Source organism: Mesobacillus sp. MER 48 (assembly GCF_023714225.1).
Classification (GTDB): domain Bacteria; phylum Bacillota; class Bacilli; order Bacillales; family Cytobacillaceae; genus Mesobacillus; species Mesobacillus oceanisediminis_A.
This window is the reverse complement of the sequence record NZ_JAMAUR010000003.1, coordinates 519,044-634,386: the sequence shown is the minus strand read 5'-3', so window position 1 is coordinate 634,386 and position 115,343 is coordinate 519,044. Positions and strand designations below refer to the sequence as shown.

The following is a 115,343-nucleotide window of genomic DNA, read 5'->3' as shown; positions in this document are numbered from 1 at the left end:
ATCTCCAGTCGTGAGCAGGATATCTCCAGTTGTGAGCAGGATATCTCCAGTTGTGAGCGGGATATCTCCAGTTGGACGCAAGATATTCCATTTGGAGCAAGATACTCCCGGTTGGAACCACTTTATTCCTGCTAGAGACCAATATATTCCCGGCCGGGGAAATAAGTTCCCTGCTGGACAAAACAAAAAGATAGCCGCCACTCAAACATGAATGGCGGCTTCGTTTTATTCCAGATCGACTTTTTCCAGTGGCAGTTCGGCAGGCCCATCAATGACATCTCCTTTATAGGAGAAGCGTGAGCCGTGGCATGGGCAATCCCAGGTGCGATCGCCGTTGTTCCATTTTAGCTCGCAGCCCATATGGGTACAGGTAGTATCTACGACGTGCAGCTGGCCGTTTTCGTCACGATAGGCTCCTGCCCGTTTGCCGTTGACTGTTATGGCGGCGCCTTCGTCGTGGCCAAGGCTTTCGGGATCGGTTAATGGACGCTCCAGTTTCCCTTTAACCAGTTCCTTTGCGACAGTGGCATTGTCAGCAACGAATGTCGCTACATCCGGTTTTGCATGGAATCTTTGCGGTTCGAACACATCCACATACGGATTGTCTTTCCTTAGGACAAGATCGGACATCAGCAGCGCCGCATTGATACCGTTGCTCATTCCCCATTTTCGGTAGCCTGTGGCAACAAAGATGTTATCTGTGCTTGATGAGTATTTGCCGACGAAAGGTATTTTATCAAGTGTAGTCGGGTCCTGCGCACTCCAGCGGAAAGGGATTTCCTTTACGCCGAACGTCTGGGCAGCGAACGCCTCAAGGGCTTCATAATACTGATGCGTATTATCATCCTGTCCTGTGATATGGCTGTCTCCGCCGAACAGCACCAGTTTTTCGCCATTCCAGTCTGTATAGCGCAGGGATCGTGACGGTGTCTCGGCATTGATGTACATGCCGCCCGGGAATTCTTTTTCAGTTTTAACGGCAAGCACATAGGAACGATGGACCTGCATCCTTGAAAAATAGAACCCTTTTAGATCGTAAAATGGGAAGTGGGTGCTGATGATCATCTGATTGCAGTGCACCTTATGTCCGTCCCTTGTCGTAACGACAGGCTCAGAGCCCTCCACCAAATCGACTGCGGTTGTATTTTCATAAATTTGACCGCCCATTTCTGTAAAACGCTCCGCCAGATGTTTCAAAAATTTCAGCGGGTGGAACTGGGCCTGGTTCCTCATGACCACGGCTGCCATCGCCTCAACAGGAATAGGTACTTCTGATACATACTCACTTCCTGCGACACCCAGCTTTTCATAGGCCTTGAATTCCTTAAGCAGCTTTTCCATTTCCTTATCGGAATTGGTAAATAAATAGGCATCCTCTTCTGTGAAATCGCAATCGATCTGCTGTTCTTTCACCAGATTTTTAACAAATTGCATTGCGTCAAAATTGGCCTGATAATAAAGGCGGGCGTGATCTTCACCAAAGTGGCTGATGAGCTCGTCATAAATTAACCCGTGCTGTGCCGTCACCTTTGCGGTTGTATGCCCGGTTGTGCCGTTTAAGATACTGCCGGCTTCAATTACCGCCACTTTCGCACCAGCTTTCGCCAGCAGGTAGGCAGAGGTCAAGCCTGTGATTCCGCCTCCAATGATCGCAACGTCTGTCTTCAGGTCCTCCTGCAGCTTCGGGAAAGAAGGCAGTTCAGCTGTTTTACGCCAGTAAGGTTCAGGGAAACGAGGCAGCTTTGAAGTATAATCGTTCATCAACAATCCTCCTTAAAAGTCTTCATAGTCTTTAATTTTTCCTGTTTTAGTGAGAATCATGCTATTTTTCCTTTTACCCCCTAAAAATATGGATAGACAAGTTTTTACCAAATTGAGCGAATTGGCCAGGATTACGGGTGCAGCATGATAAAATAAAGAATAAAAAATAACGGAGGCCAATATGGAAATCGCAGTTTTTGGGACAGGCTATGTTGGCCTTGTCACCGGTGTTTGTTTTGCCGAAATGGGCTACAATGTCACCTGTTTTGATATAGATGAACGTAAAATCACTGCCCTTTCTGAAGGGAAGTGCCCGATTTATGAGCCCGGTCTTGAGGAGATGCTGAGAAGGAATCTTGCGGAGAGAAGGCTTTATTTTACAAATGATTCAAGAACCGCCTGCAGGAAGGCTGATTATATTTTCATCGCTGTCGGAACGCCTGAAAATGAAGACGGGTCGGCGAACCTGGAATATCTGGATGCCGCGATCGCTGCGATTGGCAAAAGCTTGGACAGGGATGGGGTCATTGTCATTAAAAGTACGGTGCCTGTTGGGACCAATGAATGGGTCAGGCAAAAGTTGAAGGCAATCATACCAAGTGAATTGCGGGTGTCCGTCGTTTCAAATCCTGAGTTCCTCCGCGAGGGCTCGGGTATCCTTGATACCTTCCACGCGGACCGTATTGTCATCGGAGCAGATGATCATGAGGCCGGCCGCGCGGTGGCAAAGCTGTATGAACCATTTGCCAGGCCGGTTATACACACAGATGTCCGCAGTGCGGAGCTCATCAAGTATGCATCCAATGCTTTCCTGGCGACGAAAATCAGTTTTATCAATGAAATCGCGAATTTATGTGAACATACGGGTGCCAATATTGAGGATGTGGCAAAGGGCATGGGCATGGACCACAGGATCGGCAGCCATTTTTTAAACGCGGGGATTGGCTATGGCGGATCCTGTTTCCCGAAGGATACGAAGGCGCTGGAAAAACTGACGGAGTACTATGATTATGACTTTAAAATCCTGCGGTCCGTCATCGAGGTGAACAGCAGGCAGAAACAGCAGCTTTTTCATAAAGCGAAGGAGCTGTTTGGGACCCTTGAGGGAAAAAGGGTAGCCGTGCTGGGCCTAGCGTTCAAGCCGCATACCGATGACATCCGCGAGGCGCCTGCCATTGAGCTGATTGCCAGGCTGCTGGGCGAACAGGCAGATATCTCTGTCTATGACCCGGCTGCATTGAGCAATGCCGCCCACCTATTTGGCAGCGGGGTTTATTATGCTGAAAATGCTGACACTGCCATCAAAGGAGCGGATGCGGTTTTCATCATGACCGAATGGCCGCAAATTACGGAGTATGAATTAACGCGGTTTCCATTATTGATGCGGCAGCCAATCATTTTTGACGGCCGGAATTGCTATGGCCTCGACCAGGCAGAAGCAGCTGGACTGACGTATTTTTCTATCGGCAGGAAGGCCGTGAATGTTCACGACAGCCTAAAGAGTCTCAAGCGTTAAAGCTCATTGTGCCCGACTGGCAGTATAAGGTAAAATGAACCTAAATACCTCAGTTTGGGAGGGACCAGGATGGCTAAGGTTAAAACGAATGCGATGCGGATTCTCGATACGCAGAAAGTGCCGTATGAGATTCTTTCTTATGACGCAAATGATGGGAAAATTGACGGTGTGACTGTTGCTGGCAAAATCGGCCGCGATGCAGCACAGGTCTACAAGACGCTTGTGGCTGTAGGGGCAAGTAAGAATTTATACGTCTTTGTCATTCCGGTTGAAGCCGAGCTGGACTTAAAAAAGGCGGCAAAGGAAGCTGGCGAGAAGAAAGTGGAAATGCTTCCGGTCAAGGACATCCAGAAATTCACCGGTTATATCCGCGGCGGCTGCTCACCGATTGGCATGAAAAAGAACTATCCAACGTTTTTAAATGAGAGCGCGAAGCAAATTGAAACCATCATCGTCAGTGCCGGGAAAATAGGATTCCAGATCGAGTTGGAACCGGATCAGCTGATTCAGGCAACGGAAGGCAAATATGCCAATTTGGTAACGGCCCAAAAAGACTAATCGTGACCAGACCATGTGACTGTTCGGACAGGTTCCATGGGGAATTCAGAAAAGTTGTCAGAATCAGGCCGGAGTTCGGACAGGTTTGGGGGAAGAAGATGAAAAGCTGTCCGAAGTAGTCTCGAGTTCGGACAGGTTTGCGAGGAAAATCTGAAAAGCTGTCCGAAGTAGCCCCGAGTTTGGACAGGTTTGCGAGGAAAATCTGAAAAGCTGTCCGAAGTAGCCCCGAGTTTGGACAGGTTTGCGAGGAAAATCTGAAAAGCTGTCCGAAGTAGTCCAGAGTTCGGACAGGTTTAAGAGGAAAACCAGAAAAGCTGTCCGAAGTAGTCCAGAGTTCGGAAAGGTTTAAGAGGAAAACCAGAAAAGCTGTCCGAAGTAGTCCAGAGTTCGGACAGGTTTGCGAGAAAAAGCCAAAAAGCTGTCCGAAGTAGCCCTGAGTTCGGACAGGTTTAAGAGAAAAAACCGAAAAGCTGTCCGAAGTCAGTCACATCTCCCGCGCAAACCTATGAAAAATGAGAAACAGCCTCTGTCCGCAGGGGCTGTTTCCCATTTTACTCATTTATTGTTTTTCTGCTGCATTGATCTTGATTTCCAGGCTGGCGATTTGTGATTGATAGAGTTCTTCGTAGTTTTTTGATGTGTCATAGGCGATTTCGATTTCTGGTGCTTCGGGTTTTTCTTTTATCACATCGGCTTTGAGTGTGTCGAAAATCTGCTGTGTCAGCAGCTTTTCGGTGAAGTAGTTGTTCAGTCGGTTTTTATATGCGTCGGTTGGAAATTCAGAGATAAGCTGTGAAGCTGCTTTATTTTGCGCGGCTTTGGCAGTGAACTCTTCCACTGTTTTCGCGACAGCTGCATTTTCAACATCCAGTCCTTTTTCCCTCGCAAGCAGGTACATTGCGTGCTGTTCGATCATTTTTGATAGATTCACATTGAAGTTATCGTGATACTTAAGCTGCTCATCCCAATAAGCCAGTTTTTCCTTTAAGTTTTCGCCTTCGAGATTCTTTTCATCAACAGAGCGGTTCAGCTCGATGTCGACCTTGTTCATCAGCTGGTAGAATTGCAGGTCCTCATAGGAAAGGACTTTGCCGCTGATGGTGACGACATTGTCTTTAGCAGTGAAGCCTTCTTTTGTTGCGGGAGTGCTTGCACTAGCCTCGCCTTCAGCACCAGCACGACTCTCAGCGGCAGGCTGTTTTTCATTCTGCTGGCAGGCGGCGAGTCCAAAGCTGATCATGAGCAGGCTGAGCAAAGCAAAAAGTATGCGTTTCATCTTCGATCATTCCTTTTCCGCTTCGAATGTAATCACATGTTCAAAACCTGAACCATCGGCTTCGCCTTCGATATTGGCGATCCATTCTCCGGCCATCGGCAGTTCGACGCTGGATTCATAGATCCCATTTCCCTTATCCTCGAAACTTAGCTCGAGTGTGCCATGGTCCATTTTCGCCATTTCAAGATAGGCAGTGAATTCGAGACCGGAAGCGGGCTCGCCATTCTGTAAAATCTCAATCACGACAGGAGAACTTTCACCAGCTTTATATTTAGGGGCTTGCTTTAAACTGACTTCAAAATCCGACCCTGATCCGCAGCCGGCCAGAACCAACATCAACAGCATGAAGCCTGCGATCAATTTTTTCATTTCGAATCCGCTCCTTTTAAATGTTCATTCAGGAATTCATCAACGGTGTATTTCGTCATTTCGCCATTTTCCAAAAAGGCGACATGTGTACAGATTTGCTTGATTTCATCCATATGGTGGGAGGCCATGAAAATTGTTTTCCCGTACAAGGATTTCAAAATTTGCAGGATTTCCTCACGCCCAAGAGGATCGAGTCCGCTCGTCGGTTCATCGAGGATCAGCACCTCTGTATCGTAATAGAGCATGACGCACAGCCCGAGGCGCTGGAGCATCCCCTTGGAGTAGCCCTTTATCTGGTTATGGCGGTCCTCCCACAAGGACACAAGCTTCAGCTTCTCTTCGATTTTCTTTTCATTGACCTCACCGGTTCCAAGCGATGCGAAAAACCTCATATTTTCTTCACCAGTCAGGTGAGGATACAGGTGGAACTTTTCCGGGAGATAGGAAACGATTTTCTTCCAATCTCCTTTTGAATTTGGAAATCCTCCAAGCGTTATCAAGCCTTTTTTTACCGGCTGTAAACCGAGAATCGATCGGATCAAAGTGGATTTCCCGGCACCGTTCCGCCCAACTAGGGCACAATATTCATTTTTCTCGACTGTCAGGTTGATATCTTTCAAGACTTGTTTATTTTTATAGGATTGTGAGAGATTCTTGATTTCAATCATGATTTTTCCCCCTTGCTGCGGAACAGGATGGCAAGGCCGAAGAAAGCGATCATCCAGAAGGCCAGGTCGATCAACAGAAACTTCGATGGCGCCATCCAGATCATTTTTTCCATCAGGCGTGACATATTGTTCAGCGAGAACAGGCCGAGTGATGTTTCTAGGTAAAAGCGCAATGTGTGCAGCGGGTCCAGGAAGTAGAGCCACGAGAACAGTTTGACATTTTCATAGGAAACGGACGGGACATACTGGATGAAAGCCAGGTCAATAAGGAACACGAACAGGAACCAGGTGAAAATCGTCGCTCCGATCAGCTGCATCTTCGTGTTTGTGATATTGCCCAAAAAGAGGCCTAGCTGGTTGAAAATCAGCAATAACACGACGACCGTCACGATAAAATAGAGGAAGCTGGAAATCTCAAATTGCAGGAACATTTTCATCACGATGGCAAGCACGAAGTACCAGCCAACAAACACGCCAACGACGACGGTCTGGATCGCGATGCTTTTTTTCAGCATCAGGCTCAGGTTCGATTCCTTTTTTGTCAGCAGGATCATCGATGTCTTCAGCTCTTTTTCCTGGAAAATCGAAAAGGACGAAATGAACAGCGCGAAAATCGGCACCAGGTATATGTTCATGTCATAAAGCGAGAGAAGAAAAGCGTCAAATCCGAGTTCTGCTGGATAGGAGCGTGCTTCCATCAACAGGAAGATGGAAGAGAGCATGACCATGGCCAGACCGAGCCAAAGGCCTTTCCCGCGTGACTGTTCAAGCCATTCCTTCCAAATGTAGTTCATGATGAACGCCTCCTTCTCTTCTTGGTAAATATCCACCCGAAAATAGCGAATGCCGGAATCACCAGCAGGCCCCACGGTCCAGATTCCTGCTTCACTTCAATCAGCGGGAATTCATCCACGACCATGACTTTCTGGGTGCTTAAAACTTCATTGATTTTTTCATAGATTGTGATTGCCGGACTTTTTAAAAACAAGTAGGCCAGCTCATTTTCTTCTACCAGTTTGTAAAGTGATGATTTATATTCAACAGGGGAGTCACCGACCTGGTTCTGGTCCAGGTCGAGGACAGATAGCTCTGTGCCCCAGTAGTTGCCCGCCCCGTTTTGATTCCATTGGTTATATGATTCCGCGCCAATCGTCAGGACATTGGCGACATTTTGCTTGAAATGATTTTTCGTGAATACCTGGGATGTCGAAGTCGTCCATAATTCCACGCCGATGTCATTGTGGAAAAACTTGTTTCCCTCAATCTTGTTCTGCGTGGATTGCTCCAGGTAAATGCCGCGCTGGTTCAGGTAAAATTCATTGTCCAGGACGGTATTGCTTGTGCTCGTCTGGATGATGAGCCCGAATGAACGGGATCCCTGGTTGAAAGAAAACTGGTTCTCCTTCAATAAGATGTTCTGCGAATGCATGATGGCCGCGCCGCCGGTATTCTTATTGAAGCGGTTTTTATAAAAAACATTGTCATTAGAGTACATATAGTGCAGTCCGTACCTTGTTTCACTTACAAAATTATTGCGGATTTCATTTTTATCGGCGTATTCGACATAAATGCCGTCGCGTGTATTGGAAATCGTAGAGTCTTCAATAATATTGTTGGATGTGCGTACAAGCTGGATGCCGTTTCCCTGGCTGCCAAGCTTGCCTGTTCCCTGGCCAGTGACTTTGATATTTTTGACGAGAGTGTACTTTGAACTATTAATATAGAGTCCATGGTAAACATCGTGGATAACTAGATTAATAAACTGGTTATGCTCTCCCATCGTGCGGATCCCCGAATATTCCTCGTCGGAGCTCCTGTTTAGGCTGCCGTGTTCAATCTTTAAGTTTTTCAACGTAACATTCGAAGCTTTGATCAGGACGACATTTCCTTTCCCGTCGCCGCGGATCATCGTGCCTTTTTTTCCAATGATTGTGATTGGTTTCTTAATCTCAACATTGCCATCGTATTGCTTGTTCTCTAAAATCAATTCGCCGTTAATTGGAGTTTCATCAATCAGCTGCTGCAGGGAGGCATCTGCCGAGACAGGCAGGGTGGATAAAATCCAGACGCCTATCCCAACAAAAAGGATCAGTAGCCTGTTCATCTTCGGCGCTCCAGCCAGAACGGCAGAAGTGTAAGGATGAAGGCTGCCCCGAGCAGGAAGGAACCTGTTGTGAAATAGCTGTGGGTCACAAAATTAGCAAGGATGTTTTCTCCAATGATCGGCGGTACGAATGGATCAAGTTCAATCGGTGCTTTCGGATCAAGCTTAGTTCCGAATTTCGTCAGCCAGCGGTGCATGTCATAGATGCCAAGAGCACCACCAACAGCCAGCAGTCCAATCGGAAAATAAAGCAGGCTTTTCCTTCTGACTAAAGCAATGATGATGAAAAGAATTGCCATCCCGATGATCAGGCTGGGCAGGTATTGAAGCTCAGGAAAGCTTTCATTGCTGAAGGGAGACATGCCGATATAATGGTTCAGGCCGTTGACGATATCGATGTCGCCGTCAAGCTTGCTTGGATAAACGACAATATCAAGACCTTCAGGATATTGCGGTGCGAAAAATTTCATCCCCCACCAGGGGAACTTGATAGAGGCAAATAGGAATGCTGCAGCCCCGATAAGACTAGCCATAGAACCGGCAGATATTTTCTTTGCCATCTGAATCATCTCCTAAAAGAAATGCGCATTGCCTCGATCAGGCTGGTCATTTCTCGATTTACAATCTTTATTAAAGGCTGTTTTCGTAATGATTGTTGTTAAAATCCTAAAGCCGATTTTAACGTATGATCAGGCATATTGCTGGTCGGTATCTAGTTTGAAAGCTCTTTTCTCATCCAAATCGTCCATTTAGCGAAGTTACCTAGGTCATCACTGCAATTTTGCAGTAATAGCAGCAAAGTTTTAGAAAAGAGCCTTTTTAAAAAGGGAGAAAGGGTATCGGCGAATACTCAATACCCTTTTCCGCCTTCAATTCCAGCTGTTACTTCGGTTCAACAAGCAGGTAGCCGCTCATTTCCTGGTGAAGCGCTGAACAGAAGTTTGTGCAATAAATTGGGAATGTACCGGCTTTGTCAGCTGTAAATTCGATGGTGCTCGTCTGGCCTGGCTGTACTTCATAGTTCAGGTCATGGTCCATGATGCCGAAGCCGTGGGTGATATCCTGGTCAAGGTCGATGTTCGTCAGGTGGATGACGACTTTGTCTCCCTGGTTGACCTTGATTTCATCCGGGCGCTTCGCTTTTGCATCGAAGACGAACTTGGAACGCATCGCGATTCCGTAAACATGGACTTCGTTGCCCTTGCGTTCGATCCGTGTATCTTCCTGTTTCCAAACTGAGTTTTCGCGGTTTACATCCTTTTCATAAATCTTCAGCGTCTTGATCTTGTCACGGTGGATCGTCTGCGCATAATGCGGTTCAGGATCGACCGGAGCTGTATAAGTCAGTGACATCTTGTCGCCGGAGATATCGATCAATTCCATTGATTCAGGGTGTGAAGGTCCGACAGACAGGAAATTGTCCTTCGCAATTTTATTCAAGGATACGATCCATTTGCCATCCGGTGAGGCTGTGTCACCCTCCGTTGCTGTTGAGTGTCCTGGTGAATAGTGGACAGGTGTACGGTCTAAAATTTCACCGGTATCGATTTTCCATTTAACGATCTCGGATGAAATGAACATCGTATTGTATGCATTGCCTCTGTCGTCAAATTGAGTGTGAAGCGGCCCCAATGCTCCCGGAGGATCGACTTCACGTTCAACTACCTTGTCGTATGGCAGGACAGGAATTCCGAACTTCTCTGTTTCAAAATTGCCAGACTTGATGGCTTCGAAAGCTTTTTCAAAAGAGAACACTGTCATTAAAGGAGCCAGTTTTCCGGACGCGATGAAGCGTGTACCGTCTGGAGTGACGTCAACGCCGTGCGGTGATTTTGCGACAGGTACAGCGTAAATGGATCCTTTGTGCTTGCGCGGGTCAATCATCTTCGCGCCGTTGACTTCCTCAAACTCTCCTGCTGCTACTTTTTTCTCAAGCTCTTTCCAGTTCAATAAAACAATATAGTCACGGTCATTCTGGGATGCGTTGATTTCGTTATTGGTTGTCGCGAATTCAGTATTGTAAGTCGTCATGACAATCCAGTCGCCAGACATCTTTTTGCCGGCGTCAGACAGGTCATAGGACCATGGCGGAAGCATGATCTGGTAAGCAAGGTCAAGGTTCTTCTTTTTCTGGTCAAAAGTGACCATAGATACAACGCCTTTATATTTCTCCTCGAATTCATCAAGTGGAGCATATTCTTTTCCAATCGGTACCGAGAAGCGGGTAGGCATCACAATGTATTCCGTATTCTGGGTGACGAACGTACCGGCGTGCGGTCCGCCCATATTCGGCATTTCCATGATATCGGCGGTATGGAATACACTTAAGTCGACAGCGGCGATCCGGTTATTGGCTACATCATTCGCAAACAAGAATTTGCCGTCATATTCAGCGTTTGTCTCAGAAATTGCCGGGTGGTGGAAATCCCCCCAAGTATATTTGCCTAGCATTTCTTTCGAGTCTTTGTCAAAACCATAACCTGTGGCCGGGTCTGGCGAGAATACAGGCACGGTGCGAATTTTCCTCATGGAAGGCAGTCCGTATACAAATAGCTGGCCAGAATGTCCTCCTGATGAAAGCATGTAATACTCATCCAGCTCGCCATACGGTACATACACTTTTTCAGCATTTGACTTCTTTGAGTTGTTATCACTGCTTGCCGTTCCTTTAGGTCCTGGTGAAAAATCAGCGAAAAATACTGTTGCCGCCATAAAACCGGCGAGCAGCCCTGAAGCTGCGGGAACCCATTTTTTCATTAACACTGCACCACCTTTGGTTTATTTTTCAGAAGCTTCCTTCAAAATTTCTACGACTTGATTGATTTCTTCATCTGTCAGCGGGTTGCCGCCGATGACGCCTGACATGACTGCGGAGGTAGGCTCTTTCAAAAATTCATTGACAGGTTTGCCATGCTTTCCTTCGACATTATTGAATGCCTGGGACAGGTCCGGTCCGGTTGCTCCGCCTTTAAGGTTCAATGCTTCGACAGAGTGGCAGCCAAGGCAGCCTTTTGATTGCAGGATGCTTTCATCACCAGCAGAAGCTGTAGAAGTCTCAGTTGACTTCTTTTCTTCCTTGGCGGGTTCCTTAGCCTTTGGTGACTGATCGACAGCCGTGACTTCTTTTTCCTGCCCATTGCCTTGCGGGATGACGTCGTAGGTTATATAACCAATACCGAGTCCGAGCACAGCACTTAAGATGAAATGAATGACTGGTTTGTTCACTTTCTTCCCCCCTAGATTGATTTACAATTACATCCTAACTTTTTCAAAAAAACGTCAGTGTGATGTACGGCACACAAATTTGTGTTTATTGTGAATGATTTGTGAAAGCGCTATGAGGGGATGTGAAGAACATCACTTGCCCGGGAAATAAAGTTTAAAAATAGACAAAATTACATTTGCAATTGGGCATTCACCCAGCGCTTAAGCCCTGCATATAGTAATGGGGAAGCAAAAACTTGCCGTTATGGTCAACGGCTGGAGGGAGTGCGATTAAATGGCAGGAAGAATCCTCAACTTTTTCGCCGGAGGCAACACTGCCCGCGGTTTTTACAGCTTGTATGATTCAAGCTTGCAGGGCTTGTCACGGTTGTTCATATTAAAGGGCGGTCCTGGAACAGGGAAGTCATCTCTCATGAAAAAGATCGGTAATGAATGGCAGGAAAAAGGATATGATATTCAATTTCTGCATTGCTCCTCTGATAATAAATCGATTGATGGTGTACTGATTCCTGAATTGAACGCGGGAATTGTGGACGGCACAGCCCCGCATGTCATCGAGCCTAAGGCTCCGGGGGCGGTAGAGGAGTATATCAATCTTGGGGAAGCATGGAATTCCGGGAAGCTGCAGGAGCATAAGGAGACAATCACGGAGCTGACTGAAAAAATCAGCGGAGCATTCAACACAGCATACAGCCTTTTTGCTGAAGCGCTGAGAATTCATGATGAATGGGAAAAAATCTATATCGAAAATATGGATTTTGAAAAAGCGAATGGCCTGACAAATAGATTGATCGAGAGCTTCTTTGGCGACAGCAGGTCAGAAACAGGAAATGGGCGAGTGTATGACCGGTTTCTCGGTGCCGCAACACCAGCTGGAGCAGTTGATTTTGTTCCGAACCTGACAGAGACCGTCGGGAAAAGATACTTCATTAAAGGACGTCCAGGCTCTGGAAAGTCGACGATGCTGAAAAAGTTGGCAGCGGAAGCGCAGTCTCGAGGATATGATGTAGAAGTTTACCACTGCGGGTTTGATCCCCACAGCCTTGATATGGTGATTGTCCGCGAGCTTGATTTTGCGATTTTTGACAGTACCGCACCACATGAGTATTTTCCTGAAAGAGAAACCGATGAAATTATCGATATGTACGATGAGCTGATCACACCGGGAACTGACGAGAGGTATGCCGCAGAAATCAAGGATGTCGGCGGAAGGTACAAAGATAAAATGAATGAAGCAATCGCCTCACTGGCAAATGCAAAAGAACTGCGCGACCAATTGGAGGCCATCTATATCGAAGCCATGGACTTTGCAAAGGTAGATGAACTCACCGGCAAGATCAAAAAAGAATTTGAAAAACTTGGTGCCATCTAGCACCAAACTGGGCGATTCGCATAGATTACATGGAATACATCAAGAGAGGGGATATGAGTTTGGATAACAACAACTTCTACCCATACGGACCTAATCAACAATTTGAAAATGATTATGATTGCTATGAAAATGAGTACGACCAGAATGTGGATATGAGGACAGTTGGCGGGTTTCCTGGAGGATTTCCAGGCAGCCCAGGAGGATTCCCGGGAGGCCCTGGTGGGTTTCCGGGCAGTCCAGGAGGATTCCCAGGAGGTCCTGGCGGGTTTCCGGGCGGTGCAGGAGGATTCCCGGGAGGTCCCGGCGGTTCCCCAGGCGGAGGCCAGGCAGGAGGCCCGCCATCGTCACCGCCGCCAGCCTTTGTACCGCAAGAACAGGCGACTGCCTTTGCGGTCGACCCGGGAGGAATCCGGAGATGCATGTTCCGTTTCACTTACATCTGGCTGATTGATGGCAGAAGCTTCTGGTTCTATCCAGTCTTCCTGGGCCGCAATTCAGTTGCCGGCTGGAGATGGAGCCGCCGCCGCGGATGGGTTTACTTCGGCATAGACCTGAGACAAATTCGGTCATTCCAGTGTTAATAAGAGGAATTGAGAAGAGAAGCGTTTTGCTTCTCTTTTTTAACTGGGAAAAATCACGGGTTTTTTCCAGTTCGCGGAATTTGGTTTTGTTTTCGCGGAATTCAGTGCGATTTTCGCGGAATTGCTTTACGATGAAAAAACCGGCTGGCACTGTGCCATCCGGTTTATATAGCTTTACATCTTCTATATGGATCGTTGTTTGCCCAAAATTACTTAAAACAGCATATGCGCAACCAGTACGATGATTGGCAGTGTCACAATTGTACGCTGCAGGAAGATGATGAACAGATCCCAGAAAGAAACGGGGATTTTTGATCCTAGCAATAATCCGCCGACCTCTGACATGTAGATCAGCTGGGTTACGGAAACAGCCGCAACAATGAACCTTGTCATCGGGCTTGCTATATCGGCACCGATAACGGAAGGAAGGAACATGTCTGCAAAGCCGACGACCAGTGTTTCGGATGCAGCCTTCGCTTCAGGAACCTGCATGAGTTCAAGCAGCGGAATGAACGGCATTCCTAGCCATTGGAATACTGGTGTGTATTCCGCGACGATCAATGCCAGGGTTCCAAGCGCCATGACGATTGGGGCAACACCCATCCACATATCAAGGATATTGCGGACACCGGCAAGGAGGAAATCCTTGAGGCTTTTATTGCTGCCTGCTTTATCGACAGCCTGGGCCATCCCCCAGGTGAATGGTGTATAGCCTTCCGGGATGTTTTCCTCGGAATAGTCATTGTTCTGCTCCACGAAATACGTATCCTGCTTCCTTGAAAGAGGCGGGATTCTCGGAAGCAGGATCGCAGCCACGACGCCAGCACCTGTCACCGTAAGATAAAACGGGACGAACATGTGGGCCAAGTCAACCTGGGAAATGACAACCAGGCTGAAAGTGATCGAAACAACCGAGAAGGTCGTACCGATGACAGCGGCTTCTCTTTTTGTATAGTAGCCCTCTTCATACTGCTTGCTTGTCAGCAAGACACCGATTGTACCATCGCCCAGCCATGATGTCAGACAGTCAATCGAAGAGCGGCCAGGCAATTTAAAAATCGGGCGCATCACTTTTGTCAGCAATGTTCCAAATAACTCAAGCAAACCGAAGTTCAGGAGCAATGGAAGGAACAAGCCCGCAAACAGGAAGACAGCGAACAGGATTGGCAAAAGGTCATTGAGCAGCAATCCGCCTGTGTTCGGCGACCAAACGGCTTCTGGACCTAATTTGAATAAGGTCATAATCGCAAAAATGGCGCCTAAGATACGCGCAACAAGCCAGATTACCGGAACATCGAATAATGCTTTAAGAAAATGATTGCGATTCAGGATTTCCGGCCTGATGGTTTTTATTAAAAGTGTACCGATTAATGTCAATACAATGATGACAGTCATGATCGCCGGCAGTGTGCCGCCAAGCAATTCCTGGACCCAGCCTGACAATACCGCGATGGGAATCGTAATTTCTCCTTTATAGGAGATTGGTATCATGAAAAAGAATATTCCTATTAAAGAGGGGATGAGGAACGCTAATAAATCCCCTGTTGATCTTGTTTTACGCAATGATTTTTCCAAAATTCATTCACCCTTAATACATATTTATAAGCCAAAAAACATTTTAATTCATTGCCCCTGATTTGCCAACCCTTTTCTCAGTCCAATTCCTTCCTGTGTTATATTCTCCTAAAGCTAGCAAGCTAAACTGTAAACAGACACCTTTTTAGTCAAATTCATAATTTACAAGAGGAATCCATCAATAAAAGCAGTATTTCTAATAGGACTAAAAACCTTGTTTTCAATGAATGAATGTAATCTTGGAACAAAAAACAGGGTGGGGAAGAGGTTACTTATCAAACATGTTTAATGGTATAAGCAAAGGGAGTGCCTCTATTAAGGCACTCCCTTTATGATTATTTAATATAAACCCTTGTTTCATAAGGCTTTAATGTGTACTCTGTCGCATGTCCATGCTCTTCCACTTGATAGTTGTTGAGCAAAAGCTTGCTTGTCTCAAGCGGGAATCCACCAAATTCAAAGCTTGCCGGTTCACCAGAAAGGTTTGAAATCACAATTGCCTGCTTGTCGCCCAATGTTCGCGTATAGGCATAGATCTGGTCATGGTCTTCCAGAACTAAATCGTATCTGCCGTACGTGAATACTTCATGCGCCTTCTTCATTTCGATCATTTTTTTGTAAAAATGAAGGATGGAGTCTGGATCCTTAAGCTGATCATCCACATTGATGGTTGTGTAATTCGGGTTCATGCCTAGCCATGGATTTCCCGTTGTGAACCCTGCATTTTCAGCATCCGACCATTGCATAGGTGTTCTTGAGTTGTCACGGCTGGTAGCCCATATGAAGTCCATGATTTCTTCATGAGAGACTCCGTTTTCGCGGCGAATTTTGTACAGGTTTTTGATGGCAACATCATCATAATCATCGATTGAAGGGAACTGGACATTCGTCATGCCAATTTCCTGCCCCTGATAGATGAATGGTGTACCCTGCATCAGGAAGTACATTGCCGCAAGGGCTGTTGCACTTTCGCGCCAATACTCCTTGTCATCTCCCCAGGTCGAAACGATTCGCGCCTTATCATGGTTTTCGATGAATAACGCATTCCAGCCGTGGCCTTCAAGGCCTTTTTGCCAGCGGGTAAAGGTATTCTTCAATTTTGCCAGGTCCAGTGCTTTCTTTTCAGAGTCCCACAGGTCAAGGTGTTCAAACTGGAAGACCATATTGAACTTGCCCTGTTCCTCGCCGACCCAGAGATCCGCTTCCTCGATGCTGACACCATTTGCTTCGCCGACTGTCATGATGTCGTATTTTGAAAAGGTCTCCTGTTTCAGCTCCTCAAGGAAAGTCTGGATTCCATTGACATTCATATGCTTGTCAAAGGAAGACACATACTGCAGTCCTTCAGGGTTTGGCATATCCTTCAGGCCTTCTTCCTTTTTGATATGGCTGATCGCATCAACACGGAAACCATCAATTCCCTTATCAAGCCACCAGTTGATCATGTCGTACAATGCCGTGCGGACCTCTTTGTTTTCCCAGTTCAGGTCCGGCTGTTTGCGGGAGAAGATATGCAGGAAGTACTGATCTGTCGTCTCATCATACTCCCAGGCAGATCCGCCAAAAATGCTCTCCCAGTTGTTAGGCTCAGCGCCGTCCTTGCCATCGCGCCAGATATACCAGTCGCGCTTAGGGCTTTCCTTGGATTCACGGGATTCGATAAACCATTGATGCTCATCGCTCGTATGGTTGATGACAAGGTCAATGATCAGCTTCATGCCGCGCTTGTGCGTCTCAGCAAGCAGTTGGTCAAAGTCCTCCATCGTTCCGAACTCATCCATGATATCCTGATAATCGCTGATATCATAACCGTTATCGTCATTAGGGGACTTGTACATCGGGCAAATCCAGATGACATCGATCCCTAAATCCTTTAAGTAATCAAGCTTTGAAATCATTCCTTGCAAATCGCCGATGCCGTCACCGTTGGAATCCATGAAGCTCCTTGGATATACCTGATAGGCAACAGCCTCTTTCCACCATGTATGTTTCAATGTGAACCCTCATTTCATTGTTTAATCCTGATGTAACCTGTCATTTCATAAGGCTCTTTTCTCAAACTTTGTTGCTATTGCCTAAATAATAGGATTGAATTACCTAAGATTATTCACACAATTAACGCTTATGCTGAGAAAAGAGCTTGCAAACTTAGTACCGACATACAAAATGGCTATTATCACGTTAAAATCGGCTTTAGGATTTTAACAACAATCTTTACGAAAACAGCCTTTCATTTTAATCATTTTGCGCTGCCAGTAACTTACTTATTAATTTCACTGCAAGATTTTCGCTCAATCATTTTTGCCGGGATTGTGACCCTTTTCGGCAAAGCGTCCGGATTCTTGATAAGCTCGATTAAACAGTTGGCCGCTTCGAATCCCAGCTGGAAAATGTCGATATTGACTGAAGTCAGCTGCGGTTTCATATGCTCTGCCAGCGGTACGTCATTGAAGCTGACAATCGAGATATCATCCGGAACCAATATATTCAATTCCTCTGAATAACTCATCAGTTCGATTGCTGTAAAATCATCCGCTACTACCAGGGCAGTAGGGGGCTCATGAGAGGAAAGGAACGACTGAATGCCTTCTTTCCCCTCGGATTTCAAGCATTGTTCATGAATGATATATTCCTTTTCAAAAGGAATGTTCGCTTCCTCAAGAGCCTGTTTGAAGCCTTCAAGCCGGTCAATCGTGAAAACATATTCAGTATTGACCCCGATAAACGCGATCCTTCTGTGGCCAAGGCTGATCAGATAGTCTGTCACTTGCCTGGTGATATAGATATTATCATTATCGACATACGTAATCCGCTCGGCATTCTTGCTCGGACGGCCGATGACGGTAAAAGGGAATTTTTGATTCAGCAGATATTTCATGATCTTGTCGTCGGTCTTCGAGTAGAGGAGGATGATACCGTCAACCCTGCGGCCCTGTACCATCGAAACGACCTGCTGATAAATTTCTTCATCGGTGATGCCGGTTGTTAAATATACCCCAAATTGGTGTTCATGGGCTTTCATGCTTATTCCCCTGATGACTTCAGGGAAAAAAGGATTTTGCAATGCCTGGGTAGCCGAATTTGGCATGACGATCCCGATCGTTTCTGTACTTTTTCCCACGAGACTGCGTGCCTGGTAATTAGGATGATACCCCATTTCATCCATCACCTTTCGCACACGTTTCTTCGTTTCGTCATTGATATGAGGATGGTCCCCAATTACCCGGGAAACGGTGGAAGGTGACACACCGGCTGCCCTGGCTACATCTTTGATTGTGACTGCCATTGGTCGTCTCTCCTATAGTATCGATTATTTTACCGAACCTTCTGAAACTCCCTTGATGATTTGTTTTTGCAGGAAGAAGTAGATGATGATGACCGGGATGATCGCGATCGTCAATCCTGCGAGCGCCAGATGCCATTGCTTTGTATATTCCCCAAAGAAGAAGAACATCTTTAGCGGTATTGTTTCCATTCCCTGCTGGTTGATGACAAGAGAAGGAAGCAGGTAGTCGTTCCAGATCCAGATGATGTTTAAAATTGCCACAGTAACGGAAACAGGCTTTAACATCGGGAAAATGATGTACCAGAAAATCTGGAACCGGTTCGCTCCGTCGATTGTCGCCGCTTCATCAAGCGACTTTGAAATCCCGCTCAATGTTCCATGATAAAGGAAAATGGACAGGCTCGCGCCAAAACCAAGATACATGAAAACCAGGCCGGCTCTGTTCAGCATTTCGAGCTTTCCGAAAATGGATACGAGCGGGATCATGACCGATTGGAAAGGAATCAGCATTGCCGCAACGAACAGCATGAAGATGATTCCGCTTGTTTTTCCGCCTCGTCTTGATAGGGCATAAGCAGCCATCGAGGAGAAAATGATGATCACCGCAACTGCTAGCACAGTAATCAGAACAGAGTTGAAAAATGTTTTGATAAAATCAAGCCGTTCAAACGCAATTGTATAGTTTTCGAATGAAAAAACATCCGGAAGCTTCAAAGTGTCCTCGAACATTTCCCGTTTCGTCTTAAACGAGTTGACGATCATCAAGTAAAACGGGGAAAGCCAGATCAGCGCAAGAATGATGCCGAGAATTTCAAGAATGATTCGGCTTTGCTTCTTCTTTTTCATTACATCTCGACCTCCCGTTTCTTATTGATATACACCTGTGTCAACGAAATGGCCGCGACGATCAGGAAGAAGATGACTGCTTTTGCCTGTGCGAAAGCCATGGCGTTTTCGACGAACGCCGTCTTGAAAATTTCCATTGCGACCATCTGGGTGGAGTTGTAAGGACCTCCGCCAGTAAGCGACAGGTTCTGGTCATAAAGCTTGAAAGAGTTGGAAAGGGTCAGGAACAAGCTGACCGTGAATGCCGGCATGACCAGCGGGAACGTGACATGGTAAAAGCGCTGGAAGCTGTTCGCACCGTCAATTTCAGCTGCCTCAAGCAATTCCTGCGGCACGCCTTCAAGGAATGAGATATAGATGACCATGATGTAACCGGCCATTTGCCAGCTCATTAAAATTGCCATTGCCCAGAAGCCGGTCGTTTCAGTCGACAGCCAGCCCTGGAGTCCTTCCACACCGATCAATTCACCAATGCTGGCGAAAACCTTTGTGAAAATGAACTGCCAGATGAATCCAAGGATCAATCCGCCGATCAGGTTCGGCATGAAGAAAATTGTTCGCAGGATATTGTTTGTCCTGAATTTCTGTGTAACCAGCAAAGCCAGGGAAAGTCCAAAAAAGTTGATCAGGAACACAGAAACAACAGTGAATTTTGTAGTGAACCACAGGGCATCCCTGAATTCTTCTTCAGCAAATAGTGCTTTATAATGTTCTAGACCTACAAAAGATGGGGTCTTAATCCCATTCCAGTCTGTAAATGAGTAATAAACGCCGTAAGCCAGCGGCAGAAGAACCACCACAGCCAGGGCAAGCAAAGCTGGAGCAAGGAAAAGCCAGTACCAAAGATTCCGGTTGCGCATCTGTAAATCCTCCTATTCTTAATGGTGTAATAATCTAATTTAAATAAATGATGCTCCAATAGCGCTGCAGAAGAATTATGAAAAAACCAGCAGCAGGGCTTTTTCATAATTCCGCAAAAATCAGCGGCGGAGCGATAGCCTCCCAGAAAAAAGATAGGAAACAAAACAGCCGCGGCCGTTCTGTTTCCTTCTCTAATGAAAAGCTATTATTTACGAGCGTCTGCCCAAGCTTTGGAAGACTCTTTTACTAGTTCATCCCAGCTCATTTCACCGCTTACATACTTCTGGATGTTGACACCAAGCTTTTCTTGTCCCCAGCCAGTTGGGTAACCCATGAATGTCCAAGCCAAAGTCTTGCCAGCTGAAGAGTATTCATAGATTTCTTTTGCAAGAGGGTCAGAGATCTTGCTAGCGTCGTATCCTTCATATGCTGGTATGAATTTAAAATCTTCGATTACAGCAGTTTTTCCTTCTTCAGAAGTATATAGCCAGTCTAAGAATTCCTTAGCTGCTGCTACTTCTTTGTCATCCTTGTTGCTGTTTACAGCCCAGTACATTGGCACGCCAACCGGGATTGAATCTTCTTTGTAGCCTTCAACTGGAATAGGAAGGATTCCTACGCCGCTGTTAGCAAGCTCTTCGTCGATTCCAGCGATTGAACCAGATACCCAGTTACCTTGCTGAATGATCGCTGCTTTGCCAGTAGAGAATAATTCTTCAACTTGCTTAGCATAGTCGAGGCTTACAGTAGGCTGGTCAGAATATTTGTTTTGCAGGTCAAGAATCTTCTTGAACGCATCGCCATGCTTGAAAGTGACTTCCTTCGCATTGAATGCGTTGATTACGTTCTGGTCAAATTCAGGTGCCAGGAACACGTTTGAAAGGTGAAGTCCTGTTACCCAAGTTTCTTTTGCAGGTAGAGCGAATACAGATGTCAGACCAAGATCTTTCTTCTTGCTGTCAAGTGTCTTAACCGCTTCTTCTAGAGCACTGTAGCTTGTGATGCTCTTAGGATCGATCCCTGCTTTTTCAAAAATGCTTTTATTATAGATGAAGCCATAGCCTTCCTGGTTGTATGGAAGTCCAAGTACTTTGTCATCTTTCGTTACGCCTTCAAGAGTTCCGCTTAGAGCAGCCTTTGCAGCAGCTGTGTCAGAAAGGTCTGCCAGCTTATCTTCCCAGTCTGCAACGTCCTGTGGTCCGCCAACGTTGTAGATGGTAGGTTCATTGCCTGAAGCGAACTTGGATTTAAGTGCTGCACCGTAATCTTCGCCGCCGCCAACAGTTGTAATGTTGATGTCTACGTCCTTGTGTGCATCTTCATAAGCTTTTGCAAGGTCTTCGAACTGATCCTTGAATTCTACCTTGAATTGGAAAATGTCAACGGTAACCTGGTCGCCGCCGCCATCTCCTGATTTTTTCGCGTCATCATCTGATGAACATCCTGCCAGTCCGCCGCCAACTAAAAGCCCAAGAGAAAGAACTGCTGGAAATAGCTTTTTTGCTTTCATTGCTGAGATACCCCCAAATAGTTTGTTTTTTGCGTGCAATACCTGCGTTCCGAAAGCGTTTGCATATTTTGCATAGATTCTAGGAAGATATTGATAATATACAACACCTTAAAAACGCTTACATAAAAGGGTAAAAAGTCTGCAAACATTAGCGTTATTGGACTTTTTGGCAAAAGTAGAAGAGTGCTGCCCTTGTATGCAAACGATTGCAGCTTGTGGCTACATAATAGCATATGATTTTCACGATGACAATATGAAAGTTTCAGAGAATTTAAGTTTGCAAAAAAGTTAGATAGCTGGGGATTAAAGCATAGCATGATGTATATACACGTATTATTTGCTTGTGGTGGGTTTGAAGGTCTATCATGGATGATAATACTGAAAAATAATAGCAGAAGGTGAAGACATGATTAAGTGCATAGCAACTGATATGGATGGAACATTATTGACGGCAACCCAGGAGATTACACCTGAAAACCGCGAAGCGATTTTAAAAGCGAAGAAGCAGGGGGTCGAGGTAGTTGTCGCGACCGGGCGCTCTTACCAGGAGGCAAGATTCGTAGTGGAGGAAGCAGGACTTAAGCTGCCGATGATCTGTGTGAATGGTGCAGAGGTCCGTTCGGAAGCAGGCGAGGTTGTTGCCTCGAATCCACTGGAAAAGGCAAAGGCCCGTCAGGCTGCACTGCGTCTTGTAGAAAACGGTGTCTATTTCGAGGTGTATACAAACAAAGGAACATTCACGGAAGACGAAGATAAAGCGGTCTCGATCATCGCCGATATTTTTTCAACAGCCAATCCAGAAGTGCCAATCGAGCAGATTGCCGCTGCGGCTGAGGAAAGGATGCATAAAGGACTGATTACAAAGATTGATCAATATGACCAGTTATTCGAGGATGACCAATACGAAATATACAAACTTCTGGCTTTTTCTCTCGATGATGCCAAGCTTGGTGCTGCTAGGTCTGGTTTGAAGGAAATTGCCGGATTAGCAGTAAGTTCATCCGGACGGGAGAATATCGAAATCACAAGCCTTGACGCCCAAAAAGGCATCGCTCTTGAAAAATTCGTTCAATCAAGAGGGATCAGCCTCGAAGAAACGATGGCCCTCGGAGATAATTTCAATGATGTGTCGATGCTTGAAAAAGTCGGGAAACCGGTCGCAATGGGCAATGCAGCTGAAGAAATCAAAGTCATATGCGGCGAAGTGACATTGACGAATGAAGAGAGCGGTGTAGGAAAGGCGATTATGAGTGTGTTGGCAGACTGATTTAAGAAAGGACTGGTGTCATGAAAAGAATCTTGTATGTGCTGCCGATGATGCTGATGGTTTTATCAGGATGTACAGGCAGTGACGAAGAAACAAAGCCTGCCGGAGAAGCGAATGAAAATCAAGCGGACGAGGAAGTGGTGGCCCAGATTGGCGGGCTTGAGGTTGTGGCGGAAAATTTGCAAGTGCCGTGGTCGATCAGTAAAAGCGGGGAAACCTTTTACCTCAGTGAGCGTCCTGGCTCGATTGTAAAAGTATCTGGTGAAAACATGACACGACAAAATGTTTCATTGAAAAAGGACTTATCACAGGCAGCTGAAGCCGGTTTGCTTGGATTTGTCCTGGCACCGGATTTCGAGCAATCGCAGAAGGCATTTGCCTACTACACATACAAGAATGGCACCGGCCAGTTCAATCGGATTGTCGAGCTAACTTTGAAAAATGATGAATGGACGGAAGGGAAGTTGTTGCTCGATAACATCCCGAGCGGACGCTTCCATCATGGCGGCAGACTGAAAATCGGTCCGGACGGAAAATTATATGCCACAGCAGGGGACGCTGCAACAAACCCGGAAATCGCTCAGGATTTAACCTCGCTCGGCGGAAAAATTCTGCGGATGAACCTTGATGGGTCTTTTCCCGAAGATAATCCGTACAAAAATTCATACGTATACAGCTACGGCCACCGCAATCCTCAGGGAATCGCCTGGTCGGAGGATGGAACGATGTTTGCCAGCGAGCACGGGCCTTCCGCTCATGATGAAATTAATCGGATTGAAGCAGGAAAAAACTACGGCTGGCCGGAAATTACCGGTGATAATACAAAGCAGGGCATGGAAACACCCATTTTTCAGTCTGGCAGCAATACATGGGCACCATCCGGCATGGCAGCGAACGAGGGCAAGCTATATGTCGCAACCTTAAGAGGCAATGCACTCCGTGAATTCGATCCAGCTGCAAAAACGACGAAAGAGGTCATTACGGGAGTCGGCCGGATCAGGGACGTAATGGCGGATGGGGAGTATCTGTATTTTATCAGCAATAATACAGACGGCCGCGGCACCCCAAGTGAGGGCGATGACAAACTATATCGCGTTAAACTTGAAGAATTGCGTTAAAATTGTACAGAAGAAGCACTTAAAACGGTGCTTCTTTTCTTTTTTGGGGAGAAAGGAGAGTTTTAACTTCCTATTATAAAGGCGCTAATCATTTTATTGGCGAAAATCGAGTTTTATTGGCGAAGTTCACAACTTTATTGGCGAAAAAATTTTTTTATTGGCGATTTCACTGGTTTATTGGCGAAAATCAAAATTTATTGGCGAACTGGTAATTTTCCGTGATTTTTTCCAATTAAATAAACCGGGCACCCACACCCGGTTCAATTCTTACTGTTTGGTCCTGCCAATCCATGCATGATGAACTGGATTGTCCGTTCTGTTTCTGCTTCATCGTCCCAGTCTGCTTCGGGCAGAATCATATAGCGTGCAATCAAATAGCCGAAGATAGAGGAAAACGTCATCCTGAATACACTGTAGGCTGGAATATCAATAATTTGGCCTTTAGCCTGATAATGCTCAACAAGCCTTTCGAATTGGGCATATACTTTAAGGGCGATATGTTCCTTGAATAATTCCTTCAATTCAGGGTGGAACGGAATTTCCTGCACCAGAATTTTAACGGTAGCAAGGTTTTTGACAAGGAAATCACGGCGATTCATAAGCATTGCTGTAAGGAAGTCTTCAAAATGCTCATAATCCTGATGAAGGATCTTTTTTAAATCTTTTATGATAAAAGGAGCCACGAACTTTGCCATTACTGGTGAAACAATCGCCAGCAGCAAATCCTTTTTCGTTTTATAATGCCTGAAGATCGTTCCTTCCGCTACGCCTGCCTTTTTGGCGATTTCGCTGGTTGATGTAGCGGAAAATCCTTTTTCGGCGAAGGATTCAATCGCAGAGACAATAATTTTCTTCTGCTTATCTGTCAGCTCTTCTCCGTCCATCAACTCATCTATTGTTAAGTCTGGATCTGTCATTGTTTACTCCTTTCGCCGGTGTTTAGACTGCGCGGTGCTTTCTCAGCGCTAAAATATTCAGGAACATGAACAGAGCAGAGAACCCGGCAAGCATCAGCATATTCCCGTAAATAGCATCCCATCCGTATCCTCTCACCATAATATCACGCAATGCATCAGCAGCATAATAGAGCGGTGTGATCGGTCCAAGCCAGCTCAGCCAATCGGAAATCGTCTCAAGATTGATCAGGCCGGAGAAGAAAAACTGCGGCACGATGATGATTGGGATGAACTGAATCATCTGGAACTCGTTGTTCGCGAACGCCGACAGCAGTGTCCCGAGTGTCAGGGCCGTCATGGAAAGCATCAGCGTAATCAGCAGTACATAGATGAACGAACCTTCCATCAGCATTCCGAGAATATAGATCGCATACCAGGCGATCAAGGTAGCCTGCAGCAAGGTGAACAGCCCAAATCCAAGAATATAGCCGACAACAATCTCCCATTTCCTCAATGGACTCGACAGCAATTTTTCAAGGGTGCCGCTCGTTCTCTCCCGCAAAAATGAAATCCCGGAAATGATGAATACAAAGAAGAAGGCGAAGAATCCAAGCAAGACAGGCCCAAAATAATCAAATTGTCCCATATCCTCCGATCCGTGCAGGTATTCAGCGTTCAATTCAGGATTGCCTTGTGAAGGCATTAGCTGCTTGGCAGCCTGTTGGAACCACTTCATAAAAGCACCGTTACCGGATGGGTCGCTTCCTTCAAGCACAATTTTATCCACCATTGGACCTTCAAATACAACATATCCGTCAAGAGTATGGTCGAGGGCGGCTTCTTTCGCAATTTTTTCAGAGTCATATTCTGTCATTTTGACATCTTTTAAATTCAGTTTGTTAATGATTGTATCAGGGGCATTGACCAAACCGACCTTGGGAATATAGTTTTCGCCATTAAAGACAAGGTGGAGCATCGTCAAGATCAAGAGAGGAGCAACGAGCATCATCGCAAGCGTCCTTTTATCCCTCAGAAATTGCCGGATAATCCTGGTTGCCAGAGCTCTAATTCGCATGTTGGACACCTCCGTATGCTAAAAATGCTTCCTCGACGCTGGCTGAACCGGTCTTTTCCTTCAACTCGGCAGGAGTGCCGACTGCAATCAGTTTTCCGTCGCGGATCAGCCCCAGCCTGTCGCACTTTTCTGCTTCATCCATGACATGTGTTGTGACAATCAGCGTTTTGCCGCTGTTTTTCAAATCATAAAATCCTGACCAAATACTTTGACGGAGAACAGGGTCGATCCCAACGGTCGGCTCATCGAGGATCAGCAGCTCAGGCTCGTGCAGCAATGCCGCAGCAAGGGAGAGGCGCCGCTTCATGCCGCCAGAGTAATTGGTTACCAGTTTGTTAAGATGGTCGGACAAGTCCACCAGCTCCATCACTTCCAGAATTCGCTTTTTTCGCTGCGCACCCTTCAGGCCGAACAATGAAGCGAAGAATTCAAGGTTTTCCTTGGCGGATAATTCGGTATAAAGCGCGTCGGATTGAGCCATATAGCCAATTCTTTCAATCAGCTGCAATGATGGCATTTTTTCACCGAAAAGATAGTTTTCGCCTTCTGTCGGTGTTTCCAGTCCGACGAGCTGCCTGACAAGAGTGGTTTTTCCAGCACCTGAGGGACCCAGCAGTCCAAAGATTTCCCCGCTTTCAATCTCGAGATTGAGATCTTTTAAGACTTCATGAGTACCGTAACGTTTACTTACGTTTTTTATCGAAACAATCATTTGAGTTCACCTTCCTTTTTAGAAGTGAGTAATCACTCACTAAGAGCATAACGCATTCACATAAATTTGTATAGTGAGTAATCACTCACAAATTCACTTATAATCCGACAATTTTAATTGAAGCCAGGGTAATATGCTATTATAGGAAGTGACTGAAAATTTTAAAAAATGGGGAAGTGGTTGCTTGTTCCTGAAAAAGAAGAGATGGGTATTGATTCTTGCTCCGGTCTTGTTAATCGCTGGCCTTTACTTCTATGATGTGAACCTTGATGTGTATACCAGCAAAACAAGCGGGGTCCTGATTTTTAAGGACCAGGAATTCCATACCGGCTATGAAACGTATCAGAAATTTTATCATAATGGGGAACGGAATTTCGAAATCGACAGGTTGATCGGCAAGACAAACAACAGTAAATTCCTTGGATTCAAGGAATCAGTGTGGAAAATCAAAGGAGAGCCAGCCGAGGAAGTGGTGTTCGTGAAAGGCCTGATGATTGAAGGAGTATATGAAAGAAAATGAAAAATCCACCTGCAACAGGTGGATTAAAATTTATAGGTCCAAAAGCGTTCATTATTGAGCCACGCCATCGTTTGTGGATCTTTCTCTTTCAGCTTTTCCGCCATATTCTCAAGCATCAGCTCGGTTTGCGAGCGGTGGGCACGAATAGCATCCAGCTTGATATCGGCAACGGCGCTGATATTATGGACGATATCCGGTTCACCGAGCTCTTCAACACAGTTGCGCGAGAACGCTACGCAATGCAGTTTTGGCCGGTCTGCTTCAGGGATTTTCTCTACTGCGCGCACCACTGCTGCACCTGTTGCCTCGTGGTCCGGGTGTACGGAATAGCCAGGGTAGAATGTGATGACGAGTGAAGGGTTCAATTCAGCAATCAGTGAGGACATAAGGTTTGTCAGCATATTTTCATCCTCGAACTCAACCGTTTTGTCACGGAATCCAAGCTTCCGCAAATCGTTGATGCCCATAGCCCGTGCTGCGTTGTCTAATTCTTGCTCACGGATTGCAGGAAGGGTTTCCCTGTTTGCGAATGGCGGATTTCCCATATTTCGTCCCATCTGTCCAAGTGTCAAACACGCATATGTAACAGGTGTACCCATATTGACATGGGATGCGATTGTTCCTGAAACACCAAATGCCTCATCATCAGGATGAGGGAACACGACAAGTACCTGCCTTTCTTTTTCCATCGTAAGATCTCTCCTTTCTGTACGCTATTTATTCGAACGGCGTTTCGCTTATTTCAAGGGCGACGGCTAACTTCCCATTAAAATCATGGCCTGCAAGCAGCAGCCTGCCTTTATCATCAATTTCAAAATGGGTGATTCCTTCTGCGTAAACCCAGCCGAAGGGTATCTTTAAACCAGCCCGATATGGACCTTCGCCAGCAATCTTCGCGCGTTCATAAGTGACCTTCGCATTTCGAATATATGCGCCTGATGAAAAGAACGACTCATCGTTATGGGATGCGTATGCCCCATTTGTTGTTTCCAAATGAATATAGACTTCTTTGTCTTTAAAACGGTCCAATGCTTCCTGGACATCTGACAAAATCACCGGATCCATCCTTGTTCCTCCTTCCCGGATTTCGATGTTTTCAATTTATAATAGCCGAAGGGACAGCCTTCTATGTGAAAAATGAATGATTCGCCTTTCGGTCTATCGACAAGTTTTCGCGGCTTCGTCCTTCTGCTTTTGATTGCATCAATCTTTTTAAAATCGATTATATCTATATTACTAAAAAATCTTTCTTAAAGCGAAATGTACGCTCGGAGGTTTTTACAGTAAGTGTTTAATCAGGAAAGTAAATGGAAATAGTGAAGGGAAAAGGAGGGAGCATATGGAGCACGCAAAAGCATTGCTGATTAAAGCCATCATGACATTTGCCATCCTGCTTCTGTTTTTGGGCAGTTATGCAGGGTTAGGAGACATCCTGATCATCACCATTGTTCTTGGGGCCATATCCTACCTGGCTGGAGATTTGTTTATTCTTCCAAAAACAAGCAATCTGACAGCTTCACTTGCAGATTTTGCATTGTCGTTTCTCGTAATATGGGGACTGGGGCTGTTGTTGTTTGAACAGACTAATGGCTTGATTGGAGCGTCACTTTTTGCAGCTGCCCTGATCGCCTCTGGTGAATGGTTCTTCCATAGTTATGTCGCAGATCGGGTTCTTCATATCAACCGGAAAATATAATAGAAAAAATAGGCTGGATAATAGCTGTTAGACTCTTGGAGGTCGCTGTATAGTGGGCAGGAGAAGAGTCTATTGGACAAAAAGATGACGATTGCTGGTGTCCATTAGAAGAGCTCTAACGGACAAAAAGATGACGAATTCCCTGAAAAATGTCCGTAAGAGGAGCTCTATCGGACAAAAACATGACGAATTTCCTGAAAAGTGTCCGTAAGAAGGGCCCTAATGGACAAAAACATGAGGAATTCCTGAAAAAGTGTCCGTAAGAAGGGCTCTAATGGACAAAAACAAGAGGAATTCCTGAAGAAGTGTCCATGAGAGGGGCTCTAATGGACAAAAATATAGAAGAATCCCAGAAAAGTGTCCATAAAAAGGGCTCTACCAGGCAAAAAGGCTTTTAAAATATCATTAGAAACAGAAATAGGGATAGAAAAAAGGATGGCGGCTGCCATCCTTTTTATTATGGGTTTATTCTCCGCGGTTGCCGTCTGCATATTTGTTGTAAGCCAGATGCGCGGTTGGTCCTACATATTCGTTCAGTCTGAAGCCGTGCTTGATCGCTTCTGTGATGAATTTTTTAGCGACTTCCAGTGCTTCAGGGACTGTTTTGCCTTTTGCCAGCTGAGCTGTGATGGCTGATGCGAATGTGCAGCCTGCGCCATGCGTGAAGCTTGTTTCAACTTTTTCTGATTCGAATAGAGTGAAGTCTTTTCCATCATATAGAAGGTCGACTGCTTTTTCATGGTTCAGTTTGTTTCCGCCCTTGATCATGACGTTCTTCGCGCCAAGGTCATGGATTTTAGCAGCTGCTTCTTTCATGTCATCAATTGTGCGGATTGGTCCTGTCTGTGCCAGCTGCCATGCTTCGAAAAGGTTAGGCGTAACAACAGTCGCTCTTGGAAGAAGCAATTCCCTCATAGCATCTGTGTTTTCAGGCATCAAAACCTCATCTTCTCCCTTGCAGACCATGACAGGGTCGATGACAACTCTGTCCAAGTTATATTCATCGATTTTACGGGCAGAAAGCTCGATGATCTCAACCGTTCCCAGCATTCCTGTCTTCATGGCGTCAATTCCGACGGAAAGGATTGTTTCCAGCTGTCTTTCGACCAGCTCCACTGGCTGAGGGAAGACTTCATGATGCCAGTGATTCTTTGGGTCCATTGTCACGACCGTTGTTAGAGCGGTCATTCCGTAAACGCCAAGTTCCTGGAACGTTTTTAGGTCAGCCTGGATGCCGGCGCCGCCGCTTGTATCGGATCCTGCGATTGTTAACACCTTTTTCAAACTCATGTGAACTACCTCCATTTATAGAATGGCGGCTGCCTGAATGGACAGGCCTGTCGCCTTCAACACTTTCTTATAATTATACCAATTCTGTAAGAATAGACAAAGAATTGGTTTTTGAGAAAGGTGTATTAGGTAAAATTTAACTTTTGACAATTCTGTGGCATTAGTGCGTTGACGTGATGAAAGTTACTGAGCAGAAAAATAATTTGATATAGCATGGGAAATGTGTAATTTGGCTCAGAACAATCCTTTCGCAAAACGAAAATATAGATTTAAGCATTTGTTAAAGAAATAGACAATTTTCATCTATATTATTGTAACAATTGAAACGGTTACAACCATTCATTTTCCCGTACATTTAAGGCATAGGGGTATTATTCCTTTTTGCATAGTGAAATGTTTTTTAATGTATGGAAAAGCAACCCTGTTTTTGATCCGGAAAGGCCGTTTTTAAAGATTTCAAAGCATCTAATGTTACAGAGTGAATTATAGAGATTGCCAGTTTGCGAGATTGATCACAGTCTTTCAATTCCAATGAACTGGGAGATATCGATTGCTGAACCGGACCCAGAGATGACCGAACAGATAAGGGGTGAAGAACATGACAAAGAAAGGCTGTCCTGAAGAATATCCAATCAGCCTGAAGCTGAATGGATATGAAATCGCGGTTTTCCAGCTGACCAATCAGGATCTCGAAGATTGGGTATACGGCTACCTTTTTTCAGAAGGGTTGATCGATGGCCCGGAGGATGTCGTCAGTGTTGATTTTAGTGAAAAGACTGGCACATTGAATGTGTCGTTATGCAATTCCTTCGATCCTGAACAGATGTTTTCGAAAAAGAAGCACTATACAGCGGGCTGCGGCCGGGGAGTGACCTTCTTTTCAATGACGGATGTCAAAAAGTTCAATAAAGTGAATTCCGATGAAACCTATTCGTTGACCTATTTATTGAAAAAACGGGCGGAATTCGCGCAAAATTCGCCATTGTACCTGGAAACAGGCGGCATGCATGGCGCGTGTATCATCCTTGAGGATGGCAGTATCGAGGTCCGGGAAGACATCGGCAGACATAATGCTGTCGATAAGATTATCGGACACGCAATTCGAAAGCGTTTGCAGCCCGACCGGCTCGTCCTGCTGACGACCGGCAGGGTTTCATATGAAATGCTCTCAAAAGCAGCAAAATTTGGCTTTGCCATCATCGGTTCCCGTACAGCTGCCACCAAGCAGGCGGTACAGCTGGCAAGATTCCTCAATATTGAGGTTGTCGGCTACCTTCGCGGGAAAATGGCGACGATTTATACATCGGCCGGGAGGATCAACAATGATTTAACCCCGCCCGCTGCTGCGGATGACCTGCTTGAAAGGGGGGAAGCCCAGCAAGTATTGAATTAACACCAACTGTGGGATTACGGATGTTCAAGCAACTATTGGGAAGGAGAGAGAGAGATGGTTGAAATCAACCTGAATCGCAGGCAGTTTTTGAAGCTGTCAGGAGCCACTGCGGCAACCCTGGCGATTGTTGAACTTGGCTTCAACGAAAAAGAAGTCCATGCGAAAACAAAAGAATTCAAGATTGCCAAAGCTACTGTTACACCAACCATTTGTCCATACTGCGCTGTGGGCTGCGGGATTTTAGTCCATACGAAAAACAATGATGTGGTATATACGGAAGGGGATCCGGATCATCCCATCAACGAAGGAAGCCTGTGCAGTAAAGGGACAACGATCAGACAATTATTCACCTCAGAAAAACGCGTCCTGAAGCCTCGTTACCGGGCTCCTGGAAGCGATAAGTGGGAAGAAAAAGATTGGGGATGGATGCTTGATACCATTGCCAAGCGCGTGAAGGAAACACGTGACAAGACATTCGTTGAAAAAACAAACGGAATTTTTGTCAATAAAACAGAAGCGATCGCAAGCCTAGGCGGCGCGGCACTTGATAATGAAGAAACTTATTTGCTCGCGAAAATGATGAGAGGGCTTGGTGTCACCTATTTAGAGCACCAGGCACGAATATGACACAGTTCAACGGTTGCCGGTCTGGCACCTTCATTTGGTCGTGGAGCAATGACAAATCACTGGAATGATCTGCAGCATACCGATTGTGCGCTGATCATTGGCGCGAACCCTGCTGAAAACCATCCAGTCAGCTTTAGATGGCTTTTAAAGGCAAGGGAAAACGGAGGGAAAATACTATCAGTCGATCCGCGTTTCACAAGAACGTCATCACAGGCTGACACTTATGCTCCGCTCCGTTCTGGAACCGATATTCCTTTTATCGGCGGTTTGATCAGTTATGCGATCGAAAATAACCTTTTCCACAAAGAGTATGTTGCTAAATATACAAATGCCTCCTTTATCGTCAAGGAAGGCTTCGAATTCGAGGACGGCTTGTTCAGCGGATATGATTCAAAAACCCGTTCATATGACAAGGCTAGCTGGTCTTTTGAAACACAAGAAGACGGGACCCCGGTCAAGGATGAAACACTACAGCATCCTCGCAGCGTGTTCCAGCTGATGAAAAAGCATTATTCCCGTTATGATGTTGACACTGTGTCAACAGTGACAGGAACACCTAAGGAAGACTACCTGAAGGTGGCTGACGCTTTCTGTTCAACAGGAAAGCCTGGAAAAGCAGGTACGATCCTTTATGCGATGGGTACAACACAGCATACGGTCGGAACCCAGAACGTCCGCTCATATGCCATGCTGCAGTTGCTTCTTGGCAACATCGGTATGCCTGGCGGCGGAGTAAACGCGCTTCGCGGTGAATCAAACGTACAAGGCTCAACTGACTTCGGTCTTTTGTTCGGGGATCTTCCAGGATATTTGGGGGCCCCGAAAGAGCTTCCTGAACATGCAACTCTTAAGGCCTATCTTGAAAAAGAAACGCCTGCTGCTGGATATTGGAGCAATAAGCCAAAATTCGTCGTCAGCCTTCTCAAGGCATGGTATGGCCCTAACGCGACAAAGGACAATGAGTTCTGCTATCAATATCTACCTAAAGGAAACAAGAATTACTCCCATATCGCTCTTTTCAATGCGATGTATAAAGGCGAATTGGATGGCGCATTCCTGTTTGGAACCAACCCTGTAGTCGGCGGCCCGAATGCAGGCAAGGAAAAAGAAGCACTCAGCAAGCTTGACTGGCTGGTTGCAATTGACCTTTGGGAGACAGAAACCTCAGCATTCTGGCAAAAGGAAGCTGGCAGCGATCCATCAAAAATCAACACAGAGGTATTCCTGCTTCCGGCCGCATCCTCATACGAGAAAGAAGGAACGGTCTCGAACAGCGGACGCTGGATGCAGTACCGCTGGAAGGCAATCGAGCCTAAAGGCGAATCAAAGGCAGACATGGAAATCATCCATATGCTGATGCAAAGAATCAAAGGCATGTACAAAAATGAAAGCTCACCTGCTGCAAAAGCTATCAATGCACTGTACTGGAATTACGGTGAACATGATCATCCAGAATTCGATCTAGTCGCCCGTGAAATCAATGGTTATTACATTAAGACAGGCAAACAGGTCGAGAACTTCGGTTCGCTTGCTGATGACGGTTCCACATGCTCCGGAAACTGGATTTATTCAGGCTTCTATCCGGAAGAAGGCAACCTGTCCAAGCGCCGTGACAACAAGGATAATGGCATGGGCAACTTCCTGAACTGGTCTTATGCATGGCCTATGAACCGCCGGATTCTTTATAACCGCGCATCTGCAGACCCGGCCGGCAAGCCATGGAACAAGGATAAGGCAGTCATCTGGTGGGATGGCCTGGCTAAAAAATGGACTGGACATGATATTCCTGACTTCAAGGCAGTGGTCGCTCCTTCTGATAAGGGAGGCACGAATCCATTCATCATGCTGAAGGATGGCGTCGGCGGCATGTTTGCTCCAACGCTTAATGACGGACCGTTCCCAGAACACTATGAGCCGTTTGAAAGTCCGGTGCCGAATGCGTTCTCCAGCCAGGAATTCAACCCGACCATCAAGGTCTGGGATGGCGACTTCAACCTTAAAGGCACGAAGAAGCAGTACCCGATCGTGGCGACAACGTATCGTGTAAGTGAACACTGGCAATCCGGCTCGATGACAAGGAACCAGCAATGGCTGTCAGAATTGATGGGCCATATGTACATCGAGATGAGTGAAGAGCTAGCGAAGGAAAAAGGCATCAAGAACAAGGACCAGGTTATCGTGACATCAGCTCGCGGCGAGGTTAAAGCCTATGCGATGGTGACGAAACGCTTCAAGCCGCACACTGTAAACGGCAAGAAAGTCCACCAGATTGGCATGCCTTGGCACTTCGGATATAAAGGATATGCAACAGGGGATACAGCAAACCGCTTAACACCTCATATCGGGGACGCCAACACGATGATTCCTGAATATAAGGCATTCCTCTGCGACGTAAGGAGGGCTGACTAATGGCGAAGGCTGAATATGTAAAATTTGTTGACGTGACCAAGTGTGATGGCTGCCGCGCATGTATGGTCGCCTGCAAAAACTGGAATGACCTTCCGGCTGAGCCGGAAGCTTTCCAGGGCAGCGTCCAATCACATGCGAATGTAACGGCAAATACCTGGAACGTGCTGTCATTCATTGAACACGAAAACGGAAAAGGAAATCTTGAATACCTTTTCCGTCATTCATCCTGTTTCCATTGTACGGAAGCTGCCTGCGTTAAGGTGTGCCCGGAGGATGCCATGCACTACACAGAATTCGGCACGGTCGATGTGAACACGGATAAATGCGTTGGCTGCGGCTACTGTGTGCAGAACTGCCCATTCGATGTGGTCCAGCTGGCAACATACAAAGACAAGAATGGCAAGGAATACAAGAAAGCCCAGAAATGCACGATGTGTGTTGACCGCCTTGAGGAAGGCATGCAGCCGGCTTGTGTCACTACCTGCCATACAGACGCAATGGAGTTCGGCACAAAAGATGAAATGCTCAAGAAAGCTGAAAAGCGCCTGAGCGAAATCAAGGGCCGTTTCCCTAACGCCATGATCTACAACCCTGAAGGAGTCGGCGGTACACATACGATTTATGTCCTAGCTGAAAAGCCTTCCGTTTACGGATTGCCTGAAAAGCCCAAGGTTCCAACTTCAGCGGTAGTCTGGAAGGATTACGCACAGCCAATCGGCAAAATGATGCTTGGAGCGACAAGCATGGCACTTGTTGGCGCATTCGTCAGCAATAAGCTGTTCAATAAAGAGGACAAAGGCCATGAAGAAGATGGAGGTGGCAGCCATGAGTAAAACGCAGTACTCAGGTGTGAAGGTCAAACGTTTTTCAAAAGGCTTTGTCTTAGCGCATGCTGTGAACGCCATTTCATTCTTCGCCCTGTATATCACGGCCTTGCCGATGTATACAGAATGGTTTGACTGGCTATACCCTGTGCTTGGCGGACCAGAAGGTGCCAGATTGCTCCACAGGATTTTCGCTGTCGCGTTCGTCACGCCGACTTTCATCTGGATGATCATGGATCCAAAAGGCCTGCTTCGCTGGGGCAAGGAACTCGTTACCTGGAAAAAGAGGGATATCCAGTTTTTCACGGAGTTCGTTAAAGAACTGTTCGGCTTTAAGTTCAAGCATGTAAAACAGACATTCTTCAACGCGGGTGAAAAAATCAACTCGATCATCCAGATCTTCACAGCAATTTTGATCATCGGTTCGGGATTCCCGATGTGGTTCCCGGCCTTGTTCCCGAAAGCAATGGTCCAGTGGGCATATGTCGCCCATAACGTTGGCTTCGGTCTTGCGATCGCAGTCGTGGTTGGCCACATCTATCTGAGTGTCATCCACAAAAATTCACGTCCAGGATATACGGGCGTCATTACTGGTGAGGTTCCGGCAGAGTGGGCAAAAGACCACTATACAGAATGGTATGAAGAAGAAGTCAAGAAAGGCAACTTCCCTGATCTTGACAAAGGCAAGAACAAGAAAAAAGGCGCTTAAAACCTTTGACAGAGGGAATGGGTTCACCAAATGGGCCCATTCCCTCAAAATTTAAATCGTCGCCGTTTAATAAAATCTGATGAAAAGAGGCTACCGCAATGAAAAAGTCCGTTGTCTCAAAAGAGTACCAGAAACTGCAGAAAGATATTATAACGTTGCAGGAACAATGGAAAACATCACTCAACCCTGACCGTATCGAGCCTAAGCTTGACAAAGCGGCCATGGAAACAGGGGTGCCTGTCGCTGCATTGACGGCCATTGATTTTGATATTCCCCTATTCTTACAGTGGATAGAGGATATAGGTGAACTTTTAGCGAAGTATCAACCAGAGCTCGAAAAAACAATGGAATCAATCAAGAGACTATTAGATGAAGAGACAGCAAAACGCTGGATTGATGAGGCTTTTGCTTTTAACCATATTTATTTTGCCAGCTTTGCAGAAGAGCAGGGTGTCGATGAGTGGATTCCGCAGTTCATCGCCGAAACCGTGCTGCGTCCCTATTTGCAGCTGACCGCTGAAAAAGTCCAGGATGAAATCCAATATGCTGTTCACGGCGCCGGATGTCCTGTCTGCGGTGAACCAGTCCGCCTTGCGCAGCTGGAAGACGGAGGAAAAAAGGTATTGCATTGCCCTCGCTGTCTGGCCCACTGGCATGATAAACGCATTACATGCTCGCATTGTGGCAATGAAGATCATGAAACAGTCCAGTTCCTGACCATCGAGGGTGAGTCCGCTGCCCAGATCCAGGTTTGTGAGGAATGCAAGGGCTACACGAAAGTAATCGATACGAGACAATATATTGTGAAGCCGACACCGGCAATGCTAGACTTGAATACAATCCACCTCGATTTTGTTGCACAGGAAAATGGCTACAAAGCCGCTGGGGAAACCAAACAGACAAATTAAAAGAAGGTGCTGTGGGATGAAAGCCGGAGCGATTATTTTAGCAGGCGGCAAATCTAGCAGGATGGGAACGAATAAAGCTCTCCTGAAATTTCACGAAAAAACGAATATTGAGAGAATTAAGGATGAGTTACAGCACGTTTTTGATGATATAATTCTAGTAACGAATGATCCTGAAACCTATCAATTTTTAAATATCAAAAGTGTGACAGACCAATATCCGGGTTCTGGACCGCTGGCGGGAATCCATGCGGGGCTCGAGGCATCAGATTACGAAGAGAATTTCATCGTTGCCTGTGATATGCCATTTGTATCCGCAGAGCTTGCCGAGAACCTTGTGAAAGCCCTCAAGCACCACGATGCAGTCGTGCCCGTCAGTGATGGCCGGAAGCATCCGCTTTTTGCGGCGTACCAAAAACGCGTGGCCCGCGAAGCGGTGAAATGCATTGAGGACGGAACGTTAAGGATCAGGCATATGCTTGAAAAACTGGATGTCCGATACCTCGATGAGCCAGATTTGCTACTGTATTGCGGAAACAATCTTGAACGCGTCTTTTTCAATATGAACCATCCCGAAGAATATGAAAATGCGAAGAAATGGACGGAATCCGGGGAATAGTTTTCAGGTGCCAGAAAGGAAGATAGGCAGCATGCAATTTTTCAAAGTGAAAACGGTTGAAGAGACCTTTGCGTTAATTGATGAGAAAATCAGCAAGATCAAAGAAACCGAGGTTCGCACGCTTGATGAGGCACTTCATTTCATCCTGGCCGAGGACATCAGAGCGGAAGAGAATGTGCCGGGCTTTGATCGATCGACCGTTGATGGTTATGCCGTCATCGCCAGGGACACCTATGGATCTTCTGAATCCATGCCTGGATTCCTGAATGTCGCCGGTGAGGTCCATATGGGCGAAGAAGCAGTAAAACCGGTGGGCAGGGGAGAAGCAATCTATGTCCCGACGGGCGGAATGCTTCCTCCGGGCAGCGACAGCGTCCTGATGATCGAGCATTGCGAGGAAATCGGCGGGCTGTTGAATACGTACAAGCAGATCGCACCGGGCGAAAACGTCATCTCCGCAGGCGAAGATATCCGTTCAGGCGAGGTGCTGTTGACACAAGGCACGAAATTGCGTCCGCAGGAGCTCGGAGCCCTGGCAGCACTTGGCGTTTCCGAGGTGAAAGTCTATCGTAAGCTGAAAGCTGCATACCTTTCTTCAGGGGACGAAATCGTTCCTTATGAAACGAAAACACTTGAAACCGGACAAATCCGTGATATCAATTACCTGACCGTCAAGGGCCTGGCCAATGGATGGGACATCGAGGTCATTTATGGCGGCATCACCCGCGATGACTATCAGGAATTCGCCAGCAAGGCTCGCGAATTATATGAACAGGCGGACTGCCTTATTTTATCAGGAGGAAGTTCCGTCGGTACGAAGGATTACACGACCGAGGTTATCCAGTCACTTGGGGATCCAGGCGTGTTTGTTCACGGAATCTCGATTAAGCCGGGCAAGCCGACGATTCTCGCGGTGGCGGATGGAAAACCGGTCATCGGACTGCCAGGGCATCCGGCATCGGCAATGATCATCTTCAAGCTGTTTGGCGAACAGGTCTTTAGAAAGCTGAAGGGTGAAAAATACGAACAAAAACCGGAGAGGATATTTGCCCGGATTGTTAAAAATATCGCATCCTCACCAGGGCGCTCCGATTACATCAGAGTGAGACTGGAGAAAAGGGACGGCGAATGGTGGGCCGAGCCGATCATCGGCAAATCAGGCCTGATCACCACTTTGGTAAAAAGCGATGGAATCGTCGAGATTGTTTCCGAAAAAGAGGGGATTTCTCAAGGCGAATTCGTTCCAGTAATTTTGACGAGATAGGGGGAGCCGCATCATGGATAAAATACGTTATAACCGAAAAATCTACCTTGAAGACAAGCCGAGAGCACAAGCTAGGGAAGAAGTGCTGGCCGCGTTCGACCTGTCTCAGGAAAAAGAATGGATCCCTGCTTCCTCAGCCCTGGGCCGGATTACTGCTGAACCTGTTTTCGCCAATGTGTCCATGCCTTTTTATCATGCATCCGCAATGGATGGAGTTGCCGTCAATGCCGAGGAGACTTATGAAGCCCATGAGCAGCGTCCGCTCCATTTAAAAAAGGATGAGCAGTTCAAATACGTTGATACCGGGAATGCGATTCCTCAGGAATTCAATGCCGTCATTATGGTCGAAAACATTCACGTCATTGACGATGAGACAATTGAAATCATTGAACCGGCAACTCCCTGGCAGCATATCCGCCCGATTGGTGAGGATATCGTCCAGGAGGAAATGCTGTTCACACAGGGGCATCAGCTGCGTCCTGCCGACCTTGGCGCACTCCTTGCAGCCCAGGTGACCGAAGTGTGCGTCGTGAAAAAGCCGTTGGTAACGATCATTCCAACAGGGAATGAACTGGTCAGCGCAGATGCGTCGCTAGCTTCAGGCCGGATCATCGAGTTCAATGGAACTGTTTTTAGCGCTTATGTAGAAGATTGGGGCGGCAATCCCTATCTGCATCCGATCGTGAAGGATGAACCGGAAAAAATCAGGAAAGCGTTGCTGAACGCGGTCGAAACCTCTGATATTGTCGTGATCAACGCTGGTTCTTCCGCAGGTTCAAAAGATTACACTGTACACATTCTTGAGGAACTCGGCACTGTTTTCACCCATGGTGTCGCGACAAGGCCGGGTAAGCCAGTCATCCTCGGAAAAATTAAAGATAAAGTGGTAGTAGGCGTGCCTGGATATCCAGTGTCGGCCTACATGGCGCTTGAGTGGTTCGTCAGGCCGCTCGTTTGCAAGTATCTGGGGATACCAGAACCCGAAAGGCCAAAACTAGAAGTGAAGCTTGGCCGCAGGATCGTCTCCACAATGGGGGCGGAGGACTTTGTCCGAATGAATATCGGCTATGTGGATGGACAATTTGTCGCCAATCCGCTGACACGCGCGGCGGGGGTCACGATGTCACTGGTGCGTGCGGACGGCTTGCTCGTTGTTCCGCCGGAGGAGTTAGGATATGAACAGGGAGATGCCGTCATGGTCGAGCTATACAGACCGGTTGAAGAAATCAAGAACGCGATCGTCTTCAGCGGCAGCCATGACCTGACGATTGACCTTTTGTCCTCCCAGCTCAAAAATCAGCGCACCGACATGAAAATTGTTTCTTCCCATGTTGGCAGCATGGCCGGTTTGATGGCAATCAGAAAAGGGGAAGCCCATGTAGCGGGCATTCATTTGCTTGACCCGGAGACGAAAGAATATAATGTTACCTACGTAAGGAAATTCCTTGCCGGGCAAGACGCAGTCCTTTATCCTTTCTTGAAAAGAACCCAGGGCTGGATGCTGCCAAAAGGCAATCCGCTCGGAATCGAAAATGTCAGCGACATCGCTGTGAAGGGCGCAGATTATGCCAACAGGCAAAAAGGCGCCGGTACACGGATCCTGTTTGATTTAATGTTAAAAGATGCCGGCCTTGACGCAGAACAGGTCAACGGCTATGACCGTGAAATGTTCTCACATTTGAGCGTCGCTGCTGAAGTGAAGGGGAACGACAATGCGGCCGGACTCGGCATATTCCCGGCTGCCAGGGCAATGGGGCTCGACTTCATCCCGGTCGCAGACGAAAGCTACGATTTGCTGATGACAAAAGCATTCTTCGAAAGCGAAAAGGGTATATGGTTAAGGTCAGTGATCCAATCACAGTCCTTCAAAGCCGAAGTCGACAAAATTGGCGGATACGCAGTTGTTGAAAATCCTGAGCCTGTTTATTTTTAAGGCTCTGTTAAAGCCCAATGATGTTTATACACCTGTTGATTGTAGTGGAAGGCGCGTAGACTCCTGCGGGCGCAGCTGGTCAGGTGAGACCCCGCAGGAGCAGAGCGACGAGGAGGCTCAGCGCCAGCCCCGCGGAAAGCGAAGCGCCTGGAACGAAAATCAACAGTCTTGTTTAACAGAGCCATTTTTAAAGGGACACTCTAATGGACAAAACGGAGTCAGAACCCGGAAAAAGTGTCCGATAGAAGGTCTCTAATGGACAAAACGGGTTCAGAACCCGGAAAAAGTGTCCATAAACATATTAAATCCTGATCCGGATCAGTTTATTGAGGTGATTTTGATGAATTATGAAATAGCGAAAGATCCAATCAACGTTCAATCTGTCATTGATAAAGTGGTCCAGCGTGAAGCAGGGGCAATCACGACATTCATTGGCACTGTCCGTGAATTGACGAAGGGAAAGAAAACCCTTTATCTTATATATGAAGCTTATGAGCCGATGGCTGTCAAAAAGCTTGAGCAGATTGGCACGGAAATCCAGGAACGCTGGGATGGCGCGCAGGTCGCGATCACCCATCGGGTCGGCAAGCTCGACATCACGGATATTGCTGTCGTGATCGCCGTTTCCACACCTCACCGCAACGATGCATATGAAGCCAATCGTTATGCGATCGAGCGCATCAAGGAAATCGTCCCAATCTGGAAGAAAGAGCATTGGGAAGACGGGGAAGAATGGATTGGCAACCAACTAGAAACTGTCCCATATCCGACAGGGAAACCGGAGGAGAAGGATCTCAATGAATAAAATATTATTTTTTGCCCACCTGCGTGACGAAGCAGGCCATGAATCAGTCGAAATCGAAGCAGCAGGCAAGACAGTTGCCGAACTGAAGCAAATAGTCGCAGAAAAATATGGTGTCCAAAAGCTTGATACTTCAATGACAGCGATCAATGAAGAATTTTCATCTAATGATGAAGTCATTAAAGAAGGAGACACAATTGCCTTCATACCGCCTGTTTCCGGCGGTTGATCCATAGCAAATTACGGCGCCCCGTTCCGTTGACAGGATTGTCGATGGAATCAGGGCGTTTGTTTTACAGGAGGGGTACACCCTATGTCAGAAAGATATTCACGCCAGACGCTGTTTCCTCAAATAGGCAAGGGAGGCCAGGACAAAATCCGCAGCAAGCATGTCCTGATGATTGGCGCAGGTGCACTTGGTTCAGGGAATGCCGAGCTGCTGGTTAGAGCAGGTATCGGCCGTCTGACGATTGTCGACCGGGATTATGTCGAAGCAAGCAACCTGCAAAGACAGCAATTATATACTGAAGAGGATGTCGCTGAGAAGCTTCCAAAGGCTGCAGCGGCTGAAAAAAGATTGAAGGCGATCAACTCTGACGTTGAAATCACCGCATTGATTGCGGATGCCACTCCCGAAAAACTGGCTGAGCTTGTTGATGGCGTCGATTTGATTATCGATGCTACCGATAATTTTGAAACAAGGATGGCCATTAATGATATTTCGCAGAAGTACCAGATTCCGTGGATATATGGTGCCTGCGTTGCCAGCTTTGGCATGAGTTTCTCCATTATTCCTGGAAAAACACCATGTCTGAACTGTTTGCTGAAGACGGTGCCGCTGCACGGGCTGACCTGCGATACCGGCGGAATCATCGGGCCTGCCGTACAGATGGTCATTGCCCACCAGGGTGCCGAAGCACTGAAGATCCTTGTGGAAGACTGGGATGCGGTCAGAACTTCTTTTGTCAGCTTTGATCTGTGGCGGAATCAGTATACAAGCATGAAAATGTCAAAAGCGAAGGACCCTGGTTGTCTCTCATGCGGCGACAATCCGGAATATCCGTATTTGGATGTTGAAAATATGACCAAAACGACTGTCCTGTGCGGCCGTGATACCGTACAGATCAGGCCGCCGAAACAGCAGCAGCTTAACCTCCAGGAGACGGCTGAAAAAATGAGGGATTTGGGTTATCAGGTAAAAGGAAACCCTTATCTGGTATCTGTTGAAATGGATGATAACAGGATGGTCATTTTCCAGGATGGACGTGCATTGATCCATGGAACGAAGGATCTGGCACAGGCCCGCAGCATCTACCAGCGCTTCTTTGGCTAGAAATCTTTAAACTCGCAAACCCCCTGCCGGCTTCGGCAGGGGGTTTCTATGATAAACGATCACAGCGGATCGGATATACCATTGCTGATTAATGGCTTTATTTTACTTCATCGGTTGCGACAAGGACTAAACGGCCTTTGTCCAATTCGACCTCATACTGCTCAGCTTCTTGCTTTGAAAGTCCGAGGGATTCGAATTTGTTTCGCAGTTCGTCTCCGCGGGACTTGAACATATTGCCGATGGAATCAAAGAAGCCCTGTTCCTTGAAGCCCATACCGCCTGTTTCGGTAGCATCTGTCAAGTGCTCACTTCGGTCTTCATCATGAGCGAAAATATAAATGTTTTCTTTTCCGAAACCTGCAGCTTCCAGAGAGCTGATTTTTTCAGTTGCCTGTACGCCGTTTTCCACAACTTCTACTTTCAACATAATATCTTCCTCCTTAAGTGTTTTTAACCTATACTAGTTTGGGATGCTTTTATAGCCTTCCGCGTCTACACTATTTATATAACCGTTATTTGCTCTATTAAACATGCTGGAAAATGTTCACATACCTTTTTGGAAATCGGGTAGTTAGATAGTAGAGAAAGGAGCGATCACGATGCGTTCGATGCAAAACGGCTGGGCACCACTGCTGGCAGAGGAGTTTGAAAAAGCTTATTATTTGGATTTAAGAGAGTTCTTGATGGAAGAATACCAGAACAAAACGGTTTATCCCGATAAGGAAGACATCTTCAATGCATTGCGGTATACAGACTATGATAAGGTAAAAGTGGTCATCCTTGGCCAGGATCCATACCATGGACCGGGTCAGGCACATGGCTTAAGTTTTTCGGTAAAACCAGAGGTTGAAATCCCGCCATCACTCCGGAACATGTTCAAGGAGCTAAAGGCTGACCTTGGCTGTGAGATACCCAATCACGGATATTTGAAAAAGTGGGCAGACCAGGGTGTGCTGCTTTTGAATACGGTGCTTACAGTCAGGAAGGGTGAAGCGCATTCCCACAAGGGGAAAGGCTGGGAAACCTTCACCGATAAAGTCATCACCCTGTTGAATGACCGTCAGGAACCAGTCATTTTCATCCTTTGGGGCAAACCGGCTCAAAGTAAATTGAAGTTGATTGATGAAAGCAAACATAAGATCATCACGTCTGCACATCCAAGCCCTTTGTCCGCAAGAAGAGGTTTCTTTGGAAGCAAGCCATTCTCAAGAGTAAACGAGATTTTGCGAGAGTGGGGCAGACAGGAAATCGATTGGCAAATCGACGATATGAAAAATTATTAGCTCTGGGGGACCAGAGTTTTTTTCTGGTCGACTGAGTTCTTTTTTTAAAAATCGACATGTTCCACGTGGAACTGACAGCAAATTCTTATACAGTCGAAAATATAACAGATTTATTGTAGAATGGAACCGTACAGCATGATCGAGTCGGATCCTACATATAAGGTACCGCCCGTGGAGGTGAGTTAATGAATATTTCACTGCAAAAATTGCTTTTGAAAATGGAAGAAGAATTAAGCCGGGCCAAATCGGCACAATCTGAAGCTGCACAGCGGGAACGAATCCAGTCGATTAAAACGCTTTGTGAACTTGTTCTTGATGAACCACAGCAGGGGTCAGGCAAGCCCGGGCAAAGCCATATCATCCAGCAGCCAGCACAGCAACTTATTCCTGCTCAACCAGTCTTTCCTCAGCAGCAGATGCCAGTAAGCCAGCCATCAACAATGGTTCCGCAGCCGAAAAAACTGGAAATGGATGATGATTCAAACGGAGACTCGCTATTCGATTTCTAATTTAGGTTGTTTTCGTAAAGATTGTTGTTAAAATCTTAAAGCCGATTTTAACGTGCTATTAAGCCATTTTGCAGTTCGTTTTTAAGTGTGCAAGCTCTTTTCTCATAATAAGCTTTTTTATGCAGAAAACTAGGTCATTCAATCCCATTTTGTAATCAATGGCAACATAGTTTGAGAAAAGAGCCTTAATTTAAAGATAGAGGTGGAAATGATGAAGTTATTTATCATAATAGGGGCAATCAATGCCTTTCTTGCAGTCGCACTCGGAGCCTTTGGAGCACATGGGCTGGAAGGCAAGGTCGAACCAAAATATCTAGAAACCTGGAAAACCGGTGTTACATACCAGATGTTCCACGCAACCGGAATCTTGATAATTGGAGTCCTGCTGGGAAAACTCCCTGCAACTTCACTGCTGAACTGGTCAGGCTGGCTGATGCTGATCGGAATCATCCTGTTTTCCGGAAGCCTGTATGCCTTGACCCTTACAAAAATCAGCATCCTTGGGGCCATCACCCCGCTTGGCGGAGTATCATTCCTCGCCGCCTGGGTATTGTTGATCATTGCCGCAGTTAAATACTTATAATCAAAGAGCATGCCGGCTGGCATGCTCTTTTTACAGGCTCATTAAGATTCTTTGACAATCGTCTTATTGATTTCAACACGTTCTTTTCCCATGAAAAAGACCGCAATTGCCGAAATAGCAATTGGAATTAAAGCAAGTGCGAAAATATGAGTGATTGAAGAAGACATCGCCTCGACGATTTTATCCAGGACAAATTCCGGGATTTGCGAACGTTGTCCAGACTGGAATAATTGCTGCGGGTCTCCCATCAGCTGGTTCCCTTGGCCGCCGCCCATTCCAGCAAAGGCACTTTTTAGCTGGTCCATAAAACTATTATTCTGGATAGTCCCAAATATGGTGATGCCCAGTGTCATTCCAAGCGAGCGAAGGAATGAATTAGTTGAATTCGCCGATCCTCGGTGCCGCGGGTCGAGGTTGTGTATGGAAGCTGTAGGGAGGAGGGAGAAAGAGAATCCCATTCCAAATCCGACCAATATCATGAAAAGTGTCAGGACCAGTCTCGACGTATCAGGTGACATCATGCTGAGCAGCAGCATCCCTGCAAAGTAGGCGATAACCGAAATGAACATAAGGTTCCGATAGCTGGTCTTTGTCTGGAATATGCCGCCAACCGCACTGCCGGCAACAGAACCTAGCATCATCGGTGTCAAAATCAGTCCAGCCGTCTTAGCCGAGCCCCCATAAACCGCCTGTACAAAAATAGGGATATAGACTGCGAGAATGATGAATGTTGCTCCGTAGAGGAAGGCCAGAACCTGTGATGCAGCAAACAGCCGCCTTTTAAACATCCAAAAAGAAATGATCGGTTCCGCTGCTTTTCTTTCAGCAAAAATAAATACTAAAAAGAATAGAGCGAAACTTGAAAACAAACCTATGATTTGGACTGAGCCCCAGTCATATTCTTTTCCGCCGAGTTCGAGGGCGAACATTAAGCTGACAACTGCGACAACTAATGTGAAGGCGCCAGCCCAGTCAATTTTCTGCCTGGAATGCTGAGTGGATTCATGATAATACTTCCCAATAAAGAATAAAGAGACAATGCCAATCGGGACATTAATGTAAAACACCCAATGCCAGCTGAACCAGTCAGTGATATAAGCACCAAGGAGTGGTCCAAGGACACTTGAAGTCCCGAAAACGGCGCCAAGCAGTCCAGTCATTTTGCCGCGCCTTTCGGGAGGGAAGATATCAAAAACAATCGTGAACGCAATCGGCATCAAAGCTCCGCCGCCGATTCCCTGGATCGCCCTGAAAATGCTTAGCTGCACCATTGTTTGGGCAATTCCGCAAAGCGCGGAGCCTATTAAAAAAACCAGCAAGCCAAATATGTAAAATCGTTTCCGGCCATACATATCTGACAGCTTCCCAAAAATGGGCATTCCGGCCATCACGGTAACCATATAAGCAGAGGTCACCCAGATAAACTTGTCAAAGTCGCCAAGGTCCGCAACAATTGTTCCCATTGCCGTCGCCACAATCGTATTATCCATTGCAGCCATCAAGATCCCAAGCAGCAAACCTGCCACTACAAGCCTAATATTGCTTTCATTTGAAACCATCTCATCCACCCAGCTTCCTTCATCGGATATAGTAAGTATATAAATTTTATTTTTCGAGTAGAATCATTGTCAAGAATTTGTAGGCTGAACTATGACATGCTTTTTAGCTGATTAATCATGATTAACTGTCCCAACTACGTGTTTTCTGTCACCTGTCAGAAAAAAGATTGTTTAAAAATAATGAATGATACCACAACAAAAAAACGGCCGAAGCCGCTTTGGAGAATAGTAGTTTTCATTATCTTGGCGGGTATACCGTCAGTCCAGCTCCGCCGCCGAATGGATATTCGTACTCGATTTCTTCATCGAAAGTAACATAATCAAGGTAAATCATTGGCAGGAGAATCCGTTTTCCTGTTTGCGGGTCACTGAGGATGAGATGGTCACGTCCAGCAGCTTCTATGAGTCCCTGGAAAATTTTCGCATTCCATTCGGTATTGTTTTCAAAAGTAGCATACACTGTTGCGAGTTTTCCTTTGTTCAGGCGAAGGATATTCTCGATGTAGGATGCTTCAATTGGAAGCATTCCTGGTACCTGGACACCTCCAACTGCACCTGCACTTGTACCTGGAAAGGCACCGCCAGACTGGGTTGGGAATGATGTTGCCTGCGGGAATCCTGGCTGGCCCATTTGCCCCATTTGCCCCATCTGTCCCATCTGAGACATCTGCGGCACCTGGGCTTGTGCTGCCGATTTTTCTTCTGTGCCGCTATAAGGCTGATACATCTGTGGATAGGTTCTGTAGTTATAGTATGGGTTATTGTATTGAGTCATTGTGTAGCCTCCTTAAAATTATTTTCTTTTCATTCATTTCACCTTATTTATGTAAATGGTGAAATTGAGCTTTAATAGGATAGGGTACAAGTAAAATGAATCCTCACTATTTCATTCATATGAGGGAAGCTGCATTTTATGACTCAAATATTTTGGATGGAGGGGCGTAAGAAAGGGGCATAAACAATGCTTCATATTCATGAGAACAGACAAAAAAATCCCCGGGCATCAGCCCGGGGATTTATCGAATCATTAGACATTCAGGAATGAAACAACGCGGTCTTCTTCCAGCAGGTTTCCTACGAAGAATGAACCGAATTCGCCATAGCGTGCGCTGACTTCGTCAAAACGCATTTCATATACTAGCTTTTTGAATTGAAGGACATCGTCCGCGAACAATGTTACGCCCCACTCATAGTCGTCGAAGCCGACGGAACCAGTGATGATCTGCTTGACTTTGCCTGCATACTGGCGGCCGATCATGCCGTGGCTGCGCATCATATTGCGGCGGTCTTCCATAGGCAGCATGTACCAGTTGTCTTCGCCCTGACGGCGCTTGTCCATTGGATAGAAGCAAACATACTTCGCCTTTGGAAGTTCAGGGTAAAGGCGGGCAAGGATTTGCGGGTTCTGGTAAGGATCTTCGCCTGCTGGCAGATAGTTGCTGAGCTCGACAACAGAAACATAAGAATGAGCAGGAATCGTGTATTCAGCAAGTCTGGATTTGTTGAATTCTGTCTCGATTTCATTCAATTCTTCCATCGTAGGGCGCAGGATCATCATCATGAAATCTGCTTTTTGGCCAACGATTGTATACAGGGCATGGCTGCCTTGTTTTTCAGCCTGAGTTTTATTCCACTTTTCCACAAGGCCGAGGAATTCCTGGATGATTTCCTGACGCTCTTCACCCGGGAGCATTTTCCAGGTTGTCCAATCAACAGTGCGGAAATCATGAAGGGCATACCAGCCATCCAAAGTCTGTGCTGCTTCAGTCATTTTATATCACTCCTATAAATCAACAATATACCAATATCATATCATAGTTTCGCCATTCGTCATGTTAATAAACCCCGTTTGTTTATCCTGATGGGAAAAAGGATATTTTGTTAAAGATTGCAAATAGTAAAAGGGGCAGGAAAAACATGCTTGAAAATTTTCAATAAAAAGACTTCTGGGCTGTAAACGGTAACATTCTTGAATTTTAGGGCTGGTAAAGTATGCTATAAGTATAGATAAAAGGAGGAGTCAGCATGAGTGATTTATTTGAAGGCTTAAAAGCCAAATTAAGCGGACAAAATTTACGGATCGTGTTTCCGGAAGGCCTCGACGAACGGATTCTTGCTGCAGCGGGAAGACTGGCTGCAGACGGAGTATTAACACCAATTTTAGTAGGGAATATTGAACAGATCCAGGCGAAAGCTGCTGATATGAATGTTTCGTTGGATGCGGCAGAAATTTATGATCCTGTCAATTTTGCGATGATGGATGAGCTTGTCGCTGCATTCGTTGAGAGACGGAAAGGAAAAGCAACAGAAGAGCAGGCGCGCAAAATCCTTCTCGATGAAAACTACTTCGGTACGATGCTCGTGTATTCGAATAAAGCAGATGGTCTTGTAAGCGGTGCTGCACACTCGACTGCGGACACAGTAAGACCGGCATTGCAGATCATCAAGACGAAGGAAGGCGTACGCAAGACCTCAGGTGTCTTCATTATGGTACGTGAAGATGAGAAGTATGTCTTCGCTGACTGCGCGATCAATATCGCTCCCGACAGCCAGGACCTTGCTGAAATCGCGGTCGAAAGTGCAAAGACAGCAAGAATGTTCGATGTAGAGCCGCGCGTGGCCATGCTTAGCTTCTCCACAAAAGGCTCAGCTGTTTCTCCTGAGACTGAAAGAGTGTCCAAAGCAGTCGAAGAAGCCAAGCTTCGCGACCCATTATTAATCGTTGACGGAGAGTTCCAATTCGATGCAGCTTTCGTTCCATCTGTTGCTGAAAAGAAAGCTCCCGATTCAGTGATCATGGGCAATGCGAATGTTTTCGTATTCCCAAGCCTTGAAGCAGGGAATATCGGCTATAAGATTGCTCAGCGCTTAGGAGGATTCGAAGCAGTTGGACCAATTTTGCAGGGCTTGAACCGTCCGGTAAACGACCTGTCCCGCGGCTGCAGCGAAGAAGACGTGTACAAGCTTGCGCTCATAACGGCAGCACAGGCACTTACGAAGTAAAAATAATGAATTTCTGAGCCGGTCGGAACTTTTCGATCGGCTTTTTTAAATCGGCTATCGTATTAGCTGCCGGCCCAGATATGCTATAATATCAACGAAAAAGCTAGAGATAGAAAAGAGGAAACCACGATGGATGAGGCGCTTAATTTACTGCGTCAGGATAAATGGAGATTGATCGACCAGTCGGCGCTCGGCACGCAATTTCATGCCCTGCAGTCATTCGGGACGGATGATACATTATGCGAATCGGTCGGCAAAGGACAGTCACCGGCAACTGCAAGGGCATGGGTCCATCATGACACAGTTGTCCTCGGAATCCAGGATACAAGGCTTCCTCATCTCCAGGAAGGTCTCGACTACCTCGAGGAGCAGGGCTATCAGTATATCGTCCGCAATTCAGGCGGACTTGCTGTCGTGCTGGACGAAGGTGTCCTGAATCTTTCACTCATTTTACCTGAAAAGGAAAAAGGGATTGACATCAATCGCGGCTATGATGCTATGTGGTTATTGATCAAGGAGATGTTCGCTGACTTCAATAAAAAGATTGAGGCAAGGGAAATTTCTGCTTCCTATTGTCCTGGAAGCTATGATTTGAGCATCGCCGGTAAAAAATTCGCTGGCATCTCGCAACGCCGCCTGAAAAAAGGGGTAGCTGTGCAAATCTATCTTTGTGTGACGGGAAGCGGCAGCCAGAGGGCTGAATTGATCCGTGGATTTTACGATCGCGCCAAAAAAGGGGAGATCACGAAATTCACCTATCCGGAAGTCCAGCCAGAGGTCATGGCCTCCTTGTCCGAATTATTCGGGATTGAGCTGACCATTCAGGATGTTATGCTGCGGTTTTTGACATTCCTGCATGCCAACAGCAACGAGCTCACTTCAGGATATTTGAACGGAGACGAGATTGGGCTTTTTGATCATTATTATAATCGTGTCATCGAACGGAATGAAAAATTCCTGGATTAATGCAATGAAAGCCGGAAATCTGTGATTTCCGGCTTTTTTTAAAAAACATAAGAGGGGGCAGCTGCCAAAGTCTCCTTCTCCATCTATTATCTATTTATTTTATAACTAGATATCTATTCGGCTACTTTTTCGAGATTGCCATTGCGGTCCATCTTGAATTTGGTTGCCGGACGCTCTTCTTCTTCAAACAGGGCAAGCTTGCGGGCGCGGTTCATGATTTTCATGAGTGTTTCGTAATCTTCCTGCATGGTGTTCGTATTTTCCTCAAGCCTGTTGATTTTTTGCTGCAGTTCTTCATTGTGTTTTCTTAAACTATGGATTTCACGCTTCAATCTTTCATTCTCGCTCTTATAAATATCAACCTGCAGCGATGAGCCGTTCAGGCTTTGCAGATAGGCGATGACATGTCCCATTGTCAGGCCGGTTGGCGGGACAGTGTGACGGACAGGTGCCGTATGGGTTACTCGTGTTTGTACAGCCTGGACCGGCATTTCGGACACTTCTTCAGCCGTTTCCACTGAGTAATCCTTTTGCGCGTTCTCCTTGTTCACTAATTCTTGCATTTCTGCCATGAGTGCAGCATCGATCTGTTTATCATCTTGTTCAAGAACGGACAGGTCGAAGGTAGGCAGGGCCATTTCAGTTAGTTCTTCTGCTGGCAACGATCCTGTCAAACTTTCATCCAATGTTGGAACCGGCGGGTTGTATAGCAGTTTTTTCTTGCCGCCCTGATCTTTTCCTAGGATTCTCTGTCTCTGTTTACGCTGCTTTTTGGCAAGCTGCAAGGCTTTTTCATAGTTATGCCTCACAACGGCGTTCCAGCGGAATCCGCAGGCAGCGGAAGTACGGTCGAGCTTGTCGCCCACCTCTTCAAAAGCATTCAATTGGGTGCTGCCTTCTCTTACATGGCGGAGCACGGTTTCAGCCAGCAATAAATCATTTTCATCTGTCCAGGCATCCTGGCGTGTTTTCATTCTTCTTCAACTCCCTTTTACTTTGGTTAACTATTGAAACTTCTATTTCAATCTTGTCCTGAAATTGGAAACCTTATACATCGTATAATTGGAGGATAGTAGATTTTTTGCGGGAAATACGTGTTTTCCATATAGATAGATAAGCAAGTGGGCCTGTTCAACAGCTTGCATTCAAGTCCAATTAGAGGTAAAATACGCTTTAGTCTTAAAGAAAAGCGCAACCGCCTTGTCAGCCATAAAGCAAAGCTGGATCGGGACAGCAATCCGGATTCCTGCTAAGGCACTTGGAGGGGCGGCGCAGCTGGACAGTTTTTAAAGAAAGGGTTGTCCTAAATGGCAAACGAATTCCGTGTTTGCGACGATTGTCAGGCCGTAAACCTTAAAACATTGATACCGAAGCTCAAGCAGCTTGATCCTGAAGCAACAGTTGACATCGGCTGCCAGTCCTACTGCGGACCAGGCAGGAAGAAGACTTTCGCATTCGTCAACAATCGGCCAGTCGCTGCACTGTCTGAGGAAGAGCTCATGGAAAAAGTGCAAAAGAAGCTTAAATAAACTTTTTCCTTATAAAATAGATAAATCACCTTTAAACCACCGTTTAGAGGTGATTTTTTTTCCCGCGCAAACTTGCAAACTAGTTTATACATCCGGGAATATTGGAATGAAGGGAATAGGATTTTAATAACAGTATGCAATTTTTGTAAAAAATTGCAGAAAATCGAGATGATTTGACGAATGAAACAGGCTATAATAAAAACAAGCTAATCAGGAAGAAGGAGAACGATGGAATATTCGGAAGAAAAATTACTTGAAGAAAAAGTATTCAAAGATCCAGTACACCGGTATGTCCATGTCCGTGACCGTGTCATCTGGGATTTGATCGGGACAAAGGAATTCCAGCGCCTGAGAAGGATCAAGCAGCTCGGCACAACGTACCTGACCTTCCACGGAGCTGAACACAGCCGCTTCAACCATTCACTGGGAGTCTATGAAATCACCCGGCGGATAGTTGACAATGCGTTCGCATCCCGCCCTGAATGGAATGAAGGAGAGCGCCTGCTATCGTTATGCGCCGCCCTGCTTCATGACCTTGGCCATGGACCGTTTTCGCACTCGTTCGAGAAGGTATTCGACCTTGATCATGAGGATTTCACAAGGGAAATCATCCTTGGCGATACAGAAGTGAATCAGGTGCTTTCAAAGGTTGCCGCAGATTTCCCGAAGAAGGTTGCTGAAGTGATCGAAAAAACCTATGAGAACAAGCTTGTCATCAGCCTGATTTCGAGCCAGATTGATGCCGACCGGATGGATTATCTGCAGAGGGATGCATATTTTACAGGAGTCAGCTACGGACATTTTGATATGGAACGGATTTTGCGCGTCATGCGCCCGCGCGAGGACCAGGTCGTCATCAAGCAAAGCGGGATGCATGCTGTCGAGGACTACATAATGAGCCGCTACCAGATGTACTGGCAAGTTTATTTCCACCCAGTGACAAGGAGTGCCGAGGTCATCCTGACGAAAATCCTGCACCGTGCCAAACACCTTCATGAGCAAAACTACACATTTAAACATAAACCGCACCATTTTTACTCAATCTTTGAGGACCGCATGACTTTGCAAGACTATTTAAAATTGGATGAAGCTGTGTTCCTCTATTATTTCCAGATATGGGAGGAAGAGGAGGACCAGATCCTGAGCGATTTGTGCCGCCGCTTCAATAACCGAAATCTATTTAAATATGTCGAGTTCGACCCTGCAAAAGAATACAAGAAGCTGGCAAAGCTTTCTGTGTTATTCGAGCAGGCTGGTCTTGACCCTGAATACTACCTGGTGGTCGATTCATCATCAGACCTTCCATACGATTTTTACCGTCCTGGCGAGGAGGAAGAACGCCTCCCAATCCACCTGCTGAAGAAAAACGGCGAAATCCGCGAACTTTCACGCGAGTCAGAGATTGTCGACGCCATTTCCGGAAAAAGAAGGACCGACCACAAACTTTATTATCCTGCCGATTTCCTGGAAAGGGAAAAAGCCCGACCTGAAATCAGGCAGATTGCACAGATTCTTGAACTGAACTTAGACAATGGGACCATTTGATACAGGAGTTGACTCGTTTTGTTAAAAGACCACGCTAAAATCATACATGCCATTTCAGTTTCTGGAGAAGTCATCGGCAGGAAAAAGCTTCAGAAGATGATCTATATCGCCAAAAAGATGGAGTTCCCATTCCAGGAACGATTCCAGTTCCATTTTTACGGACCCTATTCCGAAGAACTGACGCTTAGGGTAGAGGAGCTTTGCAATATGGGCTTCCTCGACGAAGTGAAGGAAAAGAAAGGCGGCTACTATCAATACCGCTACACCCTGACAGAAGCAGGCCAGGAATTCCTCGGTGAAAACAGCATCGAGATGCCATGCCTCGGCGACTGCCTGACCGACATCAACGACCAGAATGCAAGATTCCTTGAACTCGTTTCCACGGTTTTATATTTTGATAACTTGCCAGAAGCCGAAGTACGCGAGAAGATCCAGACCGTGAAAAAGAGCCAGAAATACACAGACGAAGAAATTGATGAAGCTTATGATTATATCGCGAGTTTGAAAAGCAAGTCAAAGCAATTATTAGCATAAGCAGATTTTTACTTGGAATCGAGTATGGGCCCTTATAGGGTTTTGTGCTCGGTTTTTTTATGTAAAAAAAGAAAAGGTATTATGCGACCGTTAGAGGTGTGAAATTGAAATGGCGGCCATATAATAGGAAAACATGTGCCCGTGCAAAGGAGAAGCCGAGGTCACGGTCACAAGAAAGGGAAACATGTGCCCGTGAAAAGAGAAAATCGTGGATCACGGTCACAAGAAAGGGAAACATGTGCCCGTGAAACGAGAAAATCACGGATTACGGTCACAAGAAAGGGAAACATGTGCACGTAAAACGAGAAAATCACGGTTTACGGGCACAAAAAGAAAAAAGCCCAGATTTCTCTGAGCTTTTAGGAGTCCTATTCGTCACTTAACCTTTTGCCAGCTACCGCATAATGGTTCTTCGCCATTTCCTCGATGAACACAACGACTTTCTCCTTTGGTGCGCCTGTTGTTTCGCTGACAGCGTCTGTTACCTTTTCAACTAGTGCTTTCTTTTGGTCCTCTGTGCGGCCTTCAATCATTTTTACTGTTACGTATGGCATTTGTTTTGCCTCCTTAAAATGAAAGATATGTAAATCTAAATTGAGTTTTTCATAATTCGCGGAAATTCGCAAGTCTGGTGAAAGATTGTCTTTTTCACATTCCAACGAGAATGGGTTATACTTTAGGGAAAAGACAATAAAAGGGGAATGGAATGTGAGCTTACCCTATTCGTTAGAACAAATTCCGTTTGTAGCTGCAGCTTTGATGATCGCTTTCGCGGTCCATGAATTCGCGCACGCCTGGGTGGCGTATAAGTTTGGCGACCCGACTGCCCAGAGACAGGGACGGTTGACCTTGAATCCGATCAAGCATCTGGATCCGCTGGGGACTATCTTGATTTTTATCGCTGGATTCGGGTGGGCAAGGCCGGTTCCAGTCAATCGATTCATGTTCAAGAATCCCAGGCTTGCCGGTGTGCTTGTATCGGTTGCCGGGCCAATAAGCAATCTTATTCTTGTGTTCCTGGCTTTTGCAATCTGGTACATATTTGTCACGCTCGGTTTGGCCCAGGGAGTTCCGGAATTTTTCCTGGAATTCCTGAATATATTTATCGGGCTGAATGCGATGCTGTTCGTATTCAACCTTCTGCCGTTCCCGCCGCTTGATGGCTACCGGATCATAGAGGATTTGGCACCTGTGGACATCCGGGCAAAAATGACACAATACGAAGCATACGGTTCAATCATTTTCTTGATCCTGGTGATCACACCCCTTGACCGATATACAATCCAGCCGATTTTCAGCTATTTGATCCCGGCTGTGACTGATGGAATATACAATTTGTTTTTCTGATTCATTTTAAGGAGGGTTCCAACATGGAAGAAAAAAAGGGAAAGAATATTGGCTTCAATATTATAAAAAATGACCCTATGGATGGCCATAAGGGTTTTGGTAAAGGCGTCCTTACACTTGATAATGTATCACCGGTCATCATTGACGTGGATGCAGGCGAGGCAGCTGTTGAAGTCGGTGCAATGCATGCCCGAAGTGCTGTTGAAAAAGGCATCAAGTTCCTTCCTGACCGCAATGAAGTGCCGGATGCCAAGGCCTACTGGGTTGTCTGGGTGACAATTGACAGGAAGGAAGAGGGGCCATATTACGCTGGCGTCACTGCCTGTGAAATGACCGTCAACCGTGAAATCCGCCGTGGCTATAAATCGCTTCCGGAACATGTGAACCGTCTCGACAAGTCAATCAAGCGCCATATCATCGTCGACCATATGGATGAAAAATCCAAGAAAATTCTCAGAGACTTCCTGAAGAACCATGACCCTGGAATGTGGGAGCGGTCTGAAGAGAAGTTGAAGACCGATTTATCTGCAGAGTAGCGATTGGATAATTATTCTAAAAAAGTGTCTAAATTGTGACATTTGATAGCAAGTGACAATATCTGGCTTGCTCAATTTCAATAAAAAAAGTAAACTGATAACAGCGTAAAACACATTTTATGCTAGGACGAGAAAAACCCCGGAGCTATGCTTCCGGGGTTTTTCTTTTGATATATGTGGTTCTATAATCCGAACCAGCGCTTGTACCAAGGCTTCTTCTCTTTCTTCATTTCAGATGTTTCTTCTTTATGCTCCTCGTGTGCAAGATGGTCTGTGCAATATTCGGTTGGCTCGGTTCCTGCCGCGAACCAAGTAAGTCTTTTAACTGGGCAGCCATCGGAGGCGAGGTTTCCGTTAGCGGGATCCACATAGACGGCGACCGTGCCTTTGGCTGCCTTGAATTTTTTGACAGGTTCATTGTCGAGCGATTTTTCTATAAAATCCATCCAGATATTTTTAGCGTAGGATTTTTCCACGGTCAGCTCAATCGGTTTCCCTTTGTCATATCCCGTCCAAACTGCCGACACGAGCTGCGGGGTATAGCCAACCATCCAGCTGTCCGTTTCTGTCGTGCCTGATTTTGCTGCGTATGGCCGAGTCATCTTTTTGATCAGCGTGCTTCCTGTCACGGAAGAATAGCCATTCAATTTTTTATCGAAGATGCCTGTCAGCATATGGGTCATCACCGATGCGAGTTCGGGCTTCAATACCTCTTTCTTTTCACCCTCATATTCATAGATGACCTCGCCTTTATGGTTTTCGACCTTTGTGATCAGGACTGGTTCTACTTTTTTCCCGCCATTGGCTAAAATGCTGTATGCATTGGCCATCTCGATGACTCTGACGCCTGAGGTACCCAGGGCGAGAGAGGGAACCTTCTCCATCTCTGTCTTGATTCCAAAGCGCTTCGCTGTCTTGATCAGCGTATCCTCGCCCAGGAACAGATGGGTTTTTACGGCATAGACGTTATCCGACAATGCCAGGGCCTGCACCATTGTGATATCCTCTTCAGCGTATTTATTGTTGAAATTATGCGGCGTATACTCCGAACGACCATCATCGAACAGGAAGGTCGTCAACTGGCTTTTCATCGTTGTCGACGGCGTGAAGCCATTCTCGAGAGCAGCATAGTACAGGATTGGCTTCATCGTCGACCCTGGCTGCCTGACAGCCTGCACTGCCCGGTTAAAAGGGCTCACCTTATAATCCCTGCCGCCGACGAGTGCCTTTACATAACCATTTTTCGGATTCATCGCCACCAATCCTGCCTGGATTTCTGAATCAGTCGCGATCATTTTGCTGATCGATTTTTCGGCCACTTCCTGCTGCTCAAGGTCAAGTGTTGTGTAAACCCTCAAACCGCCGAGTGAAATCGTCCGGTCATCAAAATTCAACGAGTTCCGGAGTGCATTTTGAACAGCATCCTGGAAGTAAGGTGCCGTGCCAATCCGGTTATGCTGGTGCTCACCGACAAGCTTCAGCTTTTCCGTGCCTGCTTTTTGCGCGGCAAGCTCTGTGATATACCCATTGGATTTCATTGTATTTAAAATCGTCTGCTGACGCTGCTTTGCTTTTTCCATAGATGAAAAAGGCGAGTAGATGCTTGGTCCTTTCGGAATCCCTGCAAGCATGGAAGCTTCCGCCAGGGATAAATCCTTTGCATCCTTGCCAAAATAATAAAGGCTCGCTGCCTGGACGCCGTATGCTCCGTGGCCGTAATAAATCGTATTCAGATAGCCTTCGAGAATCTCATCTTTGGAATAATTCATCTCAAGGCGCAAGGTGTAGAGCGCCTCGGTCGCTTTCCGTGACCATGTCTTATCATGCTCGAGGAAAAGGTTCCTTGCATACTGCTGTGTGATCGTGCTCGCGCCCTGGACTTTGGACATTGCCTTCATATCCGCAATTGCGGCACCTGCAATTCGCTTATAATCAAACCCGTTATGGGTAAAAAAGGTCTTATCCTCTATCGAAACCGTCGCATTGATCAAATGGGGCGAGATATCCTTGAGCGCCACCCAATAGCGCTTCTGTCCCGAATGGCTTTCGCCGATTACCGTCCCATCGTTTGAAAATAACAAGGTCGATTGCGGCACGGCGAGAGGGGGCGGACCCTGGATTTTCGCATAGCCGATCAGCGAAAAATAGACGATCATCGCCAATGCAAGCCCCGCAAGCCCGAAAAAGATCAAAGCACGCAAATATTTGATTGTTTTGCGAAACCGCTGGTCAGTCATCAGCTCCATACTGCTTCCCCCTAAAAAGATAGATAGTATCAGTATGAAAAAAAACAGCTGTTTTTAAACATAGAATCAAATTTTGCTTGCATTTTTGCTAGATTCAACTATACTTTTTCTGATGTTTGTATTCGTGATGTTGGGGAAGTATAACAAATAAATGTAAGCGCAATGCTTGATTCATATAAAATTTGGTCAGTGGCTCCCACCATGAAAAATTCGCCGCAACATAACGGAAAATTTTTTTGCCGAAAGGAAGGAAGAAAAATGGGTCTTTGGTTTACAGAAAAGCAGACAGAAAACTTTGGTATTACAATGAAAGTGAACAAGACGTTACATACAGAACAGACAGAATTCCAGAAGCTTGACATGGTTGAAACAGAAGAGTGGGGCAATATGCTTCTGCTTGATGACATGGTTATGACTTCTGTAAAAGATGAGTTCGTTTACCACGAAATGGTTGCGCATATTCCGTTGTTCACACACCCGAACCCTGAGCAGGTATTGGTAGTAGGCGGCGGCGACGGCGGTGTCATCCGTGAAGTGCTTAAGCACCCAAGCGTGAAAAAGGCGACTCTTGTCGATATCGATGGGAAAGTCATCGAGTACTCAAAGAAATACCTGCCTGAAATCGCAGGCAAGCTGGACGACCCGCGCGTCGATGTCCAGGTTGGCGACGGCTTCATGCATATCGCCGAAAGCGACAACCAGTATGATGTCATCATGGTTGACTCGACTGAACCAGTTGGCCCTGCGGTGAACCTTTTCACAAAAGGCTTTTACGCTGGAATTTCAAAGGCACTGAAGGAAGACGGAATTTTCGTTGCCCAGTCTGACAACCCATGGTTCAAGGCTGACCTGATTCGCAACGTTCAAAAGGATGTAAAGGAAATCTTTCCGATCACTCGCCTTTATGTGGCGAATATCCCGACATACCCAAGCGGAATGTGGGCATTCACACTTGGATCCAAGAAGCACGATCCGCTTGAAGTGGGCGAGGAGCGTTTCCACGACATCGAAACAAAGTACTACACGAAAGAGCTTCACAAAGCAGCTTTCGTCTTGCCTAAATTTGTTGGCGACCTTGTAAAATAATCAAAATCTCAATCGGCTTCCCGGTTTCCCGGGGGCCGTTTTACTGTAAAAATATTTTTAAAAAGAGGTGTTTGCAATGCGTTTTGATGAAGCCTATTCTGGCAATGTGTTTATCGGCAGCCATTCAAACTATGGAGAAAGCAAGGCTGTCCTTTACGGAATGCCAATGGACTGGACTGTCAGCTACCGTCCGGGTTCACGTTTCGGCCCGACCCGCATCCGTGAGGTATCGATCGGCCTTGAAGAATACAGCCCGTATCTTGACCGCGAGATGGCAGACCTTAACTACTTCGATGCAGGAGACATCCCGCTGCCATTCGGTAATGCCCAGAAGAGCCTTGATTTAATCGAGGAGTACGTGGACAAGCTTTTGGCTGAGGAAAAATTCCCGCTTGGAATGGGCGGCGAGCACCTCGTGTCATGGCCGGTCATGAAGGCATTCGCGAAAAAGTATGAAGACCTTGCCATCATTCACTTTGATGCACACACTGACCTGCGTGAGCATTATGAGGGCGAGCCATTGTCACACTCCACGCCAATCCGTAAGATCGCTGAGCACATCGGACCGAAGAATGTTTATTCATTCGGGATCCGTTCAGGGATGAAGGAAGAATTTGAGTGGGCCAAGGAAGTGGGCATGCATATTTCCAAGTTTGAGGTTCTTGAACCGTTGAAGGAAGTATTGCCGAAGCTTGCTGGCCGTCCGGTTTATGTGACGATCGATATCGATGTTCTTGACCCGGCTCACGCTCCTGGAACAGGAACGGTTGACGCTGGCGGCATCACTTCCAAGGAACTGCTGGCTTCTATCCATGCGATCGCAAACTCTGAAGTCAATGTAGTAGGTGCCGACCTTGTGGAAGTAGCCCCAATCTACGATACATCCGAAATGACCGCAAACACAGCTAGCAAAATCATACGTGAAATGCTGCTTGGATTTGTAAAATAAGAAAGTTAAGCAATGCTCCCTTTATTGAGGGGGCATTTTTTTATGGTTATTTACGGCTCTATTAAAAGCTGAAGGTTTGATTTTTAAACCCTGTTGATTGTAGTGGAAGGCGCGTAGACTCCTGCGGGCGCAGCTGGTCAGGTGAGACCCCGCAGGAGCAAAGCGACGAGGAGGCTCAGCGCCAGCCCCGCGGAAAGCGAAACGCCTGGAACGAAAATCAACAGTCTTGTATAGGGATTTTTTAAAAACCAAGTATTAATAGTTGGTATTAAAAGAAGGAATATTCCGAAATGTATAGAAAATATAGTATTTATGAAGGTAACTACTAAAAAGGAGGTAATAAGGATGAAAATGTTGGTTTCTTTTTTCAACCGCCTGATGCAGCGGTATTTGCCTGATCCGTTTCTTTTTGTCATTATCCTAACTTTTGTTGTATTTGGATTGGGTCTTATTTTTACTGACAGTGGTCCTTATCAAATGGCCCAGCATTGGGGCGGCGGCTTCTGGAGCCTGCTGACGTTCTCGATGCAGATGGTGCTCGTGCTTGTGACAGGGCATGTTCTCGCGAGCAGCAATATCTTTAAAAAAGGATTGGGTGCGCTGGCATCGCTGGCGAAATCGCCGGGGCAGGCGATTGTGATCGTCACGGTCGTTTCAATGATCGCAAGCTTGATCAACTGGGGATTTGGTCTGGTCATAGGTGCTCTATTCGCGAAAGAGCTGGCGAAAAAGATTCAAAATGTCGACTACAGACTGTTAATTGCAAGCGCTTACGGGGGCTTCATCGTCTGGCATGGCGGCATCTCTGGTTCGATTCCGCTGACGATTGCGACGGAGGGGCACTTCTCCCAGGATCTGATTGGAATCATCCCGACTGACCAGACGATTTTTGCAGGCTTCAATCTTTTGATTATCTTAATCTTGCTTATCGTCTTGCCGGTAGTTAACCGAATGATGATGCCATCTAAGGATCAAACAGTGATGGTCGATCCTGTATTGCTTGAAGCGGATGTTCAGGCAGCGGCAATTGAGCAGGGAGCGATGACACCTGCAGAAAAACTGGAAAACAGCAGAATCATTTCTTTATTGATTGGAATAATGGGCCTTGTTTTCCTGTTTTACTATTTTGCAACAAACGGATTCAAGCTAAATCTCGATATAGTTAACTTCTTGTTCCTATTCCTCGGAATCCTGTTCCATGGAACGCCAAAGCGATTCCTTGACGCGGTGGTGAATGCGGTAAAAGGGGCAAGCGGAATCATCATCCAATTCCCTTTCTACGCGGGGATCATGGGTATGATGACAGCTTCTGGCCTGGCAGCGGTCATGTCGGAAGGCTTCGTGTCGATTTCGAATGAATTCACCTTCCCGTTCTTCACCTTCCTGAGCGCGGGACTAGTCAACTTCTTTGTACCGTCTGGCGGAGGACAATGGGCAGTCCAGGCGCCTGTCATGCTTGACGCAGCACAGACTCTTGGTGTTTCGATCCCAAAAACGGCGATGGCTGTTGCCTGGGGTGATGCATGGACCAACCTGATCCAGCCGTTCTGGGCACTGCCAGCACTGGCAATTGCCGGTTTGAAGGCAAAAGATATCATGGGATACTGTGTCCTCATGCTGGTTGTTTCAGGAGTTGTCATTTCAGCTGGAATGCTATTCTTCTAACTGGAAAAAATCAGGAGTTTTTTTCCAGTTCGCGGAATCGGGGTTGTTTTTGGCGGAATTAGGGGAGACTTTCGCGGGATAGGGGGGATTTTTCGCGGAATCGAGGCTAGTTTTCGCGGGATAATGAGGGATATCACTGGATTCCCTGAACATGATAAAACCGGCAGGCATTTCGCCAGCCGGTTTTTCACATTCTTACATCTTTTCGAATGTATCACAAATGGTTTCGCGTTCATTTAGTGCCTGTTTTCCTGAATTCGCAACGACAAGGATTGAATCAGCAACACATTTGTCGCCTTCAGCCCAGTATTTGCAGTTTTCTACTTCACATTTAACTTCAATTTTCATGAAGGCCACCTCCTTAAAAGGTTTTGATAATCAATACCCGCTTTTCAGCAGAGTTAATCCTATCAGGGTATTCCATTTATCATTCAAATCTCCGAGAACCTTGCACTTTCATAGGAGAATATTTATACTTATAAAGTTATAATAGTGTTTGAAAAGGATGTGTTATCGGTGTCAACTGGACCCGCTGAACAGACTCCTGTAAAGGTGACGGTGAAAACGGCAATTTATAGTGGCAGTGAGAAGGATACTTTTGAATTGACCACTTTTGGCCGATACTATAAAAAGGCGAACAGCTCGTACCTCCAGTATGATGAAGTGATGGAGGAAGGGGATGTTCATACGACGGTGAAAATTTCAGGAGATGAAGTGCTGATCCTGCGCAGCGGTGCAATCAAGATGAGGCTTCATTTTCTGCTGAATAAAAAAACCCCTGGCAATTACAAGACGCCATACGGTCTGCTCGAGACTTCTGCGCTGACGAAGCGTCTTGATCTGGATTTTAACGAGGAAAAGCAGGAGGGCCATGTGGACTTGCTGTATGAAATGGCGATCCAGGGCGCGAGTGCAGGTACATACCATATGACGATTAAATATAAGGAGGAAGGCAAATGAATATAGTTGAACAGGTTCAATTGAAGCTGAAGGAAGAAATCAAGCAGGCGATCATCAAGGCCAATCTTGCTGAAGAAGCGCAGATTCCGGCTGTGATCCTTGAAACGCCAAAGGAAAAAGCGCACGGTGACTACTCCACGAATATGGCGATGCAGCTTGCCCGCGTGGCGAAGAAAGCTCCGCGCCAGATCGCTGAACAATTGATCGAGAACTTTGATAAAAGCAAGGCATCCATTGAGAAAATTGAAATTGCCGGTCCGGGCTTCATCAATTTTTACATGGACAATAGCTATCTGACGGATTTGATTCCGGCAATCCTTGAAGCAGGGGATAACTATGGGGAATCAAAGGTAGGAAACGGCCAGAAAATCCAGGTTGAGTTCGTTTCGGCGAACCCGACTGGCGACCTACACCTTGGACATGCGCGCGGCGCGGCTGTCGGCGATACTTTGTGCAATGTGCTCGCTAAAGCGGGTTACGATGTTTCCCGTGAGTACTATATCAATGATGCCGGCAACCAGATCAATAACCTGGCGCTCTCTGTTGAGGCTCGCTATTTCCAGGCGCTTGGCATGGATAAGCAGATGCCTGAGGATGGCTACCATGGCGCTGACATCATTGGGATAGGCCAGACCCTGGCTGAAGAGTTTGGTGATAAGTATGTAAATGTTCCTGAACAGGAGCGTTTTGATGCTTTCCGTGAATATGGCCTGAAATATGAAATGGAAAAACTGAAGCAGGACCTTGAAAACTTCCGTGTTAAGTTCGATGTTTGGTACTCGGAAACATCTCTATATCAAAACGGCAAAATTGACGTGGCGCTTGAAGCATTGCGTGAAAATGGCCATATCTATGAGGAGGACGGCGCAACATGGTTCCGTTCATCAGAGCTTGGAGATGACAAGGACCGCGTGCTGATCAAGCAGGATGGCTCTTATACTTACCTGCTGCCTGATATTGCCTACCATAAAGACAAGCTTGAGCGCGGTTTTGAAAAGCTGATCAACATCTGGGGCGCAGACCACCACGGGTACATCCCGCGGATGAAGGCGGCGATCCAGGCATTGGGCTATGACCGTGATGCGCTTGAAGTCGAAATCATCCAGCTCGTCCACCTGTACAAGAATGGCGAAAAGATGAAGATGAGCAAGCGTACGGGTAAAGCCGTGACAATGCGTGATTTGATTGATGAAGTAGGCCTGGATGCAGTGCGTTACTTCTTCGCAATGAGAAGCGCTGATACTCACATGGACTTCGATCTTGACCTGGCCGTTTCCCAGTCAAACGAAAACCCGGTATTCTACGCACAATATGCTCACGCCCGCATTAACAGCATTCTGCGTTCTGCTGCAGAGCAAGGTTTGATTTTCGACATTGAAGCAGACTTCAAGCATATCCAATCCGAGAAGGAAATCGACCTGCTGAAAAAGCTGGGAGAATTCCCGCTGGCTGTTGCCGAAGCAGCCCAGAAGCGTATGCCGCATCGAATCTCTAACTACATTTTCGAACTGGCATCCGTATTCCACAGCTTCTACAACGCTGAAAAAGTACTGGATCTGGAGAATAAAGAAAGAACAGCAGCCCGTCTGTCGCTGATCAAGACAGCGCAGATCACTTTGAAGAATGCACTTGAGTTGATCGGGGTATCTGCTCCGGAGAAGATGTAATATACCTTTTAAGAGATCCAGCCACTTGGCTGGGTCTCTCTTAGTAACTGAACTTCCAAATTATAGTGAAGTATTATCGGTTTTGTTGAATTGATGTAATATAAGGTTTATAATTTAAGCATAAAGTCCATATAGTAAAAAAAGAGATCTCGGCTGCAACCGAGATCTCAATACACAGCAAGCTGCTTGAATTACAGCGGCCAGTTCCGAATAGAAGTAATCTACTCACATTTGGCGATGTGCAGGGTAGGTTACTTCTTTTTATTAGAAGAAATACCTATGGCGATTACGGCAACGATAAGCGTGGCGAAGCTCACCATCAAGTTCATTGCTTCATACGTAACCATCAGCGTCACCCCCTTTCCTGCTGGATTGGGGACGGCCGCTGCTCACCCTGCTTTTTGCTGTGCTAGTTAATTATACCATATAGGTAGCGGATACCATTATCTTTCCTAGTTTCTTTATTCATCACTTCCACTCCAAAACAGCCCCGCCAATCCGCTTCACTCCGCGGATTTTCGCCAAATCCTCGACGAGCTTAAGCGCGGCTTTGTCCTTCTCCTTCGCTTCGATCATGAAATCGACGTCCTGGCCTATACTCCGTAAAATATCGATCAGCGGAAGGATGAATTCCGGATCCACGTAATCGGCATGTGACCGGTAGGCTTTTTCCGATTTCGGTGAGGAAATGTGGACCTTCGGCTTCATCCCGATCCGTTCCCAGGTCGTGAAACCTTCAGGAAGCAATTTTTCAAGAGGCTCTTCACAGAGGTTTGCTATGTGATGGTGATAATCGAACATGAATGGCACGTCCTCTTTTTTACAAGCCTTCAATGTTTCTTCAGAATTATAGGTTTTATCATCGTTTTCAAGGGTGGTGATTGCCTTGATATGGGGAGGCAGTTTTGCGAAGTTTTCATGAAAACGCAAAATTGTCTCTTCTTTGTTTCCGTAAGCACCGCCAATATGGATATTGATGAGTGCATTGTTTTCCAATCCCATTGCTTCGAGCATTCCGTAGTGATATTCCATATCGATGATGGCATTGGCCGTTACTTCCTCCCTCGGGGAAGTGAACAGCGTATACTGGTTAGGATGGAAGCTTGTGCGCAGCTCATGCTTTTTCACCAACGCACCGATTTCCAGCCATTTTTCACGAAAAGGTGTGACAAAATCCCACTTGACCTCCGGATGGGTCGCCAGCGGGGCGATCGAGCTGGAAAAGCGGTATAAAGGAATGTCATGGGCGATATTGTAATGAATCATTCTTTCCGTGTTCAAGAGATTTTGATAGGTAATGGAAAGCAATTTTTCATACCGCTCCTCCTCAGGCAGCTGCCCGTATCTGGCAAACGTAAGTGCCTTGGAGGGAGATGCATCCCACAGGCTGATGGCGGTGGATACATATCCTAGCCGAATGATCATATAGAACCTCCTTTTTCCGGAGGAGGCCGAACACTAACTCCGGTTATGTTATAGAAAGGCTTTTTTCGCTGCTTTTCAGAGATGCTTCCGAATTTTTACGAAAAGAGCCTATAGGAAAAATGAAATCGTCCTTGCGGCTGTTTCTTTGAATGATAAAAACAGGTTTGCGCGGCTGAAGTCAGCAAGTGAAGCTTTATGAGAATCCAACATGTCTTCAGTGAGAATATGCTTCACTTTTTTAATAAAAGAAGGGTCATAAACTAAGCAATTCAATTCATAATTTAAAAACATGCTTCGTTGATCAAAATTTGCTGTTCCGATATCACAAATATTGTCATCGATCATCACGACCTTGGCATGATAAAAACCTTTCAAATATTGGTACACTTCGGCTCCATCCTTGAGGAGGGAACGTAAATACCTGTACGATGCTTCTTTTACGAGAATATGGTCGGACTTATATGGGACAAGGACCGTAACGGACACTCCCCGGGAAATCGCAGCATTTAATTGCTCAAATACCTCTTTGCTTGGAATGAAATATGGTGTGCCGATGATGATGGATTTCTTTGCTTCGCTGATTAATGTGGCGATTAAGTCTTCGAGTGAATCACCTTCGGTTGGGACGAACTGCTGGCGAATCGATCCCTTTTGCAACTCAGGAAAGTACGCTTTGTTCTGGAGAAGGTTCACCTTGCTTGCACATTGCCAGTCACGTAAAAATTCCTTCTGCAAGTCAACAATCCCTTCACCAGTTAATTTCAAATGATAATCCCGCCAAGGTGAAAGCTTTGGATTCTTGTCATTATATTCATCCCCAATATTAAAGCCGCCAAGGTAACCGATTTGTCCGTCAATAACCGTAATCTTGCGATGGTTGCGGACCTGGGATGAATAGAACAGGAAGGGGGGCTTCGGAATATGGGTATAAGCGAACTGCACTCCCGCTGCTTTCAGGGACTGGATCGTCTTCCGTTTCAAGTTGCTTCCGATCCAATCTACAAGAAGCCGAACCTCAACTCCCTCCTGTGCCTTTTCCTTCAATAAAGTGACGAACTCGTGGCTGAGTTTATCATCTTTGATGATATAAAATAAAATATGGATGTGCTGTCTGGCCTTTTTAATTTCAGAAAATAAATCCTCGAACAATTCTGGTCCCTTTGCGAATATTTCCAGATCACTATACCTTTCTGGAAAAGCGTACTTTTTTGCATTTGCAAGATGCTGCTTCCTGCCAAGAAAGAAGTCCGCTGTGACCCACAGTGCAATCCCGGCTATTATCCAAAATATCATCCATCCAATTCCCATAGCGTTTTGGCTCCCTTGTTAAAAATTTAGGGTTGTACATTTCATATTATTTTTGCCGAAAACGCTTTATATATGTTAAGTTCCTGTAAAAGGGCGAGCGTAAACAATTTTCAGAAATGAATGGAAATGAGTTGACTGAATGCTCATTCATTATATAATGGAGTTAAAGGTAAATTCAGAAAATTGATTTGGTTAAAAATTTTCTCCCAAAAATTCAGCATCGAAAGGGGTAAATGATTTTATGAACGGTTTGCTTTGGATCAATCTTATTGCGTTCTTGTTTGTAACCGCTTACGCTATCAGTCTGTTCGTTTATGTGGTAAAGACGAGAATCGAATACATCAAACTCGGCAAGAAATCTGAGTTTGATGATGATATCAAAGATCGCTGGAGAAGAATCCTTGTTCATGTATTCGGCCAGAAAAGGCTCTTGAAGGACAAGAAAAGCGGCGCCATCCACGTTATGTTTTTCTATGGCTTCCTCCTTGTCCAGTTTGGGGCAATTGATTTTATCTGGAAGGGCATAAAGCCTGGCTCGCATTTGCCGCTGGGACCGTTGTATCCGGGCTTCACTTTCTTCCAGGAGCTTGTTACACTGACGATTCTTGTAGCGGTTGTATGGGCTTTTTACCGCCGTTATGTTGAAAAACTTGTCCGCCTGAAGCGCGGCTTCAAAAACGGATTGGTCTTGCTGTTCATCGGCGGATTGATGCTTTCTGTACTGCTCGGGAACGGGATGGGCATGATCTGGCATGGCCATGAAGGAACATGGACTGAGCCGGTTGCATCACTTATTGCTGCGGCTTTCAGCGGAATTCCTGAGGCAGCTGCCATTACGGTTTTCTATATTGCATGGTGGATTCACTTATTATTCCTGCTTGCGTTCCTTGTGTACGTGCCGCAATCAAAGCACGCCCACTTGATTGCTGGACCAGCCAATGTTTATTTAACAAGGGTTGACTCACCAGGAAAAATCACGAAGATCGATTTTGAAGATGAAACACAGGAAACATTCGGTGCTGGTAAAATCACTGATTTCAATTATGAACAAATGATCGACTTCTATGCTTGTGTTGAATGCGGACGCTGTACGAATATGTGTCCTGCAACAGGGACTGGGAAGATGCTGTCTCCGATGGACTTGATCGTCAAACTGCGTGACCATCTGACTCTAACAGGTGCAACGGTCACATCAAAACAGCCCTGGGTACCGACATTTGCATTTTCAGGCACAAAAGGCAACCAGATTGCTCTGGCAGCTTCAGGACAGGGTGTCAATGAATCGGCTGCAGCTCTGGCTTACAGCCCAAGCATGATCGGCGATGTCATCACAGAAGAGGAAATCTGGGCATGTACGACTTGCCGAAACTGTGAAGACCAGTGTCCGGTCATGAACGAACACGTTGATAAAATCATCGACCTTCGCCGTTATCTTGTTTTGACAGAAGGCAAGATGGACGCTGATGCACAGCGTGCGATGACAAATATCGAACGCCAGGGCAACCCTTGGGGCTTGAACCGCAAGGAAAAAGAAAACTGGCGCGAGCTTCGCGACGATGTTGTCGTTCCTACCGTAAAAGAACTTAAGAAAGCAGATGAAGAATTCGAATACTTATTCTGGGTCGGCGCAATGGGTGCGTTTGACAACCGCAGCCAAAAGATCGCGCTGTCATTCGCCAAGCTGATGAACGAAGCAGGCGTCAAATTCGCCATCCTTGGCAACAAGGAAAAGAACTCCGGCGATACACCGCGCCGTCTGGGCAATGAATTCCTGTTCCAGGAGCTGGCAACAAAGAATATCGAAGAATTCGAGAAAAATGAAGTAAAGAAGATCGTGACGATCGACCCTCACGCATACAATATCTTTAAGAATGAGTATCCAGATTTCGGCCTTGAAGCAGAGGTATATCACCACACTGAACTTCTTGCTCAATTAGTCAAGGAAGGAAGACTGACTCCGAAGCATGCAGTGAACGAAACGATCACTTTCCATGATTCCTGCTACCTTGGCCGCTATAACGAGGTTTATGACGCACCGCGAGATATCCTCAAAGCGATTCCGGGCGTGGACCTCAAGGAAATGGAACGCAACCGCGATACAGCAATGTGCTGCGGCGCTGGCGGCGGCTTGATGTGGATGGAGGAAGAAACGGGCCACAGAATCAACGTTTCCCGTACCGAACAGGCACTTGCTGTGAACCCGTCCGTCATCAGTTCCGGCTGCCCATACTGCCTGACAATGCTTTCCGATGGCACTAAGGCGAAGGAAGTTGAAGACAGCGTTGAGACGCTCGACGTTGCAGAACTGCTTGAAAAATCCGTTTTTGGTGAGATTAAGCCGTTAGTTTCTTAATGAATAGTTAAAACCTGAATAGTAGAAGTTGACTCACATTAAAAATTCGACATATGCCAGAATTTTTAGCAAAGTGTTTCAATTTCTACTATTTTTAAAGTAAAATGAATAATATGATAAAGCGCTTACATTTATCTTATTCAGCAAGAATCCACTTTTTATAGCCTCATGGAACAGCAGAAGTATTTTTTATGGACCAGTATCGAGCGAGCGTTCAGTCACTCAATGTCACAAGAATTTTTCATTTTTAAAAATTAATAGATTAAAAGGGAGAGATGGCAATGGGAAGAACAGTCATTTTAGCAGGGGCAAGAACACCGTTTGGCAAGCTTGGCGGCGGATTGAGCAGTTTTTCGGCCAGTCAGTTAGGAGGAATTGCTGTAAAGGAAGCATTATCACGCGCTGGTGTTAAACCTGAGGAAGTCGGCGAAGTCATTCTTGGGACAGTGCTGCAGGGAGGCCAGGGACAGCTTCCATCACGCCAGGCAGCAAGGGAAGCAGGCATTCCATGGGAAGTGAAAACAGAAACCATCAACAAAGTATGTGCATCCGGGATGCGCAGCCTGACACTTGGCGACCAGATCATCCGTGCTGGAGATGAGGAAGTGATTGTAGCCGGCGGAATGGAGTCAATGAGCAATGCGCCTTATATCCTGCCTAAAGCACGATGGGGCTTCAGGATGGGCGACGGTCAGGTGAAAGACCTGATGATCCATGATGGCCTGACATGCAGCTTCAAAGGTGTCCATATGGGGACATACGGAAATGAAGTAGCGAAGGAATATGAAATCAGCCGTGAGGAGCAGGATCAGTGGTCGTACCGCAGCCATCAAAGGGCTATCGAAGCGATTGAATCAGGAAAGCTTGCCGAAGAAATCGTCCCGGTTGAGGTGCCGAAGCGTAAGGGCGACCCGATATTGGTCCAGCATGATGAAGCGCCGAGGAAGGACACTTCAGTTGAAAAACTGGCCAAACTGGGGCCGGTTTTCAATTCGGGCGGCACTATTACTGCAGGCAATGCACCAGGTGTCAATGACGGTGCGGCCGCCCTCGTCCTGATGAGCGAAGAGCGTGCGCAGCGTGAAGGAAGGACACCGCAGGCAGTGGTTTTGGCTCATGCCGCAATTGCCACTGAAGCAAAGGACTTCCCAAAAACACCGGGAATCGTCATTAACGAGTTATTGAAAAAGACCGGCAAATCACTTGAAGAGATTGACCTATTTGAAATCAATGAAGCCTTCGCAGCGGTTGCATTGACAAGCGGACGAATCGCAAACCTTGATCCGGAAAAAGTCAATGTCAACGGCGGTGCGGTTGCCCTCGGACACCCGATCGGAGCAAGCGGGGCGCGCATCATCCTGACATTGATGCATGAACTGAAACGCCGCGGCGGCGGTGTAGGCATTGCGGCGATCTGCTCAGGCGGCGGCCAGGGTGATGCTGTGATGATCGAGGTTCCGAAACAATAACGAAAAAAGAATGAGGGCATATGCGAGAGCTGCCCTCCATTGATACAAACTTTTTTAGGAGGAGAAATGATGAGTGTGAAAACAATTATGGTAATCGGCGCAGGTCAGATGGGCTCCGGTATTGCCCAGGTGTGCGCGCAGGGTGGATATGATGTGTTTTTGAACGACCTGAAGCCGGAATTTGTGGAACGCGGACTTTCCGGAATTAAGAAGAATCTTAACCGCCAGGTAGACAAAGGCCGAATGACAGCAGACCAGTTGGACGCCGTTGTTGGCAGGGTTACTGCCTCAACAGACCTTCAGGATGCCGGTAAGGTTGACCTGGTCATCGAAGCTGCTGTGGAGAACATGGACATCAAGGCAAAGATTTTTGCCCAGCTTGATGAAATCGCACCTGAACACACAATCCTTGCTTCCAATACATCATCGTTACCAATCACCGAGATTGCTGCAGCAACAAAGCGTCCGGAAAAAGTTATCGGCATGCATTTCATGAACCCGGTACCTGTCATGAAGCTGGTCGAAATCATTCGCGGCCTGGCGACAGCTGATGAAGTGTATCAGACAATCGAAGATATCACCAAGACTTTGGAAAAGGTTCCTGTAGAAGTGAATGATTTCCCTGGATTTGTGTCCAACCGCATCCTTATGCCGATGATCAACGAAGCCATCTACACATTATATGAAGGCGTAGCAACAAAGGAAGCAATCGACGAAGTCATGAAGCTCGGCATGAACCATCCAATGGGTCCGTTGACGCTTGCTGATTTCATCGGTCTGGATACTTGCCTTTACATCATGGAAACACTTCACGAAGGCTTCGGCGACGATAAATATCGACCGTGCCCATTATTAAGGAAATATGTAAAAGCTGGCTGGCTAGGCAAAAAATCCGGCCGCGGGTTCTACACATACGCGTAAAGAATTCAGCGACAAATGCGTCCATACATACTCACTGTCTGGACGCCTGGAGGGTGAAAACATGAATCTGAGATTCACAGAAGAACAAGAAATGATGCGCAAGATGGTACGTGATTTTGCACAGACAGAAATTGCGCCGTTCGTTGAAAAATTGGAGGAAGGCGAGTTCCCAAGGGAGATTTTAAAAAAGATGGGCGAACTTGGCCTGATGGGGATTCCGGTACCTGAGGAATATGGCGGTTCAGAGATGGACTTCATTTCCTATATCATTGCCATCCATGAAATTTCCAGGGTCAGCGCAACGGTTGGCGTCATCCTATCCGTTCATACATCTGTAGGAACAAATCCGATCCTGTACTTCGGTACAGAAGAGCAGAAGAAAAAATACGTACCTAAGCTAGCTTCAGGGGAATACCTGGGAGCCTTCTGCCTGACTGAGCCAAGTGCCGGTTCCGATGCTGCCAGCCTGAAAACCCGGGCGGTAAAAAAAGACGGACATTATGTATTGAACGGATCAAAAGTGTTCATCACCAATGGCGGCGAAGCGGATGTCTATATTGTTTTCGCATCGACTAATCCTGAAGCAGGTACAAAGGGCGTTTCAGCCTTTATCGTTGAAAAAGATACACCGGGCTTCATCGTCGGCAAGGATGAGCACAAAATGGGGCTGTACGGCTCCCGAACAGTCCAGTTGACATTCGAGGATATGAAGGTGCCAGAAGAAAACCTGCTTGGCCAGGAAGGCGAAGGATTCAAAATCGCGATGAGCAACCTTGACTCCGGCCGTATCGGCATCGCGGCTCAGGCTCTTGGCATTGCAGAGGCTGCATTGGACGCAGCGTCCTCATATGCAAAAGAAAGAGTCCAATTTGGCAAGCCAATCGCAGCCCAGCAAGGCGTCGGCTTCAAGCTGGCAGACATGGCAACATCCGTTGAAGCTGCAAAACTATTAATCTACCGAGCGGCTCAATTGCGGTCTGAAGGACAAAAGTGCGGAATCGAAGCCTCTATGGCAAAGTTGTTCACATCAAGAACAGCAGTCGAAGTCACAACCGAAGCCATCCAGGTATTCGGCGGCTACGGCTATACAAAAGACTATCCAGTCGAACGCTACTTCCGTGACGCCAAAGTCACCGAGATTTACGAGGGAACGAGCGAGATTCAGAAGATTGTCATAAGTAAGCAGTTGTAACACGGGATGTTATAACAGCTACGGCTAGTGAAGACAGAGAAGCTGTCAAGTAAAGGCTGTTATTCTGACAGGTAAGGCTGCTGAAGCAGAAAAGCTGTCAAGAAAAGCTGTTTATTCTGACAGGTAGGGCAGTGAAAGCTGAAAAGTTGTCAAGAAAAGCTGTTTATTCTGACAGGTAGGGCAGTGAAAGCAGAAAAGTTGTAAAGAAAAGCAGGTTATTCTGACAGGTTGGGCAGTGGAAGCAGAAAAGCTGTCAAGAAACCCTCGTTATTCTGACAGGTTAGGCTGCTGAAGCTAAAAAGCTGTCAAGAAAAGCAGGTTATTCTGACAGGTTGGGCAGTGAAGGATGAAAAGTTGTAAAGAAAAGCAGGTTATTCTGACAGGTTAGGCAGTGAAAGCTAAAAAGCTGTCAAGAAAAGCGGGTTATTCTGACAGGGTGGGCAGTGAAAGCAGAAAAGCTGTCAAGAAAAGCTGTTTATTCTGACAGGTAGGGCAGTGAAAGCTGAAAAGTTGTCAAGAAAAGCAGGTTATTCTGACAGATTGGGCAGTGGAAGCAGAAAAGCTGTCAAGAAACCCTCGTTATTCTGACAGGTTAGGCTGCTGAAGCTAAAAAGCTGTCAAGAAAAGCAGGTTATTCTGACAGGTTAGGCAGTGAAGGACGAAAAGCTGTCAAGAAAAGCAGGTTATTCTGACAGGTTAGGCAGTGAAGGATGAAAAGTTGTCAAGAAAAGCAGGTTATTCCGACAGGTAAGGCAGTGAAAGCTGAAAAGCTGTCAAAAAAGTCCGGAATAATCCAGGGTCGACTGCGAAAATGAAGTCAATTAACGATTGAATACAACAAAGCGGCTGAAAAGGTAACCCAACCAATTGGCAAATATAAATCAAACAGTAACGGAGGAAACAATAATGAATTTTCGATTATCCGAAGAACATGAAATGATCCGGAAAATGGTCCGTGATTTTGCGAGGAATGAAGTGGCTCCTACGGCTGCTGAGCGTGATGAAGAGGAACGCTTTGACCGCGAGATTTTTGACAAGATGGCGGAGCTTGGACTGACAGGTATTCCGTGGCCTGAAGAGTACGGCGGCATCGGCAGTGACTATCTGGCTTACTGTATTGCAGTGGAAGAATTATCACGTGTTTGCGCATCGACTGGTGTCATGCTTTCCGCACATACTTCACTTGCCGGCTGGCCGATCTTCAAGTTCGGAAACGAAGAGCAGAAGCAAAAGTACTTGCGTCCAATGGCTGAAGGAAAGAGCATCGGTGCATACGGCCTGACTGAACCAGGCAGTGGTTCTGATGCAGGTGCAATGAGGACGACTGCAAAAGAAGATGGAGACCATTATGTATTAAATGGTTCGAAAATCTTCATCACAAACGGTGGTGTGGCTGATATCTATGTTGTGTTCGCATTGACTGATCCGTCAAGCAAGCATAAAGGAACGACTGCGTTCATCGTCGAAAGCAGCTTCCCTGGATTCTCTGTCGGCAAGAAGGAGAAAAAGCTGGGCATCCGTTCATCTCCGACAACTGAAATCATCTTTGAAGACTGCCGCGTGCCAAAGGAAAATATCCTTGGCGAAGTTGGCGAAGGCTTCAAAATCGCGATGATGACACTTGACGGCGGACGTAACGGGATCGCTGCACAGGCAGTCGGAATTGCGCAGGGTGCTCTAGATGCAGCGGTCGATTACGCGAAAGAACGCCAGCAATTCGGCAAGCCGATCGCGGCGAACCAGGGAATCGGCTTTAAACTTGCGGACATGGCAACTTCAGTAGAAGCTTCAAGACTATTAACTTATCAGGCTGCATGGCTAGAGTCTGAAGGCCTTCCATACGGCAAGGAATCAGCAATGTCCAAACTATTTGCCGGCGACACAGCAATGAAGGTGACAACTGAAGCAGTACAGGTATTCGGCGGCTACGGCTACACGAAGGACTATCCGGTTGAACGCTTCATGCGTGACGCAAAAATCACGCAGATCTATGAAGGTACACAGGAAATCCAGCGTCTAGTCATCTCAAGGATGCTGACGAAATAACAAGGCGGGGCAGAAGAGATGAAAAAGCGAGAAGTGCAGGCGTCGGTAAAAGATGAGCGACTTGTGAAAAAGAGGCGCGACCAGATGATCAAAGGGGCCGTAACCCTTTTCAAGCAAAAGGGCTTCCACCGCACGACGACCAGAGAGATTGCCCGGGCTTCAGGCTTTAGCATCGGTACCCTTTATGAATATATCCGCACGAAGGAAGATGTGCTTTACCTAGTCTGCGACAGCATTTATGACGAAGTCCGCGACCGCCTTCAGGAAAACCTCGACACGAACCAGGGGACGCTTGAGAGCCTGAAGGTTGGCATCGCCAATTACTTCAAGGTCATGGATGACCTGCAGGACGAAGTGCTCGTCATGTACCAGGAGGTCAAATCGCTGACGAAGGATGCCCTTCCATATGTGCTGAAAAAAGAAATCGAGATGGTAGGGATGTTTGAGGATGTAATCCAGCGCTGCGTCGAAAATGGCGAGCTTGACCTGGATGAAAAACATGTCAAAATCATTGCCCATGATATTTTTGTCCAGGGGCAGATGTGGGGATTCCGCCGCTGGGCACTGCAAAAACTGTACACTCTCGAGGAGTACACAGAACTGCAGACAGATTTGCTTTTCAAGGGGATTAAGGGATCGGAAATGAAATTAGGAACAGGGGGAACAAAATGAGTATGCCGGAAATGTATAAGCCAAAGAACCATATTCGCTTTGTGACAGCTTCAAGCTTGTTTGACGGCCATGATGCCTCAATCAATATCATGCGCAGGATCATCCAGTCATTGGGTGGCGAGGTTATTCACCTTGGCCACAACCGCTCCGTCGAAGAGGTCGTCAATGCCGCAATCCAGGAGGATGCACAGGGGATTGCGATTTCTTCCTATCAGGGCGGGCACGTTGAATACTTTAAGTATATGTACGATCTTTTGAAGGAAAAAGGCGCTTCCCATATCCGCATTTACGGCGGTGGCGGCGGTGTCATCATTCCTCGGGAAATAAAAGAGCTTCATGAATACGGAATCGCCCGTATTTTCTCGCCAGAAGACGGCAGGAAATATGGCCTTAATGGCATGATCGAGCAAATGATCAAGGAGTGTGATTTCCCGACTGTGACTGCTGAAGGCGTCGAGGAAATCGAAAAACTTGAAGATGGAGACCCAAATGCTGTCGCAAAGCTGATCACGCTTGCCGAGCAGCATGTTGGTTCGGAAAAAGAAACAGCCGCCGCTGTCGAAAGCTTGATGGAAAAAGTCAAGACGATGACAAAGGCGGTGCCGGTTGTAGGAATTACGGGTACGGGCGGTGCAGGTAAAAGTTCATTGACGGACGAGTTGATCAGGCGCTTCATCAATGAAATTCCTGAAAAACGCGTAGCGATTTTATCAGTCGACCCTACAAAGCAGAAAACAGGTGGAGCACTTCTGGGAGACCGGATCCGCATGAACGCGATTTTCTCTCCACGCGTTTACATGCGCAGCCTGGCGACGAGAAAGTCAAAGTCTGAGTTGTCCCTTGCGATCAAGGATGCCATCGATGTTGTAAAAGCAGCAGGGTTTGACCTGGTTATCGTCGAAACGAGCGGCATTGGCCAGGGCGATGCAGGAATCACGGATGTCTGTGATGTTTCCATGTATGTGATGACGAGCGAATTCGGTGCGCCGTCACAGCTTGAGAAAATCGACATGATCGATTATGCCGACTTGATTGTTATCAATAAATTCGAGCGCAAAGGCTCAGAGGATGCAAAGCGCCAGGTGCAGAAGCAGTATCAGCGCAGCCATATGTTTTTTGACAAAGAGCTTGATGAAATGCCTGTCTACGGCACAATCGCCAGCCAGTTCAACGACCCTGGCACGAACGCGCTGTTTGCTGCGCTGGTCAATAAAATCAATGAAAAAGCAGGCACAGATTGGACGACATCATTTTCTACCAATGCAGTAGTGGAAAAACAAAATGTCATCATCCCGAATGACCGCCGCTATTACCTAAGGGAAATTTCCGAAACGGTACGGAGCTACCATAAACACGCAGCTGAGCAGGCCGACCTTGCCCGCAGACTGTTCCAGCTTGAAGGGGCAATCGAAGCGGTAAAAGAAAAAGAAACAAACAGCGAAGTTCTTTCTTCTCTGCAAGCGTTAAGGGAAGAAACAGAGAAGAAACTGACACCAGAGTCAAGAAACATCCTTGAAAACTGGGAATCTCTGAAGGAAAAATATAGCGGTGACCAGTTCATCACGAAAATCCGTGACAAGGAAATCGTAACAGAATTGAAGACAAAAAGTCTTTCCGGGTTGAGCATCCCTAAGGTTGCACTGCCAAAATACAAGGATTACGGCGAAATCCTGCGCTGGGTTTATCTTGAGAATGTGCCTGGCAGCTTCCCGTACACAGCGGGCGTATTCCCGTTCAAGCGTGAAGGTGAGGATCCGAAACGCCAGTTTGCTGGTGAAGGAACACCGGAGCGGACAAACCGCCGTTTCCATTACCTTTCAAAGGATGACGCAGCAAAACGCCTAAGCACTGCATTCGATTCCGTCACACTTTACGGGGAAGACCCGGATTATCGTCCCGATATTTACGGTAAGGTCGGCGAGAGCGGCGTCAGTGTTTGTTCGCTTGATGATATGAAAAAGCTGTATGCAGGATTTGACCTTTGCCATCCATCAACATCGGTGTCGATGACAATCAACGGACCGGCACCGATCATCCTGGCGATGTTCATGAACACAGCGATTGAACAGCAGGTGGAAAAGAAGGAAGCAGAGCTTGGCCGCAAGCTGAATGACGAAGAGTTTGCCCAGGTCAGGGAAATGACACTTCAAACGGTCCGCGGTACAGTACAGGCCGATATTTTAAAAGAGGACCAGGGACAGAATACTTGTATCTTCTCGACTGAATTCGCACTACGTATGATGGGCGATATCCAGCAGTATTTTATTGATGAAAAAGTCCGGAACTACTATTCTGTATCGATTTCCGGGTACCATATTGCCGAAGCAGGGGCGAACCCGATTTCCCAGCTGGCGTTCACACTGTCAAATGGCTTCACGTATGTTGAGTACTATTTGAGCAGAGGAATGAAGATCGATGACTTTGCGCCAAACCTGAGCTTTTTCTTCTCGAATGGCCTTGATCCTGAGTATTCCGTGATTGGCCGCGTTGCCCGCAGAATCTGGGCGACGGTCATGAAAAATAAGTACGGAGCGAATGAACGCAGCAAGAAACTGAAGTATCATATCCAGACATCAGGCCGCTCGCTTCATGCCCAGGAAATCGACTTCAACGATATCCGTACGACGCTTCAGGCGTTGATGGCACTTCATGATAACTGCAACTCGCTTCATACGAATGCCTACGACGAAGCAATCACCACGCCGACTGAGGAATCAGTCAGACGTGCGATGGCGATCCAGATGATCATCACGAAGGAGCACGGATTGACGAAGAACGAAAATCCGCTCCAGGGTGCGTTCATCATTGAAGAGCTGACTGATTTGGTTGAGGAAGCAGTCCTTCAGGAATTCGAACGGATCAATGACCGCGGAGGCGTGCTTGGTGCAATGGAAACTCAGTATCAGCGCGGTAAAATCCAGGATGAATCCATGTACTATGAAATGAAGAAGCATTCCGGGGAGCTGCCGATCATCGGTGTGAACACGTACTTGAATCCAAATCCTCCATCAGAGGAAGAGATCGACAAGATGGAGCTTGCCCGTGCGACGAAAGAAGAAAAAGAAACACAGATCCGCAACCTAGAAGCATTCAAGGACCAGAATCAAGACCAGTCCGAAACAGCGCTTGACCGGCTGAAGGAAACAGCAGTCAATGGCGGCAATATTTTCGCCGAACTGATGGAAACTGTTAAATACGCAAGCCTGGGACAGATCACAAGGGCGCTTTACGAAGTAGGCGGCCAGTTCCGCAGGAATATGTAAAGGTTAGTTTCAAAACAAGCATTATGGTGTAAAAATGTAGGGCGTGCAAAAAAAAGACTTTTGCAATCTGCCTGAATGGGATGGCTTATAGGAAATCTATGAGCCATCTTGCATTTTATGGTGCTCGTTTCGTAAACTAGAAACCAATATAAGATTTTTCAAATTTTACCTATCATTTGGCGGATAATCTTATATAATCTAGTTATCGGTTCATACATACGACCTACTTCAGGATGTGAATTTTGTGAAATCGGTTTTGTTCACGGCAGGGGCTTTTGTGGCTGCTGCTGCCATGTATTATCTTTATCAGCGTCAGCTTGGCGCAATCCCATTTTTCATTTTATCGATCGCCTTTTTTTTACTGGCATATGGCCAGCTGAAGAAAAGGAGGAAGGCTGGCAGAGGGAAAGTGGAAATGGAAAGCGAAAAAAGCCGGGAAAACGGCAGATAAAACTGGCATAAAGGTCTAAAATTTGTTTATAATGTAGAATATGCATTCTGGGATATTTTCCTTGTTTTCGGACGAATGGCCGGGTAAAGGCCTGGAATAGAGAAAGGAAGTGCGAAAATTGAGTTTAAGCCAATACTCAAAAGAAGAGCTTCAAGAAATGTCATTGATTGAAGTAGGATTTGAAATTTTAAAAGAAAAGAAGCAAGCGATCACGTTTCAGGAGCTGATGGCTGAAATCAAGAGCGTCCTTAAATTGGACGAGGCCGATGCTGCTGAAAGAATGGTTCAATTCTATACAGATATAAATATAGATGGACGTTTCATGTCCCAGGGTGAAGGACGCTGGGGTCTTCGCGTCTGGTACCCAGTCGACCAGATCGAAGAAGATAATGTCACCACAGTCAAGCCGAAAAAGAAGAAGGCTAAGAAGGCTGTTGATGAGGACGATCTAGATCTTGACGAATTCGATGAAATCGATGAGGACGATCTGGACTACGATGATGTCGACGAATTCGATGAAGAAGACGACGATGATGCTCTCGACGACGATGACGACGATGATGAGGACTTCGATGAGGACCTGGAAGATTCCGATGACTTCGAAGACGATGAGGATGAGCTGCTGGAGGATGAAGACGAAGACCTGCCGCTCGAAGATGAAGATCTCGAAGATGAAGACGAAGAACTATAATTAACAACTTGACTTTTATATTTACCGAATGTAGAATACTTTTTGGGCTCCTTAAAAAAGGACGATTAAGTAAAACAGCCACAAAACGCTCCCCATACTCTGTATGCGGGGCGTTTTTTTTATTTTTACAGGCTAAAAATAACCCTCTGTACATCCGCTTGCAAAAACAGAAGCAGGCGAAATGAAAAGGTTAAAAATTTAATTAATAAATCAATTAAACAGGTGCATATTGTACAAACTGTTTGATGAGGGGGATTACACAATGGCAAAGTATATTTTTGTTACGGGCGGAGTAGTTTCGTCCTTAGGTAAGGGAATCACGGCTGCATCCCTTGGAAGATTGCTGAAAAACAGGGGCTTGAACGTGACAATCCAGAAGTTCGATCCATACATCAACGTAGACCCTGGGACAATGAGTCCTTACCAGCACGGTGAAGTATTCGTGACGGACGATGGCGCCGAAACGGACCTGGACTTGGGCCACTACGAGCGCTTCATCGATATCAACCTGAACAAATACTCAAACGTGACAACAGGAAAAATCTACTCGACGGTTCTGAAAAAAGAGCGCCGCGGTGACTACCTCGGAGGAACTGTGCAGGTTATCCCGCACATCACGAATGAAATCAAGGAAAAGGTTTTCCGTGCCGGCAAAGAGACTGGCGCAGATGTTGTCATCACTGAAATCGGCGGCACAGTAGGGGATATCGAATCACTGCCGTTCCTTGAAGCAATCCGCCAGATCAAGAATGATGCTGGCCGTGACAATGTGATGTACATCCACTGTACACTGGTTCCTTACATCAAGGCAGCCGGTGAAATGAAAACAAAGCCAACCCAGCATAGCGTAAAAGAATTGCGCAGCCTGGGAATCCAGCCAAATATTATCGTTCTTCGTACCGAAATGCCGATTTCACAGGACATGAAGGACAAGATTGCCCTGTTCTGTGATATCGACAAGGAAGCGGTAATTGAGGCGACAGATGCGGAAACTCTTTATTCAATCCCTCTGGCTCTTCAAGAGCAGAAGATGGACCAGCTTGTATGCGAGCACTTCAAATTGGACTGCGCTGAAGCAGACATGACTGAGTGGAATGCACTCGTCGAGAAAGTGACGCATCTTACCGGCAAAACGAGAATTGCCCTCGTCGGTAAATATGTTGAACTTCAGGACGCTTACATTTCAGTAGTTGAATCATTGAAGCATGCAGGATATGCATTTGACAGTGATATTGAAATCAAGTGGATCAACTCTGAGGAAGTAACAGAGGAAAACGTCGTTGAATTGCTGAATGACGCAGATGGAATTCTTGTTCCTGGCGGATTTGGCGATCGCGGAATCGAAGGGAAGATCCTTGCGACCAAATACGCGCGCGAGAATAAAGTGCCTTTCTTCGGAATCTGCCTTGGCATGCAGCTGGCATCCGTTGAATTCGCACGCCACGTTCTTGGCTTGAAAGATGCTCACTCTGCCGAAATCATGCCAAGCACGTCAAATCCGATCATCGACCTTCTTCCAGAGCAGAAGGATATTGAAGATCTTGGCGGAACACTCCGTCTTGGCTTATATCCATGTAAGCTTGCTGAAGATACGAAGGCATTCGCTGCTTATGGTGATGACCTGGTATACGAGCGCCATCGCCACCGTTACGAGTTCAATAACGAATACCGTCAGGCAATGGAAAATGAAGGGTTCATCTTCTCAGGGACAAGCCCGGATGGTCGTCTGGTTGAAATCATCGAACTGAAGGACCACCCATGGTTCCTGGCATCACAGTTCCATCCTGAATTCACATCAAGACCAACACGTCCGCAGCCACTATTCAGGGACTTTATTGAAGCATCCATCAAGACAAATAAATAACATGAAAAAAAGCCGGTGAATTTGCCGGCTTTTTTTGTGCGTTTTTGTGATTTAATCATACAAATACGTGTCAATAGTCTTCCAAAATTTCCTCAATCGTGAATTTTAGGCCAAAATAGATATACAGTGCCGCCATAGAAGTGGGATAGCCAATTCTGTTGCCGGCATCATCCGGCAGCAGGCCTTTTTTGATTCGTAAATCAATATGGACGTCCGCAAGCGTATTCAGTCCTTCATTTTCATTCCGGACGGTAGAAATCGCCACGAACGGGATCCCTTTTTCCTGTATAATGCCTGCCATTTTGACTGCCTCTTCATTATCGGCGTAGCGGCTGACAATCAGCACGCGGTCTGCGGCTTCTATTTCTGTTTCCTTCGATAAAATAGCTGCAGATTGAAGTGGCTCTTCGCCATAAACGGCTTCAAGTTCAACAGCCTTCATTTCCCCGGTACCGAAAATATAAATTTTGCCTTCTCCGGCAGCAGCCTGTGCCAGCAGCCGTGCTCCATCCTCAATTGAAAATTCTTCTTTTTCCATCAGCCGGTTGAATAATCCGGCCAATTGTGTCGAAAACATTTTTAACATTCCAGCACCTCCGTCTTTGCCAATACTGATTATAAAGTACTACAATGAGAATGAAAAAGCATCTGTCGAAAATAAGTTTAAAAATATGGCAGGAATTTCAAGATTCTTAACGAATTGTGTAATGGGGATAGGACGAAACCATTTCCTGGGCAAAAGCATTTACTCATATTACATTTATTAGGGGGAAGAGGCGGCATGAAAGAAAAAATACTAATTGTTGACGACCAATTTGGCATCAGAATTCTACTTAATGAAGTGCTGCAAAAAGAAGGTTATCAAACGTACCAGGCTGCAAATGGCGTCCAGGCCCTGGAACTGGTTAAGAAGCATCCACCCGATCTCGTTCTTCTGGACATGAAAATCCCGGGCATGGATGGTATTGAAATTTTAAAAAGAATGAAAGTAATCGACCCGGATATACGCGTCATCATCATGACCGCCTATGGCGAGCTGGATATGATTCAGGAAGCGATGGACCTTGGTGCTTTGACCCACTTTGCCAAGCCATTCGATATTGATGATATCCGCGCAGCAGTAAAGAAATATTCACAAACCGTATCAAAAGATTGAGATACATAAAGTGCCCTCAGGATGCTCCAGGGGGTTTTTTCTTGCCTGAAAAAGTGAGTTTACAGACAAGTGAAACTATTGGCAGCGCTTGCTTTATAGCATTTTTATGACACTTGCAAAAACAAGGCTTGAACAATGGCAATTCTGATTTTCTTTTGGTATGATACATATGAATTCCACAGGATCATTTCGTTTTGATGAATGCCATCTCGGGTACATAATCAAAAGCAGAGAGGGAAACCCTTTTAAAGGGTAGCATAATCAAAAAGCGATTGATCATAACGAAGGAGGAAAAGATATGCCTTTAGTTTCAATGACTGAAATGCTGAAAAAAGCGAATGCGGAAGGCTACGCTGTTGGGCAATTCAACTTAAATAACCTTGAGTTCACTCAAGCGATCCTTCAGGCTGCAGAAGCTGAGAAGTCACCGGTTATTCTTGGTGTTTCTGAAGGTGCTGCACGCTACATGGGCGGCTTCAAGACTGTTGTGAAAATGGTAGAAGGTTTGATGGAGGACTATAACACTACAGTTCCTGTCGCTATTCACCTTGACCACGGTTCAAGCTTCGACAAATGTAAAGAGGCAATCGACGCAGGCTTCACATCTGTCATGATCGATGCTTCACACGGACCTTTCGAAGAGAATGTTTCAACAACTTCAAAGGTTGTAGAATACGCTCACTCAAAAGGTGTTTCTGTTGAAGCAGAACTTGGAACTGTCGGCGGACAGGAAGACGATGTCGTTGCAGACGGCGTTATCTATGCTGACGTACAAGAGTGTAAAGAACTTGTTGAGCGCACTGGCATTGACTGCCTTGCTCCTGCACTTGGTTCTGTACACGGCCCTTACAAAGGCGAACCAAACCTTGGTTTCAAAGAAATGGAAGAAATCAACAAGGTTGCAGGCGTACCATTGGTATTGCACGGCGGTACAGGCATTCCAACAAAAGACATCCAGAAAGCTGTCTCTTTAGGAACTGCTAAAATCAACGTTAATACTGAAAACCAGATTGCTTCAGCTAAAGTTGTCCGCCAGGTATTGGCTGAAAAGCCTAACGAGTACGATCCACGCAAATACCTTGGACCAGCTCGTGACGCAATCAAAGAAACTGTAATCGGCAAAATGCGCGAATTTGGTTCTTCTAACAAAGCGTAATAGCAACGAAAATTTGTTATAATAAAACCGCCTTACAATAAGGCGGTTTTTGTCCATTTATATAATTTAGAATATTTTAAATCCACTTCGAGAATTGTCTAGCTTCAGCGCCTAGCCCCTCAAGACGCTTCGGTCCTGCCAATGAAGTCAAAGAACGACTTCACTGTCAGGCCCTCCAGCGCTTGTCGGGGCTGACCAAGGCGCTTGCGCTTTTCTCGTAAGTTTGAAAATTATGTCGACTGGAGGCGTTTACAAATGAAGTTTTTTATCGATACTGCAAATATGGAAGAAATCCGCGAGGCCTATACTCTTGGAATTTTATCAGGTGTCACGACAAACCCGTCACTTGTGGCAAAAGAAAAGAATGTGAAGTTTGAGGACCGTCTGAAGGAAATTACCGAATTGGTCCCTGGCTCTGTCAGTGCCGAAGTCATCGCGCTTGATGCAGAAGGCATGATCAAAGAGGGAAAAGAATTAGCTGCAATCGCACCGAACATTACAATCAAAGTTCCGATGACTCCAGAAGGGCTGAAGGCTGTTTCCGTATTCTCAAAAGAGGGAATCAAGACAAACGTAACACTGGTTTTCAGTGCAAACCAGGCATTGCTGGCAGCCAGAGCGGGGGCTACATACGTGTCACCATTCCTTGGCCGCCTCGATGACATCGGCCATAACGGACTCGACCTGATTTCAACGATTGCCGAAATCTTCACCATCCACGGAATCGACACAGAAATCATCGCAGCATCCATCCGTCACCCACAACACGTAACAGACGCAGCACTAAGAGGCGCACATATCGCCACCGTACCATACAAAGTCATTCAGCAAATGTTCAACCACCCGCTGACAGACAAAGGAATCGAAGCATTTTTGAAAGACTGGGAATCTCGCGGACAGTAATTGTATCTGCTGTATGAAGCAACTTACTTAGTTGCTCTGTTACACCCAACGATTTTTTAAGTCCTGTTGACTGTAGTGGAAGGCACGAAGACTCCTCCGAAAATGCTAACGCATTTCCATCGTGCGTGGGCGAACTCGAGGAAGCTTATTCAAAGTCCTGCGGGATTAGCAAGTCATTGGGAGACCCCGCAGGCGTGTTAACGCCGAGGAGGCTCCCAGACTGCCCGCGGAAAGCGAAGTGCCTGGAACGCAGGTCAACAGTCTTGATTAACAGAGCCATAGATTTTTGTATATGTGCAACAGAATCATAGTCTGCCCGTTAGAGGCTAAGTCAAGTTAGGAACTTTTACCCAATTTAATCTTTTTTGCATTTTATTACATGAAATTGGGAATATCGTGTAAACTAAGGGAATAGAAAACTCCCGGAATCTGAATATTTTTATTGGAAAAATAAACCAAATTGATTTCGGTCATTTTAATCTACGTAGAGCCTATATCGGTCTTAGCTGTACATTGTTTGCATCTCCAGCTTGACCTTACATCACGGCTTAGAAGGGAGTCAAAAATGGAAAAGCTTAAGATTGCAGGCGGTTATCCTTTAAAAGGGACTGTACGGGTAAGCGGCGCGAAAAACAGCGCGGTAGCCTTGATCCCCGCAACTATTTTAGCTGAATCGCCTGTAACCATTGAAGGTTTGCCGGATATTTCCGATGTTCATATGCTCAAGGACTTGATGGAGGAAATCGGCGGTTCTGTTGAATTCTCGAACAATGAAATGACGGTAGATCCGTCTTCCATGATTTCCATGCCTTTGCCGAATGGAAAAGTGAAAAAGCTGCGAGCTTCTTACTATCTAATGGGAGCGATGCTTGGCCGTTTTAAAAAGGCTGTCATCGGACTGCCTGGCGGATGCCATTTGGGTCCCAGGCCGATTGACCAGCATATAAAAGGATTCGAAGCACTTGGTGCCAGCGTGACAAATGAGCAGGGTGCGATCTATCTTCGTGCAGATGAGCTTCGCGGAGCAAGAATCTATCTTGACGTCGTAAGCGTTGGGGCAACGATCAATATCATGCTTGCAGCTGTACGGGCAAAAGGGCGGACCATCATTGAAAATGCCGCAAAAGAGCCGGAAATCATTGACGTAGCAACATTGCTCACCAATATGGGAGCGAAAATCAAAGGAGCCGGAACCGATGTAATCCGTATCGATGGTGTGGACGAGCTTCATGGCTGCCGCCATACTATCATTCCGGATCGGATCGAGGCAGGAACATATTTGATTCTTGGAGCTGCGATTGGTGATGGCGTCACGATTGATAATGTCATTCCGCAGCATATTGAGTCACTTGTGGCCAAGCTAAAGGAAATGGGAGCCAAAATTGAAGCCAGTGATGAGCAAATCTATGTTGCTCCGGCTGAGAAGTACAAGGCGGTCGACATTAAGACACTCGTTTATCCAGGATTCCCGACAGACCTGCAGCAGCCATTCACCGCACTGCTCACAAGGGCGGAAGGCTCAAGCGTTGTCACGGATACAATCTATGGCGCACGCTTTAAGCATATCGATGAACTGAGAAGAATGAATGCCAATATCAAAGTTGAAGGCAGATCTGCGATCATCAGCGGTCCGGTCAAGCTTCAGGGAGCCAAGGTTAAGGCAAGCGATCTCCGCGCCGGAGCAGCTCTTGTCATTGCCGGCCTTATGGCTGAAGGTGTCACTGAGGTGACGGGTGTAGACCATATCGATCGCGGCTACAGCCACATCGTTGAAAAGCTGAATGGGCTCGGTGCCACAATTTGGCGTGAAGATATGACCTCTGAAGAGCAAGAAGAAGTAAAAAAATCATAAAAAGTATAGTACAATGGAGTTGTACAATACAAATAGTGGTGCTAATGCTGTTTGAAACCGTAAATTAGTATAACCTATTTGATTATCGAGCTGTGCATTGCGGCGACATCAAAGGGATAGAGAGGTTTACTGTTTCGGTGGGCATTAGCCCCTTTCATGATTAGGGGATGATCATATGGAACGTAGCTTAACGATGGAGCTTGTCCGCGTGACCGAGGCGGCGGCGCTTGCGTCAGCACGCTGGATGGGACGCGGAAAAAAAGACGAAGCTGACGATGCTGCAACGTCGGCAATGAGAGATGTGTTTGACACCATCCCGATGAAAGGTACAGTCGTGATCGGTGAAGGTGAAATGGATGAAGCACCGATGCTGTATATCGGTGAAAAGCTTGGGACAGGCTATGGCCCGCGTTTGGATGTAGCGGTCGATCCTTTGGAAGGAACGAATATCGTAGCGTCCGGCGGCTGGAATGCCCTTGCTGTCCTAGCGGTGGCAGATAACGGCAACCTGCTTCATGCACCTGACATGTACATGGATAAGCTTGCAGTAGGACCAGAGGCGGTTGGAATGGTCGATATCAATGCTTCTGTCCTTGATAACCTGAAGGCAGTTGCAAAAGCGAAGAACAAGGATATTGAAGATGTTGTAGCGACGGTATTGAACCGTCCGCGCCATGAACATATCATTGCCCAGCTTCGTGATGCCGGAGCAAGGATCAAACTGATCAATGACGGAGATGTAGCAGGCGCGATCAATACGGCGTTTGATACTACCGGCGTGGATATCCTGTTTGGTTCAGGCGGAGCACCTGAGGGTGTCATCGCAGCTGTAGCACTTAAAAGCCTCGGCGGTGAAATCCAGGGAAGATTGCTTCCGCAAAATGATGCAGAGCTTGAGCGATGCAAAAAAATGGGCATCGATGTCAATAAAGTCCTCCTTATGGAAGATTTCGTCCGCGGCGACGATGCGATCTTTGCAGCCACAGGCGTAACAGACGGCGAGCTGCTTAAAGGAGTCCAGTTCAAAGGCTCATACGGCTCAACCCACTCCGTCGTCATGCGTGCAAAATCAGGCACAGTCCGGTTCATCGAAGGCCAGCACAGCCTGAAGAAAAAACCTCACTTAGTCATGAAATAATAAAAATTTTCAAAATAACTGCAAACCCTTTCAAGTCCGCTGCCTTACCACCTAAAGGCAGCGGATATATAAAAAGATTGATTATTTTTCATATTTAAGGGTAAAATGAAAATTGTTTTGAAAGTAAAATATATAGATCACAAAATGTTCTACCTTCATTAATTCCTTCTTACAACCTTCAAGGAACTCATTTCTTCTTTTTCCATCCATACTCTGATATTCATATACTTTTCTTTATGGGGGAAATCGAAATATTTTAAGGCGTGGTGACATTCATTATGGAAGTAAATATTTCAAGCTTAGAAAATATGAAATTGAAAGAGCTTTATGAACTCGCGAAAGAGTATAAAGTCTCTTACTACAGCAAGTTGACGAAGAAAGAACTTATTTTTGCTATTTTAAAAGCACGTGCCGAACAGCAGGGTTATTTTTTCATGGAAGGTGTCCTGGAAATCATCCAGTCTGAGGGCTTTGGATTCCTGCGCCCAATCAACTATTCCCCAAGCTCAGAGGATATCTACATTTCGGCTTCGCAGATCCGCCGTTTTGACTTAAGGAACGGGGACAAGGTATCGGGTAAAGTCCGTCCTCCTAAGGAGAACGAACGTTATTTCGGATTGCTTCAGGTCGAGGCTGTCAATGGTGATGACCCAGAATCGGCAAAAGAAAGGGTTCACTTCCCGGGATTGACGCCATTGTACCCAGACCGTCAGATGAAGCTTGAGACTACGCACAACAAGGTTTCCACCAGAATCATGGATGTCCTTGCACCAGTCGGCTTCGGACAGCGCGGATTGATTGTCGCTCCGCCAAAGGCTGGTAAAACGATGCTTATCAAAGAAATTGCCAACAGCATTACAACGAATCATCCTGAAGCGGAACTGATTGTTCTATTGATCGATGAGCGTCCGGAAGAGGTAACCGATATCGAGCGTTCCGTTGCCGGCGATGTAGTCAGCTCTACTTTTGACGAAGTGCCTGAAAACCATATCAAGGTTGCAGAGCTTGTGCTTGAGCGTGCGATGCGTCTTGTTGAGCATAAGCGTGATGTCATCATCCTGATGGACAGCATCACCCGTCTTGCTCGTGCCTACAACCTTGTCATTCCGCCAAGCGGACGTACCTTGTCCGGCGGTATCGACCCCGCGGCATTCCACCGTCCGAAGCGCTTTTTCGGTGCGGCCCGTAATATCGAGGAAGGCGGCAGTTTGACGATCCTTGCAACTGCGCTTGTAGATACAGGCTCACGCATGGACGATGTCATTTACGAAGAATTCAAAGGAACTGGTAATATGGAGCTTCATCTTGACCGTTCACTCGCCGAGAGAAGGATCTTCCCGGCCATCGACATCCGTCGCTCAGGAACGCGTAAGGAAGAATTGCTCATTCCAAAGGATCACCTGGATAAGCTGTGGGCGATCCGCAAATCGATGTCGGATTCACCGGATTTCGCGGAAAAATTCCTGCGTAAGCTAAGGCAGTCCAAGTCGAATGAAGATTTCTTCGCAGTCCTTGGTGAGGAAATGAAAGGCAATAACAAACGCTCATAATTCCAGATTATGGGCGGAAAAACTGACTTGAAAAAATGAATTGGACTTGTTATAATGAGGTCAGTGTGTTTTTCCAATAACGGTCTAAACCGTTGATTATAACTCTGTTTCTGATATGATTCAGGGCGGAAGGAGATGAAAAGAATGAAATCAGGAATTCATCCAAACTACAAAACAGTTAAGGTGACTTGCGCTTGCGGAAACGAATTCGAAACTGGTTCTGTAAAGAACGAGATTCGCGTTGAAACTTGCTCTGAGTGCCACCCATTCTATACTGGACGTCAAAAGTTTGCTGAAGCTGGCGGACGTGTTGACCGCTTCAACAAGAAATACGGTCTTAAAAACAACCAGTAATATAAGAACAAACGAAACAGGCAAGAAGCTTTGTGACTTGCCTGTTTTTTATTGCCTTTTAACATGTGCTTTTAGGTACATATAAGATGAAAATTTAATTTTATGAACTTTATTTTTGTGTCTGGATTCAGCGGGATTTTTTGTTATAATGGAAAAAGCTGAAAAAAAGTGTCGAACTTTGACCAGGCTTTTTTCGTACCTTTATGGCATGGAAAAGCCGTAAAAATACGAAAAAAGCTTATCAAATTTTTGGTTTAGCGAGGAAGGAGAGGCCGACCATGTACGTTATGAAACAAAGCGGCTGGATCGAATTGATCTGCGGCAGCATGTTTTCCGGTAAATCCGAAGAACTGATCCGCCGCGTGCGCAGGACGCAATTTGCAAAGCAAAAAATTGCTGTTTTCAAGCCTGCGATTGATAACCGCTACAGCGAAGAATCGGTTGTATCACACAACGGAGCAGCAGTTACTGCCAAGCCTATTGCCAACTCTACTGATATTTTCAAGCATATCAACCCTGATATCGACGTCATTGCCATCGATGAAGTCCAGTTTTTTGACAATGAAATCCTTGCGGTTGTCCAGCACCTGGCAGACAGCGGCTATCGCGTCATCGTTGCCGGGCTTGACCAAGATTTCCGCGGCGAGCCATTCGGCCAAATGCCTGCATTGATGGCTGTTGCTGAAAATGTGACCAAGCTTCAGGCTGTATGTGCTGTCTGCGGATCGCCTGCAAGCCGTACACAGCGTCTGATCAACGGCAAACCGGCTTCTTACGATGATCCAGTCATACTTGTTGGCGCATCAGAAGCATATGAGCCGCGCTGCAGACACCACCATGAGGTGCCAAAATCACCAAATGAGCTTAAAATCGAAAAAACGACGCAAAGCTTAACATAATAATGTCTGATCCTCCCGTGAGCGGGGGGATTTTTTATATGAATTCGCCTATATTGGTTAAGCGTGCAATCATGTAACATTACGGTGCAATTAACACGGGTGAGCGTGCAATTAATGTTTCTTACGGTGCAATTAACACGGTTGAACATGCAATTAATGCTTCTTATCGTGCAATTAATATTCATTAAGATGCAATGATAGCCGTGAAGTTTTCCGGCCGCGTATTTCCGCTAAAAATAGCTCAATCCTTGCATGGATGATCCCCCAAAAGGGCAAGCTAACCGCGGGAGGTGCCATAATTTGAAAAAATTACTCATATTGCTTATGTTCGCGGTGGTTATGGTTTCAGGATGTGCTCAGGATAATGCTGAATCTGTATATGACAAGGATGAAGACCAGGCTGGTGTTGATCTGAACAGGGAAAATGACGGAGTCCGCCACGGGGATGGCCCGAATTTCACAAAGGACCAGGACAATGGCATGACGATGACCGATCAAAACCCGAATTTGCTGAATACCGATAACGAGAACCACCACAGTTTTTCCCAGGATGTCCAAAAAGCGAAAGACGTCATTTCAGATGCTGGCTATGAACCAGGTTCGATCTGGATCAACGGCGGGGAGATGAACGTGACAGCTCAGCTTCAAGGGCGGGTAACCCGAAAGGATCGCGAAAAAGCACAGAAAACATTACATGATAAGCTGGCTCAAGCTTTGCCGCGCTACGACATCAATGTCAATATTGAATAAAAGCACCATCGGGACAGCATGCTCGGCATCGGGCATGCTTTTTCGTTGGCTATAAGCGTTCAGAATGATTTTGACTGAGAGTGGCACCTATACTATAATTAGAATGTTATGCTATGAACTTTTACTATTATGTTTGAATCCATATGAAGGATTATGAAAATAGAGGTGAATGTCCGTGTTTGATCGTCTTCAAGCAGTTGAGGATCGTTATGAAAGATTGAATGAACTATTGAGTGACCCGGAAGTAGTCAATGACTCCAAGAAGCTACGCGAGTATTCCAAGGAGCAGTCTGACATCCAGGAAACGGTCATGGCTTACCGTGAATACAAAGAAGTGAAAGAGCAGTTGGCCGATGCAAAGGCGATGCTCGAAGAAAAGCTTGATGCTGATATGCGTGAAATGGTCAAGGATGAAATCTCCGAGCTTGAGCCGCGCATTGAAGAGCTGGAAGCGCGAATCAAGATTCTCCTGGTTCCTAAGGACCCTAATGATGATAAGAACGTTATCATGGAAATCCGCGGCGCTGCTGGCGGTGATGAAGCTGCCCTGTTTGCTGGCGACCTATACCGCATGTACAGCCGATTTGCTGAATCACAGGGCTGGAAAACAGAAATCATCGATGCCAGCACGACTGGCGTTGGCGGTTTTAAAGAAATCATCTTCATGATCAACGGAAATGGCGCTTATTCCAAAATGAAGTTCGAGAACGGCGCTCACCGTGTCCAGCGTGTTCCGGAAACGGAATCAGGCGGACGTATCCATACTTCAACAGCTACGGTTGCATGTCTTCCGGAAGCAGAAGAAGTTGAAATCGAGCTGCATGATAAGGATATCCGCTTCGATACATTCGCATCCAGCGGAGCTGGCGGACAGTCCGTTAACACCACGATGTCAGCGGTCCGTCTGACTCACATCCCGACTGGAATCGTCGTGTCATGTCAGGATGAAAAATCACAGCACAAAAACAAAGACAAGGCGATGAAGGTACTTCGTGCCCGCGTCTATGACAAGTTCCAGCAGGAAGCGCAGGCGGAGTACGACCAGGTTCGTAAATCAGCCGTTGGTACCGGCGATCGCTCTGAGCGTATCCGTACGTACAACTTCCCGCAGAACCGTGTGACTGACCACCGCATCGGCCTGACAATCCAGAAGCTTGACCAGATTCTCCAAGGCAAGTTGGATGAAATCATCGATGCATTAATCATGGAAGACCAATCGCAAAGACTTGAGAGTGCGAACAATGACTAATCCCAAAATGTATGAAGCCCTCAACTGGGCTTCTTCTTTTTTAAAAGAACATAACCGTGAAGAGTTTGCCGGTGAGCTGCTCCTGCGGCACTTCTCGGGGCTGTCCCGCACTTCGATGCTGATGAAGATGCGCGATGAACTGGATGGGGAAGTGTGGACAGAGTTCCGTGCCGCTGTAAAAAGGCATGCAGAAGGTGAACCGATCCAGTATATTATCGGTTCAGAGGAGTTTTATGGCCGCCGCTTTGAGGTGAACGAGCATGTGCTGATTCCACGTCCGGAGACGGAGGAGCTTGTTCATGGCACGCTTCAGCGGCTGGAAAAGCTTTTCCCGGAAAGTGGCCAAATTGACCTTGTCGATGTCGGGACCGGAAGCGGAGCGATTTCGGTTAGCCTGAAGCTGGAGAAACCTGAATTAAAGGTGGCAGCGATCGACCTTTCAGAAGACGCACTGGATGTTGCGCGGAAAAATGCCAGCCAGCTGGGTGCAGACGTCGAATTCTTCCATGGCGACCTGCTGCAGCCGCTTATTTTACAAGGAAAAAAAGTCGATGCTGTCATCTCGAACCCGCCGTACATTCCCATTGCAGACCAGGAATGGATGTCAGACATCGTTACCGAGCATGAGCCGCATATGGCGCTGTTTGCCGGGGAAGATGGATTGGACCTATATCGTCGCTTCATGGACGAGCTGCCACTTGTGCTGAAAGAAAAGGCACTCGTCGGCTTTGAAATCGGCGCAGGCCAGGGAGAAGCCGTCCGTGCGCTTCTGGAAAAAACCTTCCCGCACGCCAGAGTTGAGGTTGTTTTTGATATCAATGGCAAGGACCGGATGGTTTTTGCTGAAATGGACTCCTGATCAAAAGGGGTCCATTTTTTTTCAAAATTACTAGTTTAAGAATCTATCAAACTGTCCACACTGTGACTAGTGAAGGGATGGTGCGAGAGATGATGATGATGAAAAAATCAGCGGCTTTATTATATATACTCCTATTATGTGCAGGTACGATGTTAAGTTTATATACACCGAAAACGGAAGTGGCAGCCCAGGAGGCAAAGGTCATACCGAACGAAGCGATCCGGCTGAGGATTCTTGCTGAAAGCGACCTTGAAAAAGATCAGGAAATCAAGCGACTGGTACGCGATGAAATCAATAAGGAGATCACCAAATGGGTCCAGGACCTTACATCGATTGAAGCTGCGAGAGAAGTGATCAAGTCCAAACTTCCGGAAATCCAGAAGATCGCCGAAAAAGTCGTCGCAGAACAAGGCTCCACACAGACGGTAAAAACAGAGTTCGATAAGGTCCAGTTTCCTACTAAACTATACGGACAGTTCCTTTATCCGGCAGGTGAATATGAAGCGATCCTCATCACCCTGGGCGAAGGAGAAGGAGCAAACTGGTGGTGCGTCCTGTATCCGCCGCTATGCTTCCTTGATTTCTCAAACGGCGAAGCAACAAGCGAAGGCTTCGATGAAAACAGCGACAAAGGTGATGTAAAAGCAGATGTGGAAGACGAAAAGGCAGATGCCGATCTTGTAAAAGAAACGAAAAAGGACAAGAAATCATCAGAAAAGGATGAAAAACCAGTCTACGAAGGCAGCGAGGAAGAAGAAGTTGAGGTTGCATTCTTCCTGGTGGAGATCTGGAACAGGATTTTTGGATAAAATAAGCCCCTGCAGCGGATGCAGGGGCTGTTTTTGAGCAGAATCGATCAAAATAACTTCAATCCAGCTCGCAATTTTAGATAATTAAACCGCATTTTAAATTAATTTGGCGAATTTCAAAATATATCGACCACTTTTTGAATTATATCAGCGGATTTTCAATTATATCGACCACATTTTAAAGTATTTCGACCAAATCCATCATTATATCGACCAACTAGCAAAAACCAGCTGCTTCAATCTTCCTTTAAATATCCTGTGCAAATCTTTCATCCGGAATCTTGTTGAGCATCACATATAAAGTGACAGGCTCATCACCGGTGTTTTTATAGGATAGTTCTTCGCTGCCGCTCAAATGGACGGTTTCGTTGGCTGCTGCCGTTACTTCTTCTCCGTCAATCGTAAACGTTCCTTCGCCCTGCATTGTTAAAATAAACACTTCTGTCCCTGGATGAGTGTGCTTCGGCAGCTCCTGGCCTGGCATGAAGTTTAGCAGGAATACAGTGCTGTCACCTTTTTTAAAGACAATCCGTTTCGTAAACCGTTCTTCGCTGAATTCCTGGTATTGTTTCAATGATTGTTTTTCCATGATAAGCCCTCCTTATTGGCTGTTGATCATAATTGGCGCGATCTGGCTCAAGCGCTCGAACAAGGCTTTGCCTCCCTCGGTTTCCAGCAATCCTGTTTCGGTCAATGTTTCATGCATCAGCCTCAGCCATGCCTGCGCGCGAATAGGCGTTATTTCAAAAGGCATATGCCTGGCCCTCATATTGGGCGGTCCGAATTCCTCGCTGTAAAGTGCTCCGCCGCCGGTCAGTTGTGTGAGGAACATCCACTGCTTCCTCTTGATTTCTGCTATATCTCCTTCAAACAACGGACTGAGCTCTTCATTTTCATAAACTTTCGGATAAAAAGTATCAACAATTTTGCGGATCGATTCGTCTCCGCCAATCTGTTGATATATTGTTTTGATTTCCATGCCCTGCCCCCTTTTTGAGAAAGATTTTCATCTGTATAAATTTATTATAACCATACAAAGTGAGGGACATAGTGACCTAAATCACTCACGTATGAATTTTTCACTATGAGAAGCTAGGAAACATTAGCTAGCTTCTATTAAGAAATACATGGTAAAGGAGGAAAAACGACTGCGCGAATTTCCAAAAATATTACATTCGTTGAACAAGCATATTACATTCTTTTGAATCTAGTTTTAGCATGTGAGATTCCGGATATTCAGTGTAGTGTAACATCAAAACTTAGATTTCAAGGAGGATGAGTAATATGGCTAAAAACAATAATAATGATAAGATGTCACGTGAAGAACGAGGACGCATGGGCGGCGAAGCAACAAGCCAGAACCATGGCAGCGAATTCTATCAGGAAATCGGCCGTAAAGGCGGCGAAGCAACTTCCAACAATCACGACAAAGATTTCTATCAGGATATTGGCCGCAAAGGCGGAGAGGCTACTGCTGAGAGCCATGACAGCGAATTCTACCAGGAAATCGGTAAAAAAGGTGGCGAATCAACATCCGAAAGCCACGACAAGGACTTCTATCAGGAGATTGGCCGCAAAGGCGGAGAAGCGACTTCTGAGAACCATGACCGAAGCTTCTATGAAGAAATCGGTGAAAAAGGCGGCAATGCCCGCAACAACAATAACAACGACTAAACACCCGGCTTAAAGAGCACAATTAAAAGAAGCACGGCAGCGTCACATAAGTGATTTGCTGCCGTGTTTTTTTTTTGAGTTCTACTTTTTTCAATCCTATCATATCAATTTAGTAGAATCTAAATCTCGAGGTGAAAGATATGACATGGAAAATCAGAAGTGCAAATAAAGAGGACCTGCCTAAGCTAGATGCTTTTTTGACAGAGGCAGGTGTAAGCCCGGAAGGTTTGGCAGAATCGATTGAAAACTTTTCTTTAATGGAGAATCAGGAAGGGGAACTTAAGGCATGTCTTGGTGTAGAACCTGTGGACAAGGCGGGTTTATTGCGTTCCTTCGTCGTCTCTCCGCAAATTGCCCAGCCTGATTTGATGCTTCTTTTCAAAAGAGCATTCCTGACGGCGAAAAGCCAGGAGCTGGAGGAGCTTTATCTCGTCACCAACAAGATGAGTGCTGTCTCTTTTTTTGGGAGCATTGGTTTTGAAATGGTGAACCAATCCGAAATTCCTGATTCTCTTCTTGAAAAAAATCATCTTAAACAAGTTTTAACTGTGGATAACTCCGCGATTATGAAAATAATTCTGTGAATTGTGGATTAATCCACAAAGTTATCCACTGTTTCATTAAAAGTATCCACAATTTGTGGATAAAAACTTGAGTTCTGCTAATTCTTCTTTTATACTTTCATAGAAATAGACTAGTATAGCGAGAAGTAAAAGGTGGATGTACATGCAAACAAAAATGTGGACAGTGGATAAGAATGTGGATAATTTAAAAACATATCCACAAATCATGGAAGCTGCACAAAAACTGAAGCAAAATGAAGTCGTCGCTTTTCCGACAGAAACGGTTTATGGACTCGGAGGTAACGCAGAAAGCGATGAAGCCGTATCGAAAATTTTCGAAGCAAAAGGAAGACCTGGGGATAACCCGTTGATCATCCATATTGCCAATCGTGAACAAATTCATTCTTTTGTAAAAGAAATCCCTGAACAGGCATTGCGTTTAATGGATGCTTTCTGGCCAGGCCCGCTGACGATCATCCTCGAAAAGAAGGCAGGCGCTCTTTCTGAAAAGGCAACTGCCGGGTTATCCACAGTCGCAGTCAGGATGCCTGACCATCCAGTTGCCCTGGCGCTCATCGAGGAAACAGGCCTTCCACTTGCGGCACCAAGTGCGAATCTGTCAGGTAAGCCAAGCCCGACGACGGCTGCTCATGTTGCTGACGATCTGACCGGCAGAATTTCCGGGATTGTTGATGGCGGTGCAACCGGAGTTGGCCTTGAATCGACGGTGGTCGATTGCACCAGTGAAGTCCCTGTGATTTTAAGGCCTGGCGGTGTAACGAAGGAGCAGCTGGAAGAAGTAATTGGCAAAATTTCGGCAGACCCTGCGTTAACGGATGAAGGGCAGGCGCCGAAAGCACCTGGGATGAAATACCGCCATTACGCGCCTAATTCCCCTTTTTATCTCGTTGATGGATTAAAAGAAGAAATCCAGCAGCTGGTGAATGAAAAGCGGAACGAAGGCCAGAGAGTCGGCGTGATGACCACGAAGGAAAACAAGGGATTTTATGATGCGAATGTCGTGATAGCATGCGGCGAAAGAGCCCGTCTTGAAACTGTCGCGGAAGCTCTCTATGATACACTCCGGGCATTCAACCAGGAAGACCTCGATATCATTTTCGGCGAAATCTTCCCTGATCAGGGTGTCGGCCAGGCGATCATGAATCGCTTATCAAAGGCCTCTGGTCTGCCGATTATCAACAAATAGAAGAAAAGCGCTTCAGCCCTGAAGCGCTTTTTTGCTGTTGCGGCCGCCATGAGTTTTAAACTCCCAATTCCGTGCTTCTAAATCTTTTTGGACGTGCATATGCTGAATTAGCAAGTCCGAGGGGGCGAAGACATGGCAGCAATAGCCGGCGAATTATTCACACTGATGTTGATGGCATTCGCATTGGGAATGGATGCATTTTCCGTAGGTCTCGGAATGGGCATGTTCAGGCTGACGAAAAGGCATATTTTTAAAATTGGCGTCACGATTGGCTTGTTCCATGTGTGGATGCCGCTGCTTGGAATGGTGGCAGGAAGATTTTTATCGCAGCAATTCGGGGCGATAGCAGGATATATTGGCGGCCTGCTGCTGATTGTGCTCGGTGTCCAGATGATCTGGGCAAGCTTCAAGGAAGAGGAGACAAGCCTGATTACTCCGGTTGGCAAGGGTTTAATGATTTTTGCCCTATCTGTCAGCCTTGATAGTTTTTCTGTCGGCCTCACACTGGGAATCTATGGCGCGAGGACACTGCTAGTACTGATTTGCTTTGGAGTCGCAGCGATGGTCCTGACATGGGCAGGCCTGCTGGTCGGGAAAAGAGTGCAGGGTTGGCTTGGTACATACAGCGAAGCATTGGGAGGAAGCATTTTGCTCGCATTCGGGCTGAAATTGCTTCTGCCAATATAGACTTTTTTGTGCACCTGTTGTGATGCGGGTGTATTTTTTTCGCGCGTTTCCAAATGGCAAAAATGAAAATGCTTTAAGATTGTCTTATAATGGAGAAAAGTTCAACACAGGAGGGAAACGCATGGCGCGCGTTTTATTTGTCTGTACCGGAAATACTTGCCGAAGCCCAATGGCGGAAGCGATTTTAAAAAGCAAGCAGCTGCCCGGCGTCGAAGTGAAATCAGCGGGAGTGTATGCTTCGAACGGCGCGGATGCTTCGGTCAACGCAAAAATCGTGCTTGAGGAAAACGAAATAAGCCATGAGCATCTTTCCTCGACATTGACAAAGGATATGATTGATTGGGCGACAGTGGTCCTGACGATGACCGGTAGCCATAAAGGGCTGATTCTTAGCCAATATCCAGACGCGGCTGAGAAAACTTTTACATTAAAAGAATTTGCGGGGGAAAGCGGAAGCCGAGATGTGGCCGACCCGTATGGCGGGGATGAGCAAATTTATCGGAAAGCTTTTCAAGAAATTCAAAAAAGTATCGAAAGAATCATCGATAAAATCCGATAATACCCTTGAGAAAAACTTTTCGTAGCGATTCGAAAAGTGGAACGATGCAAATTCATTTTTTCAGGGGGATTGTCAGTGGGTTCAAAACGAAGCTACAAAATGGGATTGCGAAAGAAAATGGTCATACTGACGACCGTGTTAGCGATCATCACGTATTCAACAAGTGCATTCTTTATTTATTTCCTTTATCCTTTTGTTCAAAAGTTCATTGGCATTAATTCGGTCGTTTATACTGCCGCAGTTCTAGGTCTCGGTATCTTCTGGTCCGGGCTGCTCGCGTATATGGCTGCCGGTCTTATTATCAAGCCGTTGCAAAAGCTGGAACAATCGGCTTTGAAGGCGGCACAGGGTGAGATTGGCGAGGATGTCGAAGTCTCGAAATCGGATGACGAAATCCGCTCTTTGGGAATGGCCTTCAATAACATGCTGTCAAACCTGCGTGAGATGGTCAGCCAGATTGATGCGAATTTCAATGAAACAAATGAAAAAGTAATCCGCATTTCCGGCCAATCAGCAGCAGCCTCCGAGCAGGCGTCGATCATTTCAACGACGATCAAGGAAATTGCGGCTGGAGCTGATTCTTCGGCGCTATCTACGCAAACGACGGCGGAATCGGTTGATGAAGTCATCCGGATCGCAGAAGACGTCCAGGAAAAAGCGCGAGCATCTGAATCGATCTCCGTGGAAATGGTTAAAGATCTCCAGGAATCAAAGGATGCCATCCATTCATTGATTTCAGGGATTGAAAGGCTTGCGAATGATAACCGCGAATCGCTTGGCACGGTCAAACGATTAGAAGAAAACGCGACAAAAGTGGAGCAGATCATCCAGCTTGTTGGCGATATCGCTGCACAGACGAATTTGCTCGCGCTTAATGCATCGATTGAAGCAGCGCGTGCCGGAGAGCATGGCAAAGGCTTCGCGGTTGTCGCCGAAGAAGTGAGGAAGCTTGCCGACCAGAGCGCGGATGCTGTCCAGGGAATATCAGGCTTGATCCAAAACATCCAGTCTGAGGTCCAGAACGTCGTCGGCCAGATCAGCAGACAGGTCGAGACGGCGAATGGTGAAGCGAAGAAAGGCGAGAAGACAAACCAGGTGATTGAAGAAATGACGAAAACCATCCACGAGATGGCAGACGTGATCCACGCAATTACCGCACTTGTCGAAACGCAAATGAAAACCATCCAGCACACATCCAATCAATCGCAGGAAATGGCCGCGATTGCGGAAGAAACTTCTGCCGGAGCATTGAGCGTGGCCACAGCTGCCGAACAGCAGGCGGAAGTCATTTCAGATGTAGAAGAGTTGGCGGTAGAACTGCAAAACCAGGCCGGAAAACTAAAAAGCACGATTACGAAGTTTTCGTTGTAAATAATTGTTGGACCACAGCTGGAAGATGCTGTGGTTTTCTTTTTTTGAGTTGGAAAAAATGGCGCTGAATTTCCAAGTCGCTATAAAAATGAGAAAGTCGCTATATAAATTAAAAACTCGCTATAAAAAACGAAAAGTCGCCATATAAAAATGAAACTCGCTATAAAAAGCAAAAAGTCGCTAAATAAAAATGAAACTCGCTATAAAAAGCAAAAAGTCGCTATATAAAAGTAAAACTCGCTATAAAATCTTTTTCTAAACAAATATTAGTAATGAATATCAATACAAAAATACCGTTTTCTTTATAATCCAGAGCGAATATGAGAAAATATCAGTAGATTTAATCGCCCCGCAAGCGGGAATACATAGGAGGATTTTACAAATGAAGGTTGCAATTGCTTCAGACCATGGCGGAGTCAATATCCGCGAAGAAATTAAGAATTTGATGGATGGAATGAATATTCAGTATGAAGATTTCGGCTGTGAGTGCGGAACTTCTGTTGACTATCCAGACTATGCGCTCCCGGTTGCGGAAAAGGTGGCGAACGGAGAGTTTGATAAGGGAATCTTGATTTGCGGTACAGGCATTGGCATGAGCATCGCTGCGAACAAGGTGAAGGGCATTCGCTGTGCGCTGGTGCATGATGTATTCAGTGCGAAAGCAACTCGCCAGCACAATGACAGCAATATGCTCGCGATGGGAGAGCGTGTCATCGGACCTGGGCTTGCGCGGGAGATTGCAGCTGTATGGCTTACAGAGGAGTACGAAGGCGGCCGCCACGAAAACCGTGTAGGCAAAATCAAGGAGTATGAAAACAAGCAGTAAGATTTTTAAAAGGAGGCGCTGACACTGTCTATTCAACAATGGGAAGCAGAATTGAACTCCATTCTTACCGATTTTAACGAACAGGTACAACTGAAAAAAGGCCAGGTATTGGTTGTCGGCTGCAGCACGAGTGAAATCATCGGCCAGCGGATTGGTACAGCGGGTACGGACGAGGTCGCGGCAATGGTCTTCAGGCAGCTCCGCGAACTACAGAATCAAACAGGCGTCCAGCTGGCGTTCCAATGCTGTGAGCATTTGAACCGCGCAATCGTCGTCGAACGGGATACGGCGGAGAGAAAGCAGCTGGATGAAGTGACGGTGATCCCGGTGAGGAATGCAGGCGGGGCAATGGCCGCGCATGCCTACCAACACCTCGACAACCCTGTTGTGGTGGAATTCATCAAGGCAGACGCCGGCATCGATATTGGCGATACATTGATTGGCATGCAAATGAAGCATGTCGCCGTGCCAGTCAGAGTGCAGCAGAAAAGCGTCGGACATGCCCATGTGACGCTGGCGAAAACAAGGCCGAAGCTGATCGGGGGCGCCCGAGCAGTTTACGAACGAACAAACGAAAATGAATCATGTTGATTGATGAAGAAGCAGAACCTGTTCAATGGTTCTGTTTTTTCTGGCGTCATCCTTTTCTTTCATCATAATATCGGCTAAAATAAGAATGAATTTTCTAATAACGAAACCAGATAATACATATCAAGAGGGGGAACTTACGTGAAGCACTTGTCACAGCAGGATAGCCAGTTATTCGCAGCAATGCAGGATGAATTGAAGCGTCAGCGTACGAAAATCGAATTGATTGCATCTGAGAACTTTGTCAGCGAGGCAGTCATGGAAGCGCAGGGATCTGTACTGACAAATAAATATGCGGAAGGTTATCCAGGCCGCCGCTATTATGGCGGATGCGAGCATGTCGATGTTGTCGAAAATATCGCCCGCGACCGCGCGAAGGAAATCTTTGGCGCAGAGCACGTGAACGTCCAGCCTCACTCAGGCGCCCAGGCGAATATGGCGGTTTATTTTACCGTTCTTGAACAGGGCGATACCGTCCTCGGGATGAATCTTTCCCACGGCGGTCACTTGACTCATGGCAGCCCGGTTAACTTCAGTGGTGTCCAGTATAATTTCGTCGAGTACGGTGTCGACGAGGAAACTCAAGTCATCGATTATGATGTTGTCCTTGAAAAAGCGCGTGAACATAAGCCGAAGATGATCGTTGCCGGTGCGAGTGCATACCCAAGAGCGATTGATTTCAAGCGTTTCCGTGAAATCGCGGATGAAGTCGGCGCCTATTTGATGGTCGATATGGCGCATATCGCCGGTTTGGTTGCAGCAGGCCTGCACCAGAATCCGGTTCCATATGCTGATTTTGTCACGACGACTACCCATAAAACCCTTCGCGGACCGCGCGGCGGGATGATTCTTTGCAAAGAAGAATTCGCGAAGAAAATCGACAAGTCCATTTTCCCTGGCATCCAGGGCGGCCCGCTTATGCATGTCATTGCTGCCAAAGCAGTTGCGTTTGGCGAAGCGCTGGAGGATTCTTTCAAAGAATACGCCCAGAATATCATCTCCAATGCCAACCGCCTTGCAGAAGGCTTGAACAAAGAAGGAATCGATCTTGTATCGGGCGGTACAGACAATCATTTGCTGTTGGTTGATCTGCGCTCACTTGGCCTGACTGGAAAGGTAGCGGAAAAGGTCCTGGATGAAATCGGCATCACTGTCAATAAAAATACGATCCCATTCGATCCGGAAAGCCCATTCGTCACAAGCGGAATCCGTATCGGTACAGCCGCCGTCACAAGCCGCGGCTTCGGACATGAAGAGATGGACGAGATTGCTTCATTGATCGCGTTCACCCTGAAAAATCATGAAGATGAAGCAAAACTGGCAGAAGCGCGCAAACGCGTCGAAGACCTGACAAGCAAGTTCGAATTATACCCTGAGAGATAAAATAACACCCCGGCGGCCCATCATGAATGAGGGCCGCTTTTTCAGGGAAAAATCATTACGCTATTGCGGTTGCTTGTAAAGAGGTTTTTCTGTAAAATTAAACGAAGTGTGATTCAGCAGATCTTACATATAACAGACGGTGTTCACAACTCATTTACCTTTAAAAGGAGCGATAATCATGGCAAAAGTATACGTATTTGACCATCCATTGATCCAGCATAAACTTACTTATATCCGCGAAAAAAGCACAGGCACAAAGGAATTCCGCGAGCTTGTAGACGAAGTCGCAACGCTGATGGCGTTCGAAATCACGCGTGACATGCCGCTTGAGGAAATTGAAATTGAAACACCAGTCGAAAAGACAAAATCGAAAGTACTTTCAGGCAAGAAGCTCGGCATCATCCCGATTCTGCGTGCAGGTATCGGAATGGTTGACGGCATCCTGAAGTTAATCCCGGCAGCGAAGGTAGGACATATCGGTCTTTACCGTGATCCGCAAACATTGAAGCCGGTTGAATATTATGTGAAGCTTCCAAGCGACGTCGAAGAGCGCGACTTCATCGTCGTTGACCCAATGCTTGCGACAGGAGGATCTGCTGTTGAAGCGATCAACTCTCTTAAAAATCGCGGCGCCAAGCACATCAAATTCATGTGTTTGATTGCAGCCCCAGAAGGCGTCGAAGCGGTAAAAGAAGCCCATCCTGACGTCGATATCTATATCGCCGCGCTCGATGAAAAGCTGAACGACCACGGATACATCGTACCTGGCCTTGGAGATGCAGGAGATCGTTTATTTGGGACGAAGTAAGGAGTGTTTAATATGAATCAGCCTATTAAAGTAATGACTATCTTTGGGACACGCCCGGAAGCGATTAAAATGGCTCCGCTTGTCCTTGAACTGCAGAAACATCCTGAACAATTTGAATCGATTGTTACAGTCACTGCCCAGCACCGTCAAATGCTTGACCAGGTTCTGAACATTTTCAATATCACGCCAGACCATGACTTGAACATCATGATGGATCGCCAGACTTTGATTGATGTGACGACCCGCGGTCTTGAAGGCCTGGATAAAGTCATGAAAGAAGTGAAGCCGGATATCGTCCTGGTCCACGGTGATACGACAACCACTTTTGTGGCAAGTCTCGCGGCTTACTATAATCAGATTGTCGTTGGCCATGTCGAGGCCGGATTGAGAACGTGGAATAAATATTCCCCGTTCCCTGAGGAAATGAACCGTCAGCTGACAGGCGTCATGGCAGACCTGCATTTTTCCCCGACTTCTAAGTCAGCTGCCAACCTATTGCAGGAAAACAAGCTGGAAGAAAATATCTTCGTAACTGGCAACACAGCTATCGATGCATTGAAAACAACGGTGAAAGATGCTTATCATCATGAGGTGCTCGACAGGCTAGGCAATGACCGTTTGATCCTGATGACGGCGCACCGCCGAGAAAACCTAGGTGAGCCAATGCGCAATATGTTCCGTGCCATCAAAAGGATTGTCGATGAGCAGAAGGACGTACAAGTGGTATATCCAGTCCATCTTAACCCTGTGGTCCGTGAGCTTGCTGATGAAGTGCTAGGAAACGATCCGCGCATCCATCTGATTGAGCCGCTTGATGTCATTGATTTCCATAACTTCGCATCACGCGCCTATCTGATCCTGACCGACTCAGGCGGAGTGCAGGAAGAAGCACCTTCTCTCGGTGTGCCAGTTCTTGTTCTCCGTGATACGACAGAGCGTCCGGAGGGGATTGAAGCAGGTACATTGAAGCTTGCAGGGAACGAAGAGCAGCCAATTTATGATATGGCTACTGAATTGCTCACAGACCGCGAAGCCTATGAAAAAATGGCCAAAGCCTCAAATCCGTACGGAGACGGACGCGCATCCGAAAGAATCTGCGAAGCAATCCGTTTTTACTTTAATAGAACAGAAACTCGTCCGGAGCAATATAAATAAGCTATACCTAGACACCTCTTTTAGGGGTGTTTTTTTATGATATTGCAGAGTCGAATTTTTTTGTTTGTAGATTTAGAATAATTCTAGTTCGCGGAATACCATCAAGATTTCGCGGAATTATCCAATTTTTCGCGGGAAACAACATCGCTTTCGCGGAATTCCCCGCAGTTTTCGCGGAAAAAATGTAATCTGAATACTATTCTCCCTAAAATGACAGGCTAAGCTAAAAAGGGAGGGCTGTATTTCATGAAAATCCGTAGCATTTTCTTCTTTTTCCTTTCATTAGTCATCCTTACCGCCTTCCAGCCACAAAAATTGCAGCATCCGCAGATTCCGCGTGAAGATCCCCAGGCTGAAAAAATCGCCATCGTAATGACGGAGCAGCCGGTGGAGGAACAGCAAATCAAAAATACGCTGAAAAACCTTAAAAATACGAAGCTTCGACGTGTGTTCACACATGCGATCAATGGATATTCTGTACAGGGGCCAGCTTCTGAACTGAAACAGCTGGAAGGGATAGAAAATGTAAAACTTGTTTCTGAAGTAAACACATACAGAGTGGAGAATTCATCACTTCACCAGCCTCAGCACTATCAATCCAGCCCCAGCTTCATTGATAACTTTGAATTAATAGGAACGGAAGCGGTCCATGGGCTGCTTGATGAAAAGGGAAACCATTTGACGGGAAAGGGGATTACCATCGGGGTGATCGATACGGGAATCGATTACGAGCATCCTGACTTAAGGAGAAGTTTTGCCGGAGGCCATGACCTCGTAGATGGCGATGATGATCCGATGGAAACGAAGGGTATGGGATTCAAAAGCACGCTTCATGGTACGCATGTGGCCGGTGTCATCGCAGCAAACGGGAGAATGAGAGGCATGGCACCTGAAGCGAAAATTGTTGCCTACAGGGCGCTTGGTCCGGGCGGAAGCGGAACGACCGAGCAGGTGATTGCGGCGATAGATGAAGCGATCAAGGATAAGGTGGACATCCTGAACCTATCACTTGGAAATGATGTAAATGGTCCTGATCTGCCGATCAGCCTTGCGCTTAACAAAGCGGTAGATGCGGGGATCGTCGCTGTTACGTCTTCGGGTAATTCAGGTCCTAACCGCTGGACAGTCGGGTCGCCAGGGACCGCTTCAAAAGCGATATCGGTGGGCGCTTCCACTCCACCGATGCAGATACCGTACATCACCGCTACAGGCAACACGGAAGAAATCAGGCTCGAGCTTTTACAGGGTTCGGACAATTGGAAGATTACCCAGAGTGAGAACCTGGTGTTTGCAGGACTGGGAACCAAAGAAGAGATGAAAGATGTTAGTGATAAGCTAGTCCTCGTAGAGCGGGGCAAGCTTACTTTTACCGAAAAAGCAAAGAATGCCTTCGAAGCAGGCGCGATTGGTGTCATCATCTACAACAATACGGATGGTACATTCTTCGGAAACCTTGAAGAGACCCTGCCGATCCCTGTAGCTGCAATCAGCAAGAAAACTGGGCTGGCTTTGAAAAAGCAACTGAAAAACAATTCGATGATGATTCGCATCCATTTAATAGAAGAAAAAGATATCCTGGCAGACTTCAGTTCGCGCGGCCCGGTGACGGTCACCTGGGAAATCAAACCGGATATCGTAGCGCCAGGGGTCGCGATTAACAGCACGATTCCCGGAGGATACCTGCCGCTTCAGGGAACGAGCATGGCATCGCCCCATATCGCCGGTGCTGCGGCTCTCATCAAGCAAGCGCACCCGGATTGGAATCCTGCTGAAATCAAGTCGGCGATCATGAACACTGCCAAGGAAATCCAGGATCAGTCCGGAAAAACATACCGGACATTCGAGCAGGGGGCAGGACGGATCCAGACAGAAGCTGCAATCGAAACAGAGAGCCTCGTGATTCCTGGATCGCTGCAATTTGGGAAATTTCAGCTTGCAGATAACATGCATCGGCATAGCGCTCGACTGAAAGTGAAAAATACGGGCTCCGCCACAAAGTCCTACTCCTTCTCGATACCGAAAAAACAAAAAGGGATTGCATGGGAGCTGCCGCTGAGTTTTACACTCAAACCAGGTGAAAGTAAAGATGTCGCAGTGGCGATGAAGGTTACCCCGGAGATGCTCGATGACAAAATCAATGACGGCAGCCTTGTGATGGATGACGGAAAAAATAAGATCCGCATACCCTATCTGTATGTCCTCGAAGAGCCGGATTATCCGCGGGTAATGGGCTTCGGTTTCGCTCCAGCCGACTCTGGGACAGCCTATCGATATGAAGTTTATCTCCCCGGGGGAGCCGACGAGTTTGGTATCGCCCTCTTCGATCCTGATCAGTTTCGGTTCGTTGGTTTTCTCGATTGGGGAAGAAAGCTGAAAAAAGGGATGGCCGGCAAAGAGATACCGCTTGAAAAATTGCCGGAGGACGGAGTGTATCTGGCAAAGGTATTCGCGAAGAAAGCTGGGCGCGAGAGCATGATCGAAACGATGATTTATATCGATAAAACTTCTATTGAAAACAGGACCGGAAAAAGGTGAAACTTTACTCCGGTCCTGTTTTTTTCTGTTATAATAATATAATACTGATATAGGGTTGATGGTATATATTCACAGTGAAAACTTTGTGAATTTTTTCACCCCAATTGATTGACATTGACATTTGCCTATTGTATGCTTACAAAGGGCATAAAATGATAAGGTTTTCAATGTTGATATGCAAGCTTTTTTTTATGTGAAAATATTGTTTTTGCAAAAATATTTCTCACTCCCCTGAATGTCCATTCTCTATAGTGAGGATGCGTTTTTATGCGCCGAAACAACCGCCACCCTTTACAAGCGATGGCACTCATGTCCGCTATACTATCTCAATTGGTAGGCTCCATTTTAATTGGCATTTTTTCCGGAAGATGGCTTGACCGTACCCTTGGTACAGAGCCGCTTTTCTTAATATTCGGATTGCTGATCGGACTGGCGGCAGGTGTGTATGCCATGCTTCGCCTCATCCAACACTTCTTTTCAGGAGACTAGCCACCAATGGAAATTAAGGATATGTTTACTCGCCAGCGAAAATACATATTTACATTATTGTCCTTATATGTACTTGGATATGGGTTTACAACCTATCAATCTGTTTTTGCCGGATTGATTTTTGGTACAAGCCTGAGCCTTTTTAATTTATGGCTGCTTGCGAGGAAAATGAACACCTTCGGGGATTCGGTGGTACAGGGGAAGAAGGTTCGCTCACTTGGCTCGATGTCGAGACTTGCGACCGGTGCGCTTGCCGTAATCATTGCGATGGAATATCCGGATCGCATAAACCTTGTATTTACGGTTTTGGGATTAATGACAGCTTATATTGTCATTATGATAGATTTTTTTGTCCAGACTTTTCAATCACGTAAATAGCGGGGAAGAGAGGTGAATAATTGATGCATCATGAAGCTCCATTAAAAGAAATATTTGGGCTTACTTTTAACTTAGCAAATTTGCTGATGATTACAGTAGCTACCGCAATCGTATTCATCATTGCCGTTCTTTCCACTCGCAGGCTTGCGATGAAACCGACAGGAATGCAGAACTTCATGGAATGGGTTATGGATTTCGTCAAGGGAATCATCAACAGCACGATGGACTGGAAGGACGGGGGAAGATTTCACGTCCTTGGGATCACACTGCTGATGTATGTGTTTGTTTCCAATATGCTGGGACTGCCGTTCTCTGTCGTTGTCGACAATGAACTATGGTGGAAATCACCGACAGCTGACCCGGTCATCACACTGACTCTTGCAGTCATGGTGGTAGGGCTTTCCCATTATTATGGCGTCAAGCTTAAGGGCACTGCCGAATATGGCAAGGAATTCTTTAAGCCATTTTGGTTCATGTTCCCGATCAAGATCATTGAAGAGTTCGCGAATACGCTCACTCTTGGTCTTCGTCTTTACGGTAACATTTACGCAGGTGAGATCTTGTTGGGTCTTCTTGCAGCCAGCCTCGCAACCGGAGTAGGCGGACACTTGGCCGCAGCCGTTCCAATGCTTGTATGGCAAGGATTCTCCGTTTTCGTCGGAGCAATCCAGGCGTTTATCTTCACTATGTTAACGATGGTTTATCTCTCTCATAAAGTGAGTCATGACCATTAATATATACCCTGTTCATTTAATGAACAAAACTTATAAAACTATTTTTTCATACATTAAAGGAGGAACTTTATAATGGGTCTATTAGCAGCAGCAATCGCAATTGGTTTAGCAGCACTTGGTGCAGGTATTGGTAACGGTTTGATCGTATCACGTACAGTAGAAGGTATCGCTCGTCAGCCAGAAGCTCGCGGTATGCTTCAAACTACAATGTTCATCGGGGTTGCGTTGGTTGAAGCGATTCCTATCATCGCAGTAGTTATCGCGTTCATGGTAATCGGTGGTTAATCAATTATAAGAATTTAAGATGGCGAAGATCATTCCGCGCGAACCTTCGCCATTCTATTATGTAGGCTTCGAGACGGTTAAACCCGGAGAGGAGCAGACCTGGATCTGAATGCAAGCAATCGTTTGAAATAAAATAGGGCAAGCAGGCATTTTGAGCGGCCCTAAGCGTCGGCACTAAGCCGGATGACGCATGTTGGACCTTTTTTAATCATGGTACAACTCTTGAAGGGAGTGAATCGAGGGTGTTAACAATGAATTTTGTATTGGGAGCGGCTTCCGGCCTAAATACTGGAGATATTTTGTTCCAGCTTGTTATGTTCCTTGTTTTGTTAGCATTGCTTAAAAAGTTCGCTTGGGGTCCATTGATGGGCATCATGAAGGAACGTGAAGAGCATATTGCTGGTGAAATCGGAGCGGCTGAAAAGAGCCGTGCAGAAGCACAAAAACTTTTGGAAGAACAGCGTGATATGCTTAAGCAGGCACGCACAGAAGCACAGGGCCTAATTGAAAATGCAAAGAAACAGGGCGACCTTCAGCGTGATGAAATCATTGCACTGGCACGCACTGAATCTGACAGAATCAAAGAATCTGCGAAGCTTGAAATCGAACAGCAGAAGGAGCAGGCTGTTGCGGCGATCCGCGAACAAGTTGCTTCACTTTCTGTCTTGATCGCTTCTAAAGTAATCGAGAAGGAAATCTCTGCAGCTGACCAGGAAAAGCTCATCAATGAATACATTCAAGAGGCGGGTAATGCCCGATGAGCAACTCTACAGTAGCAAAACGCTATGCCCTGGCACTTTTTCAACTCGCTTCTGAAAAGCAGGCTCTCCCACAGGTTGAGGAAGAGCTTCGCACAGTAAAAGAAGTTGTTGTGAACAATCCGGAATTGACTGCATTTTTAAAGTCTCCGAAACTTCCTAATGAGAAGAAGAAAGAGGTTTTGAAGCAGGCATTCGGATCTGTAAGCACGTATGTCCTTAACACTTTGATGATTTTGGTTGACCGCCACCGCGAAGACCAGATCGCAGACGTTGCTGACCAGTTCATCGCCCTTGCAAATGATGCAAAAGGTGTGGCTGAAGCAAAAGTCTATAGTGTCCAGCCACTTTCGGCTGAGCAGGCTGAAGCTCTTTCAGCTTCGTTCGCGCCACAGGTTGGCAAACAGTCACTTCAAATTGAAAACATTGTAGATTCCAATTTGCTTGGAGGCGTAAAGCTTCGCATTGGAAACCGCATTTTTGACGGCAGCTTGCGCGGCAAGCTCGATCGTTTAGAACGTAAATTGCTAGGCTAAGATTCGTAGATAGGGGTGAAACTCATGAGCATCAAAGCTGAAGAAATCAGTGCGCTGATAAAATCGCAAATCGAAAATTATCAGTCGGAAATTCAAGTGAGTGATGTGGGTACAGTTATCAGTGTTGGTGACGGTATCGCCCGTGCTCATGGCCTCGACAATGTCATGGCTGGAGAACTTGTTGAATTTTCAAACGGCGTTATGGGTATGGCACAAAACCTGGAAGAAAATAACGTCGGTATCATCATCCTTGGACCTTTCACGGACATCCGCGAAGGCGACGAGGTACGCCGTACGGGCCGCATCATGGAGGTTCCTGTTGGGGAACAGCTTATCGGCCGCGTCGTAAACCCACTTGGACAGCCAGTGGATGGCATGGGTCCAATCAACACAACTAAAACTCGTCCAATCGAGTACGCTGCACCAGGCGTTATGGATCGTAAATCCGTTCATGAGCCATTGCAGACTGGTATCAAGGCGATCGACGCACTTGTTCCAATCGGCCGCGGACAGCGTGAATTGATCATCGGTGACCGCCAGACTGGTAAAACATCTGTAGCGATCGATACAATCCTTAACCAAAAAGGCCAGGACATGATCTGTATCTACGTTGCAATCGGACAGAAGGAATCAACTGTACGTAATGCGGTTGAAACACTCCGTAAGAACGGCGCGTTAGATTATTCTATCGTTGTTACAGCATCTGCTTCCCAGCCAGCTCCATTGCTATACCTTGCTCCGTACGCAGGTGTTACAATGGCTGAAGACTTCATGTACGATGGCAAGCATGTGCTTGTAGTATATGATGACCTTTCAAAACAAGCGGCAGCATACCGTGAACTTTCCTTGCTGCTTCGCCGTCCTCCAGGCCGTGAAGCTTACCCAGGGGATGTATTCTACTTGCACTCACGCTTGCTAGAGCGTGCTGCTAAGTTGAGCGACGCTAAAGGCGCGGGTTCAATCACAGCACTTCCGTTCATTGAAACGCAGGCAGGCGACGTTTCTGCTTACATTCCAACGAACGTTATCTCAATCACAGACGGACAGATCTTCTTACAGTCCGACCTATTCTTCTCTGGCGTACGCCCAGCGATCAACGCAGGTCTTTCTGTATCCCGTGTAGGTGGATCCGCTCAAATCAAAGCGATGAAGAAGGTATCTGGTACATTGCGTCTTGACCTTGCTTCATACCGTGAATTGGAAGCATTCGCATCATTCGGTTCTGACCTTGACAAAGCAACTCAGGCAAAACTTAACCGCGGTGCCCGTACGGTAGAAGTACTTAAACAAGATCTTAACAAGCCGCTTGCTGTTGAAAAGCAAGTTGCAATCCTATATGCACTGACTCGCGGCTTCCTGGACGATATTCCATTGCAGGATATCCGCCGCTTCGAAGGTGAATTCCTTTCATGGTTAGACCACAACCATACAGATGTGTTAGACCATATCCGTTCAACGAAGGAACTTCCTTCAGACGACGATATGGCTGCTGCACTAAACGCTTTCAAAAAGACGTTTGCAGTATCTGAATAAGTAGTTAAGCAGCGCCAGCTTCCATGCTGGTCCTGCCTGACCTTGGACTAACAATCTATGTAAAAGGGTGGTGAGAACCGAAATGGCATCTTTACGCGATATAAAAAACCGTATTACTTCGACTAAAAAGACGAGCCAGATTACCAAGGCAATGGAGATGGTATCCGCAGCTAAATGGAACCGTGGAGTGATGAACGCGAAAGCATTCGTTCCTTACATGGAAAAAATCCAGGAAGTGACTGCCTCAATCGCAATGGGCAGCAAGGATTCCAACCACCCAATGCTGAACAGCCGTCCAGTCAAGAAGACGGGATATCTAGTGATTACATCTGATCGCGGACTAGCAGGGGCTTACAACAGTAACGTCCTTCGCCAGCTGTACCAGACAATCCAGCAACGCCATAAATCAAATGACGAGTTTGCGATCATCGCGATCGGGCGTGTCGGCCGTGACTTTTTCCAAAGCCGTGGCATGAACGTTGTCCTTGACATCGTTGGCATCGCTGACCAGCCGTCCTTCTCTGAGATCCAGGATATCGCCAGCAGCACAGTTGGCATGTTCTCGGATGGAACATTTGATGAATTATATATTTACTACAGTCATTACATCAGCGCGATCGCTCAAGAAGTAACCGAAAAGAAGCTGCTTCCGTTAACGGATATTGGCGCTGCTTCAACAAAGCTTACTTCATATGAATTTGAGCCGAACGCTGAGGAGATCCTGGAAGTTCTCTTGCCGCAATACGCAGAAAGCTTGATTTACGGAGCACTGCTTGACAGCAAAGCAAGTGAACACGCTGCTCGTATGACAGCCATGAGAAACGCGACGGACAACGCAAAAGAGCTGATCAATTCCCTCAGCTTGAGCTACAACCGCGCGCGTCAGGCTGCGATTACCCAGGAAATCACCGAAATCGTCGGTGGAGCTGCAGCACTCGAATAGATTTTCCAATGACAATCGGGGATGTGGCTTAATGCCGCATCCCATCATGATGTATATATTTCAACTAGTACGATAGGAGGGAACAAGATGAACAAAGGACGCGTTCTCCAGGTTATGGGTCCGGTTGTTGACGTTAAGTTTGAAAGCGGCAATCTTCCAGAGATCTATAACGCTTTGAAAATTGTAACCAGCGATGCGGATGTGAACATCGAACTAACTCTTGAAGTAGCCCTTCACTTAGGCGATGACACAGTTCGTACAATCGCGATGTCTTCCACAGACGGCCTTAAGCGCGGCGTGGAAGTATTAGATACAGGTGCTCCAATCTCCGTTCCGGTTGGGGACGTAACACTAGGACGTGTATTCAACGTATTGGGTGAGTCAATCGACCTTGACGCTCCACTACCGGCTGAAGCACGCCGCGATTCAATCCACAGGGAAGCTCCAACATTCGAACAGCTTTCAACTGAGGTAGAAATCCTTGAAACAGGTATCAAGGTAGTTGACCTTCTTGCTCCATATATCAAGGGTGGTAAGATTGGATTGTTCGGTGGTGCCGGTGTAGGTAAAACCGTATTAATCCAGGAATTGATCAACAACATCGCCCAAGAGCACAGCGGTATTTCCGTATTCGCAGGTGTTGGTGAGCGTACACGTGAAGGTAATGACCTTTACCACGAAATGACGGATTCTGGCGTTATCAAGCAAACTGCGATGGTATTCGGACAGATGAACGAGCCGCCAGGAGCACGTATGCGTGTTGCCCTGACTGGTTTGACAATGGCTGAATATTTCCGTGATGAGCAAGGACAGGACGTTCTTTTCTTCATGGATAACATCTTCCGTTTCACACAAGCAGGTTCTGAGGTTTCTGCCCTACTTGGCCGTATGCCATCAGCGGTAGGTTACCAGCCGACCCTTGCAACTGAAATGGGTAAATTGCAGGAACGTATCACATCTACTAACGTAGGTTCTGTTACTTCCATCCAGGCGATCTATGTACCTGCCGATGACTACACTGACCCGGCTCCGGCTACAACTTTCGCTCACTTGGATGCAACAACGAACCTTGAGCGTAAGCTTTCTGAAATGGGTATCTACCCTGCGGTGGATCCGCTTGCTTCGACTTCACGT

The 115,343-nt window shown here is 46.4% G+C and carries 113 protein-coding genes and 1 pseudogene (2 of these 114 running past the window's edge); 78 read left to right on the top strand and 36 right to left on the bottom strand.

From position 1 onward, the window contains the following. On the bottom strand, positions 1 to 81 hold the beginning of the coding sequence (locus M3593_RS14390) for a hypothetical protein (protein WP_251542484.1). It extends 96 nt beyond the left edge of the window; 81 of the gene's 177 nt are visible here — the first part of the coding sequence; the start codon lies at positions 79 to 81; its stop codon lies beyond the left edge, outside the window. Between the two features lie 144 nt (positions 82 to 225). Then, positions 226 to 1,761 carry an FAD-dependent oxidoreductase gene (locus tag M3593_RS14385; protein ID WP_251542485.1) on the bottom strand — a complete coding sequence of 512 codons (1,536 nt, stop codon included), beginning with the start codon at positions 1,759 to 1,761 and terminating at the stop codon, positions 226 to 228. Positions 1,762 to 1,942: 181 nt separating this feature from the next. On the opposite strand from M3593_RS14385, the gene M3593_RS14380 reads away from it, so the two are divergent. After that, entirely contained in the window at positions 1,943 to 3,277 is a 1,335-nt protein-coding gene (locus M3593_RS14380) for a UDP-glucose dehydrogenase family protein (RefSeq protein WP_251542486.1), read from the top strand. Positions 3,278 to 3,346: 69 nt separating this feature from the next. Beyond that, positions 3,347 to 3,835, top strand: a complete 489-nt coding sequence (gene ybaK / locus M3593_RS14375; RefSeq protein WP_251542487.1) for a Cys-tRNA(Pro) deacylase — start codon at positions 3,347 to 3,349, stop codon at positions 3,833 to 3,835. 559 nt (positions 3,836 to 4,394) lie between these two features. On the opposite strand, the gene M3593_RS14370 is transcribed toward ybaK, so the two are convergent. The 8 genes from M3593_RS14370 to M3593_RS24270 all read right to left on the bottom strand — a co-directional run bounded on the left by M3593_RS14370 (position 4,395) and on the right by M3593_RS24270 (position 11,477). Further along, entirely contained in the window at positions 4,395 to 5,111 is a 717-nt protein-coding gene (locus M3593_RS14370; RefSeq protein WP_251542488.1) for a hypothetical protein, read from the bottom strand. Between the two features lie 6 nt (positions 5,112 to 5,117). Continuing rightward, positions 5,118 to 5,480 (bottom strand): FixH family protein, encoded by a 363-nt coding sequence (locus tag M3593_RS14365; protein ID WP_251542489.1) that lies wholly within the window; start codon positions 5,478 to 5,480, stop codon positions 5,118 to 5,120. Beyond that, on the bottom strand, positions 5,477 to 6,148 hold the full coding sequence (locus tag M3593_RS14360) for an ABC transporter ATP-binding protein (RefSeq protein WP_144479303.1): 672 nt from the start codon (positions 6,146 to 6,148) through the stop codon (positions 5,477 to 5,479). Before M3593_RS14360 ends, M3593_RS14365 begins: the two co-directional genes overlap by 4 nt. Continuing rightward, the gene (locus tag M3593_RS14355; RefSeq protein WP_144479301.1) at positions 6,145 to 6,942 is read right to left on the bottom strand and encodes an ABC transporter permease subunit; all 798 of its coding nucleotides are present in this window, start codon (positions 6,940 to 6,942) and stop codon (positions 6,145 to 6,147) included. The genes M3593_RS14360 and M3593_RS14355 overlap by 4 nt, the downstream gene beginning before the upstream one ends. Next, a complete protein-coding gene (gene nosD, locus M3593_RS14350; RefSeq protein ID WP_251542490.1) occupies positions 6,939 to 8,252 on the bottom strand; it encodes a nitrous oxide reductase family maturation protein NosD in 1,314 nt (437 codons plus the stop codon). The genes M3593_RS14355 and nosD overlap by 4 nt, the downstream gene beginning before the upstream one ends. Further along, the gene (locus M3593_RS14345) at positions 8,249 to 8,812 is read right to left on the bottom strand and encodes a hypothetical protein (RefSeq protein WP_251542492.1); all 564 of its coding nucleotides are present in this window, start codon (positions 8,810 to 8,812) and stop codon (positions 8,249 to 8,251) included. The genes nosD and M3593_RS14345 overlap by 4 nt, the downstream gene beginning before the upstream one ends. Before the next feature lie 322 nt (positions 8,813 to 9,134). Further along, positions 9,135 to 11,009 carry a Sec-dependent nitrous-oxide reductase gene (gene nosZ / locus M3593_RS14340; RefSeq protein ID WP_144479295.1) on the bottom strand — a complete coding sequence of 625 codons (1,875 nt, stop codon included), beginning with the start codon at positions 11,007 to 11,009 and terminating at the stop codon, positions 9,135 to 9,137. 21 nt (positions 11,010 to 11,030) lie between these two features. Next, complete coding sequence (locus tag M3593_RS24270) at positions 11,031 to 11,477, bottom strand: cytochrome C (protein WP_251542493.1); 447 nt, start codon at positions 11,475 to 11,477, stop codon at positions 11,031 to 11,033. A gap of 274 nt (positions 11,478 to 11,751) precedes the next feature. Here M3593_RS24270 and M3593_RS14330 point away from each other — a divergent pair, with 274 nt between their 5' ends. Both M3593_RS14330 and M3593_RS14325 read left to right on the top strand, forming a co-directional pair. Next, complete coding sequence (locus M3593_RS14330; protein WP_251542496.1) at positions 11,752 to 12,849, top strand: PRK06851 family protein; 1,098 nt, start codon at positions 11,752 to 11,754, stop codon at positions 12,847 to 12,849. Between the two features lie 152 nt (positions 12,850 to 13,001). Beyond that, a complete protein-coding gene (locus M3593_RS14325) occupies positions 13,002 to 13,430 on the top strand; it encodes a collagen-like protein (RefSeq protein WP_251542804.1) in 429 nt (142 codons plus the stop codon). A gap of 213 nt (positions 13,431 to 13,643) precedes the next feature. On the opposite strand, the gene M3593_RS14320 is transcribed toward M3593_RS14325, so the two are convergent. The 6 genes from M3593_RS14320 to M3593_RS14295 form a co-directional block, all read right to left on the bottom strand. After that, the gene (locus tag M3593_RS14320) at positions 13,644 to 15,005 is read right to left on the bottom strand and encodes a YjiH family protein (RefSeq protein WP_251542498.1); all 1,362 of its coding nucleotides are present in this window, start codon (positions 15,003 to 15,005) and stop codon (positions 13,644 to 13,646) included. Positions 15,006 to 15,340: 335 nt separating this feature from the next. Beyond that, the gene (locus tag M3593_RS14315) at positions 15,341 to 16,999 is read right to left on the bottom strand and encodes a glycoside hydrolase family 13 protein (protein WP_251542499.1); all 1,659 of its coding nucleotides are present in this window, start codon (positions 16,997 to 16,999) and stop codon (positions 15,341 to 15,343) included. 266 nt (positions 17,000 to 17,265) lie between these two features. Next, on the bottom strand, positions 17,266 to 18,291 hold the full coding sequence (locus M3593_RS14310) for a LacI family DNA-binding transcriptional regulator (protein WP_144479285.1): 1,026 nt from the start codon (positions 18,289 to 18,291) through the stop codon (positions 17,266 to 17,268). A gap of 24 nt (positions 18,292 to 18,315) precedes the next feature. After that, complete coding sequence (locus tag M3593_RS14305) at positions 18,316 to 19,137, bottom strand: carbohydrate ABC transporter permease (protein WP_144479283.1); 822 nt, start codon at positions 19,135 to 19,137, stop codon at positions 18,316 to 18,318. Further along, positions 19,137 to 19,997, bottom strand: a complete 861-nt coding sequence (locus M3593_RS14300; protein WP_144479281.1) for a carbohydrate ABC transporter permease — start codon at positions 19,995 to 19,997, stop codon at positions 19,137 to 19,139. Before M3593_RS14300 ends, M3593_RS14305 begins: the two co-directional genes overlap by 1 nt. Positions 19,998 to 20,203: 206 nt before the next feature. Then, a complete protein-coding gene (locus tag M3593_RS14295; RefSeq protein ID WP_251542501.1) occupies positions 20,204 to 21,508 on the bottom strand; it encodes an ABC transporter substrate-binding protein in 1,305 nt (434 codons plus the stop codon). Positions 21,509 to 21,914: 406 nt separating this feature from the next. Between M3593_RS14295 and M3593_RS14290 the strand changes: the two genes are divergently transcribed. Beyond that, positions 21,915 to 22,775 (top strand): Cof-type HAD-IIB family hydrolase, encoded by an 861-nt coding sequence (locus tag M3593_RS14290; protein ID WP_251542503.1) that lies wholly within the window; start codon positions 21,915 to 21,917, stop codon positions 22,773 to 22,775. A 20-nt stretch (positions 22,776 to 22,795) separates the two neighbouring features. Then, complete coding sequence (locus M3593_RS14285; RefSeq protein ID WP_251542504.1) at positions 22,796 to 23,893, top strand: PQQ-dependent sugar dehydrogenase; 1,098 nt, start codon at positions 22,796 to 22,798, stop codon at positions 23,891 to 23,893. Between the two features lie 260 nt (positions 23,894 to 24,153). Here M3593_RS14285 and M3593_RS14280 read toward each other — a convergent pair whose 3' ends face one another. The 3 genes from M3593_RS14280 to M3593_RS14270 are packed head-to-tail and all read right to left on the bottom strand — an operon-like array spanning position 24,154 to position 26,576. Next, positions 24,154 to 24,810, bottom strand: coding sequence for a TetR/AcrR family transcriptional regulator (locus tag M3593_RS14280; protein ID WP_251542505.1), 657 nt, complete (start codon positions 24,808 to 24,810; stop codon positions 24,154 to 24,156). Between the two features lie 22 nt (positions 24,811 to 24,832). Continuing rightward, positions 24,833 to 25,864, bottom strand: coding sequence for an ABC transporter permease (locus M3593_RS14275; RefSeq protein ID WP_251542507.1), 1,032 nt, complete (start codon positions 25,862 to 25,864; stop codon positions 24,833 to 24,835). Next, the gene (locus M3593_RS14270; RefSeq protein WP_251542509.1) at positions 25,854 to 26,576 is read right to left on the bottom strand and encodes an ABC transporter ATP-binding protein; all 723 of its coding nucleotides are present in this window, start codon (positions 26,574 to 26,576) and stop codon (positions 25,854 to 25,856) included. Before M3593_RS14270 ends, M3593_RS14275 begins: the two co-directional genes overlap by 11 nt. A gap of 184 nt (positions 26,577 to 26,760) precedes the next feature. Here M3593_RS14270 and M3593_RS14265 point away from each other — a divergent pair, with 184 nt between their 5' ends. Further along, entirely contained in the window at positions 26,761 to 27,096 is a 336-nt protein-coding gene (locus tag M3593_RS14265) for a hypothetical protein (RefSeq protein ID WP_251542510.1), read from the top strand. Positions 27,097 to 27,119: 23 nt separating this feature from the next. Here M3593_RS14265 and bshB2 read toward each other — a convergent pair whose 3' ends face one another. Then, on the bottom strand, positions 27,120 to 27,785 hold the full coding sequence (gene bshB2, locus M3593_RS14260; protein ID WP_144479265.1) for a bacillithiol biosynthesis deacetylase BshB2: 666 nt from the start codon (positions 27,783 to 27,785) through the stop codon (positions 27,120 to 27,122). Positions 27,786 to 27,813: 28 nt separating this feature from the next. Next, positions 27,814 to 28,161, bottom strand: a complete 348-nt coding sequence (locus tag M3593_RS14255; RefSeq protein ID WP_144479263.1) for a YojF family protein — start codon at positions 28,159 to 28,161, stop codon at positions 27,814 to 27,816. Positions 28,162 to 28,435: 274 nt separating this feature from the next. Between M3593_RS14255 and M3593_RS14250 the strand changes: the two genes are divergently transcribed. Next, complete coding sequence (locus M3593_RS14250; protein WP_251542512.1) at positions 28,436 to 28,792, top strand: DUF2512 family protein; 357 nt, start codon at positions 28,436 to 28,438, stop codon at positions 28,790 to 28,792. A 465-nt stretch (positions 28,793 to 29,257) separates the two neighbouring features. Here M3593_RS14250 and pdxK read toward each other — a convergent pair whose 3' ends face one another. Then, positions 29,258 to 30,082 (bottom strand): pyridoxine/pyridoxal/pyridoxamine kinase, encoded by an 825-nt coding sequence (gene pdxK, locus M3593_RS14245; protein WP_251542514.1) that lies wholly within the window; start codon positions 30,080 to 30,082, stop codon positions 29,258 to 29,260. Positions 30,083 to 30,680: 598 nt separating this feature from the next. Here pdxK and fdhD point away from each other — a divergent pair. The 12 genes and pseudogenes from fdhD (at position 30,681) to M3593_RS14190 (ending at position 42,900) form a co-directional block, all read left to right on the top strand. Then, positions 30,681 to 31,475 (top strand): formate dehydrogenase accessory sulfurtransferase FdhD, encoded by a 795-nt coding sequence (gene fdhD / locus M3593_RS14240; RefSeq protein ID WP_251542516.1) that lies wholly within the window; start codon positions 30,681 to 30,683, stop codon positions 31,473 to 31,475. Positions 31,476 to 31,529: 54 nt separating this feature from the next. Continuing rightward, positions 31,530 to 32,102: a twin-arginine translocation signal domain-containing protein gene (locus M3593_RS24370; RefSeq protein WP_214710332.1), complete on the top strand. Its 573-nt coding sequence runs from the start codon at positions 31,530 to 31,532 to the stop codon at positions 32,100 to 32,102. A 12-nt stretch (positions 32,103 to 32,114) separates the two neighbouring features. Next, positions 32,115 to 34,511, top strand: a pseudogene (gene fdnG, locus M3593_RS14235) (formate dehydrogenase-N subunit alpha); the annotation flags it as partial. After that, positions 34,511 to 35,344 carry a 4Fe-4S dicluster domain-containing protein gene (locus M3593_RS14230; protein ID WP_144479255.1) on the top strand — a complete coding sequence of 278 codons (834 nt, stop codon included), beginning with the start codon at positions 34,511 to 34,513 and terminating at the stop codon, positions 35,342 to 35,344. The pseudogene fdnG and the gene M3593_RS14230, both read left to right, overlap by 1 nt. Beyond that, positions 35,337 to 36,044 carry a formate dehydrogenase subunit gamma gene (locus M3593_RS14225; protein WP_144479253.1) on the top strand — a complete coding sequence of 236 codons (708 nt, stop codon included), beginning with the start codon at positions 35,337 to 35,339 and terminating at the stop codon, positions 36,042 to 36,044. Before M3593_RS14230 ends, M3593_RS14225 begins: the two co-directional genes overlap by 8 nt. A gap of 98 nt (positions 36,045 to 36,142) precedes the next feature. After that, the gene (locus M3593_RS14220) at positions 36,143 to 36,952 is read left to right on the top strand and encodes a formate dehydrogenase accessory protein FdhE (RefSeq protein ID WP_251542519.1); all 810 of its coding nucleotides are present in this window, start codon (positions 36,143 to 36,145) and stop codon (positions 36,950 to 36,952) included. A 16-nt stretch (positions 36,953 to 36,968) separates the two neighbouring features. Continuing rightward, positions 36,969 to 37,568 (top strand): molybdenum cofactor guanylyltransferase, encoded by a 600-nt coding sequence (mobA, locus tag M3593_RS14215; RefSeq protein WP_251542521.1) that lies wholly within the window; start codon positions 36,969 to 36,971, stop codon positions 37,566 to 37,568. Between the two features lie 31 nt (positions 37,569 to 37,599). Further along, positions 37,600 to 38,832, top strand: a complete 1,233-nt coding sequence (locus M3593_RS14210; RefSeq protein ID WP_251542523.1) for a molybdopterin molybdotransferase MoeA — start codon at positions 37,600 to 37,602, stop codon at positions 38,830 to 38,832. A gap of 13 nt (positions 38,833 to 38,845) precedes the next feature. Beyond that, on the top strand, positions 38,846 to 40,765 hold the full coding sequence (locus M3593_RS14205; protein WP_251542525.1) for a molybdopterin biosynthesis protein: 1,920 nt from the start codon (positions 38,846 to 38,848) through the stop codon (positions 40,763 to 40,765). Positions 40,766 to 41,105: 340 nt separating this feature from the next. Then, positions 41,106 to 41,570, top strand: coding sequence for a molybdenum cofactor biosynthesis protein MoaE (locus tag M3593_RS14200; protein WP_144479243.1), 465 nt, complete (start codon positions 41,106 to 41,108; stop codon positions 41,568 to 41,570). Further along, positions 41,563 to 41,796: a molybdopterin converting factor subunit 1 gene (gene moaD, locus M3593_RS14195; RefSeq protein WP_144479241.1), complete on the top strand. Its 234-nt coding sequence runs from the start codon at positions 41,563 to 41,565 to the stop codon at positions 41,794 to 41,796. Before M3593_RS14200 ends, moaD begins: the two co-directional genes overlap by 8 nt. A gap of 84 nt (positions 41,797 to 41,880) precedes the next feature. Continuing rightward, positions 41,881 to 42,900 carry a thiazole biosynthesis adenylyltransferase ThiF gene (locus M3593_RS14190; protein ID WP_251542527.1) on the top strand — a complete coding sequence of 340 codons (1,020 nt, stop codon included), beginning with the start codon at positions 41,881 to 41,883 and terminating at the stop codon, positions 42,898 to 42,900. Positions 42,901 to 42,997: 97 nt separating this feature from the next. Here the strand turns inward: M3593_RS14190 and M3593_RS14185 are convergent, their stop codons facing one another. Next, positions 42,998 to 43,327, bottom strand: coding sequence for a YflT domain-containing protein (locus M3593_RS14185; RefSeq protein WP_251542529.1), 330 nt, complete (start codon positions 43,325 to 43,327; stop codon positions 42,998 to 43,000). A gap of 172 nt (positions 43,328 to 43,499) precedes the next feature. Here M3593_RS14185 and M3593_RS14180 point away from each other — a divergent pair, with 172 nt between their 5' ends. The 3 genes from M3593_RS14180 to M3593_RS14170 all read left to right on the top strand — a co-directional run bounded on the left by M3593_RS14180 (position 43,500) and on the right by M3593_RS14170 (position 45,275). After that, positions 43,500 to 44,183, top strand: a complete 684-nt coding sequence (locus M3593_RS14180; protein ID WP_251542531.1) for a uracil-DNA glycosylase — start codon at positions 43,500 to 43,502, stop codon at positions 44,181 to 44,183. 185 nt (positions 44,184 to 44,368) lie between these two features. Beyond that, positions 44,369 to 44,692 (top strand): YwdI family protein, encoded by a 324-nt coding sequence (locus M3593_RS14175; RefSeq protein ID WP_251542532.1) that lies wholly within the window; start codon positions 44,369 to 44,371, stop codon positions 44,690 to 44,692. A gap of 211 nt (positions 44,693 to 44,903) precedes the next feature. Beyond that, complete coding sequence (locus tag M3593_RS14170; protein WP_144479482.1) at positions 44,904 to 45,275, top strand: DUF423 domain-containing protein; 372 nt, start codon at positions 44,904 to 44,906, stop codon at positions 45,273 to 45,275. Between the two features lie 41 nt (positions 45,276 to 45,316). Here M3593_RS14170 and M3593_RS14165 read toward each other — a convergent pair whose 3' ends face one another. The 3 genes from M3593_RS14165 to hemQ all read right to left on the bottom strand — a co-directional run bounded on the left by M3593_RS14165 (position 45,317) and on the right by hemQ (position 48,605). Next, complete coding sequence (locus M3593_RS14165; RefSeq protein ID WP_144479231.1) at positions 45,317 to 46,834, bottom strand: MDR family MFS transporter; 1,518 nt, start codon at positions 46,832 to 46,834, stop codon at positions 45,317 to 45,319. A gap of 238 nt (positions 46,835 to 47,072) precedes the next feature. Continuing rightward, positions 47,073 to 47,609, bottom strand: coding sequence for a spore coat protein GerQ (gene gerQ, locus M3593_RS14160; RefSeq protein ID WP_251542536.1), 537 nt, complete (start codon positions 47,607 to 47,609; stop codon positions 47,073 to 47,075). A gap of 252 nt (positions 47,610 to 47,861) precedes the next feature. Then, on the bottom strand, positions 47,862 to 48,605 hold the full coding sequence (gene hemQ / locus M3593_RS14155; RefSeq protein ID WP_144479229.1) for a hydrogen peroxide-dependent heme synthase: 744 nt from the start codon (positions 48,603 to 48,605) through the stop codon (positions 47,862 to 47,864). Between the two features lie 254 nt (positions 48,606 to 48,859). Between hemQ and pta the strand changes: the two genes are divergently transcribed. Both pta and lipL read left to right on the top strand, forming a co-directional pair. Beyond that, entirely contained in the window at positions 48,860 to 49,837 is a 978-nt protein-coding gene (pta, locus tag M3593_RS14150; RefSeq protein WP_144479227.1) for a phosphate acetyltransferase, read from the top strand. A 129-nt stretch (positions 49,838 to 49,966) separates the two neighbouring features. Beyond that, positions 49,967 to 50,803 (top strand): octanoyl-[GcvH]:protein N-octanoyltransferase, encoded by an 837-nt coding sequence (lipL, locus tag M3593_RS14145; RefSeq protein ID WP_144479225.1) that lies wholly within the window; start codon positions 49,967 to 49,969, stop codon positions 50,801 to 50,803. A 113-nt stretch (positions 50,804 to 50,916) separates the two neighbouring features. On the opposite strand, the gene M3593_RS14140 is transcribed toward lipL, so the two are convergent. Then, positions 50,917 to 51,777, bottom strand: coding sequence for an RsfA family transcriptional regulator (locus M3593_RS14140; protein WP_251542538.1), 861 nt, complete (start codon positions 51,775 to 51,777; stop codon positions 50,917 to 50,919). Between the two features lie 333 nt (positions 51,778 to 52,110). On the opposite strand from M3593_RS14140, the gene M3593_RS14135 reads away from it, so the two are divergent. The 3 genes from M3593_RS14135 (at position 52,111) to M3593_RS14125 (ending at position 54,411) form a co-directional block, all read left to right on the top strand. Further along, positions 52,111 to 52,332, top strand: coding sequence for a YuzB family protein (locus M3593_RS14135; RefSeq protein WP_079506214.1), 222 nt, complete (start codon positions 52,111 to 52,113; stop codon positions 52,330 to 52,332). A 228-nt stretch (positions 52,333 to 52,560) separates the two neighbouring features. Beyond that, positions 52,561 to 53,877 carry an HD domain-containing protein gene (locus M3593_RS14130; RefSeq protein ID WP_144479221.1) on the top strand — a complete coding sequence of 439 codons (1,317 nt, stop codon included), beginning with the start codon at positions 52,561 to 52,563 and terminating at the stop codon, positions 53,875 to 53,877. A gap of 18 nt (positions 53,878 to 53,895) precedes the next feature. Then, positions 53,896 to 54,411, top strand: coding sequence for a YwgA family protein (locus M3593_RS14125; RefSeq protein WP_251542540.1), 516 nt, complete (start codon positions 53,896 to 53,898; stop codon positions 54,409 to 54,411). 368 nt (positions 54,412 to 54,779) lie between these two features. Here the strand turns inward: M3593_RS14125 and M3593_RS14120 are convergent, their stop codons facing one another. Continuing rightward, entirely contained in the window at positions 54,780 to 54,992 is a 213-nt protein-coding gene (locus tag M3593_RS14120) for a 2-hydroxymuconate tautomerase (RefSeq protein ID WP_349654853.1), read from the bottom strand. A gap of 178 nt (positions 54,993 to 55,170) precedes the next feature. Here M3593_RS14120 and M3593_RS14115 point away from each other — a divergent pair, with 178 nt between their 5' ends. Both M3593_RS14115 and M3593_RS14110 read left to right on the top strand, forming a co-directional pair. Beyond that, positions 55,171 to 55,758 (top strand): site-2 protease family protein, encoded by a 588-nt coding sequence (locus M3593_RS14115; protein WP_251542808.1) that lies wholly within the window; start codon positions 55,171 to 55,173, stop codon positions 55,756 to 55,758. 23 nt (positions 55,759 to 55,781) lie between these two features. Next, a complete protein-coding gene (locus M3593_RS14110; RefSeq protein WP_251542542.1) occupies positions 55,782 to 56,294 on the top strand; it encodes a YwhD family protein in 513 nt (170 codons plus the stop codon). Positions 56,295 to 56,476: 182 nt separating this feature from the next. Here M3593_RS14110 and M3593_RS14105 read toward each other — a convergent pair whose 3' ends face one another. Continuing rightward, positions 56,477 to 58,540 carry a transglycosylase domain-containing protein gene (locus tag M3593_RS14105; protein ID WP_251542543.1) on the bottom strand — a complete coding sequence of 688 codons (2,064 nt, stop codon included), beginning with the start codon at positions 58,538 to 58,540 and terminating at the stop codon, positions 56,477 to 56,479. A 258-nt stretch (positions 58,541 to 58,798) separates the two neighbouring features. Between M3593_RS14105 and speE the strand changes: the two genes are divergently transcribed. The 3 genes from speE to M3593_RS14090 all read left to right on the top strand — a co-directional run bounded on the left by speE (position 58,799) and on the right by M3593_RS14090 (position 62,240). Then, positions 58,799 to 59,626: a spermidine synthase gene (gene speE / locus M3593_RS14100; RefSeq protein WP_251542545.1), complete on the top strand. Its 828-nt coding sequence runs from the start codon at positions 58,799 to 58,801 to the stop codon at positions 59,624 to 59,626. A 76-nt stretch (positions 59,627 to 59,702) separates the two neighbouring features. Continuing rightward, positions 59,703 to 60,575: an agmatinase gene (speB, locus tag M3593_RS14095; protein ID WP_251542547.1), complete on the top strand. Its 873-nt coding sequence runs from the start codon at positions 59,703 to 59,705 to the stop codon at positions 60,573 to 60,575. 345 nt (positions 60,576 to 60,920) lie between these two features. Then, a complete protein-coding gene (locus M3593_RS14090) occupies positions 60,921 to 62,240 on the top strand; it encodes a short-chain fatty acid transporter (RefSeq protein WP_144479207.1) in 1,320 nt (439 codons plus the stop codon). A gap of 195 nt (positions 62,241 to 62,435) precedes the next feature. On the opposite strand, the gene M3593_RS14085 is transcribed toward M3593_RS14090, so the two are convergent. Next, complete coding sequence (locus tag M3593_RS14085; RefSeq protein WP_102264619.1) at positions 62,436 to 62,588, bottom strand: DUF1540 domain-containing protein; 153 nt, start codon at positions 62,586 to 62,588, stop codon at positions 62,436 to 62,438. 168 nt (positions 62,589 to 62,756) lie between these two features. On the opposite strand from M3593_RS14085, the gene M3593_RS14080 reads away from it, so the two are divergent. Both M3593_RS14080 and argS read left to right on the top strand, forming a co-directional pair. Beyond that, positions 62,757 to 63,200: a YwiB family protein gene (locus M3593_RS14080; protein WP_251542549.1), complete on the top strand. Its 444-nt coding sequence runs from the start codon at positions 62,757 to 62,759 to the stop codon at positions 63,198 to 63,200. Further along, positions 63,197 to 64,867 (top strand): arginine--tRNA ligase, encoded by a 1,671-nt coding sequence (gene argS, locus M3593_RS14075; protein ID WP_144479203.1) that lies wholly within the window; start codon positions 63,197 to 63,199, stop codon positions 64,865 to 64,867. Before M3593_RS14080 ends, argS begins: the two co-directional genes overlap by 4 nt. Before the next feature lie 251 nt (positions 64,868 to 65,118). Here argS and M3593_RS14070 read toward each other — a convergent pair whose 3' ends face one another. The 3 genes from M3593_RS14070 to cls all read right to left on the bottom strand — a co-directional run bounded on the left by M3593_RS14070 (position 65,119) and on the right by cls (position 67,600). Next, positions 65,119 to 65,214 carry a putative holin-like toxin gene (locus tag M3593_RS14070; protein ID WP_222125080.1) on the bottom strand — a complete coding sequence of 32 codons (96 nt, stop codon included), beginning with the start codon at positions 65,212 to 65,214 and terminating at the stop codon, positions 65,119 to 65,121. A 121-nt stretch (positions 65,215 to 65,335) separates the two neighbouring features. Continuing rightward, positions 65,336 to 66,292 carry a UV DNA damage repair endonuclease UvsE gene (gene uvsE, locus M3593_RS14065; protein ID WP_251542551.1) on the bottom strand — a complete coding sequence of 319 codons (957 nt, stop codon included), beginning with the start codon at positions 66,290 to 66,292 and terminating at the stop codon, positions 65,336 to 65,338. A 108-nt stretch (positions 66,293 to 66,400) separates the two neighbouring features. After that, complete coding sequence (gene cls / locus M3593_RS14060) at positions 66,401 to 67,600, bottom strand: cardiolipin synthase (protein ID WP_251542553.1); 1,200 nt, start codon at positions 67,598 to 67,600, stop codon at positions 66,401 to 66,403. Positions 67,601 to 67,841: 241 nt separating this feature from the next. On the opposite strand from cls, the gene M3593_RS14055 reads away from it, so the two are divergent. The 10 genes from M3593_RS14055 (at position 67,842) to M3593_RS14010 (ending at position 82,522) form a co-directional block, all read left to right on the top strand. Beyond that, complete coding sequence (locus M3593_RS14055) at positions 67,842 to 69,953, top strand: (Fe-S)-binding protein (protein WP_251542555.1); 2,112 nt, start codon at positions 67,842 to 67,844, stop codon at positions 69,951 to 69,953. A 281-nt stretch (positions 69,954 to 70,234) separates the two neighbouring features. Beyond that, a complete protein-coding gene (locus M3593_RS14050) occupies positions 70,235 to 71,422 on the top strand; it encodes an acetyl-CoA C-acetyltransferase (RefSeq protein ID WP_251542558.1) in 1,188 nt (395 codons plus the stop codon). Positions 71,423 to 71,491: 69 nt separating this feature from the next. Then, positions 71,492 to 72,343, top strand: coding sequence for a 3-hydroxybutyryl-CoA dehydrogenase (locus tag M3593_RS14045; RefSeq protein WP_251542812.1), 852 nt, complete (start codon positions 71,492 to 71,494; stop codon positions 72,341 to 72,343). A gap of 61 nt (positions 72,344 to 72,404) precedes the next feature. Then, a complete protein-coding gene (locus tag M3593_RS14040; RefSeq protein ID WP_251542560.1) occupies positions 72,405 to 73,535 on the top strand; it encodes an acyl-CoA dehydrogenase in 1,131 nt (376 codons plus the stop codon). 906 nt (positions 73,536 to 74,441) lie between these two features. Beyond that, positions 74,442 to 75,581 (top strand): acyl-CoA dehydrogenase, encoded by a 1,140-nt coding sequence (locus M3593_RS14035; RefSeq protein WP_144479193.1) that lies wholly within the window; start codon positions 74,442 to 74,444, stop codon positions 75,579 to 75,581. Between the two features lie 18 nt (positions 75,582 to 75,599). Then, the gene (locus tag M3593_RS14030; protein WP_144479191.1) at positions 75,600 to 76,253 is read left to right on the top strand and encodes a TetR/AcrR family transcriptional regulator; all 654 of its coding nucleotides are present in this window, start codon (positions 75,600 to 75,602) and stop codon (positions 76,251 to 76,253) included. Positions 76,254 to 76,255: 2 nt separating this feature from the next. Continuing rightward, positions 76,256 to 79,516: a fused isobutyryl-CoA mutase/GTPase IcmF gene (gene icmF / locus M3593_RS14025; protein WP_251542814.1), complete on the top strand. Its 3,261-nt coding sequence runs from the start codon at positions 76,256 to 76,258 to the stop codon at positions 79,514 to 79,516. A 244-nt stretch (positions 79,517 to 79,760) separates the two neighbouring features. Beyond that, on the top strand, positions 79,761 to 79,967 hold the full coding sequence (locus M3593_RS14020; protein ID WP_144479189.1) for a hypothetical protein: 207 nt from the start codon (positions 79,761 to 79,763) through the stop codon (positions 79,965 to 79,967). A 118-nt stretch (positions 79,968 to 80,085) separates the two neighbouring features. Continuing rightward, positions 80,086 to 80,658: a DNA-directed RNA polymerase subunit delta gene (rpoE, locus tag M3593_RS14015; RefSeq protein WP_144479187.1), complete on the top strand. Its 573-nt coding sequence runs from the start codon at positions 80,086 to 80,088 to the stop codon at positions 80,656 to 80,658. A 262-nt stretch (positions 80,659 to 80,920) separates the two neighbouring features. Next, on the top strand, positions 80,921 to 82,522 hold the full coding sequence (locus M3593_RS14010) for a CTP synthase (protein WP_144479185.1): 1,602 nt from the start codon (positions 80,921 to 80,923) through the stop codon (positions 82,520 to 82,522). Between the two features lie 70 nt (positions 82,523 to 82,592). On the opposite strand, the gene M3593_RS14005 is transcribed toward M3593_RS14010, so the two are convergent. Next, positions 82,593 to 83,108: a DUF2529 domain-containing protein gene (locus M3593_RS14005; protein WP_144479183.1), complete on the bottom strand. Its 516-nt coding sequence runs from the start codon at positions 83,106 to 83,108 to the stop codon at positions 82,593 to 82,595. A 195-nt stretch (positions 83,109 to 83,303) separates the two neighbouring features. Between M3593_RS14005 and M3593_RS14000 the strand changes: the two genes are divergently transcribed. From M3593_RS14000 to spoIIR, 12 genes are all read left to right on the top strand, one after another. After that, positions 83,304 to 83,678, top strand: a complete 375-nt coding sequence (locus M3593_RS14000) for a response regulator (protein WP_144479181.1) — start codon at positions 83,304 to 83,306, stop codon at positions 83,676 to 83,678. A 298-nt stretch (positions 83,679 to 83,976) separates the two neighbouring features. Continuing rightward, a complete protein-coding gene (locus M3593_RS13995; protein WP_144479179.1) occupies positions 83,977 to 84,834 on the top strand; it encodes a class II fructose-bisphosphate aldolase in 858 nt (285 codons plus the stop codon). Between the two features lie 255 nt (positions 84,835 to 85,089). Further along, positions 85,090 to 85,737: a fructose-6-phosphate aldolase gene (gene fsa, locus M3593_RS13990; RefSeq protein ID WP_144479177.1), complete on the top strand. Its 648-nt coding sequence runs from the start codon at positions 85,090 to 85,092 to the stop codon at positions 85,735 to 85,737. Between the two features lie 565 nt (positions 85,738 to 86,302). After that, positions 86,303 to 87,589 carry a UDP-N-acetylglucosamine 1-carboxyvinyltransferase gene (locus M3593_RS13985; protein ID WP_144479176.1) on the top strand — a complete coding sequence of 429 codons (1,287 nt, stop codon included), beginning with the start codon at positions 86,303 to 86,305 and terminating at the stop codon, positions 87,587 to 87,589. A 175-nt stretch (positions 87,590 to 87,764) separates the two neighbouring features. After that, a complete protein-coding gene (glpX, locus tag M3593_RS13980) occupies positions 87,765 to 88,727 on the top strand; it encodes a class II fructose-bisphosphatase (RefSeq protein WP_144479174.1) in 963 nt (320 codons plus the stop codon). Positions 88,728 to 89,005: 278 nt separating this feature from the next. Next, a complete protein-coding gene (gene rho, locus M3593_RS13975; protein ID WP_079506270.1) occupies positions 89,006 to 90,277 on the top strand; it encodes a transcription termination factor Rho in 1,272 nt (423 codons plus the stop codon). A gap of 144 nt (positions 90,278 to 90,421) precedes the next feature. Then, the gene (gene rpmE / locus M3593_RS13970; RefSeq protein WP_041964628.1) at positions 90,422 to 90,631 is read left to right on the top strand and encodes a 50S ribosomal protein L31; all 210 of its coding nucleotides are present in this window, start codon (positions 90,422 to 90,424) and stop codon (positions 90,629 to 90,631) included. Between the two features lie 278 nt (positions 90,632 to 90,909). After that, complete coding sequence (locus M3593_RS13965) at positions 90,910 to 91,530, top strand: thymidine kinase (protein WP_144479169.1); 621 nt, start codon at positions 90,910 to 90,912, stop codon at positions 91,528 to 91,530. 300 nt (positions 91,531 to 91,830) lie between these two features. Then, complete coding sequence (locus M3593_RS13960) at positions 91,831 to 92,280, top strand: hypothetical protein (RefSeq protein WP_144479167.1); 450 nt, start codon at positions 91,831 to 91,833, stop codon at positions 92,278 to 92,280. Between the two features lie 175 nt (positions 92,281 to 92,455). Continuing rightward, positions 92,456 to 93,529, top strand: a complete 1,074-nt coding sequence (gene prfA / locus M3593_RS13955) for a peptide chain release factor 1 (RefSeq protein ID WP_251542562.1) — start codon at positions 92,456 to 92,458, stop codon at positions 93,527 to 93,529. Then, entirely contained in the window at positions 93,522 to 94,388 is an 867-nt protein-coding gene (prmC, locus tag M3593_RS13950; protein ID WP_251542564.1) for a peptide chain release factor N(5)-glutamine methyltransferase, read from the top strand. The genes prfA and prmC overlap by 8 nt, the downstream gene beginning before the upstream one ends. 95 nt (positions 94,389 to 94,483) lie before the next feature. Then, positions 94,484 to 95,197 carry a stage II sporulation protein R gene (spoIIR, locus tag M3593_RS13945; protein WP_251542816.1) on the top strand — a complete coding sequence of 238 codons (714 nt, stop codon included), beginning with the start codon at positions 94,484 to 94,486 and terminating at the stop codon, positions 95,195 to 95,197. A gap of 247 nt (positions 95,198 to 95,444) precedes the next feature. On the opposite strand, the gene M3593_RS13940 is transcribed toward spoIIR, so the two are convergent. Together M3593_RS13940 and M3593_RS13935 are read right to left on the bottom strand one after the other, a co-directional pair. Continuing rightward, a complete protein-coding gene (locus M3593_RS13940; protein ID WP_251542566.1) occupies positions 95,445 to 95,786 on the bottom strand; it encodes a cupin domain-containing protein in 342 nt (113 codons plus the stop codon). A 12-nt stretch (positions 95,787 to 95,798) separates the two neighbouring features. Beyond that, positions 95,799 to 96,176: a globin domain-containing protein gene (locus tag M3593_RS13935; protein WP_144479159.1), complete on the bottom strand. Its 378-nt coding sequence runs from the start codon at positions 96,174 to 96,176 to the stop codon at positions 95,799 to 95,801. A gap of 305 nt (positions 96,177 to 96,481) precedes the next feature. Between M3593_RS13935 and M3593_RS13930 the strand changes: the two genes are divergently transcribed. From M3593_RS13930 to atpD, 21 genes are all read left to right on the top strand, one after another. Further along, entirely contained in the window at positions 96,482 to 96,871 is a 390-nt protein-coding gene (locus tag M3593_RS13930; protein ID WP_144479157.1) for a KGG domain-containing protein, read from the top strand. Between the two features lie 140 nt (positions 96,872 to 97,011). Continuing rightward, positions 97,012 to 97,455 carry a GNAT family N-acetyltransferase gene (locus M3593_RS13925; protein WP_144479155.1) on the top strand — a complete coding sequence of 148 codons (444 nt, stop codon included), beginning with the start codon at positions 97,012 to 97,014 and terminating at the stop codon, positions 97,453 to 97,455. Between the two features lie 142 nt (positions 97,456 to 97,597). Then, on the top strand, positions 97,598 to 98,641 hold the full coding sequence (locus M3593_RS13920) for an L-threonylcarbamoyladenylate synthase (protein ID WP_251542568.1): 1,044 nt from the start codon (positions 97,598 to 97,600) through the stop codon (positions 98,639 to 98,641). 132 nt (positions 98,642 to 98,773) lie between these two features. Continuing rightward, positions 98,774 to 99,328, top strand: coding sequence for a manganese efflux pump MntP (locus tag M3593_RS13915; RefSeq protein ID WP_251542570.1), 555 nt, complete (start codon positions 98,774 to 98,776; stop codon positions 99,326 to 99,328). A 121-nt stretch (positions 99,329 to 99,449) separates the two neighbouring features. Beyond that, positions 99,450 to 99,887, top strand: coding sequence for a low molecular weight protein arginine phosphatase (locus M3593_RS13910; protein ID WP_251542572.1), 438 nt, complete (start codon positions 99,450 to 99,452; stop codon positions 99,885 to 99,887). Positions 99,888 to 99,962: 75 nt separating this feature from the next. Continuing rightward, the gene (locus tag M3593_RS13905) at positions 99,963 to 101,258 is read left to right on the top strand and encodes a methyl-accepting chemotaxis protein (protein WP_251542574.1); all 1,296 of its coding nucleotides are present in this window, start codon (positions 99,963 to 99,965) and stop codon (positions 101,256 to 101,258) included. 382 nt (positions 101,259 to 101,640) lie between these two features. Next, positions 101,641 to 102,084 carry a ribose 5-phosphate isomerase B gene (gene rpiB / locus M3593_RS13900; protein WP_251542576.1) on the top strand — a complete coding sequence of 148 codons (444 nt, stop codon included), beginning with the start codon at positions 101,641 to 101,643 and terminating at the stop codon, positions 102,082 to 102,084. An 18-nt stretch (positions 102,085 to 102,102) separates the two neighbouring features. Then, positions 102,103 to 102,675 (top strand): TIGR01440 family protein, encoded by a 573-nt coding sequence (locus M3593_RS13895; RefSeq protein WP_251542818.1) that lies wholly within the window; start codon positions 102,103 to 102,105, stop codon positions 102,673 to 102,675. A 138-nt stretch (positions 102,676 to 102,813) separates the two neighbouring features. Beyond that, complete coding sequence (gene glyA, locus M3593_RS13890; protein ID WP_251542578.1) at positions 102,814 to 104,055, top strand: serine hydroxymethyltransferase; 1,242 nt, start codon at positions 102,814 to 102,816, stop codon at positions 104,053 to 104,055. A 178-nt stretch (positions 104,056 to 104,233) separates the two neighbouring features. Continuing rightward, positions 104,234 to 104,863 (top strand): uracil phosphoribosyltransferase, encoded by a 630-nt coding sequence (gene upp / locus M3593_RS13885; protein WP_144479139.1) that lies wholly within the window; start codon positions 104,234 to 104,236, stop codon positions 104,861 to 104,863. Between the two features lie 12 nt (positions 104,864 to 104,875). Further along, positions 104,876 to 106,018, top strand: coding sequence for a non-hydrolyzing UDP-N-acetylglucosamine 2-epimerase (gene wecB, locus M3593_RS13880; protein ID WP_251542580.1), 1,143 nt, complete (start codon positions 104,876 to 104,878; stop codon positions 106,016 to 106,018). A gap of 246 nt (positions 106,019 to 106,264) precedes the next feature. After that, positions 106,265 to 108,553: a S8 family serine peptidase gene (locus M3593_RS13875; protein ID WP_285848019.1), complete on the top strand. Its 2,289-nt coding sequence runs from the start codon at positions 106,265 to 106,267 to the stop codon at positions 108,551 to 108,553. 267 nt (positions 108,554 to 108,820) lie between these two features. After that, entirely contained in the window at positions 108,821 to 109,042 is a 222-nt protein-coding gene (locus tag M3593_RS13870; protein ID WP_079506312.1) for an AtpZ/AtpI family protein, read from the top strand. A gap of 6 nt (positions 109,043 to 109,048) precedes the next feature. Continuing rightward, entirely contained in the window at positions 109,049 to 109,420 is a 372-nt protein-coding gene (locus M3593_RS13865) for an ATP synthase subunit I (protein ID WP_144479135.1), read from the top strand. Between the two features lie 23 nt (positions 109,421 to 109,443). Further along, positions 109,444 to 110,154 carry a F0F1 ATP synthase subunit A gene (gene atpB, locus M3593_RS13860; RefSeq protein ID WP_079506316.1) on the top strand — a complete coding sequence of 237 codons (711 nt, stop codon included), beginning with the start codon at positions 109,444 to 109,446 and terminating at the stop codon, positions 110,152 to 110,154. 72 nt (positions 110,155 to 110,226) lie between these two features. Then, entirely contained in the window at positions 110,227 to 110,439 is a 213-nt protein-coding gene (gene atpE / locus M3593_RS13855; protein WP_023613579.1) for a F0F1 ATP synthase subunit C, read from the top strand. A 242-nt stretch (positions 110,440 to 110,681) separates the two neighbouring features. Beyond that, positions 110,682 to 111,200 (top strand): F0F1 ATP synthase subunit B, encoded by a 519-nt coding sequence (locus M3593_RS13850; protein ID WP_144479133.1) that lies wholly within the window; start codon positions 110,682 to 110,684, stop codon positions 111,198 to 111,200. Further along, positions 111,197 to 111,733, top strand: a complete 537-nt coding sequence (locus M3593_RS13845; RefSeq protein ID WP_144479131.1) for a F0F1 ATP synthase subunit delta — start codon at positions 111,197 to 111,199, stop codon at positions 111,731 to 111,733. Before M3593_RS13850 ends, M3593_RS13845 begins: the two co-directional genes overlap by 4 nt. A gap of 24 nt (positions 111,734 to 111,757) precedes the next feature. Continuing rightward, entirely contained in the window at positions 111,758 to 113,266 is a 1,509-nt protein-coding gene (gene atpA, locus M3593_RS13840) for a F0F1 ATP synthase subunit alpha (protein WP_144479129.1), read from the top strand. 82 nt (positions 113,267 to 113,348) lie between these two features. After that, entirely contained in the window at positions 113,349 to 114,209 is an 861-nt protein-coding gene (locus M3593_RS13835; protein WP_144479127.1) for a F0F1 ATP synthase subunit gamma, read from the top strand. Positions 114,210 to 114,296: 87 nt separating this feature from the next. Beyond that, on the top strand, positions 114,297 to 115,343 hold the 5' portion of the coding sequence (gene atpD / locus M3593_RS13830) for a F0F1 ATP synthase subunit beta (RefSeq protein ID WP_144479125.1). It continues 366 nt past the right edge of the window; only the first 1,047 of its 1,413 coding nucleotides appear in the window; the start codon lies at positions 114,297 to 114,299; its stop codon lies off the right edge, out of view.

Excerpts from the sequence above, each read along its gene's own strand:
- M3593_RS14385 (WP_251542485.1), bottom strand. The coding sequence starts at position 1,761 with ATGAACGATTATACTTCAAAGCTGCCTCGTTTCCCTGAACCTTACTGG.
- M3593_RS14380 (WP_251542486.1), top strand. The coding sequence starts at position 1,943 with ATGGAAATCGCAGTTTTTGGGACAGGCTATGTTGGCCTTGTCACCGGT.
- ybaK (WP_251542487.1), top strand. The coding sequence starts at position 3,347 with ATGGCTAAGGTTAAAACGAATGCGATGCGGATTCTCGATACGCAGAAA.
- M3593_RS14370 (WP_251542488.1), bottom strand. The coding sequence starts at position 5,111 with ATGAAACGCATACTTTTTGCTTTGCTCAGCCTGCTCATGATCAGCTTT.
- M3593_RS14365 (WP_251542489.1), bottom strand. The coding sequence starts at position 5,480 with ATGAAAAAATTGATCGCAGGCTTCATGCTGTTGATGTTGGTTCTGGCC.
- M3593_RS14360 (WP_144479303.1), bottom strand. The coding sequence starts at position 6,148 with ATGATTGAAATCAAGAATCTCTCACAATCCTATAAAAATAAACAAGTC.
- M3593_RS14355 (WP_144479301.1), bottom strand. The coding sequence starts at position 6,942 with ATGAACTACATTTGGAAGGAATGGCTTGAACAGTCACGCGGGAAAGGC.
- nosD (WP_251542490.1), bottom strand. The coding sequence starts at position 8,252 with ATGAACAGGCTACTGATCCTTTTTGTTGGGATAGGCGTCTGGATTTTA.
- M3593_RS14345 (WP_251542492.1), bottom strand. The coding sequence starts at position 8,812 with ATGGCAAAGAAAATATCTGCCGGTTCTATGGCTAGTCTTATCGGGGCT.
- nosZ (WP_144479295.1), bottom strand. The coding sequence starts at position 11,009 with ATGAAAAAATGGGTTCCCGCAGCTTCAGGGCTGCTCGCCGGTTTTATG.
- M3593_RS14330 (WP_251542496.1), top strand. The coding sequence starts at position 11,752 with ATGGCAGGAAGAATCCTCAACTTTTTCGCCGGAGGCAACACTGCCCGC.
- M3593_RS14325 (WP_251542804.1), top strand. The coding sequence starts at position 13,002 with ATGAGGACAGTTGGCGGGTTTCCTGGAGGATTTCCAGGCAGCCCAGGA.
- M3593_RS14310 (WP_144479285.1), bottom strand. The coding sequence starts at position 18,291 with ATGGCAGTCACAATCAAAGATGTAGCCAGGGCAGCCGGTGTGTCACCT.
- M3593_RS14305 (WP_144479283.1), bottom strand. The coding sequence starts at position 19,137 with ATGAAAAAGAAGAAGCAAAGCCGAATCATTCTTGAAATTCTCGGCATC.
- M3593_RS14300 (WP_144479281.1), bottom strand. The coding sequence starts at position 19,997 with ATGCGCAACCGGAATCTTTGGTACTGGCTTTTCCTTGCTCCAGCTTTG.
- M3593_RS14295 (WP_251542501.1), bottom strand. The coding sequence starts at position 21,508 with ATGAAAGCAAAAAAGCTATTTCCAGCAGTTCTTTCTCTTGGGCTTTTA.
- M3593_RS14290 (WP_251542503.1), top strand. The coding sequence starts at position 21,915 with ATGATTAAGTGCATAGCAACTGATATGGATGGAACATTATTGACGGCA.
- M3593_RS14285 (WP_251542504.1), top strand. The coding sequence starts at position 22,796 with ATGAAAAGAATCTTGTATGTGCTGCCGATGATGCTGATGGTTTTATCA.
- M3593_RS14280 (WP_251542505.1), bottom strand. The coding sequence starts at position 24,810 with ATGACAGATCCAGACTTAACAATAGATGAGTTGATGGACGGAGAAGAG.
- M3593_RS14275 (WP_251542507.1), bottom strand. The coding sequence starts at position 25,864 with ATGCGAATTAGAGCTCTGGCAACCAGGATTATCCGGCAATTTCTGAGG.
- M3593_RS14270 (WP_251542509.1), bottom strand. The coding sequence starts at position 26,576 with ATGATTGTTTCGATAAAAAACGTAAGTAAACGTTACGGTACTCATGAA.
- bshB2 (WP_144479265.1), bottom strand. The coding sequence starts at position 27,785 with ATGGAAAAAGAAAGGCAGGTACTTGTCGTGTTCCCTCATCCTGATGAT.
- M3593_RS14255 (WP_144479263.1), bottom strand. The coding sequence starts at position 28,161 with ATGGATCCGGTGATTTTGTCAGATGTCCAGGAAGCATTGGACCGTTTT.
- M3593_RS14250 (WP_251542512.1), top strand. The coding sequence starts at position 28,436 with ATGGAGCACGCAAAAGCATTGCTGATTAAAGCCATCATGACATTTGCC.
- pdxK (WP_251542514.1), bottom strand. The coding sequence starts at position 30,082 with ATGAGTTTGAAAAAGGTGTTAACAATCGCAGGATCCGATACAAGCGGC.
- fdhD (WP_251542516.1), top strand. The coding sequence starts at position 30,681 with ATGACAAAGAAAGGCTGTCCTGAAGAATATCCAATCAGCCTGAAGCTG.
- M3593_RS24370 (WP_214710332.1), top strand. The coding sequence starts at position 31,530 with ATGGTTGAAATCAACCTGAATCGCAGGCAGTTTTTGAAGCTGTCAGGA.
- M3593_RS14230 (WP_144479255.1), top strand. The coding sequence starts at position 34,511 with ATGGCGAAGGCTGAATATGTAAAATTTGTTGACGTGACCAAGTGTGAT.
- M3593_RS14225 (WP_144479253.1), top strand. The coding sequence starts at position 35,337 with ATGAGTAAAACGCAGTACTCAGGTGTGAAGGTCAAACGTTTTTCAAAA.
- M3593_RS14220 (WP_251542519.1), top strand. The coding sequence starts at position 36,143 with ATGAAAAAGTCCGTTGTCTCAAAAGAGTACCAGAAACTGCAGAAAGAT.
- mobA (WP_251542521.1), top strand. The coding sequence starts at position 36,969 with ATGAAAGCCGGAGCGATTATTTTAGCAGGCGGCAAATCTAGCAGGATG.
- M3593_RS14210 (WP_251542523.1), top strand. The coding sequence starts at position 37,600 with ATGCAATTTTTCAAAGTGAAAACGGTTGAAGAGACCTTTGCGTTAATT.
- M3593_RS14205 (WP_251542525.1), top strand. The coding sequence starts at position 38,846 with ATGGATAAAATACGTTATAACCGAAAAATCTACCTTGAAGACAAGCCG.
- M3593_RS14200 (WP_144479243.1), top strand. The coding sequence starts at position 41,106 with ATGAATTATGAAATAGCGAAAGATCCAATCAACGTTCAATCTGTCATT.
- moaD (WP_144479241.1), top strand. The coding sequence starts at position 41,563 with ATGAATAAAATATTATTTTTTGCCCACCTGCGTGACGAAGCAGGCCAT.
- M3593_RS14190 (WP_251542527.1), top strand. The coding sequence starts at position 41,881 with ATGTCAGAAAGATATTCACGCCAGACGCTGTTTCCTCAAATAGGCAAG.
- M3593_RS14185 (WP_251542529.1), bottom strand. The coding sequence starts at position 43,327 with ATGTTGAAAGTAGAAGTTGTGGAAAACGGCGTACAGGCAACTGAAAAA.
- M3593_RS14180 (WP_251542531.1), top strand. The coding sequence starts at position 43,500 with ATGCGTTCGATGCAAAACGGCTGGGCACCACTGCTGGCAGAGGAGTTT.
- M3593_RS14175 (WP_251542532.1), top strand. The coding sequence starts at position 44,369 with ATGAATATTTCACTGCAAAAATTGCTTTTGAAAATGGAAGAAGAATTA.
- M3593_RS14170 (WP_144479482.1), top strand. The coding sequence starts at position 44,904 with ATGAAGTTATTTATCATAATAGGGGCAATCAATGCCTTTCTTGCAGTC.
- M3593_RS14165 (WP_144479231.1), bottom strand. The coding sequence starts at position 46,834 with ATGGTTTCAAATGAAAGCAATATTAGGCTTGTAGTGGCAGGTTTGCTG.
- gerQ (WP_251542536.1), bottom strand. The coding sequence starts at position 47,609 with ATGACTCAATACAATAACCCATACTATAACTACAGAACCTATCCACAG.
- hemQ (WP_144479229.1), bottom strand. The coding sequence starts at position 48,605 with ATGACTGAAGCAGCACAGACTTTGGATGGCTGGTATGCCCTTCATGAT.
- pta (WP_144479227.1), top strand. The coding sequence starts at position 48,860 with ATGAGTGATTTATTTGAAGGCTTAAAAGCCAAATTAAGCGGACAAAAT.
- lipL (WP_144479225.1), top strand. The coding sequence starts at position 49,967 with ATGGATGAGGCGCTTAATTTACTGCGTCAGGATAAATGGAGATTGATC.
- M3593_RS14140 (WP_251542538.1), bottom strand. The coding sequence starts at position 51,777 with ATGAAAACACGCCAGGATGCCTGGACAGATGAAAATGATTTATTGCTG.
- M3593_RS14135 (WP_079506214.1), top strand. The coding sequence starts at position 52,111 with ATGGCAAACGAATTCCGTGTTTGCGACGATTGTCAGGCCGTAAACCTT.
- M3593_RS14130 (WP_144479221.1), top strand. The coding sequence starts at position 52,561 with ATGGAATATTCGGAAGAAAAATTACTTGAAGAAAAAGTATTCAAAGAT.
- M3593_RS14115 (WP_251542808.1), top strand. The coding sequence starts at position 55,171 with ATGATCGCTTTCGCGGTCCATGAATTCGCGCACGCCTGGGTGGCGTAT.
- M3593_RS14110 (WP_251542542.1), top strand. The coding sequence starts at position 55,782 with ATGGAAGAAAAAAAGGGAAAGAATATTGGCTTCAATATTATAAAAAAT.
- M3593_RS14105 (WP_251542543.1), bottom strand. The coding sequence starts at position 58,540 with ATGGAGCTGATGACTGACCAGCGGTTTCGCAAAACAATCAAATATTTG.
- speE (WP_251542545.1), top strand. The coding sequence starts at position 58,799 with ATGGGTCTTTGGTTTACAGAAAAGCAGACAGAAAACTTTGGTATTACA.
- speB (WP_251542547.1), top strand. The coding sequence starts at position 59,703 with ATGCGTTTTGATGAAGCCTATTCTGGCAATGTGTTTATCGGCAGCCAT.
- M3593_RS14090 (WP_144479207.1), top strand. The coding sequence starts at position 60,921 with ATGAAAATGTTGGTTTCTTTTTTCAACCGCCTGATGCAGCGGTATTTG.
- M3593_RS14085 (WP_102264619.1), bottom strand. The coding sequence starts at position 62,588 with ATGAAAATTGAAGTTAAATGTGAAGTAGAAAACTGCAAATACTGGGCT.
- argS (WP_144479203.1), top strand. The coding sequence starts at position 63,197 with ATGAATATAGTTGAACAGGTTCAATTGAAGCTGAAGGAAGAAATCAAG.
- M3593_RS14070 (WP_222125080.1), bottom strand. The coding sequence starts at position 65,214 with ATGGTTACGTATGAAGCAATGAACTTGATGGTGAGCTTCGCCACGCTT.
- uvsE (WP_251542551.1), bottom strand. The coding sequence starts at position 66,292 with ATGATCATTCGGCTAGGATATGTATCCACCGCCATCAGCCTGTGGGAT.
- cls (WP_251542553.1), bottom strand. The coding sequence starts at position 67,600 with ATGGGAATTGGATGGATGATATTTTGGATAATAGCCGGGATTGCACTG.
- M3593_RS14055 (WP_251542555.1), top strand. The coding sequence starts at position 67,842 with ATGAACGGTTTGCTTTGGATCAATCTTATTGCGTTCTTGTTTGTAACC.
- M3593_RS14050 (WP_251542558.1), top strand. The coding sequence starts at position 70,235 with ATGGGAAGAACAGTCATTTTAGCAGGGGCAAGAACACCGTTTGGCAAG.
- M3593_RS14045 (WP_251542812.1), top strand. The coding sequence starts at position 71,492 with ATGAGTGTGAAAACAATTATGGTAATCGGCGCAGGTCAGATGGGCTCC.
- M3593_RS14040 (WP_251542560.1), top strand. The coding sequence starts at position 72,405 with ATGAATCTGAGATTCACAGAAGAACAAGAAATGATGCGCAAGATGGTA.
- M3593_RS14035 (WP_144479193.1), top strand. The coding sequence starts at position 74,442 with ATGAATTTTCGATTATCCGAAGAACATGAAATGATCCGGAAAATGGTC.
- M3593_RS14030 (WP_144479191.1), top strand. The coding sequence starts at position 75,600 with ATGAAAAAGCGAGAAGTGCAGGCGTCGGTAAAAGATGAGCGACTTGTG.
- icmF (WP_251542814.1), top strand. The coding sequence starts at position 76,256 with ATGCCGGAAATGTATAAGCCAAAGAACCATATTCGCTTTGTGACAGCT.
- M3593_RS14010 (WP_144479185.1), top strand. The coding sequence starts at position 80,921 with ATGGCAAAGTATATTTTTGTTACGGGCGGAGTAGTTTCGTCCTTAGGT.
- M3593_RS14005 (WP_144479183.1), bottom strand. The coding sequence starts at position 83,108 with ATGTTAAAAATGTTTTCGACACAATTGGCCGGATTATTCAACCGGCTG.
- M3593_RS14000 (WP_144479181.1), top strand. The coding sequence starts at position 83,304 with ATGAAAGAAAAAATACTAATTGTTGACGACCAATTTGGCATCAGAATT.
- M3593_RS13995 (WP_144479179.1), top strand. The coding sequence starts at position 83,977 with ATGCCTTTAGTTTCAATGACTGAAATGCTGAAAAAAGCGAATGCGGAA.
- fsa (WP_144479177.1), top strand. The coding sequence starts at position 85,090 with ATGAAGTTTTTTATCGATACTGCAAATATGGAAGAAATCCGCGAGGCC.
- M3593_RS13985 (WP_144479176.1), top strand. The coding sequence starts at position 86,303 with ATGGAAAAGCTTAAGATTGCAGGCGGTTATCCTTTAAAAGGGACTGTA.
- glpX (WP_144479174.1), top strand. The coding sequence starts at position 87,765 with ATGGAACGTAGCTTAACGATGGAGCTTGTCCGCGTGACCGAGGCGGCG.
- rho (WP_079506270.1), top strand. The coding sequence starts at position 89,006 with ATGGAAGTAAATATTTCAAGCTTAGAAAATATGAAATTGAAAGAGCTT.
- rpmE (WP_041964628.1), top strand. The coding sequence starts at position 90,422 with ATGAAATCAGGAATTCATCCAAACTACAAAACAGTTAAGGTGACTTGC.
- M3593_RS13965 (WP_144479169.1), top strand. The coding sequence starts at position 90,910 with ATGTACGTTATGAAACAAAGCGGCTGGATCGAATTGATCTGCGGCAGC.
- prmC (WP_251542564.1), top strand. The coding sequence starts at position 93,522 with ATGACTAATCCCAAAATGTATGAAGCCCTCAACTGGGCTTCTTCTTTT.
- spoIIR (WP_251542816.1), top strand. The coding sequence starts at position 94,484 with ATGATGAAAAAATCAGCGGCTTTATTATATATACTCCTATTATGTGCA.
- M3593_RS13940 (WP_251542566.1), bottom strand. The coding sequence starts at position 95,786 with ATGGAAAAACAATCATTGAAACAATACCAGGAATTCAGCGAAGAACGG.
- M3593_RS13935 (WP_144479159.1), bottom strand. The coding sequence starts at position 96,176 with ATGGAAATCAAAACAATATATCAACAGATTGGCGGAGACGAATCGATC.
- M3593_RS13930 (WP_144479157.1), top strand. The coding sequence starts at position 96,482 with ATGGCTAAAAACAATAATAATGATAAGATGTCACGTGAAGAACGAGGA.
- M3593_RS13925 (WP_144479155.1), top strand. The coding sequence starts at position 97,012 with ATGACATGGAAAATCAGAAGTGCAAATAAAGAGGACCTGCCTAAGCTA.
- M3593_RS13920 (WP_251542568.1), top strand. The coding sequence starts at position 97,598 with ATGCAAACAAAAATGTGGACAGTGGATAAGAATGTGGATAATTTAAAA.
- M3593_RS13915 (WP_251542570.1), top strand. The coding sequence starts at position 98,774 with ATGGCAGCAATAGCCGGCGAATTATTCACACTGATGTTGATGGCATTC.
- M3593_RS13910 (WP_251542572.1), top strand. The coding sequence starts at position 99,450 with ATGGCGCGCGTTTTATTTGTCTGTACCGGAAATACTTGCCGAAGCCCA.
- rpiB (WP_251542576.1), top strand. The coding sequence starts at position 101,641 with ATGAAGGTTGCAATTGCTTCAGACCATGGCGGAGTCAATATCCGCGAA.
- upp (WP_144479139.1), top strand. The coding sequence starts at position 104,234 with ATGGCAAAAGTATACGTATTTGACCATCCATTGATCCAGCATAAACTT.
- wecB (WP_251542580.1), top strand. The coding sequence starts at position 104,876 with ATGAATCAGCCTATTAAAGTAATGACTATCTTTGGGACACGCCCGGAA.
- M3593_RS13875 (WP_285848019.1), top strand. The coding sequence starts at position 106,265 with ATGAAAATCCGTAGCATTTTCTTCTTTTTCCTTTCATTAGTCATCCTT.
- M3593_RS13870 (WP_079506312.1), top strand. The coding sequence starts at position 108,821 with ATGCGCCGAAACAACCGCCACCCTTTACAAGCGATGGCACTCATGTCC.
- M3593_RS13865 (WP_144479135.1), top strand. The coding sequence starts at position 109,049 with ATGGAAATTAAGGATATGTTTACTCGCCAGCGAAAATACATATTTACA.
- atpB (WP_079506316.1), top strand. The coding sequence starts at position 109,444 with ATGCATCATGAAGCTCCATTAAAAGAAATATTTGGGCTTACTTTTAAC.
- atpE (WP_023613579.1), top strand. The coding sequence starts at position 110,227 with ATGGGTCTATTAGCAGCAGCAATCGCAATTGGTTTAGCAGCACTTGGT.
- M3593_RS13845 (WP_144479131.1), top strand. The coding sequence starts at position 111,197 with ATGAGCAACTCTACAGTAGCAAAACGCTATGCCCTGGCACTTTTTCAA.
- atpA (WP_144479129.1), top strand. The coding sequence starts at position 111,758 with ATGAGCATCAAAGCTGAAGAAATCAGTGCGCTGATAAAATCGCAAATC.
- M3593_RS13835 (WP_144479127.1), top strand. The coding sequence starts at position 113,349 with ATGGCATCTTTACGCGATATAAAAAACCGTATTACTTCGACTAAAAAG.